Below are 115,343 nucleotides of genomic sequence, written 5' to 3'. Positions count from 1 at the left end.
GATGGCACTTTCATTAAGAAGGAAAGGTAAATGAAACTAAACAAACTAATAATCCCCCTATTTTTATCAGTAAATAGCGCTGTGCTTTATGCTAATCAAAATGCCAGTGAGCTAATTGAACCCATTATGGTAACTATTCCTGCTGGTAGTTTTCAAATGGGTAACACCGAAGAAGAAGATGCTCAACCTATTCATAAAGTGACACTAACTGAGTTTAGTTTAGGGAAATATGAAGTAACCGTAAGAGAGTTTCGACAGTTTGTTGAAGAAACTGATTATGAAATGCCAACCAAGTGCATTCATCAGTTAAATGGTTGGTTTAATTATGGAGAAACCAATGGTTCATGGGAGAACAACTCCCTCAATACCAGTGATTTTCAACCAGTAAATTGCATTGGTTGGCTCGCAGCCAACGCGTATACTCAGTGGTTAGCAAAAAAAACTGGCCGTCCTTATCGTTTGCCGAGTGAAGCAGAGTGGGAATATGCGGCGAAGGCTGGTACAACTAGTAAGTATTACTTTGGTGACGATCTTGAACAAGCCTTAGTTTGTGAATACGAAAACACCGCCGACTTAACCGGTGAGAATATTTTACAACGGGACTCGAGTACGAGTTATGTCAATTTTTTTAATGGCAAATCGAACTGTGTTGATCACGCGGCTTATGCAAGTATCGTTGGAATGTACAAACCTAATCCCTTTGGATTACACGATATCGTTAGTAATGTGGTTGAGTTCATTACTGATTGTTATAAAGATAATTATAAAAACGCGCACAATGATGGTCAGGCTTGGATAGATAATGATTGTAAATATAGGGTAGCACGAGGAGGTAGTTGGCATTGGAATACTTTTCCCGTAAGCCAGAGGGGCGTTGTGGGTGAGGACTTTGTAGGGGCAGTAGAGGGGTTTCGAATTGCACTAGATGGAGCTGCTCCAGCTATATCTAGCAACACTGTAAAATTTATCAAAGCACTCAAAACAGCTCAACGCAGCGAACAATTAAGACGTGATGCTGTTTTACCTTACCCTGCCACTGTAACAAACTTAAAACTAGATAAAGAAGCGGGTATTATTACCTTAAAGTGGGATAAAAGTTCTCAAAGTGATATTGAAAGTTATCGAATCTATAGAAATGCAGCTACTGGCGGTGTGTTTAAACTATTGGCTGCAAATATAATTGAAACTACATTTAAAGATGCCAATATAGATAACCATCAATATGAATATACTGTTGTTGCGGTAAGGCATAATCAACAAGGTGATTACAGTAATGTCGTAAAAACGCCGACATCATGGGTGCATGCACCTGGCAGAGTGGAAGCAGAATCTGCCATTAAGTTTAGTAACGCTAGCATCGGAAGAACCTCTGATATTGATGGTAAATTTAATTTAACTGGAGGGGAGGGAATTAGTGATAATGCGATAATAAACTATCAGCTTAAAGTCGCACACTCAGGAAATTATAACCTTAGCTACCGTGTAGCGGCTCCTAGAGATACAAAAGGTTTTGCAGTTGTAATCAATGGTAAGGAATTAGCAGTAGAAAAAATAACGAGTACAGGTGGTTATAAAAAATGGCAAACACAAAGAGGATCCACTTATTTTTATCTGAAACAAGGTGAAAATAAGCTGACCCTAAAATCACTTGATAAAAACTGGAAATTAAATTGGGTAAGCTTTAACCCACATTAGTTTCTGTAAAGTATAAAATAAGAGACCGTGGTATTGCTGTCTCTTACTATTTTAAATCCAGTTTTGGATAACATTATAAATTTAATGCTAACAGTTTTTTTTCATTATTACGTCGCCAGTAGTCAGTCCCTTTTTTATCAATATATTGAGAATAAAAATCATAATTATCTTGCATACTTTGGGAGCTACAAATTAGTAACGCCATATCTAAGCTGAGATAAAGGTCACCCGCCAACTCAGCTTGCTCAAAAGTACGCTGTGCATGAGTTGTAAATGCATCATCATTTTTCAGTGCTTGAGCTAACAATGTTTTTAAGTAGGAGTTCTTGGCATTATCCGTAGTAATATCATTAATAAGATTTTGTGCTTCTGCCAGATTATTTTGATTTATATAATATTCCATCAATTGCTGACGACTGCTTTGTGCAGCCCAAAAATTAGGTGTTAATGTAGCAAGCTCTAGTACTTGTTTTAAATGAGGCTCTTTATCTTGTAGGCTTTTAGCAAAAATAGCATAGTGATACGGCACTATAGCAAAGTGATAGTTAGGCATTTGATAATCCTTCATTTTATTTTCTGCTTGTTGTAAATAAAGGTATTTATCATCCTCTTGCTGATGCTTATGGGCTAATACAGATAGATAAGTTAAGGCGCTTAGCTCTCGTCGTTTATCTTGTGCATCAAAAGCTAATTGCACTGAATTAAGTAGGCTTTGTTTAATTGCTTGGTAATTGCCTTGGTTATGGTCTATCCAAGATTGCGTAAACCACGCGTCTGCTTGTCTGTGCAAATCATTAATATTTTGATACTGCTTAATAGCATTACTGAGCTTATATTTACTTAAATCAAATAGCTCTTTACGGATTAATACCTCACTTTGAAAGAGCAAAGCATTGCCTACATGGTGTGTCTTATTTTGTGAAATAGCTATTTTTTCTAGTTTATTTGCCATCACCATCGCTTTATCAAGTTCTCCCATCATTATATAAGTATTAGCTAGATGGCCAAGGATAATGAGATCATGTGGTGCTTGCTGATGAGCAATGGATAAATTTGCTTGCTTGAGTTCGAGTGTTTGGGCTTTATTAAGCAATTCTAAAATAACTGGCTGCTGTAAATGTTGTTGTAACTGATTTAAAGCGGCTTGTTGACTTACTCCAGATAATTGCCCTTGCCAATCTGCAAATGGGCCTTTTAATATAAAATCAATATATGTCAAATTATGATGTGTGCGAATAGTGCCAGATAAAATCAATGGGTGTTCTTTTGCTAAAAGTGGGTATTCAAACTCCGCTGAAACCTGAAAATGCGCCGTATTTAGTTGAGGTAATTCGGTAAAGCTAAAGAGTTCAGTATCATTGAGCTTAAAGGTTTCCGTCCCTCGTTGATTGCTTATTGCTATATAAGAAATATTAATAACTGAGCTCTCATCTGTTTGAGGTTGGTCAGTATTGTTATTAATGATAGTAAATACAAGAAGGGCAATACCGCTAAGTGCAATGGTTATCCAATGGTTTCGGCTTTTTGGTTTTGATAAAGTATTTTCATGCTGCAGTGGTTTATTTTGACTGATGTTGCAGTGTGCCTCAACATCAGAATGTTTAGAATCAATTTGGAGTTGCCACTGATAACCTCGTTTTGAAAAGGTTTTAATTGCGTGGTTACCCAACAGCCTCCTTAGATTGCTAATACTTTGAAAAACGGCTTGTTCCGATACAACTTTATTTTTCCAGACATGAGATAAAATATCTTCTTTACTAAAGACATGATTCGAATGCTCTAGTAATAGTTTTAGTACTTTGGCTTCATTGTGTCGAATGGCTAAGTCATCACCATTTTTTTTTAGTACACAGCTTGTACTATCAAATTCAAAATTATTAAATTTATAACGCATTGTTTTTATAAGAATGGATCATTTGGTTATTTATTTCACTCATCTTAACTTATTAGCTGATAAAGAGTATAAGTTTGTTAATCATATATTAAAAATACTATGGCCCTGTATCCTGTGCAGCTAAAGGGGGCAATCCATGCTTGTCGCAAATAATTGTGGGTCCAGTGGGTGAGGGCAACGCAATCCCCGATTGAGGATTGGTTGCTATGAAACTATAAACTCCCCCTCACTTTTGTGCTTTTTGAAGTAATATCTAAAACCAAAATGTCTGCCGATTTATGTTTGCTTTTGAGTAAGATTATATTGTCACTTACTGCGGTTATTTGATCACAAAATTTCGCACAAAACTCTTCGGTTTTACTACTTAAATTTTGTACACCTAACTCGTAATCGTAATCGTAATAGTTTATTAATGGCTTGCCATTTTGTGTGTATTGATAATAAAAACCATTTTTTTCGGGATATATTTGAGTAAATAAATAGGGGCTTTTGAGTAAAGTGTTATCTGAATCATGGCGTATGACTTGACCTTTTACAAAGCTCAGTAGTTCGTCTTTATGGTTTAAAAAGAATGTATCATGCGCTCGTTTTATTTTTAATGTCGTTCTTTCATCAGTTGTAAGATTAAACTTTACTAGTTCATCATTGTGAGTTTTTTTATCAACATACAATATAGCGTCAGATTTGTTGTACCAAACTATAGGCTCACCAATAATCATGTTTAACCATTTTATCGAGAATCGGTTTGACTCCAACTCAATAATAAACGGTTTGTTATTTACACTGCTCGCTATACGCTTTCCTGACCAGTGCCAAACTGGTTTGGTTAAAGCAAATTCTTGCTTTGAATTTTCGAATAATATTCGTTCTTTGTCTGTCTCAATATGTTTGGCAAAAACCTGAGGATAGCCATTTTTTATTGATACATAGGCTATGTGTTTTTCATCGGGTGAAAGCGCTGCAGCTTTATCAATTGTATTTGAGTTTATTATTTTTTGGGGAGGTGAAAGCTGTTTTAATTTACTCAGTAAAATGTCTTGATCTGACTTGGCTTCAATAAAGTACATTTTATCTTTAATAATTTGCGGATAAACTAAAAAGTTATAGCTTTTGTAGTTAAGCGTTGTGAGGTCACCATTTAATGAGAGTTGCTTTAATTCACTGCCATTACTAAGTAATAAAGATTTATTGTTTTCAAACCAAGTTAAGAAGTACCAGTTATGATCTATTTGTCCGATTGAGACAACATCATTACTATCTAAGTTTAACAACTTTACTTCTGATAATGCTTGTTTATTAAAACCGACTAACGCTAATTGTGTTTGAGTCGGAGACAAAGCAAGTTTATAAGGTTTAAAGTAGTCATTTGGTTTAAGTAATTTTTCAGTTTGTCCTGACTCCAAATTATGCCGATATAAACTAACGTTTCGGCTATGCTCCGAACTGTTTTGATTGGCCAAATAATAAAGTTGTTGGCGCTTATCTATAAAAAATAAACTATTCCAAGTTATATCGCTACGCGAAAAAAGTAGCTCTTCACTTACTACTTTTAATTGTGCGTCGAGTAGCAAGCGATTAAATGAAATACCTTTCTCATCTTGGCATGAATACACCAAGGCATTTTTGTGAGAATCCCATGCAAGGTAGGTATATGCGTTTAAAGTATCCTTTAAGGGCCAGCTTGAGCCAGTTACTAGATCTTTAATTAATATTTTTCTCTTGTTTGGTTGATTGGTATTTTGAATATACGCCATAAATCGTCCATCAGGACTGATTTGCATATAGCGCTCTTGTTCATTGCTTGCCGTTATTGGTTTTAGGTTTAACAAAGAAACCTGTTTACTTGTATCTGATAAACTAAAAAACACGCTAATTAGGATGAAAACAGGAATGAGGAGTAAAGATAATTTTAAATACTTTATAAGGGGGCTTTTGTTTGATAATGCATTTGCTTTTTTTTCTGGAAAGCGAACTTCGGAGTCTAGGCTGTAGCCTCGTTTAGGATGTGTTTTGATAATGCGTTTGTCATCATCAGATAACGCTTGCCTTAACAAGGCTATATTTCTACGAACTGAGTTTGGACTGTAAATTGCTTGAGGCCAAACAATTTCAAAAAGCGTTTCAGCTGCAATAACTCTTTTGGGGTTTTGTGCCAACGTCTTCAAAAGCGCCATTACTTTTGGTTCAATTACCTGAGATTTCTCTTCATATATAACCTCACCGGTTTTGATATTAATTAAAAAATCATCAATATAAAATTTATTTGGTAGTTCGTTTACGCTCAAACCTTTCCCATCCCACTGTTATTAATAGATATATACCCCTTAAGCTTTTCTTAACGTTTTCTTAATTACTAATTCATCGCTTTCTCTTGGTAACAACAGTTAAAAAGGAATCGAAAGGTCAGCGCTATATTAATAAATAAACTACAAAAGGAATACATAATGAAGCGATATTTAGTAACACTATTATTTTTAATAACAATTATCTGCAATCAAGCGCTAGCAGCAGATAAGCTAAACTACAATAAGCTAGCTAATGAGTTTATATCTGTTTTAAACAGCAAAGATTTAAAACAGGTCGAAGATTTTATTGTAAAAAACTTTTCGCCTGATGCACTTTCTCGTTGGGATAATACAGGAAAAGATCGTTATGTTGGTTATTCGATGAACGTAGCACTTTTTCATGGATCATTAAGCCTACTTTCAACAGAGCTTGATACTTCCAATAACCGCATACAGCACATTAGTAAAGTGCATTCAAAAAATACCGACATGCAGTACGAAATGGTTATTGATTTTAACGAAGAACAAGCCGTTACGGGCTGGTTTGTTGGAGAAACCCCCAAAAGCCTTGATATAATTTCTTTAACTGAGCCACAATTAGTTAATGAGGTAAAAAATTATAGCAATCTACTTGCTAAAAATGGCATTTTTTCAGGAACAATATTGCTTGCCAAAGGTAACAAAGTTTTATTTACTAAAGCGCATGGCTTAGCCTCTCGACGCTATGACGTTAAAAATAATTTAGATACTAAATTTCAAATAGGTTCGATGAATAAGATGTTTACTAGCGTCGCTATTTTGCAACTTGTTGAAGCAGGAAAAGTATTGCTTGATGATCCGATTACTAAGTTCATTGATAAAACCCTGTTAGGTAAGGGAGACTTTGATAAAATCCATATTCACCACTTACTGAGTCATACATCAGGTATTAGTAATATAGCTGGGGTTGACGAAATACAGTATAAAGTACGTTCACTTGAAGATATTCAACATTTATACAGCTCCATTGAAACAACGTTTAAACCAGGCTCTCAATGGCGATATAGTAATACAGGTATGTTATTACTTGGTCAGGTGATTGAATCTGTTACTAAGGAAAGTTATTTTACATACATTGATAAAAACATCTATCAGAAAGCTAATATGCAACATAGTGGTAGTTTTGATTTGGATGTACCTATTAGGAATACTGCGCGTAACTATTGGTTTTCAGTTGAAACTGGAGAAATTACTGAAAACTTAATGTTTCAATCAGTTAAAGGGGGTCCTGCTGGAGGTGGGTATTCTACGGTAGGCGATTTACATAAGTTCGCTTTAGCAATGCAAAATGGAACTTTAATTAGTCGTAAACTTTCCCAAGAAGCTCTTACTTCGAAGCCCGAACTTGGTGCAGAAAACTGGGGGTATGGATTTTCAGTGAGAGGCGCTGATAATAACAAAATAGTGGGTCATAATGGTGCTCATTTAGGTATGACAGCCAGACTAAATATGTATCAAGACAAAGGCTACATTTTAGTAGTATTAGGTAACTTTCAATCTTCAGCATGGCCTGTTGTGGCAAAAGTAGATCAATTGATAGAGCGTTTGTAATAAATAGCTTCTAAGAAAATAAGTTGGCGGGATTGGCTCTTTCTCCAGTCCCTTTTTAAAATATTAGCAGGTGCCTGCTGCAAATTTAACCTCGAAAGATAAACAGGCCCTAGCGTGATTTTTTTAACGTTAAATAGACCCCATATATAAGCAGATTGGTATAATTGAACAGATTCGACCTCTCTGTATTTTTTTTCTGGTAGTATAGGCAGGTTATAAGCAGTTTAAGCAGTGAACACACTATGTTAAGTCCTTTTTTTCAGCAGCACGCTGATTACGTTTCTATTTCTCGTGAGCAAGGTTGTCGATTCGCTAAATGCGTAGCTGATGATTTTAATCCACTTCATGACAAAGATGCCAAAAAGTTTTGCGCGCCAGGAGACTTACTTTTTTCATTGGTACTAGATCGCTATGGTATTAGTGAACAAATGGAATTTACCTTTGCCGGTATGGTTGATGAAAACACCAAGCTACATTTTCCTGAGGGAGCAGATGAGTTTGATGTAACCAATGGCGAAAAAGTTATTTTAAAGGTAAAGCGCAAAGGTAAAACCAGCCAATGCCCAACATTGACTAATAGCCTAATAAAAAATTATGTAGAGTTTTCGGGTACTACCTTTCCGCATGTGATTATTCCGTTAATGGGCAAGCAAGAGGTAATGATTAACCCTGCACGTCCGATGATCATTTACGAATCGATGCTTATTAACCTTGATAATCTTGATATTACAGCGCCAGTACTTGAGTTTGCAGAGCCTAGTTTTGAGTACGCCGGTAAGCGCGGGAAAATTACACTACGTTTTAATCTGTTAGAAAACGGCGTTAAAGTAGGGTGTGGTGAAAAGCATATGGTGGTTTCGGGTATACGCGAATACTGCCAAGCAACGGTTGACAATTTAATAGCGTTTTACAACGAGCGAAAAACAACGCTAAAACCAGCTTAAAATTAAAGCAAATTATAGTAGGCGTTAAATACAGCTGTATTTAACGCCTTTTTTATTGGTTAATTTACGCAGTGCGTTAATATGCGTACAATAGCGCTCTTTGTTATTTTAAAGCTAAGCCTATGTCTGCCACTACGTTCTCATCACTTAATCTCGACCCGTTATTATTAACAGCGATTGAGCAAAATAATTACACTCAACCTACCGCAATTCAGATTAAAACTATTCCGCCTATTTTAGCGGGAAGTGATGTAATGGGCAGCGCGCAAACAGGTACGGGTAAAACCGCCGCGTTTGTTTTACCCTTGCTACATAAGCTTTTAAATACCCCCAAAAAAGATGAGTCAGGATTTGCCCGCGTTGTAATTTTAACGCCAACGCGAGAGCTTGCTCAGCAAGTATTTGCCAGCTTTGAAAAATACGCACAAGGCACTAATATCAATGGTGCTTTGGCGTATGGTGGCGTAAGTATTGGCCCACAAATAAAAGCGCTTAAAACAGCACAAGTTATCGTGGCCACACCAGGGCGTCTGCTCGATCATATAGTTAAAGGCAGCGTTGTACTTTCAAGTGTAGATTCGCTCGTATTTGATGAAGCAGACCGTATGCTTGATATGGGCTTTATTGATGAAATTAGACGTATATTGCGTCATATTCCAGGTGATCGCCAAACTTTACTCTTTTCAGCTACGTTTGATGACAGCGTATTTGAACTCAGTAAAAAACTACTTAAAAACCCAGAGCTAATTGAAGTTGATAAGCGCAACTCAGCAGCGGTTGAGGTAGAGCAAGTTATTTACGCTGTAGATGAAGATCGTAAGCGTGAACTTGTATCGCACATGATTGGCATGAAAAACTGGCGCCAAGTACTTATTTTTACTCGCACAAAACAAATGGCCGACCAACTCGCTAAAGAAATGTGTAAAGACGGTTTAAAAACCGAATCAATACATGGTGATAAATCGCAAGGCGCACGCGACCGCGCACTACAAAACTTTAAAGAAGGCGTTACTCGTGTACTTGTTGCTACTGATGTAGCTGCACGTGGTTTAGATATTTCTACACTTAGATACGTCATTAACTTTGAGCTGCCATACATAGCAGAAGACTATGTGCATCGTATTGGCCGTACCGGTCGAGCGGGCGAACAAGGCCTTGCTATGTCACTAGTAAGTCTTGATGAGCAATGGTTGCTAGAAGAAATTGAAGTGCTATTAGATACGCGTTTAACTCCACAGTGGTTAGAAGGCTACGAGCCTGATCCAAATAAAAAGCCAAAAGATAATCGTAAAAATACTAATAAGTCGCGAAAAGATCGTGATAAAAAACGCATTACAGGTAAAAGAGAGCCAAGTAGACGCCGTAAGTAATAGCTTTTGCTCTATTTTTTTGCCTATACTGGAGCTAATACATAGCCGAGGTAACGTAATGTTTGAAACTGATCAATGGGCATTTTCAGGTGTTGATGGCAAAATATCATTACACAAATGGCAAAAAATAATCGACCTTATCACGGGGCTTTTTTCAGCCCCGTCTGGTTATATAGTTCAGGCTACAAGTAAAGGCTATCGTGTTGTAATAAAAAGTAATGAAGGCGGCTCTCATTTTGAGACAAACCCTATACTCTCTCCTCATACCCCTCTTTTTTGTAAATACGTAGTCCAAAGTAATAATATTGTTTACGTCAATGCTGCAAGTAAGAGCGAAGCGTGGAACACCCTACCAGAAGTAGTTGAAGACGGTGTTGAATCCTACTTAGGTTTACCTATTCATTGGCCACAAGGCCAAATATTTGGCACCTTGTGTTTAAAAGATACTAAAAAAACAAGCTATACCGATGAATATTTTGAACTGATAGAGCAGCTACGTGACTTAATTGAAGACGATTTAGCACTTATAAATAGCTTTGAGCAAATGCGCGAAGTAGCCATGCTGGATGCACTGACTAATATTTATAATCGCCGGGCCCTGATTTTGCTAGCTCAGCAAAAACTTAATTTAGCATTTCGTTTAGGCTTTGATGTGTGTTGCTTATTTATTGATGTAAACGACTTTAAAAAATTAAACGACACATGCGGACATGAAGTGGGCGACAAAGCTTTAATTATATTAGCAGTTACATTAAAGGCACATTTACGAGATGCCGATATAGTTGGTCGTTTAGGTGGCGATGAATTTGTTGCTGTAATGCAAGTAAATGATAAAAATAAACTCAACGGTATTACTAATAAAATTTCGACTGAATATTCAAAAGCCTTGGTTAAAAGCGACATTTGTGATTTATCGCTAAGCATTGGTTATAGTTTTACCGAATCCAAAAAACAATCGTTTGAAACCTTACTTAATAGTGCTGATCAAGCAATGTATAAAAATAAACTTAGCAAAAAACGAGATAAGTGATGAAAAACGAAGGCAGTTGGAGTGTATTTTTTATTAAAAGAGACTCTTTGTTGATTGAGTAAATGTAAGTATATGGCATAAGTAGTTACCTAACTCTTTAGCTTGCCTAGCTCGCCCCTCGACTAATACGCCTTAGCCGGAGGACTTATAAACGTGAACTTTTACAGTTTAAAACTATACTTAATTCATCGCTAATAAAAAGGTAGTTTGATGAAAGGTATTATTTTCACTGAATTTCTAGAAATGGTTGAAAGTCACTTTTCTGTAGAAGTGGCCGACCAAATAATAGAGCAAAATGATCTCGACTCTAAAGGTGCTTATACGAGTGTTGGTAATTACGATAAACAAGAGCTTATAAAGCTAATCACATCACTTAGTGAATGCGTTAACCTGCCAGTTGGCGTACTGCTTAAAGAATATGGAAAATACCTTTTAAGCCATTTTTTAATTTACTACCCGCAGTTTTTTCAAGACCTAACTACAACATTTGATTTTTTAGATACCATCGACAGGCATGTGCATGTTGAGGTTAAAAAGTTATATCGTGATGCCGATTTACCAAGCTTTCAAACTAAGCGTTTGAGCAGTACTAAAATGCAAATGTTTTATCACTCAAGTAATCCATTTGCGCTTTTAGCTGAGGGGTTAATTGAAGGGGCTGCTAATTATTTTGGTGAAAATATACACGTAAACAGTGATATCAGTGAAAATCATCAAGTAGCTACTTTTAATTTAACGTTGGTAGATTAAGTATGGATGTAGCACTTTTACAAAGACGGTTTGAGAGAGAGCGGCTTGCGCGAAAAGAAGCTGAAAAGCTATTAGAAGCCAAATCATTACAACTTTACGAAGCCAATGAAGTGCTCAAAGGAGCGGCTGAAAACTTAGAGCAAGAGGTTGCTAATAGAACCCATGCCCTCAAACTTGCGAAACAAGATGCAGAAGCTGCAAATAATGCTAAATCAGACTTTTTGGCAAATATGAGTCATGAGATTCGTACCCCGATGAATGCAATAATTGGCATGGCTTATCTTGCTTTAGATACCGGGCTTTCTGATAAGCAACGCGACTATGTTGAAAAAATTCACTATTCGGCAGAGTCTTTATTAGGGATCATTAATGATATTTTAGACTTTTCAAAGGTCGAAGCGGGTAAAATAGAGCTAGAACAAAAAGAATTCAATTTTAATATCTTTCTAGAAAATCTTGTCAATATTATTAGCACGCTAGCATCACAAAGAAAAATTGAAGTGCTGTTTGATATTGACCCCTTACTGCCTGACTTTTTTATTGGTGATGCATTAAGGCTTAATCAAGTGCTGTTAAATTTGCTTAATAATGCACTGAAGTTCTCAACCCGCGGTAAAGTTGTATTAGCTGTAAAGTTAGCGCAAAAGGTAGACAATTTTTGCAGTGTCACTTTTTCTGTTTTAGATAATGGCATTGGAATGAGCCAAGCACAAGTAGATTCACTATTTAAACCTTTTACTCAGGCTGACGTGTCTACTACACGAAAGTTTGGTGGAACTGGGCTTGGCTTGGTAATAAGTAAAACATTGGTAGAACTAATGCAGGGAAATGTTTTAGTAAACAGTAAGCTGAATAAAGGAAGTTGTTTTAGTTTTACTATTCCACTTAGCTATTCGACTAAGAAAAGTGAGTTTGAAATATCACATGTTAGAGCTAAGCAGGCCCTTGTTATCGAAAGTTCAGACAGTACGTTAGCATCATTACAAACACTGCTTATTGGATTTGAAGTTAAGGTTGATATTGCAAATAATATCAACCAAGTGCTAGACCGGTTAAGCGCCTTACATGATTACGATTTTATTTTTATAGATTGGCGTACTTTAAATTTAAATAATGACGGGGCTGCGCAGTCTCTTCGTAATGAACTCAAATTAAATGCGAAAAAGCTAATCGTAGTAGCACCTTGTGAAAATAAAGCACTCAACGAAAGCCTACTAGGGTTTGCTGATAACACTTATAAAGTACTTATTAAACCAATTATTAAAAGCACATTATACAATGTACTTTTACAAATTATGCATATAAAAACACTTAATAAACCAGAATCACAAGAGAGCTCAGATACACAAAATGCATTACAAAAGCTTCAAGGTATTCATATTTTATTGGTTGAAGACAATCCGCTCAATCAGCAAGTAGCAACACAAATACTTCGCAAAAAAGGCTTAATCGTTGATGTTGCCAATGATGGTATTGAGGCATTAGAAGCGCTAAAAAATAAAACCTATGATGGGGTGTTAATGGATTGCCAGATGCCCCGAATGGATGGTTACACAGCAGCCAAAGAAATAAAAAAACAAGCAAAGTTTAAAAATTTACCCATTATTGCAATGACTGCTAATACAAGAGAAACCGATTTACTAAAGGCGAAAGATTGCGGTATGAATGGCTATATTTCAAAGCCTATTAAAGTTGAAAGTATGTTTGAAGTAATAGCAAAATGGGTGTGTATTTAATCTTTTGTGTAGTAGTGTGATTACCAAGGGATTCTGTCGGTCTAATTACCGAGCGACTTTGCCGTAGTGACCTTAGCAAGTAATACCTATTTGGGCAATCTGATCGAAACAAAAATAAACGAAACACAGATCAATAATTGTCTTATTCGAAGGTATCTACCACTGCTAAAGCACTCGTTCGTATGATTTAGGAATTTGTATCAAGAGCGCAACAAGCGTCCGTGTCAGAATTCGGAGCTGCTATTTTTTTCAACACCTTGATTGTTTCCATGTGACTAGACTCCATCTAAGCAATCCCTTATTCTTGAGTTTCTTTTACTAAACAAGCATTTAAATAAGGACATTGAATGACCAAGTATTTCTGCACGATTTTTTTTATTGTCACGGCTTTCTTTAGTGCGTATGCGGATTCATTTAAAGAAAATGCTGTTGAGCGGCATTTACCTTTTCAAAAAATACCAATTCCATCTTCTGTGTTAAATGAAACCGTTGATATCTATGTTCAATTGCCTTTCAAGTATGAAAGTGAATTCAATCAAAACTATCGTTATCCTGTTCTTTACACTTTAGATGCACCTGTAGGGTTGCCTCTTGTATCAGGCGTTCTTGCCCCGCTGAATGGATACAATAGCGCCCCTCAAATGATCATCGTTGGGATCTCTACTTCTAACAGAGGCAGAGATTTTACACCAACATCTGATCCAAATTACGAAGAGCATAGCGGCGGGGCAGATAAGTATTTAACGTTTATTGAACAAGACGTTATCCCATACATCGAGAAACATTATCGGACAGAAAAATTTAGAATACTCTCTGGGCATTCATACGGCGGGCTGCTTGTGTCACATAGTTTTCATAAAAGGCCAAACTTGTTCCAAGCGCACTTTGCCAATAGTCCCTCTGTGTTCTGGGAGAGCGGAAAAACCGTTAGCGATCTCATTAAGTTCGTAAAAACGAATCCCATGCACAAAAATTTTCTATACATGAATATAGGGAATGAAGGTAACCCAGAATCAGATTCCCCAGAAGGTGTTCAGATGCTCTCAGGGATTCAAAAGATAGAGAGAGAACTTGCGAATTTAAATACACCGAACCTGCGTTACAAATTTGAATACTTTCGAGAAGAGCCTCATCAGAATACACCGATTTACGGGACAATTGGGGCACTCAGAGGTTTGTACCCTCAGTGGTCTATTCCATATGAAACATCAGTTGAAGGCTACGAAAGTGTCCTAGCGCACTTCAAAAAGCTATCAACCCTATATGGGTATCAAATTGAACCAAAATCCTGGCAAATGTATGATGAAGGCATAGGACAACTCTCCTACTTAGAAAATCCTGCTGAAGCAATTAAGTATTTTAGCTACAACATCAGTCAGGAGCCATCTGAATATAGCTCTAGGCTTCATATCGTTGACGCCTTTGTAAAACTTGGTAAAAAACAAGAAGCGTTAAAACATTTAAACATTTTGTTGCGCAGAGATGATTTAAGTGATGAGGAACGTCAACAATTGACCGAGAAAAAGTCGAATGTAAATTTGATGTAAGTTTAACAACGAGCGAACTTGATCTACCAATTGGTGTAACTCGGAAGTAAAGTTGAAGCTAAACTTATTGGTACTCTTAATTTTCCACCGCTATCGCGCAGTGCCAAAGATATAGAAAGTTCCAAAACCCTATTTTACGGTTTTATTGAAAATGGATGTATTGCCGCAGTTATAGAGATTACTTTAAAAGATAAGTATTTAGAGATCGACAGTTTAACTGTTGACCCAAGTTATTTTAGGAAAGGCATTGCAAGCAAATTACTTAGTTACGTTCTTGGCTCATTCGAATATACAAAAGCCATTGTAGAAACGGCTGTAGCTAACGAGCCTGCAATAAAGTTGTACAAAAAGCATGGCTTTGTGGAGTTCAAACGGTGGACTCCATCTCATGGCATCGAAAAACTAGCTTTGTTCAAACCTAACAGATCAAGTTAGTACTTATTAAAATAAACGAAGCTAACTACTTGAACTGGCTTATTCTATGTCGCTTATTATTGTTGCCCGAACCCCGAGTCATGCTGTAGTGGTAATGGATGGTGCTAGTTGGCATCAAGAGTACTTGGATAAAGAATTTCCCAATATTAGTATTATTCATATTCCGCCTTATTCGCCAGAGTTAAATCCAATTGAGCAAGTATGGTCTTGGATGAGACAAAATGAAATTGCCAACCGTGCTTTCGTAAACTATGAAGATATTGAAGAAAAGTGCTCAATCGCTTGGAACAATTTTAGAAGTGATATTAATAGAGTCATTTCACTCTGTTCAAGATCATGGATTAATATGACCAACTAATAAATGGAATTGGTATTAGCCAATTTTTCTTCATAATGAGCTCTGCCATAACTTCACATTGATTTTTTAATTTAATCTTTTTCAACTTTTATAACAAAGTTAGCCGTAGTTAATCTTAGCGTGTTAAAATTTAGTTTTATGTTACTACTTTTTGAGGTGCCGATTGCCTACTGCTGATTATCAAGATGTATTGAATGAAATAACCCAAGAAGTAGCACCTTTACTATCACAAGGTAAAGTAGCTGATTATATACCAGCTCTTGCGGAGGTTGACCCTAAGCAATTTTCAATTGCTATATACACTACTGAAGGTGACACTATTTGTGCTGGTGATTGCACGCAACGTTTTACTATTCAATCGGTTTCTAAAGTGATGACTCTCACTATGGCGCTGCAACGCTATGGTGATGAGCTTTGGCACCGAGTAGGAAAAGAACCATCAGGCACCGCATTTAACTCGCTTACACAGCTTGAATTCGAAAAAGGGATACCACGTAACCCTTTCATTAATGCAGGCGCAATTGTAACGTGTGACGCGTTATATAGTCGTTTATCTGCCCCGATGCACTCTATGCTTGAAACGTTTAGATTGTTAGCAGATAACCGAGGTATTGTGATCGATAAAAAAGTAGCTAATTCAGAGTATGAGTTTAGGCATCGTAATGCGGCTATGGCGCATTTAATGAAATCGTTTGGTAACTTTGAAAATGAAGTTGATGATGTTTTATGGTCTTACTTTAATTTTTGTTCTATTGAGCTCAATTGTATTGAACTAGCTAAAGCTTATAATTTTTTAGCTAATAAAGGTGTAGATAATAGATCGGGTAATCGTGTTTTAAGTAGTCGTCAAAACAAGCAGTTAAACTCGCTTTTATTTACCAGCGGTTTATACGATGCAGCAGGTGATTTTGGTTACAGAGTGGGTATGCCTGGTAAATCAGGTGTATCGGGGACTATTTTAGCGGTATTACCAAATAAGTTTACTGTGGCGGTTTATTCTCCGGGGCTTAATTCATTTGGTAATTCAGTGGCAGGGATAGCAGCACTTGAGCTGCTATCCAAAAAGCTTGATATTTCTATTTTTTAGATCCTATCAGGGAGTAATAATTGCTCCCTCAGTGATTTACTGTTCCCAATAAACCTGCTCTAAACAATCCTCACGCTCAGGTAAGCCGCGAGATAAACGAGGTGAATGCTGAACTAATACTTCATAGCTTGCTCGGTTAGCATATTTACTAATTTGCGATAGTGATGAATAAGTAATAGCTTGTTGCTGATGTTTAGCTGAGTTTGCTACGTTAAGTTTATGATAAACATTCGCTGATAAATCATGCAATACAGCAGCTAGAGCGCAATCGCCTGCACCATTGGTGTTTTTGATTGAATCAGGTCCACCCATGAAGGGGGCTGTATGGCTGTATGCTCTGATTGGTTCAGCGCATTCATCTTTACGCATAGCTCGTGAGAATTCGTAACGGTTAAAGTCAGGGATTGCACCTGGTAATAACGGGTATTCGGTTTCACGTTTTAAACTGTCATCAACGTAGCCGGCCATAAACAAGCCTTTTTCGCCTGCCGTACAAATAACTAAGTCTACCCAATCAAGTGCTTTGTCAGCGGCTAAAAGAGGGTCTTCAAAGCCTGTAATTGCTAGGCCTTCTTCTTCGTTCATAGCAAGTATATCAACATGCTGTTCAACAAAGTTTGCCCACCAAGCAGGGTCTTGTTCAATTAAGAACTTGGTACCGAGTGTTAATACAACGGGCACGCCTGCATCATTAGCGTATTTAACCGCTTGCAGAGTGGCTTCAGTCATTGTTTCACTGCCTTGAGTACGCATCAGGTAAGCACTGATCACTAGCGCAGATGAGTTTTCAATAAGTTCTTTATCGATTGACTCAGGACGTAAGTGATTCATTAGACCTGCACTTATTGCGAAGGTACGTTCACCGGTTTCATCAATTAACGTAAAGCAGCGGCCAATAGGTCCGTCAACCGGTTGAAGGTAGTCTAAATCTACACGGCTTGAGGTGTTACATAAAAAACGATAGGCGTAGCTACCTATTTTTATGTTTTCGCTCATTACGCCTAACAGAACTGAGCGATCATCTGCAAGTACAGAGTAGTTGTGCATAGTGTTACCAATAGTGCCACCTGCAAACTCGTAATCAACCATGTCGTTTAATTTTAAACGATCGTATAAAGCGTTTGTTATATCGCTATCAATAACTTGCGACATACCTCTGCGCAATTGAAACTCGTCAAGGAAAGCCTGATCAACTTTAGCCTCTATATCAACAACGATTTGATCGATACCCGTAATATAACTACGTTGTAATCGCTCAGTTGCGTTAAGTTGATTGGTAAGTGGATCTTTGGCTTCCACTGGAAAATAATGTTTATGCCTGCGGCGTCCAGGAAATTTCATTTGCTACCCGTGTTGTGAGCTAAATAAAAAAAGCGTGAGATTATAGCGTAAATCAGCACGAGTGAGCCATTACAAACGGGTAAATATTGTTTTATTTTTGCAATAAACTAATCAATAACGCACTTTTAAGCGCTAACTAGGTATAATTACAGCATAAAAAGTTATTTAAGTAGAAATTATGAACGAGCCATTTGACGATTCTTATTGGATGGAACAAGCACTTTTGTATGCTAAACAAGCAGAACAGCTTAATGAAATACCAGTAGGTGCAATTGTAGTGAAAGATAACCAACTAGTTTCAGCTGGCTATAACCGTTCAATAACGGATAACGATCCCTCAGCGCATGCCGAAATGATTGCAATACGTGAAGCTGGAAAAGTATTAAATAATTACCGCTTGATTGATTGTACGTTGTACGTGACGCTAGAGCCTTGCTCCATGTGTGCGGGATTGTTAGTTCATAGTCGAATAAAGCGTTTAGTTTTTGGTGCTGCGGATGCAAAAACAGGATCTGCAGGCTCTATAATGAATTTGCTGCAAGAGCCTAGATTGAATCATCAAGTAGATGTGTGTGGTGGCGTTTTAAGTGAGCAGTGTGGGAATGCTATTTCGGATTTTTTTAAATCTAGAAGGGCACAAATTAAAGCAGCTAAAAAAGCTGCTCGTGATGCTGCTGACTTTAATTAGTCTCTGTCTTAATTTCTAGCTCTGCCATTTCTTGCACTGCAAACATACGTCTGCGCCAGATTATTTTCTTATGAAGTTTACGTAACATAACACGACGACGTGTGGCGGTAGAGTAAATTACATTACGTTTTAATTTTTGTGTGCGTCTACGTTTTAGCATGTGTTCTCCTAATGCAAGAGTGAGAAAGGCACAATATATACTCAAATCACCTTAAGATGCAGAATTCAGCATTTCACAGGGACTTAATATCAAGGCGTTACTTTGCAATAATGGCAGTCCCTTTTAAGAAGTCACAACGAAGAGAGTAAGCCCCTGTGAAATGCCCTTAGGGTTGGTTTAAAAGCAATTTATACGGCGTTATTGATTTTAACAAGGGAAAATGACCATCCTTTACAATCAATGCCTTGTCTAAATTGCTTTTAATTCCAACTGAAACTCGTATCTTGAGGTGGTTTTGGTATCTATCTTATAAAATAATGATATACGATAAACACACATTAGTGATCATTTGATGACAAGTAAACAGATATTTAATTTACTTAAATTCTACTTATTAATATGCTCAAAAAAACGGATGCCTGATTAATCTTGGTTATTATTTTCACTCGGCTGTTCAGGCTCAATTAAAGCTTGTTGTTTTTTCTGTTTGAGCTCCACTTGTCTCACTTTTTACGTCACTTTTTACGTCACTTGTTTCGTTTAGCTTTGGCTTGGTATCAGTATCAGTGCTCAGCTCTGTGATTGGTTCTGGCTCACGTTCTTCTGTAATGGCATTATTTTCATCTAACCAAACAAGTGCGTCGTAATAGCGACGGATATTATCAACGTATTTAACAGCGACATCGCCACGAGCATAACCGTAGCGGGTTTTACGGTAATAGCGCTTTTTAATTAAAAATGGCAGGCGTTTTTTAACGTCAGCCCATTTATCGGGGCTTGCACCTTGTTGTTCGGTAATTATGCGAGCATCGTTAACGTGGCCCCAACCTACATTGTAAGCTGCTAATGCAAGCCATGTTCTATCCGGTTGCGGGATTCTGTCTGGAATGCGTTTAATCAGCTTAGTTAAATATTTTGCACCACCGCGAATATTTTGTTCAGGTTCTAATCTGTTAGTGACACCAACCTGCTTTGCCGTGCTGCGAGTAAGCATCATTATACCGCGCACGCCAGTAGGAGATTTAGCGCGTGGATTCCACATTGATTCTTGATAACTAAGTGCTGCTAATAAACGCCAATCAAGACTCCCAGCATATTGTTCAAACCATGGCTGATAGGTGGGTAAAGTTTCTTTAATTGCTTCTATATAGGCGAGAGTGTTTACATAATTAAATTGGCGTACGTGACCAAAGTACTTTTCTTCAAGTACGTAAAGTTGGTTGCTTTGTTTTATATCACCAAAAAAAGGTACGAGTAAAGCATATAATGAATCGTCTTTTGTTTTTTGAAGTATCCATGCAATAGGGTCGTTATGACTCACTGAAAAACCAATACTTAAATTTGGGTGATAACGACGAAATAATGACAACGTATGTGTGTCGGCAAGTGTGTAATCTATCTCACCATCAATAACCGCTTGCAGAAGCTCTTCTTCGTCAAACTCTTCGCTTTCTGTCCAAGTTAGCTTGGGGTTGTTTTTCTTTATTTTTTGTAGAGTAAGCGAGTGACTACTTTTAGCTATAACGGTAAAGTTACCATCTAGGTCGTCAAAGTCACGTGGGCGAACACGCCCTTGTTTATAAACTAACTTTTGGCTAATTGTGCGATAAGTTGGGCCATAGCGATATTGCTCTGCCCGAGCTTTATTATAGGTAAGTCCTGAGGCAATTAAATCTAAGTCGCCGTTTTCAAGGCGTTCAAACATATCAGATAAGTTAAAAAATGGTACTATTTCAAGCTCTACACCTAAATATTCGGCAAAAGCTTGTGATAATTCATATTCAAAACCTTGCTCGCCTTGTACCGCTTGATAATAGTTACTAGCACTGGCAAGTGTGCCTACACGAATTTTATTTTGCTCTTTTATTTGGGCGAGTTGAGTTGGTTGTTCTTGCATATCACATGCACATAACAACATAACTAAAGTAATGATTATTATTAGTTTTTCTTTGAACATTGTGTGCCCCTTAATCTCGCTAGCCACCGTTATAGCAAAACTAAGCCATCGCGTCACTTTACGTTTTATTTTATTAACTAAAATAGACTATAAATAAAGCCAAAAAGTTAATTTTATGAAAAGCGTAATTTTGAGTTAAATCTGAATGCTAATTGGACTATAATGCGTGCCTAAAATATCGTTCAATCCCTAACCCCGGATGAAATTATCTATGTTGATCCTTCGTGGTGCACCAGCACTTTCAGAGTTCAGAGTTAATAAAATTTTAGCGCGTTGCCAACAATCGCAACTTCCTGTCACTAACGTATATGCCGAGTATACTCACTTTGCCGATTTAACATCGCCTTTGAGTGCTGCTGAGCAAACCAAGCTTGAAAAGCTATTAACTTACGGTCCAACTATTGCTGAGCATACCCCAGCAGGCAAACTTGTACTCGTTACACCTCGCCCTGGTACCATTTCACCTTGGGCATCTAAAGCAACTGACATTGCCCACAATTGTGGTTTAAAGCAAGTTCATCGCGTTGAACGCGGTATTGCTTATTATGTAGAAGGCGATTTAAACGCAGGGCAATTTGCACAAGTCACGGCGTTATTACACGACCGTATGACTGAAGCCACGCATAGTGAGTTTGAAAATGCAGCGCAGTTATTTCGCAGTGATGCACCGCGCCAAATGTCGTCTGTCGATATTCTAGGTGGTGGACGCGAAGCGTTAGCTAAAGCGAATGTTGAGCAAGGTTTTGCCCTTGCTGATGACGAAATAGACTACTTGGTAGAAAACTTTATAAAGTTAGGGCGTAACCCTAACGACATCGAATTATTTATGTTTGCACAAGCAAACTCAGAGCATTGTCGTCATAAAATATTTAATGCTGACTGGACAATCGATGGAAAAGAGCAGCCAAAATCGCTGTTTAAAATGATTAAAAATACGTTTGAGCTAAATCCTGAAAATGTATTGTCGGCGTATAAAGATAACGCGGCAGTAATGAAAGGCTCAAAAGCGGGTCGCTTCTTCCCCAATGCGCAAGGTGAATATGCGTATCATCAAGAAGACATTGAAATACTAATGAAGGTTGAAACTCATAACCACCCAACCGCTATTGCGCCATTCTCTGGTGCGGCTACAGGCTCTGGTGGTGAGATTCGCGATGAAGGCGCAACAGGTCGTGGCTCTAAGCCAAAAGCAGGTTTAGTTGGCTTTACTGTATCAAACTTACGTATTCCAGGTTACGAGCAACCATGGGAAAGCGATTTTGGTAAGCCGGGTCGTATTGTTAACGCACTTGATATAATGACAGAAGGTCCGCTAGGTGGCGCTGCATTTAATAATGAGTTTGGTCGTCCTAACTTATTAGGTTACTTTCGTACTTACGAAGAAAAAGTAACAAGCCATAATGGCGAAGAAGTACGTGGTTATCATAAACCAATTATGCTTGCCGGTGGTTTAGGTAATATTCGCTCTGATCATGTTCAAAAAGGCGATATTCCTGTTGGCGCTAAATTAATTGCGCTAGGTGGGCCTGCAATGAACATTGGTTTAGGTGGTGGTGCTGCATCAAGCATGGCTTCTGGTCAATCGAACGAAGATTTAGATTTTGCTTCAGTACAACGCGAAAATCCAGAAATGGAACGTCGTTGCCAAGAAGTTATCGATAAATGCTGGCAGCTAGGTGATGAAAACCCAATTGCATTCATCCACGATGTAGGTGCTGGCGGTTTATCAAATGCGTTTCCTGAGCTTGTTAATGATGGCGGACGTGGTGGTAAGTTCCAATTACGTAGCATTCCTAACGATGAGCCAGGCATGGCACCACACGAAATTTGGTGTAATGAATCACAAGAGCGTTATGTACTCGCTGTTGGCGTAGAAGACTTTGACCGCTTTGAAGCAATTTGTAAGCGTGAACGTGCCCAGTACGCTGTTATAGGTGAAGCAACCGCTGAACCTCACTTAACAGTGTCAGACAGCCATTTTGAAAATAACCCTGTTGATTTACCGCTGGACGTATTATTAGGTAAAGCACCTAAAATGCACCGCGATGTAACGTCAAAGCAAGTTGTTGGTAAAGCGCTTGATACTACATTAATAAATGCAGCAGATGCAGCGCAGCGCTTAATGCGTTTACCAGCCATTGCAGAAAAAACATTCCTAATAACAATCGGCGATCGCTCAGTTACGGGTTTAGTAGCGCGCGATCAAATGGTTGGTCCTTGGCAAGTACCTGTTGCTAACTGTGCCGTCACTGCAGCAACGTACGATACATACCACGGTGAAGCTATGTCACTTGGTGAACGTACTCCTGCAGCATTACTTAATTACGGTGCATCTGCTCGTTTAGCTGTAGCTGAGTCGTTAACTAATATTGCCTGTGCAAACATTGGTAGCCTTGAAAACATTAAGTTATCGGCAAACTGGATGGCAGCAGCGGGTCACCCAGGTGAAGATGCTGGTTTATATGAAGCTGTTAAAGCCGTTGGCGAAGAGCTTTGTCCTGCGCTTGGTTTAACAATTCCTGTAGGTAAAGATTCTATGTCAATGAAAACGACATGGAAAGATGAAGGTGACTCACAAGAGCAATCAGTAACATCACCGCTTTCACTGGTTATAACTGCGTTTGGTCGTGTTGACGACGTACGTAAAACAGTAACACCAGAGCTACGTACAAATAAAGGCGATACATCGCTTATATTAGTTGATTTAGGTGCGGGTAAAAACCGCATGGGCGCATCAAGCCTTGCACAGGTTTATAAGCAATTAGGTGATGTAACCCCTGATGTTGATAACCCAGAGTTATTAAAGGGCTTTTATAACGCAATGCAAGCGCTTGTGGCTGATAGTAAGTTACTTGCTTATCATGACCGCTCAGACGGTGGTTTATTTACCACGGTTGCTGAAATGGCGTTTACGGGTCACACCGGTGTAACGATTGATTTAGCAGCTTTAACAGGTTCAGACATTGAAGCGCTTTATAACGAAGAGCTAGGTGCAGTAATTCAAGTTGCAAATGCTGATTTAGATGCAGTAAATGCGGTGTTTGAACAACATGGTATAGCAGCCATTAGTCACAACATTGGTACGCTTAATAGTGATGATACGATTATATTTAACCGTGGCGAAAACACGGTACTTAATCATACGCGTACTGAGCTTCGTACTATTTGGGCTGAAACAACGTATCAAATGCAAGCCCGTCGTGATAACCCTGAGTGTGCTAAGCAAGAGTTTGATGCCAAATTTGATGCAAAAGATCCAGGCTTAAATGTAAAACTAAACTTTGATTTAAACGAAGACATAGCAGCGCCATACATTGCAACCGGTGCTAAACCGCAAATGGCTATTTTACGTGAGCAAGGTGTTAATTCTCATTTAGAAATGGCGGCAGCGTTTAACCGTGCAGGCTTTGCAGCCGTTGATGTACACATGAGCGACATTTTAGAAGGTCGTTTAACACTAGAGCAATTTAAAGGTTTAGTGGCATGTGGTGGTTTCTCATACGGTGACGTACTAGGTGCTGGTGAAGGTTGGGCTAAGTCTATTTTGTTTAACGACATGGCACGCGATCAGTTCCAAAACTTCTTCCATCGTGAAGATACCTTTAGCTTAGGTGTATGTAACGGTTGCCAAATGTTATCGACGTTGAAAGAGTTGATCCCTGGCACTGAGCACTGGCCGCGTTTTGTAACGAATAAATCAGAGCGTTTTGAAGCTCGCTTTAGTTTAGTAGAAATACAAGAGAACCCGTCTGTGTTCTTTAACGGAATGGCAGGTTCACGTATGCCTATAGCGGTTTCTCATGGTGAAGGTCATGCTGAGTTTGCAAACGATGCAGCCACTAAAGCGGCGCTTAATAGCGGCACTGTCGCGGTTAAGTTTGTAGATAACTACGGTAACCCTACAACGCAGTACCCAGCGAATCCTAATGGTTCCCCAGAAGGTATTACAGGTATTACGTCAACTGATGGCCGCGCCACTGTAATGATGCCGCATCCAGAACGTGTATTCAGAAGCGTTGCCAACTCTTGGCATCCTGATGAGTGGAGCGAGGATAGCCCGTGGATGCGTATGTTCCGTAATGCACGTAAAAATGTAGGTTAATTTAATTACTTTTATACAAGTTAGATTCATAATCTAGCTGTAAAATAAAAAAGGCTGCACTGTGCAGCCTTTTTTGATTAGTATAGTTTTAGCTAAAAGCACAAAGCATTTAAGGATAGTATGTTTAAGCGAGTTGGTTTAATTGTTGGCGTTGTGTTGCTAAGTACCTTGCTGCTTGGTTATGTATTTCGCTTGCCATTATTACAGTGGGTTATAGCGCCTGAACTTAAAAAAGTGGGTGTCACATTAAACTGCCTTGATTTTTCAATCACGTCTAGCTTAAATATTCATGCTGATAGAGTGTGTTTAAATTATCAAAATCAACAATTGCAACTTACTGGTATTACTGCAAATACAAAGCGTGTAGATATTGAAAATGCAGTGCTAACAGTTAATCCACTCCCTAAAAGTAAAAATGCCAATCAGCTTGCTAAAAACCTCGATTTAGCACTTCCCCTAAATCGCCCATTAATCAATATTAAACAGCTTGTAGTAAAAAGCGAAGAATTCAATAAGCCACTTAAAATAAGCATATTAGAACCCGAGCTAAATAAATTTAATGTCACGGGTGATATAAACGCGAGCGCAATTTTGACTGCTAATAAAGTAAGTGGTCAGTTTGCAGTAAATGACACTCTTTTAAAGCAGGTTATAAACACTAAAAATACATTAATAGAAGATTTTAACTTTAATACTCAGCAAGCATTTAGCTTTGATGGTATAGAGCTTGAGTTAAATGGCGATATTAGCTCCCAGTTTGCTCACACGTATAAGCAGTGCAAAGTTAACGTATTAACCACTGGTAAATTGGCGGCGCGTTTTAATTTAAATAGCCAAGCGTTAATGTTTAATACCGATTTGCTTAATAACAAAATTAATTTAACACCAAGCTGTACTGAGTTAATTCCACCGAGTGAATATGCAGGCTTTATTAGCAAACAAGTTCCTTTAAATTGGCAACTTAACTTTCCTAAATCAATTGGCTTAGAGGGTAGTGAGCTCAGTGTACCTGTAATTAATTTGATGAGTGAAAGCGATAAGCAATTTGATATTTTAATAACAGATACAACACTTAATATTAAATCTCCACTTGAAAACTTACAGACAAATTTATCAGCTCAAATAAATACACCCGATATAAATAACATTAATGTTAACGCTCGTTTGGCTGAAACTGCGATTAAAGGCGATTACGCTATTGCGCTTGAAAGTTTACCTGAGTTTGCTCCTGCAACAGCGAATGGGCTTAGCCTCAATGGTCACTTTGATATAAGTGGGTTTATAGACTCAAAACCAATTGGGTTTATAAATGCTAAATTAACGCTTAATAGTGTAGATGCGTTTGATATAAGTGCAGTGCAATACCAAGGTGATTTAACAGCAAAAATGGATAAACAGTTAAACGCAGAGGTAGCGTTAACCCAGCAATTAAAAAGCGCAGAATATAAAGAATTTAAAGTCACAGATATAAGTAACACATTAACAGCAAAGGCTAATTTAGGAGTAGGTGAGTTATTTGCTGATCTAACAGCAAAAACGAATATAAAAGCTGTTAATAGCCCTGACATAAAACTTAATAATATAAAAGTAGAGTCTACTGGGCTGCAAAGCCGTGCACTTAAAGCCACGCATCACGCATTTATAAACGATGTTGAGTTAGTGGTAAATCATCATGTATCGTCGCAAGCTCATCCGTTTGAAGTGATTATTCCTGAGCAAAGTGTACTGCCATTAAATACTGTTATTAATCAATTTGAGCCACTTGCACAGCTAACTGAAGGTGAATTTAATGGTTATATTAGTGGCGATGTAAACTTGCAAAATGCATCGTTCAATATGGATGTTAGTCACGCAAGTGCACTGTATAACGACTACCTTGCAAATGATTTAAACAGTGTATTTAGTGGGGAATATAATTCAGGCAAGCTTAATGTAAAACCAACTACCTTTAATTTAAATGAGTTTAGAGCCGGTGCCGTAGTTAAAAAGATTAAAGGGCTATGGCAAGTGAGTGGCAATACCGCGCTTATAAATGATGTAAAAGGAAGTGTGTTTGGTGGCGAGTTTTCATTAGATACCTACACAGTAGGGAAGCCAAATCAAGTTGCTAATGTTAAGTTTGAAAACATTGATGCCAGTAAACTCGTTACACTCGACGATAAGTCGGGCATTGTATTAACGGGGCGCTTGGCGGGGTCTTTACCTATCCATTTTGATAGTGGAAAAATTGAAATAATTGACGGTAGCTTATTTAGCCAAGGCACCGGTAATTTAAAAATTACCAATAATGCCGCGTTTGATTCGGTGATGCAGCAACAGCAAGAGTTGCAACCTGTGTTAGGGTTATTAGCAAATCTAGATATTCAAAAGCTAAATAGTAGTGTTGAACTAAAAAACGATGGCTGGTTAAAACTAGGGGTTAATTTACAAGGCTATAATAAAGCAGAGCAGCAGCAAGTTAACTTTAACTATAACCACGAAGAAAACGTGTTTACACTTTTACGCGCACTGCGTTTAAGTGACGAAATTACACAAAAAGTTGAGCAACAATACTCACAAAAAGGAAACTAATAATGAGACAGTCGTTATTGATAAAAGTACTGCTCGCGCTAGGTGCTATTAGTGCACTAAGTGCCTGTACGCACCGAGTTGAGGTGTCTGCTAAAGAGCCCATTACGATTAATTTAAATGTGAAGGTCGATCACGAAATTCGCGTAAAAGTAGATAAAGAACTCGACAATTTATTTAGTGACGACAGTGAGTTATTTTAAGGAGCTAGAACATGAATACGAAGAAAAAATTAAACATTATTACGTTAGTTAGTGCAGTATGTATGTCGTTCTCTGCGTGGGCTATTAGCCTTGATGACGCTAAAAACCAAGGTTTAGTAGGTGAAGACAGCTCCGGTTATTTAGGACTTGTTGTACAAAACGCAGAAGCAAAAGCCGTTGTTGATGATATAAATGCAAAGCGTAAAGCGCAGTACTTAAAGTTGGCTAAAAAGAATAACTTGTCGCTTTCACAAGTAGAAGCGCTTGCTGCCGCTAAAACAATTGAAAAAACCCAAAGTGGTCATTACGTTGAAGTAAATGGTAACTGGGTTAAAAAATAAGCGTTTGTTATTGTCTTGTTTTGCACAAGGTTTTGCACAAAGCTTGTACAAGCCAAAATAAAACCGAGCGTTTAAGCGCTCGGTTTTTTACAGCCTTCAAGTAACTGCTGCCAAAAATCAATACCCTTACGCCTTGCTAGGTTTATATTATGCTCAGGAATCGATTCAGGTTCGTTATAACTATCAAGTGCTTCGCTCATGCTTGCTTCGCGAATTAAATGCAAAGTAGGAAAAGGTGCTCTATTTGTATAGTTTGCGGCATCGGTTTCATCACTGTCGGCAAATACGTAATCAGGATGAAAGTTCGCAATTTGATACTTTCCTTCAAACCCTTGCGCGACTAAAAGTGCATTAGCTAAATCGACCAAGTCTAAAAAATCTTCAAAGTCACTAAAGCCGTTGTCAAACATGATAAGGGTGGTTTCGCGCTCTGGTTCGCGGTCAAGCTCAACACATTGCTCAAGCATATCCATTACAGCATCATCCATACTTGCTGCTGGACTTACGATGTAATGAATACAGTTGTTTTCTACTTCTTTACGAGCAAACGGGCAAAAGTTATATTTAACAATAACAGATGACACCCATTCGCGGGTTTGGCTTATAGCTATGTTAGTCACGGTTTTGGCTCTAAATATTGATTAATAATGGTAAGTGTTTTTTGTATTGCACCTTGGTTTTTAGCTACGCATTGCGCAGCTTTAATGCCTAAGGTTTGGCACGCTTTGGTGTTTTGGCTAAACGTTATGAGCTGCTTTGCTAGTTCGTCGTTACTATCAACCATTACAGCGCCTTTAAGTTTTATTAGCTCGGGATAAACATGATCAAAATTGTATGTGTGCGGACCGGTTATTACACCTACTGAAAACGCAGCTGATTCGAGTGGGTTATGCCCACCTCTGCGAATTAAGCTGCCGCCAATAAAACTCACATTTGCAGCGCCATATAAACACAGTAACTCACCAAGCGTATCTGCAAGGACTACTTGCTCATTGCTATAGTTATTTTGGCTGCGACGGCTAAAACTAAGTGGGCTTTGTGTTAAAAGCTCTGCCACTTTATCAAATTGCTCTGGATGGCGCGGGGCAATTATAAGTAATGCATTGGGTTGCTTTTTTAGTAACTGTTGATGGGCTGCAAGTATCAACTCATGTTCTACAGGGTGTGTTGAGCCTGCTACCCATACAAAGCGTTCATCATTGTTGTGTTTATTACTGTTATAAAGCTGTTTAAGATTAAGTACTTTGGCTAATTGCTCGTCACTTGGTGTTATATCAAATTTTATTGAGCCTGTTACATGGCTTTTTGAAGTTTCGAGACCAAGCTGTATAAAACGCTCCGCATCCGCCTTGTTATGACTCGCAAGTACTGTAATTGAGCGCATGATAATATGCGTTAATTTAGCGACCTTTTGATAGCCTTGCTGCGACTTTTCAGAGAGTCTTGCATTGATAACAAGTACCGGTATATTTTTTTTGTGACTTATCGCCATTAAATTTGGCCATAGCTCGGTTTCTAAAATACATAATGCTTGTGGCTTAATACGCTTTAAAAATCGGGCTGTCGCAAACGGAAAATCGATTGGTAAGTAGCTACACGCCACAGTATTTTTAAACAGGCTAAGTATTTGCTCTCTGCCTGTTGGGGTATTACAGGTTATAAGTATATTTAGATTTGGATGCGCTTTTTGAAGAGCTTTAATGAGCGGCGTTGCGGCAAGTACCTCACCAACAGAAGCACAATGAAAAACTAAAGGTTTGGTTTTAGTCGTAAATAAAGACTTACTGACAAACCCAAAGCGCTCTTTAAAGTGTGCACGATAGCCTTGGTTTTTTTTACCTCGTAATATATAGAGATAAAATACAATCAGTGGGCTAATAAAAATTAATGCGGATGAGTAAAAAATGCGTGCCATACTGATCTTTCTTAAAGGGAGATGGCGTTAGTTTACCGTGAAATAGCCGTTTTCTAAACATACTCACAATAAAATATGGTCTGGGTTCAGTTATTACCCGATAAAATGCACACAATTAAATAAAATTATGGAATAATGGATTTAATTTTCCCTGCTATTTCAGTTCCTAGAGGAATTTTTCATGTCAATTATCGATTCAGTGGCAACTAGCTACGTTGAAACATTAAACCGTCATCAAGCATTATTTGAAACGATGGAAGCTTATCATCAAGAATCTATGCAACTGTTAGAAGCATGCCACAGTGCATTACAAGCTGGTGGCAAGATTGTATGGTTTGGTAACGGCGGTAGTGCAGCCGATGCACAGCATTTAGCAGCAGAATTTGTAGTGCGTTATAAATTAGAGCGTGGTCCGCTTGCCTCTATGGCATTGACTACAGATACATCAATTTTAACAGCACACAGCAACGATTATCACTTTGATACGGTGTTTGAACGCCAAGTTCAAGCGCTATGTAAGCCAGAAGATTTAGTTATTGGTTTAACCACATCAGGTACTAGTAATAATATTAACTTAGCATTAGAAGCTGCAAATAAACTAGGCGCTTTTACAGTGGCACTAACTGGGCGAGATGGCGGTAAAGTAAAAGATATTGCTAAGTTACCTATCATTATAAAAAATGACGAAACAGCACGTATTCAAGAAGCTCACATGTTTATAGGTCACTGGTTATGTGAAGCCATGGATATGGTTGTTGCGGAGCAGCAGTAATGGATTTATCGTTATTAAAAAACTTATCAGCGGCACGCATATTAGTTGTTGGCGATGTAATGCTAGACCGTTACTGGTATGGCGACACAGGTCGAATTTCGCCAGAAGCGCCAGTCCCTGTTGTTAAAGTAAGTAAGTTTGAAGACAAAGCGGGTGGTGCAGCTAACGTTGCAAAAAATATAGCGCGTTTAGATGCAAAAGTTGGCTTACTGGGCTTAATTGGTGAAGACGAAAGCGGGCAGATTTTAGAGACTATTCTAAAAGGTGAAAAAATAAGTTCACAATTAGTCAGTGTATGTGATTTACCGACTATTTCAAAAATGCGTGTTATTAGCCGTCATCAACAACTCGTTCGTCTTGATTTAGAAGAAACGTTTACTGAGCAACACAGCCAGCTTTTATTAAACCGTTTAGAGTTGGTACTTGATGAATACGACTTTATTGTGTTTTCTGATTACAGCAAAGGATCTTTAAGCTTAATTAAGGAGATGGTAAGCCTTGCTAAGGGCGCCGGAAAAACGGTTTTAATCGATCCTAAATCGCCAGATTTACATTTATATGAAGGTGCTGATTACATTACGCCTAATTTACATGAGTTTAAGTTAGCGGGTGGTCAAACCAATTCAGAAGAAGCTTTAGCTGCAAGTGCGCGTGATTTAATTAGCAAAAATGGCATTAAAGCCATGTTGCTTACGCGTTCTGAGCAAGGTATGTCGTTAATTAATGCAGATGAAAAGTTTGATTTTGCAGCACAAGAGCTTGAAGTAAGCGATGTAACTGGGGCCGGTGATACGGTTATAGCTACACTCGCGGTTATGCTTGGTGCGGGAATGGAACCTAAAGATGCTGTCGAAATTGCCAATTTAGCGGCAGGTATAGCGGTTAGTAAATTTGGTGCAGCAACTGTCTCGCCAGAAGAATTAAGTCGTAAGCTTGGTCAGTATTTACATACTAGTGGTGAGCATTACCAAACACCATTTGATGATGTACTTCAGCATATTGAATTTGCAAAACAAAACGGTGAAACCATTGTATTCACTAATGGCTGTTTTGATATTTTACATGCTGGGCATGTGCGTTATTTAGCACAAGCTAAAGCGCGAGGCGATAGGCTCGTTGTTGGATTAAATAATGATGAATCTATTACGCGCTTAAAAGGGGCGGATCGTCCTATTAACCCACTAGATGAGCGTGCAATGGTACTTAGCGCACTTTCATCTGTTGATTGGGTTATTCCGTTTGGTAGCTTAGATGAAAACGATACTCCCGCTAAATTAATTGAGCAAATAAGCCCTGATATTTTAGTTAAAGGTGGCGACTATACCGTAGAGCAAATAGCGGGTGCTGAGCATGTACTTCGCCATGGCGGAAAAGTTGAAGTGCTTGAATTTTTAGATGGGTGCTCAACATCAAAGGTAATTAGTAAAATTAAGCAGTAATACCAATTTTATCAAAAACATGATCATTCTAGCGTATTAAATAACTCACTAACGACGTTAAAAATTATTTATATAGAACAACTATGTATCATAATTTTAGCCTTGTTATTGAGCTGCTTTTTTATCGCTATAATAGATCACTAATTTAATGCAATTGGTATAATTAACCTGAGCTCTGGATAATAAATCTATCTCGAGCAGCTATTTTCAGCGCTAACTGCGTTGAATTTACTTGCAATAGGCCAGCTATTGACGCGTAAATTCGCCTTGTTTTCACTGAAAATCTCTTGCTAGAGAAAATAAATTTAAATATCACCATTATTCAATGCGTTAGTAAATATCTTAACCAAAGTTCAGGTTAATTACTGATTTAAGTTACTAAAAATACAAAAAAGGGATGAAAACACGGTTTTCATCCCTTTTGCTTTTAATACCTTACTTTATTTAAAATAACGTATTAAAAGTTATATTCGTACTTGGCAAATGCTGATGTATCGTTTTCAGCGCCGTCATTGTTAGAAGCAAAAGCACCTAGCGTTAAGCGTCCGCCCATAGAAAGCATTCTGTAACGTAATTCTAACTGCTTACTATTAAATCCTGTTTTGGTAATTGTATTACCTAAGTTAGGGTTGTTAGGGTAACGGTCGCGATTATCACTGTTGTAATCAACATTGCGCAATTTAACCTGCCAATCATCGCCATTAGATAGTTGGCCTAATAAAGTTAAAACAACGGATTGTGCATCGTTATCATAGGTTGAACCAATAGTGCGACCATGGTAGCGATAACCTGATTTATATTCAGTGTGTTCGTAATAGCAATTTTCAGTGGAAGACTCAGAACTACAAGATACGCCCGTATCTATGTATTCAACATTCACCAATATATTTTGATCGTATATGCGCTGTGTTGTTTGTACACCAAATAAATAGGCTCTATCAGCAGGTTTAAATTGCGAACTTGCATCTTCACCAATTGTGCTCGCATATAATGCATAAGGTTGCTCAAAGAGTGTGTCAGACCAGCGAATGTCGACACCGGCAAGTTGGTTGCCAATTTTTGAATCCAGTGCGCTGTCACAGCTTTCACTGCCATTAGCACACGTCGTTTGCCCGGTGATAACATCAATAAAATCACCCGCTGAACTTGGCTGACCGTCACCAGCCCATTGTGCTGACCAGCTAAGTGCAATTTCTAACTGTTGGAGTGGGCGAAAATTAACACGGCTACTCCAAAGTAACGCATCAGGAATTACACGAGTTGATTCAAGCTTTGCCATTTGGGCGGTAAAGCCCCATTGGCCGATCCAACTTAACCAAGGGGTTTCAAAGGCAGTACTTTGCTCTCGCGTTACGCTTACTGCTGGGAGTGGCTTGGCATTGCCAGACATTATTAAACTGTTATCAACACCAGGTCCCCAAAACTGTTCAACAGCACCTGCTCTAAAAATCCAGTTACCTAAGCGATACGCTAAATAACTATCGTCGAACGAGGTATCTTTACAGTCTATAAGTGCTTGTTCATTAGTAACAATATCATCTGTTTTTTTGTCTTTGGCTAAACACTTCTTTCCATCACTTCTTGAGTTAACGGCGATTTTAGCTGCAAAGTTATTGCCTAAATAAGTGTAAGCTGCTGAAAGTTCAGACTCTTGCGTGTTAGTAGCACCAAAACTGGTTGCAATAATAGAATCTGTGGCTGCAAAAGCGGCAAGTTGAACGTTATGCGAACTACTGTTTTCTGATTTATAGCGATGCTTTACGCGCAGTAACGCATCTTGCAAGCTTGGCGTTAATTGCTCCAGTGGCGTGCTGTCAACATCATTTATAAAGCTCTTCCACATCAGCGGGTAAGTGGTTACAGGGGCTAAAATAACACCAGCATCAGCTAATTGTTGAATATCAGCTCTTAAGCCATAATCATCTGGTTTTACCCATGGTTCAGCATTAACTGATACGCTTATTGCACAAAAGAGAGTAGAAAGAAGAAAAATTCTGTTTCGCAAAGTTCAGATCCTTATGATTGAAATTGCCGCCAAGTTTATCAACCTAAGCTAGCTATTGCAGCAAATAATAAAATAAAGAGGGTTAATTTTTTGTATAAAAATGTAAGCTATCTATCGTAATAAGTATGCGATTGATATACTGGATGCAAAATAGGAAATAAGGAATGTAATGAGCAACAAACGACTTTTATTTATTCCGGTATCATCACCACAAGGCATTGGTGAATATATGCGTTCGTTGCTATTGGCGCAAAGTTTACAAATCGAATTTGCGAACTCTATTGATATCCACTTCATATTAAATAAGCATACGGCGTATGCAAAAGATTGCCCTTTTGAAACCACATTACTTGAACATTCAGCCACTAAAGAACTTGATTATGTTTGCGAATTTATAGAGCAATTTAGACCTGATGTTGTGGTTTTTGATTGTGCGGGACGCGCAGGGCATATGAAAGCAGCTAAAAAAGTAGGGGCTAAAGTCGTTTTTATTTCCCAGCATGCTAAAAAACGAGCAAAAGGCTTAAAGCTTAATCGAGTTAATTTAATTGATGTACATTGGGTTGTGCAGCCCGATTATTGCATAGAGCCACTAACTTGGGCTGAAAGCACTAAGTTAGCAATGTTTTCTCTGGCATACCCAAATAATGTAGGTCCTTTTGTTGCTTTTGCATCTAGTGAGCAAAAACGGGATGTGTTGAATCGATATCATTTAGAGCCAAATAGCTACTTTATTGTTAATGCGGGCTCCGGTGGGCACAGTGTAAATAACTTAAATTGTGCGGATGTTTATTTTAATGCTGCTCTTAAAATTACTAAACGTACAGGGTTAACAGGTGTTGTGGTTTTTGGTCCAAATTATCCTGGCGTTATCCCAAACTCTAATGAACTTATTTGCTTATCAAGCTTACAAAATACTGATTTTTTGGCGCTAATGAGCCAAGCTAAAGTCGCGCTGCTTAGTGGTGGCGATACTTTACTGCAAGCTATTGCAGTTCAAACTCCTGTTGCTGCATGCGCTATATCTAAAGACCAAGCAGCACGTTTAGCGCACTGCGTTGGTACAGGCGTTGTGCTAAAAGCGAATTTTGATACTGATGATATATCGGCTAAAGTTGAGCATATTATTGAAACGTCTTTTTATAATGGGCTTGTTAATAAATATGCTCAGCTTGAAAATATACACAGCTATGATGTTATTACTGAAGGTGTAAAAAATATGCTCATAGGAGAACATTCATGAACGTTGTAATTGTTATTGATTCATTGGTTGGCGGTGGCGCTGAAAAAGTGATGCTTACGCTTGCCGAGGAATTGGTAAAACTACAGCATAATGTCACTATTTTATCTCTTGCTAGCAGTGTTGAATACGATATTCCAGACATGGTAAATGTTGATAGTTTATTTTCAGATAGAGCATCTAAAGTTGATAGATTTTGGCAGCGTAAAGACAGTGTTTTGAAACTCGAAGCATGGTTTGAAAAAAAACAGAGCGAGATTGGCAGTATTGATTTAGTTCTTTCTAACCTTGATAGAAGTAATAACTTACTCGCACGCAGTAATATTAAAAATGTTCATTTTGTTATTCATAACTCCGTTAATGCTGAACTTGCTCGTCAAAAAAAGTTAGGTCCATTTTCTTACTTATACCTTAAAAAAAGTAAACAAAATTTAAATGGTAAATCACTGATTTGTGTATCAAAGGGGGTTGAAAAAGAAATAACACAAGGGGATTTAATTCGCCCAAGTGCAATTACGACTATTTATAACCCGTTTGATTTTGAAAAAATAAATCAGCAAGCGAACGAGCAAAATAACAATATCCCAAGTGAGTCTTATTTAATTCACGTCGGGAGGCTTGCTAAACAAAAACGCCACGATATATTATTTGCAGCATTTGCAAAGCTTGATAAAAAATACAAGTTAGTACTTTTATGTAATAAACCTGCAAAAGCGATAAAGCTTGCACAGGCGTACGGCATAGAAAAGCAGTTAGTAGTGCCAGGGTTTCAACAAAACCCGTACAACTGGATTAAGCATGCCAAAGCATTGATCCTTAGCTCTGATTTTGAAGGGTTTGGAAATGTAATCGTTGAGGCATTATCGGTGGGTACTCCGGTAGTTAGCACTAATTGTACATTTGGGCCAAACGAAATATTAACAGGCGAGCTAAGTAAATATTTAGTACCCGCTGGACAAAGTGAGGCATTAGCCAATGCCGTTAAGCAGGTGCTAGCAGATAAGCCAAATGTAGAAAACGCAGAAATTTTAAAACAAGTACAGGCAGAGCAGGTTGCTCTGCAGTATTTAGCGCTAGTTAACTAGCGCCTGATAAAGCTTTAAGGTAGTTGCTGTGTAGAGTTTGAAAGTCACTTGCTTGCCAATTAAATGTATTATTTCGGCCTTGTTCTTTTAAAAATGAACGTTCAAGGCGCGTTATATTACTTTGTTGCCACTGTGCATTAGTTTTTTTTATTTCACCTCTATCAAAGTCGATAATATACACATCACCAATGTCATTAAATAAAATGTTATTAATGTTCAAATCGGCGTGGTACACACCTTTTGCATGAAATAGCGCGATTGTTTTCGCAATGCGCTCTAACTCATCTTGAGTCAATGAGCGTTTAATTAATATATCGAGTACGCTTTTAGCGCCTGTAACAGCCTCGGTAATAATATCACCACGATAAATTAATCCGCTGCGGGTTACTTTAGCTGCAATAGGGATTGGCACGTTTAAACCAAGCTCTATAAGTTTACTCATTAAGCTAAACTCTTTATACACGCGGGTTTGTTCAAGCCCTGGGTATAAATATTGATCGCTTAGTAATTTACCCACTAAACCACCACGCCAATAATGCCTCAGCACGGCTGTTAATTTGTCTTGTTTAAAAAACCATGCTGTTGCTCTGCCTTTTTTAGCACCCACAATTTTATTTTGTTTTTGCCAAAAATTGGCATCAAACCAATCAAGAGTAATTTGGCTTGTGTATTTAGGGTGGCTTAATACAGTGTGATTGCCTTGCACGTGTTGTTTAAACATAGCTCTGTGTAATTGCTAAATAATGGGCCTATATTAGCGCGTTTTAAAGCGCAGGATAAGTGCTTGCAATAGCGTGATTATAATTTAAGATCGGCTTTTGTATTTAATACCTAAGGGAATGTGTGACTCAAGCTCCTAATTATTCATCTATTTGTATATTAAGACTCTCAGCCATTGGTGACGTATGTCATGGTGTGAGTGCAGTACAAGCTATTCAAAAAGCACATCCTAATGCAAAAATCACCTGGATTATTGGCAAAGTAGAAGCCATGTTACTTGCTGACTTACCGGGCGTTGAGCTGGTGGTATTTGATAAAAAGCAAGGAAAAGCTGCACTTAAAAGCTTAAAACAACGCTTTAAAGGTCAAAAATTTGATGTACTGCTTAATATGCAAGTTGCATTAAGGGCTGGGTTTGTAGCGCGTTGTATTCCGGCAAAAGTTAAAATAGGGTTCGATTGGGCGCGTTCAAAAGAATTACACAGCTTATTTATTAATAAACGAATAGAGCCACAAGCCCAAGCGCATGTGCTTGAAGGTTTTAAAGGTTTTGCTAAAGTCATTGGTGTAGCTGATTATAAGCCGAGCTGGAACATGCCCTATACCGAGCAAGACCAAGCGGTTGCCGATGAGTTACTAACACCAGAGTACCTAACTAATAAACTATTAGTAATATCGCCAGCAGCAAGTAAAGCACAGCGTAATTGGCTCGCTGATCGTTATGCCACATTGGCTGATTATGCAAGCGAGCAAGGCTTTAAGGTGGTATTGACGGGTGGTCCAACAGAGCTTGAAATTAACCTAGCAAATAGCATTATTGAGCACAGCAACACGCCGATTTTAAACTTGGTGGGTAAAACAAAACTCAAAGAGTTGTTGTGCGTGTTAAAGCGTGGCAGCTTAGTGCTTGCGCCCGATACTGGCCCTGCGCATATGGCGGTGACAGTTGGTACGCCCGTTATAGGTTTGTATGCACATTCAAATCCAGCACGCACAGGTCCTTACTTATATCAAGACTACGTGGTAGAGGTTTATCATCAAAACTTGCTTAAGCAAACAGGTAAAACGGCAAAACAAGTCTCGTGGGGGACGCGCGTTAAAGGCGATGATTTAATGAGCCAAATTACGGTTAATGATGTAAAAGCGATGTTTGACCATGTTGTACAAAAAGAGTCTTTGTAATGAATAAGCAACAAAAAAATAAAGCGCTTTTTTTAGACCGCGATGGCGTGGTAAATGTTGATCATGGTTATGTGTATCAAAGCGATAAATTTGAATTTATTGACGGTGTTTTTAGCACTTGTAAAACATTTTATGATGCAGGCTATAAAATCATAATCGTCACTAATCAATCTGGAATCGGACGAGGTTATTACAGCGAAGCTGATTTTTTAGCACTAACACAATGGATGAAAGATCAATTTAGTGCCCACAGCATTGAAGTTACCGATGTGTATTTTTGCCCGCATCACCCTAAAAAAGCGCACCCTGAGTATTTGAAAGAGTGCAGTTGCAGAAAGCCTGCGCCAGGTATGTTATTGCAAGGTATAGAAGATCATCACATTGATCCTGCTTGCAGTATTATGGTGGGCGATAAACTCAGTGATATGCAGGCTGCGAAAAAAGCGGGCATTACGACTCGTGTTTTAGTGCGTTCGGGTCAAAGCTTTGACGAGAACGCCAAGCAAGAAGCTGATTTAATTATCGATTCTATAAGTAGTTTATCTGCACTTTTAAACACATAAATAAACAGCCTGTAAACTGGCAGGAATTCCTTCCAATTTATAGCGTTTGCGACGAACTGCAAACCGTGCATTTTACCCATTAAACTTTTACAATACCCCGCATAATAAACAGCCGCGTAAGTGCGGTTGTTTACCCGTTCAAATAGATGGAGAACCTAGATGAGAGCATCTGCTTTTTTTAGCCAGTTACAACAGCAAATTGAAGACGTAAAAACCGAAGGTTTGTATAAAAGCGAACGTATTATTAAGTCCCAGCAGCAAGCTCAAATCGAAGTTGCATCAGGTAAAGTAATCAACTTTTGTGCTAATAACTACTTAGGTTTAGCTAATAGCCCAGAGCTAATTGAAGCGGCGCAAAATGGTTTAAATAATCATGGTTTTGGTGTGGCTTCAGTGCGTTTTATTTGTGGCACGCAAGACATCCATAAAACACTAGAGCAAAAAATCAGTGAGTTTTTAGAAACAGAAGATACTATTTTATATTCTTCATGTTTTGACGCAAATACAGGTTTATTTGAAACCATTTTAGGCGCAGAAGATGCCATTATCTCTGATTCATTAAACCATGCATCAATTATCGATGGTGTACGTTTATGTAAAGCTAAGCGTTTTCGTTATGCAAATAACGACATGGCTGATCTTGAAAAGCAATTAATTGCAGCAGATGAAGCCGGTGCTAAAACTAAACTAATTGCTACCGATGGCGTGTTTTCTATGGACGGCGTTATTTGTAATTTAGAAGCTGTGTGCGACTTAGCCGATAAATATGATGCGCTTGTAATGGTAGATGACTCTCACGCAGTTGGTTTTGTTGGCGAAAACGGTAAGGGTACACCTGAGTACTGTAACGTATTAGATCGTGTAGATATTATTACCGGCACTTTAGGTAAAGCGCTAGGTGGCGCATCAGGCGGCTATACATCAGGTAAAAAAGAAATTGTTGAATGGTTACGTCAGCGTTCACGCCCATACTTGTTCTCAAATTCATTAGCGCCTTCAATTGTTACTGCATCAATTAAAGTACTTGAAATGCTTGAAAATGGCGGCGAGCTGCGCGCTAAACTTTGGTCAAATGCTAAATATTTCCGTGAGCAAATGGAAGCTGCTGGTTTTACGTGTGCAGGTAAAGACCATGCAATTATCCCAGTCATGCTAGGAGATGCCAAAGTAGCCTCGTTAATGGCTGATAAGCTACTTGCTGAAGGCATTTATGTAACCGGTTTTTCATTCCCAGTAGTACCAAAAGGGCAGGCTCGTATTCGTACACAAATCTCAGCGGCGCATAGCATTGAACAACTTGATATTGCGATTGATGCATTTACCCGTATCGGTAAAGAAATGGGCGTTATTTAATTTTATTTTAAACCGACGCCTCGCTTCGGTTTTTTAGTTGAGTGTGAATTATGAAAGCATTATCTAAATTAAAAGCAGAACCTGGTATTTGGATGACAGATGCACCAAAGCCAGAAGTGGGTCATAACGACTTACTAATTAAAATTCGTAAAACAGCTATTTGTGGTACCGATGTACATATTTACAAGTGGGACGAATGGGCAAGTAAAACCATTCCTACTCCAATGGTTGTTGGTCACGAATATGTGGGTGAAGTCGTCGATATGGGCCAAGAAGTTCGAGGCTTTAAAGTTGGCGACCGTGTATCAGGCGAAGGGCATATTACCTGTGGGCACTGTCGAAATTGCCGTGCAGGGCGTGTGCATTTATGCCGTAATACAACGGGAGTTGGCGTAAATCGTGAAGGTGCATTTGCTGAGTACTTAGTTATTCCTGCATTTAACGCATTTAAAATTCCAGATAATATATCTGACGAACTGGCTTCTATTTTCGACCCATTTGGTAACGCAGTTCATACCGCGCTATCGTTCGACTTAGTTGGCGAAGATGTGCTTATCACTGGTGCAGGCCCAATTGGTATTATGGCTGCAGCTGTTGCAAAACATGTTGGTGCTCGCCATGTTGTTATTACCGACGTAAACGAATACCGTCTAGATTTAGCACGTAAAATGGGCGCATCACGCGCTGTAAACGTGGCAAACGAAAAGCTTGAAGATGTAACAAAAGAGCTTGGCATGACAGAGGGCTTTGATATTGGCCTTGAAATGTCAGGTGTGCCAAGCGCGTTTAATGCAATGCTTAATAACATGAACCATGGCGGTAAAATTGCCATGCTAGGTATTCCACCATCAGATATGGCAGTTGATTGGAACCAAGTTATTTTTAAAGGCTTAGTGATTAAAGGTATTTACGGTCGCGAAATGTTTGAAACGTGGTACAAAATGGCAAGTTTGATTCAATCGGGTCTCGATTTGAATCCAATCATCACACATCAGTATTCTGTGGATGACTTCCAAGCTGGCTTTGATATGATGATTTCAGGCCAGTCAGGCAAAGTAATTTTAAACTGGGATTAGTTTTAAAAATTCTAGATAGGGCGGCTTAGGCCGCCTTTTTTATACTATTAATTAAAGAGACTCCAATGGCATTTAAACATATTTCTATAGCGCAAACGTTAGAGCTTTTAGATAAAGAAGACGTTGTAATTGCAGATATTCGCGATCCTAATTCGTATCAGACTGGTCATATTCCAGGCTCTGAAGCGCTGTCTAACGGTAATATTGCGCAATTTATGATGGAAAAAGAGTTCGATCAGCCAATTATTATCGTGTGTTATCACGGGATGAGCTCTCAAGGTGCCGCTAGCTATTTAGTTGAGCAAGGTTTTGAAGACGTTTACAGTATGGATGGTGGTTTTACTGCTTGGGAAGCGGCTTATAGCGAGAAAGTAGAGCGATGATAGAGCTTGGTAGTTTAAATAACCCGCGCGCCGCACAGGGCTTTATAGATTATTTAAAAAGCCAAGGCCTAGATGCAAAGATACACTCAGCTGATGGCAGTAATGTTATTATTAGTGTGCTTGAGGAAGATTTTCATCAAGTGCAGCCGCTATGGGCGGAATTTACACAAAATCCTAATCATGAAAAATACCAGCAAGCGTCATGGGATGTAGGCAGCACACAATCGCCGCTTAAATACCAAGGGCAGTCGCTTAATTTAATGGCGCGATTTAAAGCGCTTAGCTGGCTTAATCAAACGGTTAGCATATTGAGTATTGTTATTTATGTTGCTTTTTTATTGGGGGGATTTAATGAAATTTATACTGTGCTGCAATTTAATCCATCGCAACCGCTTAGCTGGTTAACTCCCGCTCTTGTTCACTTTAGCGCGATGCATATTGTGTTTAACTTAATTTGGTGGATGTCGCTTGGTGATAATATCGAAAAGCAATGTGGGAAATTAAGCTTAATCGGCTTATTTTTGGTGACTGCGCTTATTAGTAATTGGGCACAATATTTAATGGTTGGCCCCAATTTTGGCGGGCTAAGTGGCGTGGTGTATGGATTACTTGGTTTTTGTTGGATACATAGTTTTTTAAACCCTAACAAGCCTGCGTTAGTAAGTACGGCAATAGTTGGTTTTATGTTAGTTTGGTTAGTGCTTGGCTTTGCAGATGTATTGTTTGTAGGTATGGCTAATTGGGCGCACTTAGGTGGGTTAATAAGCGGTATTGCTTATGCCTACACCGCAAAAATATTTAACAAAAACAGTTAGCGTTAAAACCAATCCGCTTAATTATGGCCATTATTTAACTATTTATAAGAATTTACTCTGTTAAATTAAGCAATGCTTACGCGGATTGGTATCAATTACTAATGATATAAATACTTTGTAAACAACACTTCACGGATAATTTCGTGGCCAGTTTCTTCTTTTAACAAGCTTTTAAGTCTTTCGAAACATTTAGCGCGTATTTCTTCGCGGCCAATAAGTGATTTTATTTTTTCTTCAGGTTCTTTTGATAATATTTCAACCAATGCGTCACGAAGTAAAGGCGTATGGTGTTCTACAATCGCTATGTCTGATGTATCGGTCAGCATTAAATCCACAGTGACACGCACATAGCCCATTTTTTTACTCGAAACGCCAATGTAGTTAGTAATAATGTCAGGCTCAAAACCAAAATAACCAACGGTCGATTTTGCGTTTGCCGTTAAGCTTATAGCGCTCATTATTAGTGCAAAAAGACTTATGTATACTATTTTTTTCATATTTAAAGCGTTTCCGTAAATCTGTTACAAATAGTTTATACTTAATAAGTCCTAATAAACAGCGCCAAGCAGTTATTTGTATTAGTTATTTTAGGCTGCCGAATCATCACTTTTTCAAATGCATCGGCAATGTTATCATTACCTTGGATTTTATTTTATTGAGCTAATGTGACTACTTTCCCTATTTCTTTATCTGTTGATTGGTTTCCTGCTTCACAAGTAAGTGATTTATCTAATTCTGAGCACGATTGGCTGTTTGAGTCGCATTCTTTAACGGCTAAATTAAAAAGTCATTCGCAATCCTTTAGCGTGAAAGTGCTTAGTGAGCAGGTTTTTGACTTATCAATACAGCAACAAAAATTACTTAATTGCACTTCAACATCAGCATTGAATCGGGAAGTGCTATTATTGTGTGACGATAAACCTATGGTATACGCGCAAAGTTGGCTGCCAGATAATCTATTACTAAAGCAATCAAAAAACCCTTTGCATAATATGGGAGAAAGGCCATTAGGCGATGTGATTTTTCAAGATCCAGAACTTGTTCGTAAAAATATAGAAATTGCGCGCTTTAATTCCATCCATCCATTACAGCAACTCGTGTCACAATTAAATTTGCCTAAGCAAACCTTACTAGGCAGACGCAGTGTATTTTCATTGCAAAGTTATAACTTTTTAGTCTGTGAAGTTTTTTTACCCGGAGCGTATTTGTACTCATGAAGCTAGCCCTTTTAAAAGCCAACCATATTCCTTATTACATACAGCTGATGCGTGTAGATAAGCCTATTGGTACGTTATTATTGCTTTGGCCTACATATTGGGCATTATGGTTTGCTAATAATGGCATGCCAAGCTTGGTTAATTTTGTTGTATTTACACTTGGCGTTATTGTAATGCGAAGTGCTGGATGTGTAATAAACGACTTTGCTGACAGAAAAATAGACGGCTCAGTAAAGCGCACAGCTCAGCGCCCACTGGCTTCAGGGGTCGTTAGTAGTGGTGAAGCGCTTAGTTTATTTTTGCTGCTTATTGTACTCGCGTTTATTTTGGTATTAATGTTAAGTATTAATACTATTTTACTTTCTTTCGCAGCGCTGGCATTGGCATTTTGTTACCCGTTTATGAAACGCTACACACAGTTACCCCAAGTTGTACTCGGTGCAGCTTTTGGTTGGGCAATACCTATGGCTTACATGGCTTCAATAAATCAATTACCTATACAAGCTTGGTTGTTGTTTTTTGCAAATGTTTGTTGGACGGTGGCTTACGACACTATGTATGCCATGGTTGATAGAGACGATGATTTAAAAATAGGGGTTAAATCAACAGCTATCTTATTTGGTAGGTATGACCGCCATCTCATTTTTTTACTTAATGCGGTGTTTATTACGTTAGTTGCTTTTATAGGTTTAGTTAATGGGTTGTCTGTCCCCTTTGGAATTGGTTTGGGGATAGCAGCGGGTTTATTAGTTTATCAACAAGTGCTTATCCATCATCGTGAACGAGATGCCTGCTTTAAAGCATTTTTAAATAACCACTATGTAGGCTTAGCTATTTTTATTGGTTTGTTGTTTTCATATCCAATAGTATTTTAAAGCCTCAATAAAGGTTGTTAAAATACGCTATTTTGAGCTATCGGGGTGGATCAATAATACCGCTAATAGATGCATTTTTTCTAAACCAACCAGCTATTGAGTAACGCTTGTCTATGGCTGGGAGTACCTCGTGAACAAAGCGCTCACTTTCAAATAGCACTAAGGTGCCAGCTGTGGGCTTAATAATGATTTCGATTTCTTTACTTTTATGTTTATAAATAACAAGTTCGCCGCCTTGAGCTGGCGTGTTTAAGTAGAGCACACTCGTTATAACCCTATTGGAGCGGCCTTTAAAAGCATCAACATGTTTTTTATAAAAATCACCCGACGTATATTTGGCATAATGGCATTCATAATCAAATAAGCCGATAAAAAACGTGCGATTGAGTGTCGTTTTAATGTTTTCCATTATAGCTTGATAAGCTACTTGAGCTTGTGAAGTGCCATCAAACCAATAGGTTTTATCTTTGCGAATACTATCGTCTACTTGTAAATTATTTAAACGACCAATACCAGCAAGTGTAAAATGCGGGTTTATACGATAACAATCTGCCATTAAATCACTAATAAGTCGTTCATCAATAGCTTGATGAATAACACTGTAACCTTGTACTTCTATTTCAGTTAAATAATTGTCGTAGGCTAAGAGGTTGAGCATTTATGTCAGCTGTTTTTTTAAGGTGCGACAGTGTAGCCGAAAAGATATCAAAAGCTACCACTTTTATGTCGTACATATCTCAAAAATAGCGTTGAATTTACTTGCAATAAGCCCGCTATTGACACGTAAATTCGCCTTGTTTTCACTGATAATCACTGGTTAGAGAAAGATAAGCTTACATGTTTTACATTTCAATATGTTAATGAATCTCTTAACCAGAGTTCAGGTTATGTAATCGCTGTTGCTGCCTTTTTGATCAGCGATAACAAGTGCTCTACATGTTCGCCAACAGCTGTTTTTTGGCTTGTTTGCACAACCAATTGTTCATGGCTTACATCTTTATTAGTTTTTAATTGAACCAGTTCAGAGTGTTCGGCGACTGTGTTTGCATGCTCAATACTTGCAATAGCAAAATGATCAGACTTAGCAAGGCCAACCATCACCTGATCAATATTACCCACTTTAATACTTGACGATTTATTCAAAGAATCAATCGCTTCATTTAACATAGTTTGCACTTGCTTTGATTGGGAAAAGCAGCCAAACATAGGGTATTTATCTAAGTCGCGCTTACTAATATCATTTTGATGAGCAAGTGGGTGATTATTAGAAACGAATAAAATGAGTTGATCTGGTAAATGTATATCACTGCCTATACTATTAACTGCTTGGGAGTAAACACTAATGTCTATTTCACCTTGCTGCAGTTTACGGCTAAGTTCGTGCTGCTCTTGCAGTTGCATCTCTATTTTTACGTGAGGGTATTGTGCTAAAAATTGCCCACAAGAAATAGGAACTATACTACTTGCTGTATTGGTGTAGCCAATCACGAGTTTTTCATCAGGGCTGCCATTAGCTGATTGAAAAATACGTTTTTTGGTTAGCTCTAGTTCACAGAGGGTGTTTTGGGCGTATTCAAGAAAAAGTTCACCCTCAGGAGTTAGTTTTACTGAACGAGTAGAGCGCTTTACTAATTTATATCCAATTTCATCTTCAAGAGTTTGAATGCTGCGGGTCAGTGCTGAAGTACTTATTTTAGTTTGCTCTGCTGCTTGTCTAAAATGACGTAATACGCCAAGCGCTAAAAATTGCTCTAATTGTTCAAATCTCACTCTATAGTCCCTTTTTATAAGTAAGCTGTAAATTGTGCACACATCAATTATATTAAGTTTAGCTGCGTGGCTAAAAAATTAATATTTGATGTATTTACAATTTTTGGGAATCCCTTTTATATCTCAATATCTAACCGTTCAAAGTTTACTTTTTATTCATCCAATATAAGTAAATAATAAAAAATATTTTTAAAATTAGATTAATAGTCATCTTACATTAAGTTAACCATTCGATTTAATGAAAAAGTATGCCACAAATAAGGGTACTGATTAAAGCACAATTTATAAATAATTGAGTGAAAAATGACTTGTATCAGTTTTTACTTAACAAAATTACGGTTAATACGATTACTAAGAGGTTTATTCTCAATGCTTTGTAATTCTATTTCGATCGCATCGCATGAAATATAGATCTCAAACAAGGAAGTTAAGAGTGACAAGCTTAGGCAGGTCAAACTAATACCAAACAAAATAATACCGGTTGTATTAAATTCTATAAACAAAGCGAACATAGACAGTGTGCACAATAAAAATGCAGCTACGCCATATACCTGCATTGTTCTTATTAGGTTTATCCGCTTTCTCAAATTAGTAATTTGAGCAACTACAACAGGGCGAATTGATTCGCCTTCACGGGCATTTAACTCCCTAATTAATTGCGCTAGCACTAAAAATCGGTTTGTATAGGCTAGTAATAATAGTGATATCGCTGGAAAAAGTAGGCCTGGGGTTGTGAGTGTCATGTTTATTCCTTAGAAAGTGCAGCATGCAAGTAGCGCAGATATTGTTAACATAAAATAAATGAGGTGGATATTGCAAAATATTAATAATAGCAGTTCAACAGATAGTGCTTTTCAATGGGTTACAATATACAAAGCTGAAAATACCCTTGAAGCTAATATTATTAAAGGTTTAATACTCGCAAGTGGGATTGAATGTAAAATTGCAGGTGAAATGCTACAAGGAGCTATCGGTGAGATACCATTTGAACAGACACAGGTTAGTGTGCAGGTTTATGTGATAAAAGAGCGCCATGCGCGGCAAATATTGGTAAACTATCAACAAGTAAAACAATCAGCTCCAGACTGGGTATGCCCTAACTGCAATGAGCATAATGGATCAACATTTGATTTTTGTTGGTCGTGTGAGACGTTAAAAAATGACTAAAGCAAATAATTTTCAGCGCATTAGAGAGCTAAACTATTTACAAAAAGCCGTTTTAGCGAGTGCTTTAATAGAGCGCATGCTACCAAATTACGGTTTATTTAGCGAGGCAACTGGGTTTGGTGATGAAACCTTGTTACGTAGTTCGCTTAATGTTTGTTGGGAAAAAATATTACTGCCTAAAAGTAAAATAGATCTCGAAAAACAAGTTGAAAAAATAGAACCAAATGTTCCTGAACTTGCTGATTTTGATATGTTTGGTACTTACCCTGCAATTGATGCTGCTACCTCTTTACTTAGTTTAATGCATGGTTTAATGGCGCAAGATGAGCAAGAGTTCATTAGTGTGAGTAAAATATCGCAAGCTACCGTTGCGCGCTTTATTGAATATCAAATGACCGTTGAAGGTGAAGTTGCAGATAATAAAGCAGTGAGAGAGCATCCACTAATGCAATACGAAATTGAAGTATTGGGTGAGCTAATTGATTTTGTAGAAAACATGGGGCGTATTACCTCTGAAAGCGTAAAGGCGCTTAAAAAGTTTGCCCTAGAAGATGGCCAAACCAATATTGGCCTAGCGTTATAAAAACAGCGAAGTGAAATTTTAAAGGCAGGAGAAGTACAGTGCGAATTTTAGGCATTGAGTCGTCGTGTGATGAAACAGGTATTGCGATATATGATGACGAAAAAGGCTTATTAGCTCATCAGCTATACAGTCAAGTAAAAGTACATGCCGATTATGGGGGCGTAGTACCTGAGCTCGCATCGCGCGATCATGTTCGAAAAACGCTACCGCTTATAGACGCAGCTTTTGCGCAAGCGGGTTGTGGTCCCGAAGACTTAGATGGCATCGCCTATACAGCGGGGCCTGGCCTAGTAGGGGCATTATTAGTTGGCACCTCTATTGGTCGCTCGCTTGCATACGGTTGGGATATTCCAGCTGTTGCAGTGCATCATATGGAAGGGCATTTACTCGCCCCAATGCTTGAAGAAAATGTACCAGAGTTCCCGTTTATTGCATTGCTTGTATCGGGCGGTCATACCATGATGGTAAAAGTGGCTGGTATTGGTCAATACGAAGTACTCGGTGAGTCAGTTGATGATGCCGCAGGCGAGGCCTTTGATAAAACGGCTAAGTTACTTGGTCTGGACTATCCAGGTGGTCCGCGCTTAGCTAAAATGGCTGAGCAAGGTGTTGCTAAACGCTTTGTATTTCCTCGGCCAATGACCGATAAACCCGGTCTTGATTTTAGTTTTAGTGGTCTAAAAACGGCCGCCTCTATTACTATTCGTGAAAGTGACGATGACGAGCAGACCAAAGCCGATATAGCGCATGCATTTCAAACCGCAGTTATTGATACCCTTGTTATTAAATGTAAGCGTGCGCTCAAACAAACGGGCATTAAACGTTTAGTAATTGCAGGTGGAGTGAGCGCCAATACGCAGCTTCGACTGCAGCTTGAGCGTGTTATGAAAGGTATGAAAGGTGAGGTGTTTTATCCTCGCACTGAATTTTGTACCGACAATGGTGCTATGATTGCTTATGCAGGTATGCAGCGTTTAAAGGCTGGCCAATTTGCAAGTCTTGATATGAAAACAAAGCCACGTTGGCCAATAGACAGTCTTGAGCCGATTTAATGACTCATATTTTAGATATTTTTGTTTTCATCAGTGGGTGCTTTTTTAGCGCCCACCTTTGGTTCATCACCACTAAATAAACGAACAATATTAGTGCGATGACGAAAAATAATTAATAGCGTTATAAATACAACTGGAAGCGTATAAAGAGGTTTTATTAACCAAGTGTAAAGAGGGGCTAGCGATACGGTAACTAATGCGGCAAGTGATGAATAACGTGTTATTGCAACAATAACAAGCCAAGTACATACCAGCAAACCAGCTAGTGATAAGCCAATAGGCAATAATGAACCGAACGCAGTTGCTACAGCTTTACCGCCCTTAAAGCTAAAAAATACAGGGTACATATGTCCTAAACAAGCGCCTACGGCGACTAACCCAAGCGCTAAAGGTTCCAGCTCTAAAAAGTAAGCCCCCCAAACCGGAATAGTGCCTTTTAAAATATCAAAAACCAAAACAAGGCATGCGGGCAATGTTCCGCCTAGTCGGTAAACATTTGTAGCGCCGGGGTTGTTAGAACCGTTAGTACGAGGATCAGAAAGTTTGAATAGCCGTGACACTAATATAGCCGATGAAATCGACCCGAGTAAATAAGCTAAAACAAACATCAAAATGGCTAACACACGCTTCCTTACTTTTTTATCATTATACTAATCACATTTAATGCAATTAGCATTGCTTTTGGGCTATTATTGGCGGCAAAATTTATCGTAAAAAATTATTATGCTTCTTTAATTATTAGCTAATCTAGCTATTTCGTTATTGTAGAAGGATTTTTTACATATTTAAACACTGATTAAAGCATAGGCAGTATTAATTTTATTAATGCTTAATATCGCTATTCAGTCGTTTTTGTCATTTGGAGTATCAATGGACAAGGTATTTATATCTCAATTGCACGTCGACACCATTATTGGAGTGTACGACTTTGAAAAAGAAAGTAAACAGAGCCTTTATTTTGATATTGAAATGCTTAGTGATATTAAGCCCGCAGCAGCCAATGATGACATTAATTTAGCACTTGATTATTCAAAGGTGAGTGAACGAGTTATTGAACACAGCACCGCTAAGCCTGTTGAATTACTTGAAACGCTAGTGGAGCAGCTAGCAGATATTATTTTGACTGAATTTAATACCCCGCAAGTAACTATTAGAGTGAGTAAGCCCGCAGCTGTAGCACAAGCACGAACGGTTGGTGTTGAAATTACACGCGCTAAGGTAAGTAACTAAATGGCGCAGATTTATATCAGCCTTGGGTCAAATATAAATAAAGCGCATTATATTCAATGTGCATTAATCGCACTTAAGCAGCATTTTAAAAACCTCGTGCATTCGTCTGTTTTTGAAAGTGAAGCGGTGGGGTTTGCTGGCAATAATTTTTATAACTCAGTGGTTGCTGCTACAACTGATATGCCCTTGGCCGACGTATGTACTTTACTAAAAAAAATAGAACGAGATAATGGCCGTACCGCAAACGATAAAAAGTTTAGCCCACGAACACTCGATTTAGATTTACTGTTTTATGATGACGTAATTAGCGACTCCCCTGCGCAATTACCTCGTGATGAAATAACTAAAAATGCATTTGTATTGCAGCCACTAAGTGAAGTGGCCCCAAATTTTTACCATCCAGTGGCCAAGCAAACAATTGCCCAGTTATGGAATGCGTATAATAACCCTCAACAAAAACTATGGAAGGTGGAGTTTTCTAACCCATGAGTATTATCGAAATAATTATTTTAGCCCTTATTCAAGGATTCACTGAATTTTTACCTATATCGAGTTCAGCGCATTTAATTCTACCATCACAAATTTTAGGCTGGGAAGATCAAGGACTCGCGTTTGATGTGGCGGTACATGTTGGTACTTTAATCGCAGTGGTTATTTATTTTCGTAAAGAGGTGGCCGATATACTCAGTGCGTGGTTTAAATCATTTGGCGCGCAAGGTACTAGTGATGACAGTAAATTAGGCTGGTGGATAATTTTAGGGACTGTCCCCGCTGCTGTTTTAGGTTTGTTGTTAAAAGACTTAATCGAGTTGTACTTACGCAGCGCATGGATTATTGCTGCAACAACCATCGTATTTGGTTTACTACTTTGGTACGCCGATGCAAAAGGTAAACAAATTAAAACTATTTACCAACTTAATTGGAAAACAGCGCTCATTATTGGTTTTGCACAAGCTGTTGCAATGATCCCAGGTACTTCACGTTCAGGTATAACAATGACTGCAGGTTTAATGCTGGGCATGAATAAACAAAGCGCTGCACGTTTCTCATTTTTATTAGCTATTCCTATCATCTCTATGATGGGGCTATATTACACAGCAGAGCTTGCGTTAGGCGATCATATTGTTGATTGGAATACGTTATTGCTAGGTGTGGTGCTATCGTTCTTGTCGGCTTATGCATGTATATTTATGTTTTTAAAAGTCATAGAGCGAATGGGGATGCTGCCATTTGTAATATATCGCTTATTACTGGGTGTAGGCTTGATTATATTTTTAACGATGTAGTAAATTATCGAATAACAAAAAAGCCTTCTGACTAAGAAGGCTTTTTTGTTATTAAGTGGTCATTTTGGCACGAGTGAAATGCTTACTCGCAATGGTAACTAAGCGCGAATTTTGGCATCATAGCGCCATTAAACTTTGCACCGCAGTAAAGTAGTCACACGATTTAAGGAAAGTATATGCATATACATATTTTGGGCATTTGTGGCACGTTTATGGGGGGGATTGCTGCCATTGCTAAATCACTTGGGCATAAAGTAACAGGTTCTGATCAAAACGTTTATCCACCAATGAGCACGCAGCTGCAAGAACTTGGCATTGAATTAACTCAAGGCTATGACGTATCTCAATTAGATCCAAAGCCTGATATGGTGGTTATTGGTAATGCAATGAGCCGTGGTAACCCATGTGTAGAATATGTACTTGATAAAAGCCTGCCTTATACTTCAGGACCTGAGTGGCTAAAGCATAATTTATTACAAGACTCATGGGTGCTTGCTGTCGCCGGTACGCATGGTAAAACAACCACAGCAAGTATGTTAGCGTGGGTATTAGAATATGCGGGCTTAAAGCCTGGGTTTTTAATTGGTGGCATAGTGCAAAACTTTGGTGTGTCAGCGAAAGTGGGCGAAACGCCATTTTTCGTTATCGAAGCGGATGAATACGATACCGCTTTTTTTGATAAACGCAGTAAGTTTGTACACTACCTTCCGCGTACGCTTATTTTAAACAATCTTGAATTTGATCATGCTGATATTTTTGAAGATTTAAACGCAATAAAAAAACAATTTCATCACTTAATGCGTACATTACCTCAAAGTGGCAAAGTAATTTGGCCAAAGCAAGACGTAGCGCTTAATGATGTAATAACACAAGGGCTTTGGAGTGAAAGCGAAACCCTAGGGGATGACTGGGGCTATGAATTAATAAAAGCAGATGGTAGTGAGTTTAATGTACTTTTAAACAATGAAAAGCAAGGCACTGTTTGCTGGCAAGCAATAGGCGAGCATAACGTTAAAAATGCGATTATGAGCATTGCTGCTGCGCGTCATGTGGGTATTGCGATTGACCATAGTATTGATGCGTTAGGGGAGTTTATTAGCCCGAAAAGGCGCATGGAGCTAAAGGCTGATATAAATAATATTAAAGTGTATGACGACTTTGCGCATCACCCAACGGCAATTAAAACAACGCTAGCAGGACTGCGCGCTAAAGTAGGCGATGAAAAAATTATCGCTATTTTAGAGCCACGCTCAAACACCATGAAAATGGGCGTGCACCAATATACATTATTAGATTCACTACGTGATGCTGACGACGTGCTACTTTTTGAGCCAGAGAATCTAAATTGGTCGCTAAAAGAGCAAGCAGATAAAGCCGATATGCAGTGCTTTAGCAGTACACAAACAATTATTGATACAGTGCTCGAAAATATTGAGCCTAATCAACATATTTTAATTATGAGCAATGGCGGTTTTAATGGTCTTCATCAACACCTTGTTGATGGTTTAGCTGCTAAATACAGCGGAGAATAACGTGCAATTTAAAGATAAAATTACGCTCGCTTTTAGTGGCGCATCGGGTGCGCCTTATGGTTTAAGGCTGCTTGAAGTGTTGCTTGAGCAGCAATTTCAAGTTTACGTACTTATCTCAAGTGCTGCGCGAGTGGTGCTTGATACAGAATCAAACATCAAGCTCTCTGGTAATGAAGATAAAGCAACTGAACAGTTAAGTGCGCTGTTTAATGCCAAACCCGAGCAGTTAAAGGTATATGGTAAAGATAACTGGTTTAGCCCAGTAGCCTCGGGCTCTGCGGCGCCTAAAAAAATGGTAGTATGCCCGTGTAGTGCAGGTTCTGTATCAGCAATTGCGGTAGGCGCATCAGATAACCTATTAGAGCGCGCCGCTGATGTGGTTATTAAAGAACGCGGGCAGCTTATTTTAGTACCACGCGAAACACCATTTAACGAAATTCATTTAGAAAACATGCTAAAGCTTTCTCGTTTAGGGGTAACTATTATGCCTGCGGCACCTGGCTTTTATCATAAACCGCAAAGTATTGAAGACTTAGTTGATTTTATGGTGGCGAGAATTTTAGATCATTTAAACATTGAACATAACCTAACAAAACGTTGGGGTTATGGTGAGGGTAAGTAATGAATAAGCAAACTATTGCTTTAAATATTGAAGGCCTTACCAAGGTTTATAAAAATGGTGTTGAGGCTATAAAAGGCGTTGATTTACAAGTGCGAGAGGGCGACTTTTTTGCGCTGCTTGGTCCAAATGGAGCGGGTAAATCAACCACTATTGGTGTTATTTCGTCTTTGGTGAATAAAACAAAAGGTAAAGTAGAGGTATTCGGTTGTGATATTGATGCTGACTTAGAAGCAGCTAAAGCGCATTTGGGCTTAGTGCCGCAAGAGTTTAACTTCAGCCAATTTGAAACGCTTAGCCAAATACTCGTTAATCAAGCTGGTTATTATGGTGTGCCACGCGGTGAAGCCCACAAGCGCGCCGACAAATACCTAGCGCAGCTTGGCTTACTTGAGAAAAAAGACAAACAAGCGCGTACGCTTTCAGGTGGTATGAAACGCCGCTTAATGATTGCTCGCGCACTCATGCACGAACCAAAACTGCTTATACTTGATGAGCCAACAGCAGGGGTCGATATAGAATTACGCCGTTCAATGTGGGATTTTTTACGCCAAATTAATGAGCAAGGCGTGACCATTATTTTAACTACCCATTACCTTGAAGAAGCCGAATTACTGTGTAAAAACATTGCTATTATCGACAGTGGCCGAATTGTTGAAAACACCACAATTAAAGCACTGCTTGCAAAGCTTGATAAAGAAACCTTTATTTTAGATTTAAAAATGCCAGCAAGCCCAGTCACACTTGATGGTTATAAATTTACCATGACGGATGATCATACTGTTGAAGTCGAAGTCGCTAAATCACAGGGCTTAAATGCGGTATTTAGCGCATTAACAAACCAAGGTAATACAGTGTTAAGTATGCGAAATAAAGCAAACAGACTCGAAGAGTTATTTGTCGGATTACTAGAGCAAGGGCGGGGCGAATAAATGTTTAAATATGGCGTAGCCTTAAAAAGTTTATGGATCAAAGAATGTATTCGTTTTTTACGTATTTGGGTGCAAACCTTAGTACCGCCTGCAATTACAATGAGTTTATATTTTGTTATTTTTGGTAACTTAATTGGCTCACGCATTGGCGACATGGGTGGCTTTAGCTACATGGAGTTTATTGTACCTGGCCTTATAATGATGTCGGTTATTACTAATTCCTATTCTAATGTAGCCTCTAGTTTTTATTCAACAAAATTTCAAAAAAGTATTGAAGAGCTATTAGTAGCACCAGTTCCTAACTACATTATTGTACTGGGTTATATGGGCGGTGGTATGACGCGCGGTATAATGGTGGGCTTTATAGTTACCTGTGTGTCGTTATTATTTGTTGATATTCAAATCCATAATATTTTTGTAATTATGGCGACCGTTATTTTAACCTCGGCTGTATTTGCACTAGGTGGTTTAATTAATGCGATTTACGCAAATAGTTTTGACGATATAAGCATTATCCCTACCTTTATTTTAACGCCATTAACTTACTTAGGTGGTGTATTTTATTCAATTACGCTATTGCCAGAATTTTGGCAAAACGTATCGCAAATAAACCCTATAATTTATATGGTTAACGCGTTTCGTTACGGCTTTTTGGGTGTATCAGATGTTGATTTAAGCGTGGCGCTTGGGGTTATTTTAGTATTTATAACAGCGTTATTTACATTAGCGCTTACGTTAATTAAAAAAGGTGTGGGGCTAAGACACTAATGAGTGATGCAAATTCACGTAGTATTGTATCTAATCAAGCGGGTATTCACGAAAAGCTTGATGAAATAGTAAATAAGCACTTAGAGGCTGAGTTTAAAAAACCGATTGCAGCGCATACTCAAGCCGCATTTGATGAAGTAAACGCTAAAGTACACGCCTTTGATGGCCCGCTTATTTTAGACTCATGTTGCGGGGTCGGGGAAAGTACAGCTAATTTAGCTAAGCGCCACCCTGATGCACTTGTGGTAGGCATTGATAAATCATCGCACCGCCTTGATAAACATGATGTTGAATATAAACAAACCGACAGCGGGCAATATATTTTAGTGCAAGCAGACTTAAATGACTTTTGGCGTTTAGCGGTTGCAGCTAATTGGCAACCTACACACCATTATTTGTTGTATCCAAACCCATGGCCTAAGTCTAAGCATATTCGAAGACGTTGGCATGGCGCGGCTATTTTTCCGTTTATAGTTAAATTAGGCGGTTTGCTAGAAGTACGTAGTAATTGGGATATTTACGTTAAAGAGTTTGCAAGAGCGCTTGAACTCACTGGTAACTCTTGCGATGTAGCGCTTTATGAATCTGATGATGCGATTACGCCTTTTGAGCGAAAATACTGGGGCAGTGGCCAGCAAAGCCACCGACTTATTATTAATTTAACTTAATTTGATGACCAATTTAGGTTGTTAATTCTTCATCAATTTGTGAATTAACATGTGGCGCTGGGTGAGCAAAGTAAACACCTTGCATCAGCGTCACATTCGCTTTTTTCAGCGCGGTCACTATGGTTGCATTTTCCACCGATCCAGCCATTAACTGTAACCCCAACTGATTTGCAAAGCTAGCAATGTGCTCAATAAATAGATAGATATCTTTATCGTTTACTATTTGCTTTATTAAAGCGCCATCTAGTTTAATACCATCGACTTCAAGTTTAAGCACGTTAGAAATATTCGAATAACCGCTACCAAAATCATCAATAATTACTTTTACGCCTTTGGTTTTAACCATTCCTATAAATGCTTTGACCTCTGAAAAATTAGCAATTGCCTGTGTTTCCAAAAGTTCCAAAGTGATGTTGCTCGGGTGTGGATAACGTTTTAATTCGTCGGCTATAAACTCACTCAAACTAGGATCAAGCATATCTTGCGCGGTTATATTTAAGCTCCAGCAAATATCTGTTTTTCTAAAGCGGCTAATACATTGTGAAAATAGTGTGCGGGTCAATAAGCCATCCATTCTTGAACGGGTAACTACATTTAAAAAAGCCTCAGGCTTGAGTATTTCACCGCTTGCTGTAACCATGCGTGCTAAACATTCATACTGCACTACGCGTTTAGTGTTTATATCAATAATAGGCTGAAAATAAGGGACAATGCGATTGTTATCAAACGCTTCGCGAACCTCTTTAGCCATTTCGACATTGTATTGATATTGTACTTTTACATCGTGAAGTGCTTTTGAGTAATTAACGACGGTATGGCGACCTTGTTTGGCTTGCAATGCCGCTATGTGGGCATTTTCGAGTAGCAGCGATTTATTGCCACTGGCTATTCCTGCGCACAGAGTAATATAAATAAATGGGTCGGTGAGTAGTGGAGTATTAAAGTTATAGGTTTCAATAAGATCAGTAAATTCATCGTAGGGGATTTCCTTAGGCGCAAGTAACACTAGCTTATTCGTCGCTAAGCGGTACACACGACAACGAGAAGAGCTGCGGCGTTTAAAATGAATAAGTAAGTTTTTCATTACTTTATCGCCGACCTCAGTACCATAGAAGCTATTTATATCTTCAATTTCGTTGATCCAAATAACTGCAAGTTGCATATGGTGTGCATTACTTTGTTTAATAAAATACTCAAGAGCAATATGATTTTCAAAGCCTGTACTTGAGTCTGTTGCTAAAGAACGCTTGAGCAAATAGATATAAATAGCTGCAACAAGTAATGCGATAAAAAAGAAGAAACTCGCCATTGCCGCTGCTTTAGATACACTTTCCTTAAGCTTTTGGTTTAAATTATAAATTGTAATGTCGGCACCGGTTAGGTAGGTGTGCCCACTCGCTGTATCAACATAAGGAATAAAAATGCTTTTAAAATGACCCCATTGATCGCTCGATATTTCAAATACGGGTTCGGTTGAATAAAAAGCGCTAATATTTGCATCTGTTGCTTCAGGGTAAATATCTAAAAACTGAGTTACTTTGCCATTGCTTAGATCGTCTTGTGTATAGCTAGAACCACTAAAGTAAATTTTGTCGTTCTTTAATATCATAGAGTAAACATAAGCGATGTCGAGCGCTTGGGCAAACTCAGAAAGCTGTTTACTCTTAGTTTGATATTCAGAAAAATCAATGGCTTCACCTCGATTAACTCTGCTTAGGTACTCCTCGCCCAAAATATGCTTTACGCTAGTTGCAGCATTTAGTAGGCGGGTGTCGACCGATTGCATTATTTCAGCGCGGGTCGTTTGATAGGTGTAGTAAACGTAAGTAAGTAAACTGATTAAAAATAATGAAAAGCCAGCCATTAACCAACTTACTTTCACTCTTCCTTTAAGCATAGATATTCCTTTTTTATTATCGTTTTATTATACGCAAAATATGTAAATGCCCAATAAATAATTGGTATTTATTGGGTTGATTAAAATATTAATTAAATTATCATTTTTTTGTCATGGATTTGAGCGCTTTTATGGCTTTAAACGAGACATTTTAGTTATATTGCAGTAAAGTTAGCGCAATTATTCAAAAACACTGTTGCTTAAAAAATGCCTAAATTGAGCATTTTCCTCTGATAAACACGTGTTTTAGCTACACACTAGGTATTAAGATGGATCAAAAGCGTTGTGCCGTCGCCTCTAAAGAAAGCCTTAAGCGTATATTTACTGTACCTGAAGCGCCAGACTCAACTTTAAGCAAAATCGAGCTTGAAATTTCGAGTAATTTAGCAGGTTTCTTAAACGAAAATATTGCGGCAATTGAAAAACCATTGCATGAAATTGAAAAAGACTTTCAATCGGCTGTTATCCCTGAGGATCCAACGTTTGTATCTGCTTATGCACAGGACATAATGGAGCAGCTCGTTGCGCATTCAGTGCATACCGCAGCCCCCAGTTTTATAGGTCACATGACTTCGGCTTTGCCACATTTTTTATTACCGCTGTCAAAATTGATGGTGGGGCTAAACCAAAACCTAGTAAAAATAGAAACGTCTAAAGCATTTACACCTCTTGAGCGCCAAGTGCTTGGAATGATGCATCATTTAGCTTATGGGCAAGAAGACTCATTTTATTCTAAATGGATGCACAGCGCTAAGACCTCTCTCGGTGCTTTTTGCTCAGGTGGTACGGTTGCTAATATTACTGCGCTTTGGATTGCACGAAATCGCTTATTCAAGCCTGATGGTGATTTTAGAGGGATAGGCGCACAAGGCTTAATTGCTGGTATGCTGCATTACGGATACAAAGGTTTAGCGGTATTAATATCAGAACGTGGACATTACTCGTTAGGTAAATCGGTAGATTTATTAGGTATCGGTCGCGAAAATTTAATCGGCATTAAAACCAGCGAAGATAATAAAGTCGATGTAGGAGCGATGCGTGAAAAGGCACTTGAGCTAGAATCGCAAGGCATTAAAGTAATGGCAATTATTGGGGTCGCTGGTACGACCGAAACAGGGAATATAGATCCCCTTAATGAAATGGCCGATTTAGCAGAGCAAATTAATTGTCATTTTCATGTCGATGCAGCATGGGGAGGAGCAACACTTTTATCAACGACTCATCGCCCTTTATTAAAAGGCATTGAACGCGCTGATTCAATCACCATTGATGCACACAAACAAATGTATGTACCAATGGGAGCAGGTTTGGTTTTATTTAAAGACCCTGCGGCAACTGATGCAATAGAACACCACGCAGAGTATATTTTGCGTAAAGGCTCTAAAGACTTAGGTAGTCACACGCTTGAAGGTAGTCGTCCTGGAATGGCGATGTTAGTGCATGCTTGCTTACGTGTTATTGGTCGTAAAGGCTACGAAATGTTGATCGATAGAAGCATTAAAAAGGCGTACTATTTTGCTGATTTAATTAAAGCCGACGAGGATTTCGAACTTATTTCAGAGCCCGAGTTGTGTTTATTAACATACCGCTACGTACCTAAAAAAATAAAACAAGCAATAGCTGAAGCGGATGCCGCAACGCGTTTAGATATTTTTGCATCATTGAATCGCTTTACTGCCAGCATGCAAAAAAGGCAGCGTGAATCAGGTCGCTCGTTTGTATCACGTACGCGTTTAACACCTTCTAAATATGATAACCAGCCAACCGTTGTATTTAGGGTTGTACTTGCAAACCCACTTACATCGGGGGCTATTTTAAAAGATATTTTAGCTGAGCAAAAAGAATTGGCTAAAACCGATCCCGTGTTCAAAAAGTATTTAAGAAAGTACATGTAGTTTAAAAGGGTCCATAAGGACCCTTTTAAATATTAATGTAAAATACGCGCTCTAATTGTTCCCTCAACGGCACTGAGTTCTTTTAGTGCAACTTCTGAATGATCTGTATCCACATCAATAACAACATAACCAATTGCTTCATCAGTTTGCAAATACTGCGCGGCAATATTAATACCGTGCTGGGCAAAAGCTTGGTTAATTTGTGTTAATACGCCAGGGCGATTGTGGTGTACGTGTAATAAGCGGCTACGATTAGCAAGCTCTGGCAGTGATACTTCAGGGAAATTGACGGCGGTGATGGTAGAGCCATTATCTGAGTATTTAGCTAGTTTACCGGCAACTTCAATGCCAATATTTTCTTGTGCCTCTTGTGTTGAACCACCAATGTGTGGCGTTAAAATAACGTTGTCGAACTCACGCAATGGCGATATAAATTCTTCATCGTTAGATTTAGGCTCAACTGGGAATACATCGATTGCTGCACCACTGAGTTTTTTCTCTGTTAGTGCCTCTGCAAGTGCGTCAATATCAACCACAGTTCCGCGAGAAGCATTAATCAAAATAGCCCCATGCTTCATAACCGCAAGCTCAGCGGTGCCAATTAGGTTTTTAGTTTGAGGTGTTTCTGGTACGTGCAAGCTAATAATATCAGAGCGTTGTAATAACTGAGTTAAATTATGTACTTGAGTGGCGTTCCCAAGTGATAATTTATCTTCAATGTCGTAAAAATCAACGTTCATACCAATGTTTTCGGCCATGATACCTAGTTGCGTACCAATATGACCATAGCCAATAATACCTAATGTTTTGCCACGCGCTTCAAACGAACCATTGGCCGTTTTTAACCAACCGCCACGGTGAGCTGCTGCATTACGTTGTGGAATACCACGTAATAATAATAAAATCTCACCAAGCACCAGCTCTGCAACTGAGCGAGTGTTAGAAAATGGCGCATTAAATACGGCAATACCACGTTCGCGTGCGCTGTTTAAGTCAACTTGGTTTGTACCAATACAAAAACAGCCAATTGCGATGAGCTTTTCAGCCGCATCTAATACGGCTTCATTTATATGAGTGCGAGAACGAAGCCCTACAAAGTGTGCATCTTTAATACGTTCTTTGAGCTCGTCCTCAGGTAGGGATGTTTTAACGTAGTCGATATTGCTATAACCATTGCGCTTTAGCGTTTCAACTGCGCTTTGGTGCACACCCTCAAGCAAGAGAATTTTAATTTTGTCTTTTGCTAATGATACCTTACTCATAACCTCATCCTATTTAATTTGAGGCCCATTTTTAGTGCCAATAATTACTTTATCAGCACCACGCTCTGCGAATAGGCCATTGGTAACTACGCCAACAATTGAATTTATTTGTGCTTCAAGTTGTTTAGCATTGGTAATATTTAAATTGTACACATCTAAAATAACGTTACCGTTATCTGTCACTACGCCTTGGCGGTAAACAGGATCGCCCCCCAACTTTAACAACTCACGTGCTACGTAGCTGCGCGCCATTGGAATAATTTCTACCGGAAGTGGGAAATCTCCTAATGTCTCTACTAACTTAGTGTCATCAACAATACATACAAATTGTTTAGCAACAGCCGCGACTATTTTTTCGCGAGTAAGAGCCGCACCACCGCCTTTGATCATTTCATTTTGGGCGTTAATTTCATCTGCGCCATCAACGTATACATCTAAAACATCGATGTTGTTAAGCTCAAACACTTCAATACCGAACTCTTTTAAACGAGCAGTAGAGGCTTCTGAGCTTGATACCGCGCCTACAATCGTGTCTTTTACTGAGCCTAATGCATCAATAAAATGATTAACTGTTGAGCCTGTGCCTACACCCACTATGGTGTTTTCTTTTACAAACTCGAGTGCAGCCCATGCTGCAGCTTTTTTTAATTCGTCTTGTGTCATTGCTCTGTGCTCATTTAGTCATAAATATGTCGCTAGTATACAAGTTAACGTGTTACCAGCAGTAGGTTTTATCTGGAGTGATAATAGTTTTAAGTGGTACGTCCCACGATTCAATAGGTAGCTCATCAACTTTTTGGCATTCATGCGCTAAGCCAATTAGTTGTGGTTTTTGCCAGTGTTGATCATGTAAACGTGCCAACGTTCTATCGTAAAATCCACCCCCCATTCCCAAACGATTACCTTGTTCATCAAATGCAACAAGTGGCATAAGTAAGTAATCAAGCGTTGGTAACGGGCATATTTGAGTGCAGTTGAGCTTAGGTTCCAAGATACCATAGCGATTTGCTCTCATGGGTGAGTTTTTTTCATAACGCTGAAATAGTAAATTAGCGCCATTGAAGGGGTGTATTATGGGAAGGTAAATGTAGTGATTTAAATCCCATAAACTATTAATTAACAAAGAGGTGTCTAACTCTCCGTCATTAGTTAAATAAATTGCAATATGCTCTTTTTTAGTCGTTTTTTTATCTTTTAAATGTTGAGTAAAATTCATGTTTAATTGCTGGGCCGCTATACCCTGTTGACTTTTTGATAAGTTATTACGGGTTTTACGGATATATTCTCTTATCTGTGAACGTTTATTGCTCATTTTCGTTTCCAGAACATAATTAAAAAGAGAATAAATTAGGAAATGCTAAATATGCAGCTAACACTATGAGCAGTGTGATTACTGTTGCTATAAGTGAGTATAAAACGATATTACTGCGTCCATTAGGCGGGCTAATAAGCTCTTCATCAAGCATGAGATCGTCATCCTGCCATTCTTCACTATTTGAAACGGGTGTTTTTGATTCAATTTCAGGAAGACGTTGCTCTAGCTCTTCTAGTTTTTCTTCAAGGCGAATTAAGCTACTTGTGATGTAATCTAACGCATCAAAAATTCGTTCATCACGTCGATCATTATTTGCTAGAGCAGAAGTGCTTTGGGTGTTACTCGAAACGGCTTGTAGTTTGCTTTGGATCCCTAAACTAGCAAGTAATTTAGCCTGTTTTAAGGCTTTATCTTTATTGCTCGGTGCGAAGAGTGATTTACCCTTAAAAAAAGCAGTTACTTTTTCTTCAGAGGTTTTTAATTTTTCTGCTAGGTTTGTACATGCTGTTTTAGCGTTAGTACCATCAGCTAACCCTGCAAATATAACGCGAAAATTGTCGGCCATCTAACTACCCTTAAAGCTTTTATTATTTAACGAGTATAAACCTAACTCATTTAGAAATGCAGTCCTACCTATAAATTAAAGTCATTTAAATAATGGCTATCGAATCATGTTGTATTTGGGAGGTAGAGTTATGGCAATTATTTAAAAGCCAGTTTTTACAATAGCAAGAATAATTACAAATCATTACATTTGTTTTGTTGTTGGCTTTTGTTTATTCAGTAAAATTGCGCGCCCAAGGATATTCCATTTAAGGACACACCTTTGTTTGATTCTCACACGGCTCCTGCGAGTCGTTGGCTACAGTTTGTAAAAGAAAGTGGGCGTATTGCAACACTATGGTTTGCCGGCGTTTTACTTTTTATGAGTTTTCGCGTTTTCTTTTTGATCTATTTTAAAGACAGAATAACAGCACAGTTAGATGCAGATGCTATTTTTGCAACGTTAAAAGCAGGTTTTGCATTTGATTCAGCAGCTACCGGCGTATGCTTTAGCATCGCATTTCTTTTAAACTGTATTTTACAACCTATGCGTTTAGGGCACTGGGTAAGTAAGGCTCGCCTGTATACGGGAAGAATATTTTTTATAGTAACCATATTACTATGTATTGTGAGTGTTACTTATATAACAGAGTATGGCTGCCAATTTAACTACTTCATGCTAGAAGGGTTGAAAGACGATCAACAGGCTATTGCTTTAACAGTTGTTGAGCAATATAAACCATGGGGTAGTCTTCTTAGTTTAGTTATTTTATTAGCGCTAACGTTTAAAATAAATAAAGTGGTTGATCAAAAACATTATAAATTTGTTAATCGCCTTTTCACTACTTGTATTTATAAGCGCACAATACTAATTATTTTAATAGTTGTGTTATTTGTATGCGCAATACGAGGGTCTTTTGAAACACGTCCAGCGTCCAGAAAATGGTCAGCAGTCACAGCCGATGCATTTGTAAATAACCTAGTCATAAACCCGTTTAGAAGCTTTATTTATGCGATTAAAGACTATAACGACTTACAGAGCTTTGGTTTAAATGGCCACAATCCTTATCTAGAAAAAAACTTACCAACGATAGAAAACCCTCTAGCCGCTTTTGGGCAAAAAACAAATGCTCCATTACTAGCGGCTCCATCACAGGTATTTTTTATCGTAATGGAAAGTTACGATGCTTGGCCGTTACAACAAAAATATGCATCACTTAATTTAACTAACAAACTAAGTAACTTAGCGAGTAAAGGCATCTATTTAGATAATGTTTTACCTGCCGCAAGTAGCACAATGAATTCGTTATCAAGCCTTATGTCGGGCATTGCGTATGCTGGTGTGAATATGAGCCGTATTGGACCTCAAAAGCCAACCAGTAAAATGTCAATATTTAGCCAAGTAGAGCAGCTAGGTTACAAAAGCCGATTTTACTATGGTGGCTTATTATCATGGCAAAATGTCGGAGAATATGCACTTTCACAAGGTGTCGATAAAGTATTTTCAGCAGTTGATGCTGGAGGAAAAGGCAGTGCTGGTGTGTGGGGAATTGACGATGGGCAATTATTTGATTTAGTTGATAAGACAACAAACGATAAAAGTTTTAATCTCATTATGAGCGGCAGCTACCATGGTCCATTTAACCTAGATTTAGATCAATATGGTTACCCTTTTAAATCTTTGGCAGATTACCCAAAAGAAATCCAAGCCTTAGGTGATGACTTGCTAGACCCTTATGTGTTGGGGCACCTTTGGTACTCAGACAAAATGTTAGGTCAGTTTGTTCGTAAAATGGAGCAGCGATACCCAGATGCTTTATTTATAATAACGGGGGATCATTATGGTCGTCGTTACCTTCATCACCAGCCTGATCTGTACGAACTAACTCATGTCCCGATTGTAATTTATGGTAAAGGGGTTAATTCAAATTGGGTCGCTAAAGATCAACTAGCAAGCCACATGGATATTGCACCGACTTTATTAAACCTAATCGCGCCAAAAAATACTGAGTTTTATAGTATGGGGCAATCATTACTAAATGCACCACAAAAAGAGCGCACTGTATTTGGCTTTCAAACAATACGAACTGAAGCAGAGCTTTGGCGTGGTGATTTATCTTCGATCTATGAATACCAAAAAATAGATCCGCTTGATAAAACACGTTTATCACCAAACCATAAACCTGAATTTAAGGCCGTCGATAGTCAAACAGAGCAAGCATATAATCAATATATGGCTACAGCGTGGCATTTACTTACCAGAGAGATGGATTAAACAAGCAGTTATTACAGGCTGATTTTATTTAATTTTTTGATACTTTAATTACGCATAAAAAAAGCGCCAATTGGCGCTTTTTTTATATTTAAACTGAACACTGGTTAAGAGATTTACTAACTTATTATCCAGGGTTCAGTTATTTAGATAGTTACTTAACCAATTAAAGGCCAGCTGCTGCGCGAAGTGCGTCAGCTTTATCTGTACGTTCCCAAGGAAATTCGTCACGACCAAAGTGGCCGTAAGCCGCTGTAGGAAGGTAGATAGGGCGCTCTAAATCAAGCATTTGAATTAAGCCGTAAGGACGTAAGTCAAAGTGTTCACGAATAAGCTCGATTAAACGGCTTTCTTCTAGCTTGCTTGTACCAAACGTTTCAACGCTGATAGAAGTAGGCTCTGCAACACCAATTGCGTAAGAAACTTGTAGCTCACACTTGTCAGCAAGACCAGCAGCAACAATATTTTTAGCAACATAACGTGCAGCGTATGCCGCGCTACGGTCAACTTTTGATGGATCTTTACCTGAGAAAGCACCACCACCGTGACGAGCCATACCACCGTATGTATCTACAATGATTTTACGACCAGTTAAACCACAATCGCCCATTGGTCCGCCAATCACAAAACGACCTGTTGGGTTAATAAAGAACTTAGTCGCACTTGTAATAAGTTCTGCAGGAAGTACTGGCTTGATGATTGTTTCCATCACAGCTTCAACTAAATCAGCTTGAGAAATATCTTCGCTGTGCTGAGTAGACAGGACAACAGCATCAATACCTACTGGTTTGCCGTTTTCGTATGCAAACGTCACTTGAGATTTTGCATCAGGACGTAACCAGTTAAGCTCGCCGCTTTTACGAACCTCAGCTTGGCGTTGTACTAAGCGGTGTGAGTAAGTAATTGGAGCTGGCATCAGTACTTCTGTTTCGTTACATGCGTAACCAAACATTAAGCCTTGGTCGCCCGCGCCTTGTTCTTCTGGGCTAGTACGGTCAACACCTTGGTTAATGTCTGGAGACTGTTTACCAATAGTGTTTAAAATTGCACATGAGTCTGCATCAAAACCCATGTCTGAATTTGTGTAGCCAATGTCACGGATTGTTTTACGTGTAATTTCTTCGATATCAACCCATGCGCTAGTCGTGATTTCACCACCAACCATAACCATACCGGTTTTCACGTAAGTTTCACACGCTACGCGGGCATGAGAGTCTTGCTCTAGGATCGCATCAAGTACCGCATCAGAGATTTGATCGGCGATTTTATCCGGATGACCTTCAGAAACAGATTCAGAAGTAAATAAATGTTTTGCCATTGTATTTCTGCTCACAAATATTGCGCTTCACAAACGTCGGTATTAGCGCTAAAAAATTAAGGGGCGTATTTTATCGAAAACAAAACACCTTGCATAGTGTTTTTACGCCTAGACGTCTAAATAAAATAACTAATATCATTATGGTCTTAAAAAATATTCATAATAGCTCCTTTTATAGGGTTTTTAATTGCACACAGCCCCCACAATAAGTAAGAATAGATGTATTACAGTGTCCAAGTTACTTGGATGTATAAACGAATACATTAATACCCGTGCAAATACACATAAAGGTAGGAGAATTCATGCCATCTCGCAAAGAACTTGCAAATGCTATTCGCGTCTTGTCAATGGACGCAGTACAAAAGGCCAAATCTGGTCACCCTGGAGCCCCAATGGGCATGGCCGATATCGCAGAAGTATTATGGCGCGATTATTTAAAACATAACCCAACCAATCCAGAGTGGGCTGACCGAGATCGATTTATATTATCGAACGGCCACGGTTCAATGCTTATCTATTCTCTATTGCACCTAAGTGGTTACGACTTACCACTGGACGAAATTAAAAACTTCCGTCAAATGCACTCAAAAACACCAGGTCACCCTGAATATGGTTATGCACCAGGAATCGAAACTACTACGGGTCCATTAGGTCAAGGGATCACAAATGCTGTAGGCATGGCAATTGCTGAAAAAGCACTCGCTGCACAGTTTAACCGTGAAGGTCACGATATAGTTGATCATTTTACCTATGCATTTATGGGCGATGGTTGCCTAATGGAAGGTATTTCTCATGAAGCGGGTTCACTTGCAGGCACATTAGGCCTAGGTAAACTTGTTGCATTTTGGGATGATAACGGCATTTCAATCGATGGCGAAGTAGAAGGTTGGTTTACTGATGATACGCCAGCTCGTTTTAAAGCCTACGGTTGGCATGTAATTAGTGGTGTTGATGGTCACGACAGTGATGCAGTAAGTGCTGCAATTACAGAAGCAAAAAGCGTTACCGATAAGCCATCACTAATTTGTTGTAAAACAATTATTGGTTACGGTTCACCTAATAAATCAGGCAGCCACGATTGTCACGGTGCGCCACTAGGTGATGACGAAATTAAAGCGTCTCGCGAATTTTTAGGTTGGACTGGCGATGCGTTCGAAATTCCTGATGATATTTACGCACAATGGGATAGCAAAGAAAAAGGTCAACAGCTTGAATCAAGCTGGGACGAAAAATTTGCAGCATACGCAAAAGCATACCCAGAGCTTGCAGCACAATACAAGCGTCGTATTAACAACGAACTGCCTGGCGATTGGGCTGAAAAATCTCAAGCGTATATTGAGCAATTACAAGCAAACCCAGCAAACCCAGCGTCTCGTAAAGCATCGCAAAATGCTTTAAACGCATTTGGTCCACTATTACCAGAATTTATGGGTGGCTCAGCCGATTTAGCTGGCTCAAACTTAACAATTTGGGATGGCTCTAAAGGTTTAACGGCAGATGATGCAAGCGGTAACTACATTTACTACGGTGTACGTGAGTTTGGTATGTCAGCAATTATGAATGGTATTGCCCTTCATAAAGGTTTTATTCCTTACGGTGCTACGTTCTTAATGTTTGTTGAATATGCAAAAAATGCCGTACGTATGGCTGCATTAATGAAGCAACCAAGTATTTTTGTATACACGCACGATTCAATTGGTTTAGGTGAAGATGGTCCAACTCACCAACCAGTAGAGCAAATTGCAAGCATGCGTTTAACACCTAACTTATACAACTGGCGTCCATGTGACCAAGTTGAGTCGGCAATTGCATGGCAACAAGCTATTGAGCGTAAAGCCGGCCCTACATCGTTAATCTTTACTCGCCAAGGCCTTGAGCAACAAGCACGTGATGCGCAGCAATTAGCGGATGTTAAGAAGGGTGGTTACATCCTTAGCTGTGACGGTAATCCAGAGATTATTTTCATTGCAACAGGTTCTGAAGTGCAATTAGCACAAGATTCAGCAAGCGAACTACGCAGCCAAGGTAAAAAGGTACGTGTTGTATCTATGCCATGTACTGATGCCTTTGAAGATCAAAGCGCAGCATACAAAGAAAGCGTATTACCGGCATCTGTTTCACGCCGCGTAGCAGTAGAAGCAGGTATTGCTGACTACTGGTACAAGTACGTTGGCCTAAACGGCGCAGTAGTCGGTATGACTACCTTTGGTGAGTCAGCGCCTGCAGGCGAGCTGTTTGAGCACTTTGGTTTCACTGTAGAAAACATCGTTAATAAAGCAAACGAGCTTTTTTAATCGCTTTGATTAAATAAAGTAAGCAATTGAAAAGCCCGTACTGTGAAAAACAGCGCGGGCTTTTTTGATTGGATAACTGTAAAAACGTTGTTTTAAAACGCCAGCAAGCTGGGCGTCTACAGGGAGTTTAACTCTGAGCGGTAGACGAAGAACTTGCTCACGTGGGAAGGCAGCTTTTAATTTATTTAATACTACTCAAAAAGCTGCTTGGAATATCTTAAATGAGTAACTTTCAATACGCTTCTCTTGCAAGCTATTTACCTATCAGGCAAGGTAGTGCGATAAAATTTAAAAATAAAAATCTTAAATTAATAGCAGGAGCTAAAAATGCCAAAGTTCGATAACGTGAGTGTAGTAAAAAAAGCCAATGTATATTTTGATGGCAAGGTGTCGAGCCGTACCGTTATTTTAGGTGATGGCGAAGCGAAAACTTTAGGCTTTATGCAACCAGGTGAGTTTGTTTTTGATACTAATCAAAAAGAGTGTATGGAGCTTTTAGCTGGCCAATGGGAGATTTTATTACCAGCGGCAAGTGAGTGGAAAACATTTAACGCAGGTGAATCGTTTAATGTTGATGCAAATGTAAGCTTTAAAGTAAAAGTATCTGATTTTGCTGATTACTGCTGTTCGTACACAGATTAATTAATCTGTGTTTAAGTTAAGTAGACGTCTGAAAGCCCGTGCACTATGGGCTTTGCATAAACTTTGCGCAACGTATGATTTAAATCAGCAAAAGATGCAAATAAACCGCAACTATCTCTCTTTTTTCCTTGTGTTAATCTAAATAGCCCCCAATACTATTTATGAGGTAACAAATAAAAGGATACCCTATGAAAATTAATCTTTCTGGTCACCATGTTGAAGTTACTGACTCTATTAGAGAGCACATCAACGAAAAATTTTCTAAAATCGAGAGCCATTTCCCATCGCTTATTGCACTCGAAATTATTTTGTCTAAAGAGCATCATAAAATCCAAGCAGAAATTAGCACTAATTACGAAGGTGCGCGTATATCAGTAAAAGGGGAAAGCGAAGTTATGTACCCTGCTATTGCAAGCGCAGCTAAAAAACTCGATGCGGCACTAAAGCATCGTAAAGGGCAAATAAAAGCAAATCTACACGAAAAGCCTATAAGTACAACGCCAGAGATTGCGCACGAGATCATCCAAGAGATGGATCTTAAATAAAAGCAATCACAAAGCACTACAAAAAAGAGCCTGACGGCTCTTTTTTATTGTCTGTAATTTCTGTAAGTTAGGGATCACACAGACAATTTTTGAGCAGTAAATGAAGCAAACAGTATCGAAATGGAAATCACGGCTAAACGCGCTTGGGCCTGGAATACTTATGGCAACGGCCGCTATCGGCGGATCTCACTTAGTTGCCTCTACGCAAGCGGGAGCAATATTTGGCTGGCAATTATTTTGGCTAATACTTGTTGTTAACGTTTTAAAATATCCGTTTTTTCGTTTTGGTATGGAATACACGCTTGCCACCAAACATAGCTTAGTAGAGGGTTACAAAAACAAAGGGCCGTTTTATTTTTACAGCTTTATTGGTTTAAACATTGTAGCCGCCGTAGTTAATACCGCCGGCGTATTACTGCTTACCGCAAGCTTACTGCATTATGCTCTACCTGTGGTTATTGAAGTAACCTTACTTTGTTGGATGCTGCTGGGAATATGTTTAGTTATATTGCTACTTGGGCACTTTAAAGCGCTTGATAACGTTGCTAAAGGCATTATGGGACTGCTTACACTCGCTACTTTGATTGCCCTTACCATTGCATTTGGTAACGGACCAATGGCACCTGCTGACTACGTAGGGCCTTCACCGTACGAGCTTGCCATGCTTAGCTTTATGGTGGCTTTAATGGGCTGGATGCCAGCGCCTATCGAAATATCAGCTCTTAGCTCTTTATGGCTAAAAGAAAAACAAGCGCAGCAAACAGTGACTAAAAGCCAAGGCCTGTTCGACTTTAACGTAGGCTACTGGCTTACAGCTGGCTTAGCACTGGTGTTTTTTAGCTTAGGTGTATTAGTGCAATATGGGCAAACCAGCAGCATAGAACTCGGTGGTGTTGCCTTTGCCAAGCAGCTGATTGATATGTACGCATTAACAATAGGCGAGTGGGCAAGGCCGCTTGTATCAGCAATCGCTTTTTTATGCATGTTTGGCACCACACTCACCGTGCTTGATGGCTACGCCCGCACGCTTAACGAATCTCATAAACTACTTGGCTTTGGGCAATCAAAACACAGCTTAAGTGCTTGGTTAATACTACAAGCACTTGCCGGCATGGCGGTTATTTTATTTTTTAAATCAGCCCTTGGCCCCATGCTTACGTTTGCAATGACACTTTCATTTGTTACAACGCCTGTATTTGCATGGCTCAACTTTAGCCTTGTACGATCAGAGCCTGATATTAAACACAGCGTGTTATTGCGCAGTTTAAGTTGGTTAGGTTTAGTGTACTTAGTGGGCTTTGCTGTTGCGTTTGTAGTGTGGAAACTAGCTGCTTGAGATAGATTTACTATCCAGAACTCGGGTTATTAGCAAACTTTATCTTTAGTTTACAAGGAAGAAACCATGAAATTTGATATGGCAATTACAGACAACTTCGCATCATTTTATGATGAACAAGAAGGAAGTCATATTTTCATAGGTAGTTTTGATAATGAAAATTTTGAAGTGAGAATAGGAAGTTTAGAAGATTCGAAGCCCGTTGGTAATATAGTTGCTTTTACTGATGATGAGTTAAACATAGGGTTATTAGAGTTATGTAATGAGCAAAAATAATATTAGCTTCACTTGGCTAGGGCGTGTTGACCTTTTTGGATTGAAATTTGTTCAATCTAGGGACGATTTAATCGCGGCGTGAGGTTTGCAACCTAGTGGGCTAAGTAAAAACCGAGCAACAAAGAGTCAATCGTCCCTAGAAAGAACCCAAAGGGCAGCGCATGTTTGGTATTTATGCTGCGTTATCGCCTATTTATGGGGAATAACCACACTACATAGGCTCTGCCTTGCCTAAAAACCAAACAGTCAGTTGCAAAATCAATCACGAAATGTCAACACGCCCTAGTATTATGTAATGCTCATTGAAAAGTTAAAAACTTGATTTCATTGTTTTGTTTAATCAACGGTAAATTGTTCAACCTGTTTTTAGGTTACCAATAATCGCGTTTATCACAAAAAAAGTCTAAAAATGCGCGCACTTTGCTCTGAATAGGATTTGATGGGTGATAATAGGCGTATACTTGAGCGTCTTCCCACCAATGATCTTTAAGTATTGGGACTAGGCGACCTTCATTGAGTGATTTTTGAATTCGACTTGAGTCTACAGGGGCATTAATTAACCCTAAACCAGCTTCCGCTAGTTCCACGATACCGCTTACAGTTTTAACTTGGCAGTGCGGGGTTGCATAAATAGGCTCACCATTTTCACTTTGCAACACTAAAACATTACTGGGTTGATTATACAAATAACCTACTACGTTATGATGTTCCAATGCCTTAATATCTGTCGGATCCCCGTGGCGCTGGATGTATTCAGGGGATGCAAAAACACCATATTTAGAGCGCCACAAAGGTTTACATTTTAACCCTGGATATCGCTCTCCCAGATAGGAGCTAATAGCCCAAAAAACATCAAACTCGCTTTCATTAATATTAATAAGGGATTCTTTAACGTCCATTGTTATATTGAGTTCAGGATAAAGTGCTGTAAATTCTGCCATCCAAGGGACTAGGGTTTCTTTAATAATATCGTTCGCTTGGCAAATAACCCGTAGCTCTCCATTAATCACGCTATCACTATTGTGGCTCCACAATATCAACTCTTGATGTTGTTGAAGAAGCTGGGCTGCTTTGTGTTTAAAAGCACTACCAAATTCAGTAAGAATTAGTTTTCGTCTAGATCGAACAAATAAAGCTTGGTTCAGTTGAGTTTCTAAACGAGCAATTTGTTTGCTAATAGCCATAACTGTTTTGGCTTCGGCCTCTGCAACCCTAGACATGTTGCCTATTTCTGCAACCTTACAAAAGGTCGTTAAATCTCTTGGATGAAACATAGTAAACTTTTTGTTTAATTATTATCTATTTTTAATATATTTATTTAATTAAGTCTAGCAATTAATCTTGTCTCATCAACCAACATAAATTCGACAGGAAAGATGATGGCCTTACATATAGGTGAATGGATTGTATTATTAATGATTATGTCAATGCCAATATACAGTTTCTGGGAGTCCGACAAAACAAAGCGAGCGGTCATTGCTGGACATAAAACTAAATTGCGCATGTATCAAGAAACGATGGTTTATCTATGGTTACCAACAGTTACGCTGCTTGCTTTAGTATTAATGCAAGTAGTCAGAATCAGTGATATTGGCCTTTATTGGCGCTCTAGTATGGCCAATTGGATTGGCGCTTGTTTGGTAATATGTTTATTCGTTTGCTTGGTGTTGGGAGTCTATAAAACTAAAAGTAACTCTCCAAATAACGAAGAACTACGTAACGTAATGAAAACTCATAATTGGATGATGCCCGCATCTCGTCGCGAATTAACTTGGTTTACATTCGGCGTGTCCATGTCCGCAGGGATCTGCGAAGAATTATTGTTTCGTGGTTTTTTACTTTCTGTTTTTAGTGATTATATTGGTTTATTTGCCAGCTTAATATTAAGTAGCTTTTTATTTGGACTTTGTCATATTTACCAAGGTTGGTTAAATGCTTTTCGAACCGGTATTTATGGATTAGTTTTCGGTGGTATTTATATTATTACAGACTCTCTGCTAATCGCTATTATTCTTCACGCCATGATTGATATTTATGGCGGAATTATTGGCTACTTAGTAAATCAAAGCTCTATTGATAACGCTAAGTTACATATTACGAAAAGCGATACAAAAGCCACTGTGCCATAATATTGTGCCCTCAAAGCTTATTTTAGAGCAAAGTATTTTAAGTTAAATTAAAAAGCACCTCTTGTTCTTTAGCCAAAATTTTTGATTAAATTTGTACGCTATCTTCGTATATTTTAATGCATGAAAAGTTTATCTACTCACTATTTACAGTAAAATGAAGTAACCGATTTAACAACGGATCAGAAAAAGCAATTAAAAGAGCTTTTAGAGGTATGGCGTAATGAGCAAACGTGATTTATTTTCAGAATTAACTACAGCCCTTGTTGATGTTAAAGCGCATTCACAAGGAAAGCTTACGTTACGTTCTCATGCAGTAAAGGATATCAACGTCCTTGTTATCTCACCCGATGAAATAGTAAATATTCGAGAAACATTTAATATGTCGCGCGGTGTATTTGCAAGCATTCTACATACTTCAGCAAGAACACTCGAAAACTGGGAGCAAGGGCGCAGCACTCCTAATGGGCAAGCGATAACATTGCTAAAGCTTGTGCAGCGTCATCCTGAGACGCTAAATCACATAGCTGAGCTGTAAATTTTATAAAGCTCATCTAAATATGTAATTCAGGTTTCTTCTGAATTACATATTTCAAAAGGCAAAAAGAAAGACGCGATCCTATCGCAAGTAAATTTAACGCAGTTAGCGCTGAAAATAGCTATTTGAGATAGATTTATTATCCAGAGTTCAGGCTACTTAATATTTTAGAGTACTTACTGTTTCACGAAAGTAATCGACTTTGCCATTTAGTTCATGAGAAATAATATAGGTACGGCTATTAACATCTTGCTTTGCTTCACCATACCAAAACGATTGATCAAAGGTTGTTATATGCCAGTCATCGCCTAGAGATTGAGATTCTAGGCCCGTAATAAGAGTTCCTTTGGGGAATATATCAGTGCCCAGACGAGTCAATAAAGTAATAAAGCCTGCTTTGTCATTACATTGCTGCCAATCGATATCTGTATCATCTTTGTAGTGCTCTATACGCAGATCAATATCATCAGCAATTAAGTCTAGGAGTGACATATCTCCTTTTTCAAATAAATTTAATACTTTATGAATTGTAATACCACTATAACGCTCAAGCATTTTCTAGTCCTTTTAATTGATTTTATTATCTTCAAGTTTGAAATTAGCAAATCCAATAATATAGGTATAATATTGTTTATATTATCAACCTATAGGTAAATTATGTGATAGAGATTAAGCCATTAAATTACTTTATTGCAGCATATGAAGAAGGGTCTATTACTGCAGCTGCATCGCGATGTTTTATTGCTCAGCCCTCTGTTACTCATGCGATTAAAACATTGGAAATAAATTTAGGAGTTAAGTTATTTGAACGCAGTAAACGAGGCATAAAGCCAACAGCGGATGGTCATAAGCTCTACAAACTTGCAAGTGATTTACTATTACAAAATCAGCAGTTACAAGCCGCTTTCATCCCTAATAATACGCATGTTCTGCACCTTTATGTACAGCCTGATATAAATATTGAGCGCTACGTTAGTATTCTCGAATCGATAAAAAATACGCCGATGGATATTGATTTATCTATAGTCGATGCTATTGAGCAAGCGCAAATAGCGATTATTGATGAGCAGCTTTTACCATCCCAGTTTAAATTTAAAAGGCTTAATCAAGAAAGTTATAGGCTGATTGTGCGTGGGGACCATCCATTAGCAAAAAATAAAACAGTGGGTCTTGGGGAGTTGGAGGGTTTAGCTTTTATCGAAAGACCATATTGTACTAATCGAAAAGCATTTGAGAGACTTATTAATGATGAGAATATATCAATTACTTACCAAGGCAAAGCTATTCATGATTTACAGCTTCAAGGCCTTGTTAAGTTAGGTTTTGGTGTTGCTGTTATACCTGAATCATACATTCAAAAAGAGTGTGACTTAAAGTATATACCTATTACTTTAAGTAACGCTATAACGCGCTCGATTGTATTAGCTTATCGTAAGTTACCAAATACAATAATGAAAGCTATTGAGGATATCACTGCAACTAAATCTTAAGGCTAGTTGCAGTTAATATCTGTACCTAATATGTTCTAACTCAGCTCTTTTATCGCTCTACTTATTCCATCTAAACTCAGCGCATACATGCGGTTGTTCATTAACTCTTTTATAAAACCAATTGATTGATAGTACGGCCAGTGTTCAATGGGCTGTGGGTTGAGCCAGGCGACTTTATCAAAGTGATTGGTGATTCGTGATAACCATGCACTGCCAGGTTCTTCGTTGTAATGTTCTACCGAGCCACCGGGGTAGGCTATTTCGTAAGGGCCCATAGTGGCATCGCCAACAAATATGACTTTGTAGTCACTGGTAAATTTATTAATCAGCGTCATGGTGTCGATGATGTTTGAGTGGCGGCGGACGTTGTCTTGCCAAACATGCTCGTACAGGCAGTTATGAAAGTAGTAAAATTCTAAATGCTTAAATTCGCTATGAGCCGCGCTAAATAACTCTTCGCAGGTGTGAATGTAGTCATCCATTGAGCCGCCAATATCAAACAGCATCAATACTTTTACGGCATTGTGGCGTTCGGGTGCCATTTTTACATCAAGCATGCCGCCTTGTTTTGCAGTAGCGCGAATGGTTTCGTTTAAATCCAGCGTGTCGCTTGCACCAGTGCGGGCAAACTTACGCAGTTTTTTAAGGGCGAGTTTAATAGTACGTGAGCCAATTTCTCTGTCGGTGTCGAGGTTTTTGTATTCTCGTTTATCCCACACTTTTACTGCTTGGCGGTTACGGTTGCCGTCTTGCCCTATACGCACACCTTCTGGGTTATAGCCGTATGCACCAAAAGGTGATGTACCGCCAGTGCCCACCCATTTATTGCCGCCAGCGTGACGTTTTTGTTGTTCTTCTAAACGCTCTTTTAGAGTTTTCATAAGCTCGTCGAGTCCGCCCATCGCTTTAAGTTGGGCTTTTTCTTCATCGCTTAGGTTTTTTTCAAACTCTTTACGTAGCCAATCTTCAGGTAAGTTGTGTTGCTGCTTTAAACTATCGAGTAAATCAAGGTCGGCAATACCGCTAAAGTAGTCGCTAAAGGCTTTGTCGAAACGGTCAAAGTGCGTTTCGTCTTTTACCATTATGGTGCGAGCTAAATGGTAAAAGGCGTCTACGTCGGCAAATATAACGCCTTTTTTTAAGGCGTTAATTAAATCGAGTAACTCTCGCAGGCTTACCGGTAAGCGGTATTTGCGCAGCGTGAAAAAAAACTGTACTAGCATGTTTGGGCCTGTTTATCTTTCGAGGTTAAATTTGCAGCAGTGTGTTTGGTATTTAGGCAAGGCAGAGCCTATGTAGTGTGGTTATTCCCCATAAATAGGCGATAACACAGCATAAATACCAAACACGCGCTGCCTGAAGGTTCGTCCTAGGGACGATTAACTCTTTGTTGCTCGGCTTTTACTTAGCCCACTAGGTTACAAACCTCGCGCCACGATTAAATCGTCCCTAGTTAGAACAAATTTTAATCCTGAAAGGTCAACAGGCCCTAGCGGCTCATAAAGGCAAGCTTTTCGATTAGGCTTATGTCTTGCTCATTTTTAAGTAATGCGCCAAACATCGGCATTAAACCACCTTTTTTTGCTTTATCGTGCAGTGTTTTAGCGTCTATGTCTTCAGCCATTAAAAGCTTTAACCAGTCGAGTAATTCGCTAGTGGAAGGTTTCTTTTTAAGGCCGTTAGCTTCACGCAGGTTAAAAAACACTTCGAGTGCTTGGCGTACTAAATCTTGTTTAACGTTAGGGTAGTGTACGTCAATAATTTGCTGCATTTCATCGCTGCTAGGAAAATCAATGTAATGAAAAAAGCAGCGGCGTAAAAAGGCGTCCGGCAATTCTTTTTCATTATTTGATGTGATGATCACAATAGGGCGCTCTTTTGCGACAATGCGCTCATTAGTTTCGTAAACATGAAACTCCATTTTATCAAGCTCAAGTAGTAAGTCGTTTGGGAACTCTATGTCGGCTTTGTCTATTTCATCAATTAATAATACAGGGCGTTTACCGTTAAGCTCTGCATACGTAAATGCTTGCCAAAGCTTACCTTTAACGATGTAGTTACCAATATTATGTACGCGCTCGTCACCTAATTGGCTATCGCGCAGACGCGACACTGCATCGTACTCGTATAAGCCTTGCTGCGCTTTAGTGGTCGACTTTATGTGCCATTGAATAAGCTCGGTATCTAAGCTTTTAGCTAACTCTTCGGCCAGCATGGTTTTACCTGTGCCGGGTTCGCCTTTAATTAAAAGTGGTTTTTCGAGCATAATGGCAGCATTTACAGCTTGTTTAAGCGCGCTACTCGCTATGTAATTGTCAGTTGAATTAAATTGCACGGTGTACCCTTGTCTGGTCTGAGCAGTAAGTTATTTTGTTATAATGCCATAGTTAAACGGCAGGTCCAAGGTATGCAAAACGCGGTATGGTTTTACCGTCTTTTTCGATTGTTTCGTTAAACATACTCAATGGGCGCGCCCATATGCCAAATTCACCATAGAGTGCTTGGTAAATTACAAGTTGCTCTTGCGTTTCGCTATGAGTGGCTTGGTATAAAATTTTGTACTGTGGACCTTTATAGTGTTGGTATATGCCTGGTTTGAGGGAAAGTGGTTTTATTGCTGTAGTCATGTTTTGATCTCTTGTATAATTTGGCTTTGCACTTTTAATGCTAACTAATTTGCCAACACTATGAACTATATTTCTTTAGATGATTACAAAAAGGCGTGGGTTTTTCGCCATAAAGACTTACCTGTATCTGATGATGACGCAGCAAAAATTAAACCTATGAGCGACGAGCGCGCGGCTGTACTTTGGACAACGATGGTGAGCCGTGAGTTTGATCATCCTGACTTTTTTGAGGACACCGACTGGTGTGGTCAAGAAAAGAGCTTTAGCCAAGAAGTAGATTGGCAAGATGCATGGGAAAATGGCGATGCACTTCCACCAGAGAGTATTTTAACTTTTTTAGATTGGGAAGCTAATACCACGGTTTATTTTTGTATGGCGCGCGATAATATTATCGAAACAACCTTTGATGTATTTAAACGCAATTGGCAAAACTTTATGTTTTTAGCCGATGGCAGTTTGTTAATTGGTAAAAAACGCAATACGGTTGTGCAATTTTTAGAATCAGGTAAAGCTAAATTAGGTGAAAAGCCAAGCGCTTAAATTAGTATGTAATGCTTAAAAAGCATTCAGTACTGTGCTATAAAACACTTATCTATTTGTTTTGAGTACAGCTTTTGGTCGCGAAAAATCAGTCACTTGGTGCTCAGCAACAAGTTGAAATTTGGCAAACTGATGCACAAAAAGTGTTGTATGCGCAATTGTGCAATGCGTTTTATCAGCGTGAGGTTCAGCGTTTAGTTGCAGAGCCGAATGCTGATAAACTGCGTCGGCAGTTAAAAAGCCTACCTTATTATATTGAGCGAGCAGCGACGTTAGTTGCCAATGGAGATTCTCCTTTTACGCTGGACTCACAAAATGGCTCTTGGCTTGAAAAGCAAAAACCAACACCGCCCGATGTGAATGCTCAAGCTAATGAACTTTTTTATCAAACACATGCCAAAGTGGGGCTTATAGTGCCCGTTGTGTTACATGACTTTGAGCAGGTGCGTCTTAGAATAGACAGTATTGATCAGTTAGGTGACAATAAACTGCATTGCAATGAGCTTGGCTGGTTTGATTTTTTAGGTAACGGGCTCGAACAGCAAAGTGCGCAACTATTAAAGCCAAGTAAGGTGAGCTTAACCGCTGCATGTTGTGGGCATCAATGGCAATTTTCGAAGCGTTGTTTGCCTCGCGTTTTATCACTACGCGAAATGCTTTTAGCGGGTAGTATTAATTGGCGTAATTTAAAGCGCCCCCTAGCTTAAATAAAGCGAGGTTTTTAGGGTTTTAAAATAAGGAGTGTTAAATGCGTATTTTTCAAGTTGGCTTACTGTGCTTAGCACTGTTTGTACAATATAGACTTTGGTTTGGGCATAATGGCGTACAAGACTACACACGACTAAAAAGTGCCGTAGCGTCGCACCAACAAAGCAACGAAAAGCTTATCAAGCGTAATAAAGTACTTACCGCTGATATAGAAGATTTAAAGCTCGGCCAAGAAGGTATTGAAGAGCGTGCACGTAACGAATTAGGAATGATTAAACCGGACGAAACATTTATTCGTGTTTTACCGGGCAAACAATATGACAAATAAACAGACTATTGCAGCAATTGTACCTGCTGCGGGTGTTGGCAGTAGAATGCAGCATAATGCGCCTAAGCAATATATACACTTAGCGGGCAAAACTATTTTAGAACACACCTTAGCTAAACTTTCTCAATTACCTCAATTAAGCACTATTGTTGTTGCTCTGAGCGACAGTGACCCCTATTTTGATGAACTCCCACTTGTTGATAATCGCATTGTTCGTGCCAGTGGTGGGAAAGAGCGAGCCGACTCAGTGCTCAATAGCTTACTTTTTTTAGCGCCTAACCCACCTACATGGGTGTTGGTGCACGACGCTGCCCGTCCGCTAGTTAATATTAGTGATATAGAACGTTTAATTGATGAATGCATAAGCGCTAATGAAGGTGGCATTTTAGCTAGCAAAGTTAAAGACACCATAAAACGTGGCGATACTCATGCTTTGCAAACCGTACCACGAGATGATTTATGGCAAGCACTTACCCCGCAGTTTTTTAAATATGACGAGCTTAAAAATGCACTTCAAAACGCATTAGCAAGTGGGGCAACTATTACCGATGAAGCCAGTGCAATTGAATGGGCCGGTAAACCGGTAAGGCTTGTAATAGGGCGTAGCGATAATATTAAAATAACCATGCCAGAGGATTTAGACTTGGCTGGGTTTTTATTACATAAACAACAAAACGAGAGTGCATTATGATACGAATTGGCCATGGTTTTGACGTACATAAATTTGGCGGCGAAGGCCCGTTAACTATTTGTGGTGAAAAAATTGATTACCCACAGGGCTTTTTAGCGCACTCCGATGGCGATGTTGCTATTCATGCATTATGCGATGCTATTTTGGGCTCGCTTGCAATGGGCGATATTGGCAAGCACTTTCCCGATACGGCAAGCGAATATGAAAATATCGACAGCCGTATTTTACTTCGTCATGTGGTGAGCTTAGCTAAAGAGCAAGGTTATGTACTTGGCAATGGCGATGTAACTATTGTTGCACAGGCGCCAAAAATGCTGCCGCACATACAAGCTATGCGCGCTAATCTAGCCAGTGACTTAAATTGCGACCTTTGCCAAATTAATGTTAAGGCTACAACCACAGAAAAGCTTGGCTTTGAAGGGCGCAGGGAAGGTATTTCGAGCCATGCAGTGGTAATTATGAACAAAGAATCAATGAGTACAAAATCCGCATGAGCGATTTAAATTATTTATACGGTGCGCCGCTTTCTAAAGCTGACTTTAAAACCACTGCTGAAGACTTTATGGTGGATGAAGACCTAGGTATAGAATTTACCGGAAGTGGCGAACACGTGTGTTTACAAGTCGTTAAAAAAGGCGAAAACACGCAATATGTCGCAAAGTTAATTGCACAGCGTGCGGGTGTTTCACCGCGAGACGTGAGTTACGCAGGCATGAAAGATCGCCACGGTGTGTGCTCACAGTGGTTTAGTGTAAAAGTACCGATTAAAAAGCCTATCGATTTTAGCGATTTAAATAGCGAAAGTATTTTTATTGTGTCGCAACAGCGCCACGATCGTAAATTGCGCACGGGTTGCCACAAAGGTAATAAATTTACTATTACGCTTCGTAATGTTACTCAGCCGCTTGATATTTTATGTCGTATTAACGCAGTGCGCGCAGGTGTGCCAAATTACTTTGGCGAGCAGCGTTTTGGGCATGGCGGTCATAACTTAGTAATGGCAGAAAAAATGTTTGCTGGTGAGCGAATTCGCGATAAAAAACTGCGCGGTATTATTATTTCAGCAGCGCGGTCGCATGTATTTAATCAATTAGTGAGTTTGCGTGTAAAAGAGCATGGTTTAGCTAAAACAATGCACCGTGAAGTATTTATGCTTAGCGGCAGTAATGCATTTTTTGAAGATGCAATTAACGATGAAAACATTGAACGATTAGCCACTGGCGATATTGTGATGTCGGCACCCATGGTCGGTAAAAGCGAAAAAGGCCTAACTGAACAAGAAAAAATATGGCTTGAACCTTTCCAAACATGGTGTGATGGTTTAGGTGAGCTAGGCCTTAAAAATGAGCGCAGAATGCTGCGCTTAATCCCACAAGACTTAGCGGTAGAAACATTAGACGAAACCACTTTAAAACTAAGCTTTGGTTTACCAAAAGGGTGTTTTGCAACCGCATTATTACGTGAGCTGGTGGATTATAAAGATGCAAGCCCGCGAGAGCGTAAAGAAAAGGATAATGACATAAATGAAGATACTGTTAAGTAACGATGATGGCGTAAATGCCAAAGGTATTGCGGTTTTATATCAAGCGCTCACTCAAATTGCAGATGTAACGCTTGTTGCGCCAGATCGCAATTGTAGTGGCGCAAGTAATTCTTTAACACTAATGAACCCGCTACGAGCAACTAAGCTCGAAAACGGGTTTATGTCGGTTAATGGTACCCCTACTGATTGTGTACATTTAGGTGTAAATCAGTTGGTTGATGAAAAACCAGATTTAGTTGTTGCGGGTATTAACCATGGTGCCAACTTAGGTGACGACACGCTGTACTCTGGCACCGTTGCAGCTGCAACAGAAGGACGTCATTTGGGCTTACCAGCCATCGCGGTATCACTTTGCTCACATAATGGTGAACACTTTGAAACAGCCGCTTCGGTTACCGTTAATATTATTAAAGGCTTGGCTTCGCATCCGCTGCCTAAAGATCAAATTATAAATATTAACGTGCCAGATATTCCATTAAGTGAATTAAAAGGGGTGCAAGTAACGCGCCTCGGTGCGCGCCATAAAGCCGAAACGATGACCAAACAAACCGATCCCTGGGGTCGTGATATTTTTTGGTACGGATCGCTTGGCATAGAAAGTGATGCAGGTGAAGGCACCGACTTTTATGCAATTAATAATGGTTATGCATCGGTGACACCACTAAGTGTTGATATGACGGCTAAAGAGAGCTTAAAAGCGGTAGGAGACTGGTTGGCTGATTTGGAGATTAATCGTGCTCGCTAATTACACGCGCAGTGCTCAAGCGTTATCTGATTTACTTAAGCGTGAAGGTGTGGAAGATGCGCAAGTGCTCAATGCGATTGCCCAAATTCCGCGCCATATTTTTATTGATGACGTTTTAAAACATAAAGCGTATGAGAATACTGCACTGCCCATTGGACAAGGGCAGACTATTTCTCAGCCTTATATTGTAGCGCGTATGACTGAATTACTTCGCCTTGCGGGTGCTTGTAATAAGATACTGGAAATTGGTACCGGCTCTGGATATCAAACGGCGATATTAGCTAAAACCTTTACAAAGGTATATTCAGTTGAGCGTATAAAGGCGCTTCAATGGCAAGCTAAAAGGCGTTTACAGCAGCTCGACCTATATAATGTCACGATGAAACATGGTGATGGGTGGCAAGGCTGGCAATCACAAGCGCCTTTTGATGGCATTATAGTGACAGCTGCAGCGTCTAAAGTTCCACAGGATTTACTCGCTCAGTTAGCCGATGGAGGCGTGTTATTAGCGCCCATTGGTGAGAGCGATCAAAAATTAATAATGGTTATTCGCAAAGGCGATAGCTTTACAGAGCATGTGATTGCTCCCGTTAGATTTGTGCCGTTAGTGCCAGGCGATATTGAATAGGAATTTATTTTGAAGTTGTTTACTAAGTTATACGATATGGCCCTTGTATGGGCAAAGCATCGCCATGCCGAACGCTATTTAGCGGCAATGAGCTTTGCCGAGTCTGTTTTTTTCCCGATTCCACCCGATGTAATGCTAGCGCCTATGTCGCTTGCGCAACCTAAAAAAGCATGGCGTTTTGCAAGCTTTGCCACTATCGCCTCAGTTGTTGGCGGTATAGTTGGTTATTTGCTTGGTTTTTGGTTATTTGAACCCGTTGTTGAGCCACTTATTGCACATATGCACTGGCAAGAAAAATTTGACATTGCGCTAAATTGGTTTAAAGACTACGGAGTGTGGGTTGTATTTTTAGCCGGTTTTTCACCTATTCCTTATAAGGTTTTCACTATTGGCGCTGGCGTTTTACAAATGGCATTTTTGCCTTTTTTAATCGCATCAGCAGTAGGGCGCGGTGCGCGATTCTTTTTAGTTTCAGCTTTAATGAAATGGGGCGGAGTTAAAATGGAGCAAAAATTACGTCAATATGTAGAGATACTTGGCTGGGGATTAGTTGCATTAATCGCTATAGCGTACTTTTTATTGCGCTAAGCTTTATAAAATAACTTTTTTAACACAAGGAGCTTAATACGATGAATAAACAAATTAAATGTTATGTTGCTTTATTTATTAGTATTTTGCTCTTTGGTTGCTCATCTCGTCATGTTCCCGCACCCGTTAGCAGTCTAAATAATAATGTTAATAAATATAACCATAAAATTAACATTGCTGGTGGTTATTATAAAGTGCAAAAAGGAGACACTTTATATTCTATTGCTTTTAGTGCTGGAAAAGATATTAGGGAAATAGCGAAAAACAATTCAATATCATCACCTTACATCATTTTTCCTGGGCAAAGAATATCGCTGAAACCGGCACCGGCAGAAAAGAAAAAGCGTAAAAAATATACGTATTCAACTAAAAAGTCTACAAAAAAAGCACAAAAAAATAACAATAAATTAAAAAAAGAGCTTGATCGTCCAAAACAACGAGAGTATGTTCAGAAACAAGCCAGTAACAAAGTTAGCAATAATAAGTATTTGTCGAACGGTAAAGTGCAGTGGTTTTGGCCAGCGAAGGGTAAAATTACGAAACGCTTTTCTAATAAGGAAAACGGCTATAAAGGCTTGCAGATTGCTAATAAAAAAGGGGCTTCAGTTTTAGCTGCGGCACAAGGAACGGTGGTGTACGCGGGTAACGCTCTTAGAGGTTATGGTAGTTTAATCATATTGAAACATAATGATGATTATCTAAGCGCTTATGCACATAACTCAAAATTACTTGTTAAAGAAAAGCAGAAAATTAAGGCAGGTCAAAAAATAGCAGAAATTGGTAATTCAGAATCTCCGGTCACCGCACTTCGCTTTGAAATTCGCTACCGAGGGCAAGCTGTCAATCCTGCTAAATACCTTCCCTAATTTTTAGGTATTGATAATTGCTCTGGAGAAGGCTTATGGCTAACACTGCAAAACTTGACACAAACAATACGAATGACGAAAAGTTTGATGACACCGCCGTTGAAGAAACCACATCACTACTTGAAAAGGTAGACGAAGAAGATATTTTTGCCAAAGAAGAAGTCACTAAAAATTTAGATGCCACACAACTTTATTTAGGTGAAATTGGTTTCTCTCCACTATTAAGCGCAGAAGAAGAAGTATTCTTTGCCCGTAAATCTTTAAAAGGCTGTGAAGCCTCACGTAAACGCATGATTGAAAGTAACCTGCGTTTAGTTGTTAAAATTGCACGCCGTTATAATAACCGTGGCCTTGCCTTACTCGATTTAATTGAAGAAGGGAATTTAGGTTTAATTCGCGCTGTTGAAAAGTTTGATCCAGAGCGTGGTTTTAGATTTTCTACTTACGCTACGTGGTGGATACGTCAAACAATTGAACGTGCCATCATGAACCAAACACGTACCATTCGCTTACCTATTCATGTGGTTAAAGAACTTAACGTATATTTACGTACGGCACGAGAATTAACGCAAAAACTTGATCATGAACCAACCGCCGAAGAAATCGCAGAGAGCTTAGACCGACCTGTTGAAGACGTGACTAAAATGCTACGTTTAAATGAAAAAATAGCCTCTGTTGATATGCCTATTGGCGGTGAAAACGACAGTGTGCTGCTTGATATTATTCCGGATGAAAAAAGTTTTGGTCCTGAAGGCGAAGTACAAAATAACGATATTAATAAACATATTATTGATTGGTTAGGGGAGCTAAACCCAAAACAGCGTGAAGTATTAGCGCGTCGATTTGGATTACTTGGTTATGAACCTTCGACACTTGAAGATGTAGGTCGCGAAATTGGTTTAACGCGTGAACGAGTAAGACAAATACAAGTTGAGGCATTGCGTCGTTTAAAAGACATTTTGCAACAAGAAGGGTTAAGTACAGATAGTTTGTTTAATCAATTCTCGTAACTATAAAAGCGGTACAAACTAGAAAAGATTATGTGTGTTAAAAAGCCGAAGGATTTATTCTTCGGCTTTTTTATGTTTTATATAAAGTAAATTTAAAGCAATGCTTTTAGTTTATATAATAAATCGTGCGCTTGGCGCGGCGATAAATTATCAGGGTCGATAGCACTTAACTGCTCTTCTATTTCAGAAGGCGTACTTTGTACGGCCTCGTTGTTAAAAGTAAAGGCTTGTTGCTCTGTATTTGGCGCCGTTACGCTTTGATGGTTTTCAAGTAATTTAAGTTTTTGTTTTGCTTGCGCAATGACTGCTTTTGGCACCCCTGCGAGAGCTGCTACTTGTAAGCCAAAACTTTTACTTGCTGCGCCATCAAGTACGGTGTGCATAAAGGCAATTGTATCGTTATGCTCTATGGCATCAAGGTGCACGTTTACAAGACCCGTGGTTTGCTCTGCAAGTTCTGTTAGTTCAAAGTAGTGTGTTGCAAATAATGTTTTTGCAGATATTTTTGATGCTAGATGATCGGCTGTTGCGTACGCAAGCGAGAGCCCGTCGTAGGTACTTGTACCGCGACCAATTTCATCCATTAATACCAAAGACTGCGCCGTGGCATTATTTAAAATGGTTGCTGTTTCGGTCATTTCTACCATGAAGGTTGAGCGCCCAGAGGCTAAATCATCGCTTGCACCAATACGTGTAAATATGCGGTCGATATTGCCAATTTTAGCGCTATCTGCGGGTACATAACTGCCAATGTGAGCCATTAGTACAATAAGTGCAGTTTGGCGCATATAGGTTGATTTACCGCCCATATTTGGGCCGGTAATAATCAACATTTTACGTTGGCTATTTAATTCAACAGGGTTAGCAATAAACGGTTCTTTCATTACTTGTTCAACAACAGGGTGGCGACCTTGCTTGATGCTAATGTTGTCGTTATCGCACAGTTCTGGTTTTGCGTAATTTAGCGCAAATGCACGCTCAGCTAAATTATTTAATACGTCTAAATCAGCCAGTGCGGCGGCCATCATTTGCAACTGTTCAATATGTGGAGCAATAAACCTAAATAGCTCTTCGTATAGTTGTTTTTCAAGCGCTAGGGCTTTTGATTGGCTACCAAGTACTTTATCTTCGTGCTCTTTAAGCTCTGGGATTATATAACGCTCGTTATTTTTAAGCGTTTGGCGACGAATGTAGTCGGCGGGTACTAAATGCGCATTGGCACGGCTTACTTCAATAAAGAAACCATGCACGCGGTTATAACCAATTTTAAGCGTACTAATACCCGTACGTTCGCGTTCACGCAGTTCTAGTTGATCAAGAACATCAGTAGCGCCTTTGCTTAAGTTGCGCCATTCATCAAGTTCACTGTTATAACCTGAGGCAATAACGCCACCATCACGAATAAGTACAGGCGGATTTTCTATTACAGCTTGCTCTAACAATGCTCGTAAATCAGGGAGTTCAGGCGAGTGCTTGATAATACCCGCTATACGAGGGTCGTTAGCGTCAGCTAATAAAGTATGTAGCGGCGCAAGCGCTTGTAATGCACTGCGCAGGCGAGTTAAATCGCGTGGGCGAGCTGTGCATAACGCTAAGCGCGCAATAACACGCTCTACATCACCAATCTCTTTTAGTGATTCGTGTAATTCGCCGCACAATTGTGCATCTAAAATAGCGCTAATTGCATTTAAGCGAGAATTTAGCTCATCTTTATTACGAATAGGTGTATGTATACGGCGCTTAAGTAAACGGGAGCCCATTGGGGTTGCTGTTTTATCAAGTACTTGGGCAAGTGTATTTTCAAACCCGCCAGATAAATTAACGGTCAGTTCTAAGTTTTTACGCGTTGCTGCATCTAAAATAACAGCGTGTTCGTTGTGCTCAAGTGTAATAGCACGAATATGTGGCAGTGCAATACGCTGCGTATCTTTTACGTATTGCATTAAACAACCGGCAGCAACAAGTGCGCTGTGGGCTTTATCAACACCAAATCCTACTAAATCTTTAGTACCAAACTGATCGCATAATAAGTGCTCGGCCGTATCTAAGTCGAATTCCCACTCTGGGCGACGACGAGCCCCTTTTATATGCTCAATTAAATGAAAATTTTCAAAGCTTTCGCTATATAGCAATTCTGCTGGTGATAGGCGCTGAACCGTTGAGCTAAATGCTTCGTCGGTATTAACCTCTACAACGTTAAAGCGACCAGAGTTAATATCTAAGTACGCAATACCGTACAGGCCTTTTTTACTTTGCCAAACACTGGTAAGCAAATTGTCTTGTCGTTCTTGTAAAAGCGCTTCGTCAGAAATTGTACCAGGGGTAACTATACGAACAACTTTGCGATCAACGGGGCCTTTACTGGTAGCTGGATCGCCAACTTGTTCGCAAATAGCAACAGATTCACCCATTTGAACCAGGCGTGCTAAGTAGTTCTCTACTGCATGATAAGGCACGCCCGCCATAGGGATAGGATCGCCACCGGCTTTGCCGCGATGGGTTTGCGAAATATCGAGTAATTGAGCGGCGCGTTTAGCGTCGTCAAAAAAGAGTTCGTAAAAATCGCCCATACGATAAAACAATAAAATATCGCGATGCTCTGATTTTATTTTTAGATACTGCTGCATCATAGGGGTTTGTTGTTTTATAGTGTGTGGTGCATAAAGATCAAACGACATGTATTTACCCAAAGGCTGAATATGGAATTACATCAAGAGATTAAAACACTTGCTGCGCAATTAGGCGCTATTTTAACGGATAAATGCTTATGGATCACTAGTGCTGAGTCATGTACTGGTGGCGGAGTAAGTTATGCGCTTACAGATACGCCAGGAAGCTCTGCTTATATTGACCGTGCATTTGTCACTTACAGTAATCAAGCAAAGCAGGATTTACTGAATGTAAATAGTAGTACATTAATGCAATACGGTGCTGTGAGCGAGCAAACAGTACAAGAAATGGCATTAGGTGCAATTAAAGCAGCAAACGCTGATATTGCGATAGCTATATCGGGTATTGCAGGACCAGGTGGAGCTAGCAAAGATAAACCTGTTGGGCTTGTGTGGTTTGGCCTGCAGATTAATGGTAAAGCGTTTACATTTAAACGAGTATTTACCGGTGATAGAGCTCAGGTTCGTCTGCAGGCTATTGTATTTTCTTTAAAAATTATAATAGATGAGATAAAATAAAAAAATTAGCTTGATACTGTGATTTCATACAGTATACTTGGTTCCATTAGCTGGATTTGGAGAACAAAATGAACGATAACAAACAAAAAGCGTTGGACGCAGCACTATCACAAATTGAACGTCAATTTGGTAAAGGCTCAATCATGAAATTGGGTGATAACAAAGCGTTAAACATTGAATCTGTATCTACAGGATCATTAGGCATTGATATTGCTTTAGGCATAGGTGGTTTACCTATGGGACGTATTGTTGAAGTGTATGGCCCTGAATCATCTGGTAAAACAACGCTTACTTTACAAGTTATCGCAGAGGCACAAAAAGAAGGCAAAACATGTGCCTTTATTGATGCTGAGCATGCTTTAGATCCAGTTTATGCACAAAAGTTAGGTGTGAATATTGATGACCTTTTTGTATCGCAACCAGATACCGGTGAGCAAGCATTAGAAATTTGTGACATGTTAGTGCGCTCAAGCGCGGTAGATGTTGTTATTATTGACTCGGTTGCTGCACTTACACCAAAAGCTGAAATTGAAGGCGACATGGGCGACTCGCACATGGGCTTACAAGCACGTTTAATGTCACAAGCATTACGTAAGCTTACTGGTAACATTAAACGCTCTAACACGTTATGTATTTTCATTAACCAAATCCGTATGAAAATTGGTGTTATGTTTGGTAACCCAGAAACAACAACAGGTGGTAATGCACTTAAGTTTTACGCATCTGTTCGTATTGATATTCGTCGTATTGGTTCTGTTAAAGAAGGCGACGAAGTTGTTGGTAACGAAACACGCGTTAAAGTTGTTAAAAACAAAGTTGCGCCGCCGTTTAAACAAGCTGAATTTATCATCATGTATGGTGAGGGTATTTCTAAGCAAGGTGAGTTAATTGACCTAGGTGTTAAGCACAAAATTGTTGAAAAAGCAGGTGCTTGGTATAGCTACTGTGGTAACAAAGTTGGCCAAGGTAAATCTAACTCGATTAAATTCTTGAAAGAAAATCCAGAAATTGCAGATGAGATTGAAGGTAAATTACGCGAAATGCTTTTATTAAAAGCAACTATTGAGCCAGAAGATGGTGAAGATAAGTTAGGCGATGATCCAGACCTTTAAACAGTCTTAAATGAGTTTTTAAGCTTGATTTGACCCGAGCTTTAAAAAGCGCTGATCAGTAATGATTAGCGCTTTTTTGTTGTTCAAAACTCGAAGCGGATAAAAATAAAAACGACACATTAAAAATGTGTCGTTTTTTAATTTAACCGCAAAAATCTACAGCCTTAAATAAATCAAATATATTTATAACTGCCAGTTTACAGATAGGCCGTAGTTACGTGGTGCACCGTAGTAACCTTGTGCCCAGTATAGGCTGTGCAAATATTTTTCACCGGTGGTGTTATTAACGTTGAAAGTGACTCCTACGTTATCTGTAATTTTGTAAGTGGCCATTAAATCAAGTAATCCGTATGCATCTTGATTTGTGGTAACAGCCGCCATACCGTTAGCATCTTTAACTTGAACGCGGCTAGTTGAATCCTGCCAGCGGTAATTTGCGCCAAACGATAAACCATCAACTAGCGGAACTTGGTAAGTTGCTGCCACTTTAAGTTGGTTTTCTGGTGTGTAGTCTTTTACTAGGTCATCACCATCAATACTTAAATTACTGAAGCTAATACTTGCACTTAAATCGTCTGTAAACTTACCACTTAGTTCGACTTCAAAGCCGTTACTGTTAATCCCATCGGCTGCATAATAACGTGTATCACCAGGTACGGAATTAGGAAGAGCAACAGCAAGGCCATCTTGTTTTGCATCAAAATAAGCAAAGGTTACAAACAATTGATCGTCAAGAAGCTGCGCTTTAACACCTACCTCACTACTTTTACCAGTAATAGCCGGAAGTTGATTCGCATTTATATCAAGCTCTTTTTGCGGTACAAATGTTTCTGTGTAGCTCGCATATGCAGATAACGTATCACTGAAGTCATACACGGTACCTATGTATGGTATTAACTCTGAGTCACTGCGTGTTTGAGACACGCTATAAGCTGTACCTTTTGTTTCCCAATCAGTATAACGAACGCCAGCAAGTAGGCTTAGCGGTTCATTTAATTTAAGGCGTGTAGATATATAAGCTGATTTTTGTTCGTTAGTTATATCACTCCCATTTTCTCTATCAGCAAGGGTTGCCTCTGGCATTACGCCATCCCATGTTTTAAGAGATGGCATTGCTGGAAAGCCATTACCTGTTGTGTAATCGTAAAGCGACAGGTCTTTGTAATCCATTTTTGCTTGGCTAACACCAAACGATAGGTCGTGCTCTTGGCCAAATAAATCAAATTTACCACTGGCATATAAATCAAATAAATCGTGTTTATCGCTATAATCATAGCGGCTAGCATAACCTGTTAAACCGAGCTCTGTTTCTTTGTTTGGCGTGCCATATACGAAAAACAATTCCGATTTTTGATCATTTTTAACATGAGCATAACGCGCTCTAGCCACCCATGTTGCTGATAAGTTTTGCTCAAGTGTTACATATACTTGCTCTGCACTGTTATCCCAGTAAGACCAATCGGCAGCAGTGCTGGTTGATTCGTCATAGTCAGTAGGTGTGCCATCTGTGTAATAAAGAGGAAGTGCGCCCCAAAGCGGGCTGTCGGCATCTTTTTGTTGATTCACGTAATTAACGCTAAGCGATGTACTGTCTGTTAATTTGCCTTCGTAGGCTAAATATACAATCGTTTTATCTGTCTCATAACGATCGAGGTAAGAGTCAGCTTTTTGTTTTGTAAATACCGCACGTACAGCATGTTCGTCATTTATTGGTGTAGATACATCTAAATCTAAACGTTTTTTATTCCACGAACCATAAGAAGCAGATGCATTAGCTTGCGTTGTATATGTTGGTTTTTTTAACACCATGTTGACGGTCGCTGAAGGATTACCTGCACCTGTCATTAAACCGTTTGCTCCACGCACAATTTCAACGCGGTCATAAATTGATGTATCAAGACTGCCTTGAATAGAGCCTGAACTTTGCGGAATGCCTAAGCCATCAACTTGGAAATTGGTGATTTCAAAACCACGAGCTTTAAAATAAGTACGGTCAGTTTCTATTTGTTCTACCGTTACACCTGGTGTGCTTTCTAATACAGAATTAATATCGTCTAGTGAAAAGTCGTCCATTAGGGCACGTGAAACAACTGAGATTGACTGCGGCGTTTCTTTTATTGTTAAGCCTAATTTTGTAGCCGATTGTGCTTCTTCTGTGATGTAGTTTTTATGATGCTGGCCATAGACTGCAATTTTTTCGAGAGGTTCATCTTTTGCTTTCACTTCATCTGCAAAAGCATAACCAGATAGAATTAAAGAAGTAGCAAAGCTTAGTTTAGATAAACGCAAAACTTGAGGGGACGACATGAGTTTTTCCAATTAGTTCAAAAGAAGTGCGTAATTTAATCTAAATGATATTGATTTGCAATTGCATTTTATTGTTTTTATCCATAATTTTTAGTGTCATATATAAAAGCTAACTCTAACTTTAATCATGATCATAAAAAAACGGCCGAAGCCGCTTAAAGGAAGTAAACTGTTTTTACTTAACCTGAGCTCTGTTTAAGAGATTTACTAACGTATTGAATCATGTTGATATTTAAATTTATTTTCTAGCGCTGAAAATAGCTGCTCGAGATAGATTTATTATCCAGAGTTCAGGTTATTTATTAAAAAGAGTATTTTACAGAGAACTGCAGGCGCTCTAAATCGCCATCAACGCCGCTTTCTGTTTCTCGCTCAGCATGTTTAAATTCAGCACCAAACGTTAAGCGTTTAACTGGAGAGTATAAAATATTGGCACTATAGCTTTGGCTTGATTCAGTTGGATCGCCAGAAATAGCAAGTAAGTCTGCGTTGTTATCTGCTGAAAAGAACGAATAAAGGAATGTTGAACGCCATTGGCTGTTCCACTTGTGCTGATAAGCAACAAAACCAGACGTAGAATCTATTGCATCGAGATCATCGCCATTAAGAACAGCACCGTGCGCTACGTTTAAGCCTACGTATCGGCCTAAGCCTTTACCTTGAGTAAGCATAAATTTAAGGTTGTCATCGCCTAGATTTATTTTACCGGATGCGCTTATACCAAACGATGTTTCATCAGCATCTACAGCGCCTACTTTATAAGTTAGTTGGCGTGCAAGTGCTGCTACAACTATATTACCCCAGTCAGCTTTGTGCGTATAACGCGCTGTAAAATCTGGTAATGATGCATCATCAGTAACAGCCATTCCGCTAGCTGTAGAAATTGTACTTTCTGGATTTTCTAATGAAAAAGACCATGCGCCAGTTGTGTATTTAATTTGAGATTGACGAACAAAAACAGTGCCTTCAGCTGGACCTACGAAATCAAGCGTTTCTGCAAGGGCACCCACATTTTGAAAATTTGACCATGTTTGACCAAATAACCAGCCGTCATAGGTTACAAAGGCATGGCGAATACGTGGAGCATATGAATTTGAAACGCGTTCGTTACCGCCGGTAGCTGATGCTAAAAAATCAATTTCAATTTTAGTTTTTATCGTTTTACCGTTATCCATAACGGTGGCAGTACCAAAATTAAAACGAGATTCACGGGCATGCATATCAAACACCGCATCAGAGTTGCTATCGTTACCAACAGTCAGTGTGCTTGGAACGTAAAAATCACGTCCTACATTTGAACCTGCTGGTGCACCCGCTGAATAATCACTCCACATAGAGTCGAGTTTAATATATCCACCGTAGTTAAATTCTGTATCACCAATTTTTGCTGCTGTTGCCGCATAAGCTGTGCTCGAAAGTGCACAGATAACAGTGCTTGCAGCCAATGTTTTTAATGGAGTAAATTTCATTGTAGTGTCCTTTATTTAGACTACTTGTTGTTTGTTGCTTTTTTATTCACAATTTTTTTATAACACTTGCTACGAGTATTACTTGCTAATAAAAAGAGGTTTAGTAAGTTCTTATAGTCAATAACCAGAACTCTTGATAACAATGCCAATCTGCATAAATCTTTGAACAATTTAACGAATTAAATTGCACTATAACGTCGTTAAAAATTTTTTATTTAGAACAACTAAATACAAAGATTTTTGCCTAGTTCTAGCGTAATTTTCTTAACGTTAAATAGACCCCATATATAAGCAGGTTGGTATAAATCTATCTCAAGCCACTATTTTTAGTGCTAACTGCGTTGAATTTACTGACAATCAGCCCGCTATTAACATGTAAATCCGTTATGTTTTCACTGAAAACTTCTGGCTAGAGAAAAATATATTTAACTTTTGTGTTTGCTACTGTTGAGTATGTGTAATATTTACTCAATAACCTATTGGTCTATAAGACTAAGGTTTAAGGCCAAGCGAGTATGTATTCACTTATATTTAACGTCTTGTATTTTTTATGTAAAAAATTGAAATCAGTAAGATTATAAACTACATATTAGCAATTTGAAGGGATGTACAACTAAGGTCTAATACTTAATAAAGCACTGCTGAGTAATCCTTGATAAGAGCCAAAGGCAAGTAATTTAATGGAGACGAAGATGTCACAAAGTATCTATCCTGTTCCTGCGCACATTAAAGACGCAACACTCATCGATAAAAATAAATACGATACGCTTTACAAGCAATCAATTGACGATCCTCAAAGCTTTTGGGCTGAGCATGGTAAACGTCTTGACTGGTCGACTCCTTATTCAATCGTTAAAAACACATCATTCGACAAAGGCCACATTAGTATTAAGTGGTATGAAGACGGTTATCTTAATGCCTCTTATAACTGCATTGATCGCCATCTAAAAACCAAAGCAAATAAAACAGCGCTTATTTGGGAAGGTGATGACCCATCTCAAAGTGAGAATATTACTTATCAGCAATTACACGATGAAGTCGCTAAATTTGCGAATGGGTTAAAAAAACTAGGTGTACAAAAAGGTGACCGTGTAGCTATTTACATGCCAATGACACCTCAGGCAATTTACGCAATGCAGGCATGCGCACGCATTGGCGCTATTCATTCTGTTGTATTTGGTGGTTTTTCGCCATCAGCGATTGCAGACCGTATTAGAGATTCGGGCGCTAAAGTTGTTATTACTTCCGATGAAGGGCGACGCGCGGGCAACTGTGTGCCATTAAAAGCAAACGTTGATGAAGCAGTAGCGCAAGATTCAGTTACAACGATTGAGCACGTTATTGTGCATCAATTAACGGGTGGCGAAGTTGATTGGCACGACCATGATATTTGGTGGCATGATTTAGTGGCTGATTTACCAGCGCAATGCGCGCCTGAGCCAATGAACGCAGAAGATCCATTATTTATACTCTATACATCGGGCTCAACGGGCCAGCCAAAAGGTGTTGTACACACAACCGGTGGTTATCTAGTTTACGCATCAATGACTCACGAATACGTGTTTGATTTACAAGAAGATGATGTTTATTGGTGTAGTGCTGATGTGGGCTGGATCACAGGTCACAGCTATATCGCATACGGGCCACTTGTAAATGGCTGTACACAAGTTGTTTTTGAAGGTGTGCCTACCTACCCAACCGCAGGACGAATGGGTGAAGTAGTTGATAAACATGGCGTTACTATTTTATATACCGCACCGACTGCAATTCGTGCCTTAATGGCTAAAGGTGACGAACCAATCGCTTCATCAAGTCGCGACAGCTTACGTATTTTAGGATCGGTCGGTGAGCCAATTAATCCAGAAGCGTGGACTTGGTATTTTGAGAGTATTGGTAAATCGAATTGCCCAATTGTTGATACATGGTGGCAAACAGAAACGGGCGGTATTATGATAACCCCGCTGCCAGGTGCAACCGATACGAAGCCGGGCTCTGCAACACATCCATTTTTTGGTATTGCGCCAGCATTATTTGATGCCGAAGGGAATACACTAGAAGGCGCAGTTGACGGTAATTTAGTTATTTTAGATAGCTGGCCATCGCAAGCACGCACTGTGTATGGCGATCACGAACGCTTTGAACAAACTTACTTTAGTGCATACCCAGGCGTGTACTTTACTGGTGACGGTTGTCGCCGTGATGAGGATGGTTATTACTGGATAACAGGACGCGTTGATGACGTATTAAATGTATCGGGACATCGCTTAGGAACAGCTGAAATTGAAAGTGCATTGGTATCACACGAAGCGGTCGCTGAAGCTGCTGTAGTGGGCTATCCACACGATATTAAAGGCCAAGGGATTTATGTTTATATTACGCCTAATGAAGGTGTAATAGTGAGTGAAGAACTGACAAAAGAGGTACGTAATTGGGTGCGCAAAGAGCTCAGTCCTATTGCGTCTCCAGATATGATTCAGTGGTCACCTGGTTTACCAAAAACACGTTCAGGTAAGATTATGCGTCGTATTTTACGTAAAATTGCAGCAAATGAGCACCAACAGCTTGGTGACACATCAACACTTGCTGATCCATCAGTCGTGGATGAGCTTATCGAAAATCGATTAAATCGTTAAATATGCGTTAAAAACTTGATTACAAGTTGATTCTAAACGTAGTATATCGGCTGTTGCTTAGTAATAAGTAACAGCCGAATTTTTTAGGAGTGAACCATGAGTCAGTTTTTAATAGCGGACGATCACCCGTTATTTCGTGAAGCACTAAAGGGCGCACTGAGCGCAAAATTTGCAGATTTAGACGTTTTCGAATCATCAGATTTTGACAGCACATTGCAGGTGTTAAGCGAACAAGAAGATCTTGATATATTACTGCTAGACCTTCATATGCCAGGAAATGGCGATTTGTATGGCCTAATCCGTATTCGCGAAGAATATCCAAGCTTACCTATTGCTGTTGTTTCAGGTAGCGAAGATGCCAATATCGTCTCTAAAGTAATGGGTTATGGTGCAATGGGGTTTATTCCTAAATCATCTTCCTCAGATGATATTGCCAGCGCAATTAATCAAATACTTGAAGGCGATACATGGTTGCCGGTAGAGCTAAAAAATAAAGTAGCCGAGATTGAAGGTGAAGACCGAGAAATTGCTGCGCAAGTCGCCTCGCTTACACCACAGCAGTATCGTGTTTTACAGTATTTACACGAAGGCTTACTTAATAAGCAAATTGCTTACGAGCTTCACATCTCTGAAGCAACCATCAAAGCGCACATCACTGCTATATTTAGAAAACTTGGCGTATACAACCGCACACAAGCTGTACTTATTGCCGCTAAATTGCAATTAGAGCCTATTGAGCAGTCATAAAAAATCGGAAACTAAAGAGAGCTTTTGTGCCAATTGCATTCAAAATATGATTATTTTAGCCAACTGTTTCTTTGGCGCTACAATAAGGTATTAACAATTGGTATTACGGCTCTGTTTACCTTTGGCTATTTTAACCTTCCTCACAAGCTATTCACCTTTTATACATGATCTAATTTACAAAAAATGCTAGGTTACGACAATTTTGTAACTTTAAGAGCAGAGTATGACAGACTCCACACACTCATCTAGTAATAACCCAAATAACAAGGGCCTATTTAATCGATTTTTAGCCACTGTTGAATTTTTAGGAAACATGCTGCCACACCCCATTACTTTATTTGCAATATTTGCAGTCGCAATTGTTGTATTTAGCGGTATTGCTGATTGGTATGGCCTAAGTGCAATAGATCCTCGCCCAGAAGGTGCATCAGGGCGCGCTCCTGATGGCGTTATTGAAGTGGTTAGTTTATTGAGTGCTGAGGGATTACAGCGGATCATGACAGGACTTGTCACTAACTTTACTGGCTTTGCACCACTTGGCACAGTGCTTGTTGCATTGCTAGGTGTGAGTGTTGCAGAGCATTCAGGTTTACTTTCTGCTGCGATGCGAGGCATGGTGATGGGCGCATCTAAGCGTTTAGTGACGTTTATGGTGGTATTTGCCGCTATTATGTCTAACACCGCCGCTGAGCTTGGTTATGTTGTACTGATCCCGCTTGCAGCAATGATATTTCATAGTTTAGGACGTCATCCTCTCGCTGGATTGGCAGCTGCATTTGCTGGTGTGTCGGGCGGATATAGCGCTAACTTATTATTGGGTACTATCGATCCATTATTGGCAGGTATTACAACACCCGCTGCGCAAATGATTGACCCTACGTATGTGGTAGGCGCTGAGGCAAACTGGTATTTCATGATGATATCGGTATTTTTAATTGCCATTTTGGGTACTCTTGTAACCGAAAAAATAGTAGAGCCACGCTTAGGTAAATACAACCCAGATGAAGCGAGTATCGATTTATCACAAAACAGCATTGATAGACTGACAAAACAAGAAAAGTCAGGTTTAAAATGGGCAGGTGTATCGTTATTAGTTGTTTCATTATTACTTGCGTGGACTATTATTCCAAGCGACGGCATTTTACGAAACCCAGATACGGGAGAGGTTGCTGGTTCGCCTTTTTTAAAAGGTATTGTGGTTATTATTTTTGTGACATTTAGTATTCCTGGTTTTGTATATGGGCGTGTTGTAGGCACCATGAAAAACGATAAGGATGTAATAAATGCCATGAGCAAAAGTATGAGTTCCATGGGACTTTATATTGTACTGGTATTTTTTGCAGCGCAGTTTGTTGCCTTTTTCAAGTGGACTAATTTAGGTACTATTTTAGCTATCAATGGTGCTGCGTTATTACAAGCACTTAACCTAACAGGCCCAGAAGTATTTATACTGTTTATTTTAATGTGTGCCTTAGTTAATTTAAGTTTAGGCTCATCTTCAGCGCAATGGGCGATTACCGCGCCTATATTTGTGCCTATGTTAATGTTAATTGGCTATGCGCCAGAGACGATTCAAGCGGCTTATCGTATTGGTGATTCAGTGACCAATTTAATAACACCAATGATGAGTTATTTTGGTTTGATATTAGCCGTTGCAGTTAAATATAAAAAAGATATGGGTATAGGAACGTTGGTTGCCACAATGTTACCGTACAGCATGGTGTTTTTTGTAGGCTGGGTTATTCTATTTTATGTTTGGGTGTTCTTATTGGGAATGCCTGTAGGGCCAGAATCACCTACATATTACACGCCTTAAAAAATTAGCGTGTACGTTAGTTAATCTGTAATAATTAAAAAGCCAGCTAAGCTGGCTTTTTTATGCGTACTAACTTTTAGCTAAATACGACGGTTTTATTGCCATTAATAAATAGTTTATGTTCAGAGGCTAATTGTAGCGCTTTACAAAAAACGGTTTTTTCGACGTCTTTACCTATTTTAGCCATCATTTCTGCGGTGTTAGCATGTGTAACATGGGTAACGTCTTGCAAAATAATAGGCCCTTCATCAAGCTCATTATTTACAAAGTGGGCCGTTGCACCAATAATTTTTACACCACGTTCAAATGCTTGGTGGTAAGGTTTAGCACCAATAAATGCAGGTAAAAACGAGTGATGAATATTAATGATTTTACCATCAAATCGACCCACAAATTCAGGGCTTAAAATACGCATGTATTTGGCAAGACCAATAATGTCAGGGTTGTAGCTGGCAATTAAATCAGCTACTTTTTTATCGTGCTCGCTGCGGGTGAGCCCTTCATGCGATATAACATGAAACGGCACGTTAAACCCTTTTACGAGCGGTTCTAAATCAGCGTAGTTAGCAATGACAGCGAGTACTTCAATATTAAGTGTTTGCTCAAACTGCTTTAATAACATGCCACCTAAACAATGTGCTTCTTTGGTGGCAAGTAATACCACTTTAGTTTTTGCATCATTGTGCAGTGCAAGTTTAGCGCCTTGAGGTAATAGCGAACGTAGCTGCTCTAAAAAGTCACTTTGCGGCTCACCTGTAAGCTCTGTACGCATAAAAAATCGTTGTGCGTCTTTATCTACAAATTCGTTATTGCGTGTAATATTTAAATTATTTTTATGACAAAGTCCTGTGATTTTAGCGATTAAGCCTACATCATCAGCACATTGGGTGGTTAGTATATAGCTCATTTTCCTCATTCTTACCCAGTGATTAATATTTCATTATTTGTGTTTTAGCGTATAAAGCAAGGGCTTTGTGCACTAATACAGTATTAATCATGTTGTTGAGTATAAAAGAGGTAATAAAGTTAATTGGGGCATAAAAAAATGCCACCTTATTTACAAGGTGGCAATTATCAATAACGTCTAATTAGGCTTTCGGTTCGCCAGATAGATTTTCTTCTTGTCTGAGGTAACCTGCAGCTTCCTCGTCGTCTTTAGCGATCGCTTGCTGAGTTGGCATAGCGCGCGTTTGCTGATTTAACTGATGTATTTGTGACGCGTTCCCTAAATCACGCTCACTGGTAATTGACGCAATAGACTCGCGGTCTTTTAAGAATGCAATAACATCTTTTTTGATTGCTTGTAATTGCCCTTCGTCTTTATGCATTTCCATAATATGGCGAGGATGCTCAAGGTTTTTCATCCCTGTTGCAGCAAACGTTGTTGAAATAACACGAGAAACAATAATCCAAGGCGTTATGCTACTGCGTACTAAGGTGTTTTCTGAGCGGGTACTATCGTGAATACCAGTACCCGTTGATATTTTAGACTCGGTGAATGTACCTTCACATTTAAAATACACAAGCAGCGATTCAAATTGCATTTCGGCAAAAAATAGATGAGCCGTGTTTGTTAGTAATTGCGCGAATGCTTTAATAAGCATACCAATTAACAATAAGTGAAAGCTTGTCATTAATAGCTCACTAAATTGAATAATATGTTGGTTATTAAATGCTTGTTTAAAGCTACTGATATTCGCAGCGTCAATGTACTGATAAACATTAATAAATGAATACGCTAAAAATACAGTAAACACCAATGCAATAATATAAAGTAAGTTACCACTTACTAGAGCAAGTAATCTTGCTAGAGTGAAGTTTTTACCTAAGTCCGTAGAGTAAAGTTTAGGCTGAATTTCTTGGAGCATTTCACCTTTAAAGCCACCTTTACCTTCTATTTGCTCTTGCAACTTAGGGTCTAATTCTCGGTAAACTCTGTTTGGTACTTCTTTATAACGACGATTAGCCATGACCAAGTTATCAAGGTTTATAAAAATCTCGTCAGGATGAACAGACTCTTGCCAGTTTTCACGCAACTCAGATACTTCAGCAGACGGCGTAACTGAATTTAAACGTGCTTTAATCATGATAAAAACAAGGGCGCAGCTTAATGTAGCTAAAACAATAATGGCAATTAAATACATTCCTGCATGAAGGCTTGGTAATTGTTCAAGCCAGTTATCTATTTGTTGCTTACTAATACGCTGCTCTTTCATTAGCCACGACATAGAAAGGCCAATAGCGATTGGTAAAATAAAAGATAAAGAAATAATTTTTGCGAGAGCACCAGTACCTAAAGCTTCAATGTTCTTTTCAGCATCGCGAGAAATAGGTTTGCCAGAAGAACGCCATGAAAAAAGTACATAAAACATCAATATGGCACTGTAAACAGGAAATGCTAATTCGCCAGCTTCACCGGTAAAACCAGATAAAGAAACAAACGCCACAAGTCCGTATGCAATAAGTGCAACAAAGGTGCTGACCCACGAGCCAAATAAACGCTGGGCAACATTACGAATAGGGTAAGGTAAAAATAATAGCTTAGGAATTAAGCTGTGAAGTAAACGAGATAAAAATCCATTCGGCTCTTTAAATGTACTATTTTTACGACCAACAAGCATTTCTTCGAGTGACTGTGCGGTATACGCAACGTCTTTTTGTTCTTCTTGGGCGGTCGATGTTTGTGATTTACTATAATTGTAAGCCAGTGATGTGGGGTGATTTCTGCCTACAAAATACTTAAGCGTTGCATAAATCCCAGATGATAGAGAGCGAATGCCCAGTGCTAAAATAAGCATGCCAAATATCATTAAAATCCAACCTGCGGTTGTATCTTCTTTTACAGAACCTGCTGCAATAACGAGTAAGCTAATACCGGCTACAGATTCGATAAGCCCTCTAACTGCGGTTATTTTACCTTCAAGTTTGAAGGGGTTTTTTAGTCCAAGATCAATCGATCCATAATCAAAAGCCATTGAATGCTCCTTTTAAATAGCGTGTATGGGTGTAAATAAGCTTACTGGGTGAACTTGCTTTGCCGAACTTTTATAGTATATCAATAACCTGCACGTTATAAGTCTTTTAAAGGCCGGTTTTATCATCTTCTTTATTTATGCTTTTGAATTTAATTTATGAATTATGAGACTAAGGTCTAAATAGCAAATGTATCTATACGGCTATACAACAACTACACTGCGTGCAAATAAATTTGGGCGTATTTATCTTTACTTATCAGCAATATTTATATTTTAAAGTCACTATTACAGCTTAAGTAACTATACTTTTATAACTATTGGGCTTTTAGAAAAGCTGATGAGCTTATTCAGCCATTGTTTAAATTGGCCGTCGTTATATTTTGGAGAAGTTATGAGTAATTTAAGCTTAAAAAACAAATTAATACTACTTGCTATTGTACCGCTTATGCTGCTGTTAATTAGCTTAATGCTGAGCTCTTACTACTTAGAGTCTAAAAATCAGCAGCAAAATTTTGATTCGTTTAAAGTTAAGCTTATTGAAGATAAAAAAAATCTATTAAAAACTGAGGTTGAAATTGCCAGTAAAATTGTCAACTATCAGCTATCACAAGGTACTGAGCAGGATGCTAAAAAGGCATTACGAGATATCACATTTGGGCAGGGTGGCTATTTTTTTATTTACGACACTGATGGCGTTAGTGTATTTCATGCGTTACTTGGCAGTGCTATTGAAGGGCAAAATAAAATAGCAATGACAGATCCAAATGGCAAAAAAATTATTGTTGGTTTGCTCGAGCAAGCAAATAAAGGAGGTGGTGCATTCAATTACCACTTTCAAAAACCAAACACCACTGGCTTGGTGGAAAAAATGGGTTATGCCGATATGATACCAAATACCAATTGGATGATTGGTACAGGTGCCTACATGGATGATATAGATGCTGAATTAGAAAAATACCAAACGGCAATGCAAACGCATATAAATGACAAGATAAAAACCTTATTATTAATTGCATTATTTTGGGTGGTATTAACGGTTGTGTGCGCACTTATTGCGGCAAACACTATGATTAAGCCAATCGAAAGTATGGTGCAAAATCTTGATGATATAGCTAAAGGCGAAGGCGATTTAACCAAGCGTTTAGAAGTACAAACACATGATGAAATTGGTCTGTTGGGTGAAGCGTTTAATGTATTTGTGAGTAAGCTGCATGGCATTATTGCAAACGTTGTGGATGTAACGCACGATGTTAAAACAGCCTCTGGCGATATTAATACGCAAACCCAGTTAATTGAAAGCAAACTACTTAATCATAATCATGAAACAGATCAAGTCGCGACAGCTATTACAGAAATGTCGGCAACATCACATGAGGTAGCACAAAATACCACTCAAGTTGCCCAATCAACTCAAGCTGCAACCCAAGAAGTGGCAGCTTGAGTTGATATTTCGCTTAGTGAGGTATCAACATTAATGAGTGAAATAAATACAGCCGCTCAGCAGGTGGACTCACTAAGCGAACAATCTAAAAAAATTAATAGTGTATTGAGTGTAATAGGCTCAATTGCAGAGCAAACTAATTTGTTAGCACTTAATGCTGCGATTGAAGCAGCTCGAGCAGGCGAACAAGGCCGAGGCTTTGCCGTCGTAGCAGATGAAGTGAGAAGCTTAGCAAGTCGTACACAAGCAAGTGCGTTAGAAATTAGTGAAATGCTTAGCGAATTACATAATTTAGTAACGGCTGCGGTTAATGGAATGCAAGCAAGCCAACAGAGCTGTAATCGTTCGGTTGAATCATCTCGAGCTATTTCAGACAGTTTAGGTGCAGTGACCATCTCGGTAACTTCAATTAACGATATGAGTACACAAATTGCGACAGCTGCTACACAGCAAAGCAGTGTAACAGAAGAGATAAATCGTAATGTATCTGCCATTCAAGAAATAGTGAATGAGCTTACACTATCGAGCAAAACAACCTCTTCAATAAGTGAGCATTTAGCTGGACGCGGTGAAAATTTAGAAAGTTTAGTTGGACAATTTAAAATTTAACGCTTTTTGTATATCCGTGTTTTTACTTTAGCCGTAACAGAAAATGTTACGGCTTTTATTTGCTCTATTAGTCATGGGCAGTATCTTGTTTATGACGTATTAATTTCACCTTGAATCCCCCGTTTTTGTTACTTTTTAGTACTATAACTTTTGAGAATATAAGCCATTATTCTGCTTTTTTATAAATTTAAAATAAACATTAGTGCTCTTGAATTTTTACACATACAATGCGCAAAAATTAGGTGCCAACTTTTATCAATCGCATCAAATATATAAGACATGTAGCTCGCTAAAATGCTCAACATTTTAATGAACGGGTATTACGCCCGTAAATTTAATCAGCATTTATTTACAGCTAAGGTACACTCTTTACATAACATAATGATTTTTTAAGGCTTTAACATGATTGAGTATCCGGTAGACCAGCTTCCACAACTCATTAATGATTTGTTGCAGTGTGATACAACAGAGCGCAAAAATAAATTATTGGCTGATGCCCAGCTAACGCTTTCGATCGAGCATTTATCTTTGCTTTTTGAAGCAATTCCAAAAGAACAGCGCCTTGAAATTTGGCAATTATTAGATGAAGACACACAACACGAAATTTTTGTTAACTTAAGTGAAGACAGCTGTTTATGGTTACTGCAAACACTTGATGATAGTTACGCATTTAAGCTCCTTGATGAAGTGAATGTAGAAGAGCTACTTGAGCTTGAAGAAGTTATTCCTGAACGCTTTGTTGAATACGCTAAAAGGCAACTCGATGAAGCTCAAACTAAGCAGTATGATTTGGCGCAGCAATACCCGCCAGAGCAATTGGGTCACTGGTTGGGTTTTGACTTTTTAAAAGTGTCAGAAAAGTTAACTGCAGGGGGGGCGAAAAAGCTGCTACATAAAGGCTTACCGCAGTACAGCGAAGTTATTTATTTAGTAAGCCGTAAAGGCAGCTTAATAGGTGAAGTAGCGGTTAATGATTTAATTAAAGCAAATGATGGCGACAGCCTAATGGCACTGGCAAATCATGACTTTTCATCGTTACATGCCGATGATGACTTATATGAAGCGGCAGAAGTGGTGATCCACAGTGAAAAAATGGCACTGCCGGTAGTTAATGCCGACAATAAATTGCTCGGGCGATTAACCATTGCCTCGGCGTATGAGTTACGCCAAGAAATAGCCGACGAAGCGGCGGCAAAAGCTGGTGGTCTTCGCGAAGACGAAGATTTGTTTGCCAGCGTACGAAAAAGTGCTAAAAACCGAGGTATTTGGTTAGGTATCAACTTAGCAACTGCATTTTTAGCATCGTGGTTTATTGGTTTATTTGGCGCAACAATCGAGCAAGTTGTTGCGCTAGCTGTGTTAATGCCTGTGGTGGCTTCGATGGGAGGGATTGCAGGTAGCCAAACATTGACCGTTATTGTGCGCGGCTTAGCACTGGGTCAGGTTACAGACTCCAACCGCAAAGCGTTACTTAAAAAAGAGCTGCGAGTGGGGGCTGTAAACGGGTTGGTGTGGGCATTTGTTATTGGCGCACTTACTTATTTATGGTTTAGCGACATTATGCTCAGTATTACGATTACGGTCGCAATATTATTAAACCTAGTTGCAGCGTCGCTAGCGGGTGTTGTTATTCCGTCTATTTTAGACAAAATGAAAATAGATCCTGCTTTATCTGGCTCGGTTATATTAACGACCGTGACCGATATTGTTGGATTTGTTACCTTTTTAGGTTTAGGTAGTTTATTACTGCTATAACCTTTTTTACAGGAAACTATAATGACCTTTGAAGTCATGATTTGGTGTGCAATAGCGCTGTGTATTTCACAGTCGGCTATATTTTCAGGCTTAAACTTAGCGTTTTTTTCGTTAAGTAGATTGCAGCTTGAAATGGAAAGTACAAAAGGCAATGCCGCAGCAATTAAAGTGATGGCGCTGCGAAACGATTCAAACTTTTTATTATCGACTATTTTATGGGGTAACGTGGGTATTAACGTACTGCTTACGCTACTGTCTGACTCGGTATTAATGGGGGCAAGTTCGTTTTTATTCTCAACTATAGCCATCACTATTATTGGTGAAATAACACCACAAGCTTACTTTTCGCGTAACGCACTTAAAATGGCGAGCTTGCTTTCGCCACTTATAAAGTTTTATCAAATATTATTTTATGTTGTGGCAAAACCAACGGCTTTAATTTTGGATGCATGGCTGGGTAAAGAAGGTATTACCTACTTTGCAGAAAGCGAGCTTAGAGGCATTATTCGTAAACATATTGAAGCAGAAGAGGCCGATGTTCAGCATGTTGAGGGCATAGGCGCACTTAACTTTTTTAGTTTAGATGAAATAAGTGTCACTAAAGAAGGGGAAGTGATTGATCCCGACTCCATCATAGCGTTGCCAACAAAGCTGGATTTACCAATATTTCCTGAGCTTACATTAACGGCCGATAACGAGTTTTTACGTAAATTACATAAATCGGGTTATAACTGGGTGATCATCACCAATGAAGATGGTTGGCCTTTATTGGTTGTTGATGCGGATGGCTTTTTACGTTCAGCCTTGTTTGAACCAGATACGTTCGATCCGTATCATTACTGCCATAGACCTATTATTGTTGCCGACGAAACAATGCGTTTAAGTGAAGTGATTTTAAAAATACGTGCCAACCATTCACTCGATAAGTCGTTTGATGGTGCAATTGATCACGACGTTGTATTAGTGTGGAGCGATGAAAAACGAATTATCACTGGCGCTGATATATTTGGCCGATTACTCAAAGGAATGAGTGCACCTAAACTCGCCGCAAGCAATGTGGTTGAACCTACAAAACAGAGTTAGCGAACGTAAAACTAATTAACCTGAATTCTGGATAATAAATCTATCTCGAGCAGCTATTTTCAGCGCTAACTGCGTTGAATTTACTTGCAATCGGCCCGCTATTGACGCGTAAATTCGCTTTGTTTTCACTAAAAATCTCTTAACCAGAGTTCAGGTTAATTAACTAAAGAGCTAAAGAGCTAAACATCTATGTATTATATAAGTGTTTATATAATACATAGTTTATTTCGCCCCTCAGATTTAGCTCTGTATAGAGCGGTATCCGCTGCACAAATTAATGCTTCCGATGTTCTGTACTGCACGCCGTATTCGCATGCGAGCCCTTGGCTCACGCTTATTTTTACGTTAGCGGGCAAACCTATGTCTCTAAAGTTAATGTTGAGTATTTTTTCTTGAATACGTTTCGCAATCATTTCGGCATTTGAAATGTGAGCGCGAGGAAGTACAACAGCAAACTCCTCTCCACCATAGCGGGCAACTAAGCACTCATTTGATGGTAAACAGTTTTCAATTGTTCTTGCGACCATCTGCAAACATTTATCGCCTTTTACATGACCAAAGCTGTCATTAAATTGTTTGAAAAAATCAATATCTATTAATATAAAGCTCAAAGGCTGCTTATTAGTTAAGCACTCTTGCCAGTTTTTAATCATTGTTTTTTCAAGAGTACAGCGATTAGCCACCCCCGTTAAATGATCGAGCTTAGCTAACGCTTCAAGTTCTTTGTACTTTTTTACGTGTTTGGAAATGTCGTGCATGATGCAAATAAACAAAGGGGTATTGCCAGTAATGGCTGTTGGTAGGCAGGAGATTGAAAGCTCTACATCTAAAAAGTTTCCATTTGCTTTAATTACTTTTACTTCTTTTGGGCCATGATTAAGTGGCGTTTGGTAGTTGTTGTTCCAACTGTTAAACATATACTCATAATCGTCGCGATACTGTTCTTGTAAAAAGTATTGCCACTTTTTACCTATTAGGGAGTCAGCGGGTACATTAAAATATTTAGCAGCAATTGGGTTTACCGATTCAAAAACACCTTGTGCGTTAACAATAAAAATAGCATCGGCCATAACATTGGTGACATTAATAACAGCGCTTATTTTTTCATTGTTAAATGTATTAGAAATGCGATTCATTAATGCCGACACACCTGTGTCTGCATTTTGTTGGCTATGGTTTTCATTATTATTAGACATTGTGCTTGCTCATTTTTATTTTAATGAAATTTGATGTCTAGTAGTTTATTGAATTTAAGTGTTTTAAACCTTTCGATAACCTTCTTGTTTAACTGATTGATTTTTTTTGATTTTCTAGCGGTGCCTTTACTCGGTTTTCATAATGTTTAAAAGAGTGATTTGCAAAAAGTGGTTAGCTTATAAAAAGTTGCACAGGAATAAACCAGCCCTGTGCAATTTAGAAATTAATTGTTGTTAATTAATTTTTTTCTTTATTTATAACTTGAGGGTCAGCGCTTAACCCTAGCTCACGCAGGTCAAAGCTTGCTTGTTTTATTGTCGGTTCTTGCGTTAATTGTTGCACTAGCTGCTGAATATTATTAGTGGCAGTGGTTACAACAACAATGTCGCCTACGCGGTGTTTTAGCTGTAAGTTATAACGGGTTGCCAGTTGGCTAAAGTTGGCTTGGGTTGTTAATTGCAATAACACTTCGCCGGTGAGCTGTAGGCTATTACCGCTTTGGCTATCAGTTATACTATCCCCAAGCTGTAAGCTATTTGCGTTATTGGTTTGGCTCGTTAAGCTGGCGATAATTGCAGCGCCTGGTTTTACAGCTGTGTTTTTAGTTTGTGCTTGCGCCAATGAAAGAGTACTTACAATAAAAGTGAGTACTAACATAACAATCGTTGTTTTCATAAAAATTCCTTTATTAGTGGCCGTAAAAACGCAAAGACCAAGATAGCAGCGTGCCATCTACATTATTATTAGTGTCGTTCATGCTGAGTAAGCCTGCCTGCTCATTGTAAAGTAGGGTTTGGCTAGTGCCATTGTCGGTATCAATTAAGCGAATTTGCCATTGTCCAGCCGCCGATTCGCCATAAAAATGTTGGCTTAATAATAGAGCGTTTTGTACGGGGGTGCCGGTTGCATTTATTAACCCTGTGCGTGGGCTTAATAGCACACTGCGAGTACCTGATGGTGAAATAAGCTCAACGGCTAGGTCACGCATACGTGAATGATCAATCGATAGTTTTAACTGTACAGCTTCAATGGTTAGATTATCAGTGATGGCTAGCGTATCTTGCACACCGTTTACGTTAGCATGGGGTATTGTTAGCTCTGTGTTAGCGGTATGCCAATCAGATACCTGTAATGTGGGTAATAACGCAGTAGTTTGTTGAGCCACTGCAACAGCAGCGTCAACATCAATTGCACCTAAGCCATAAAAAGTATGAACGTTGTATCCTGCCGCATTTTGTTGCCAACCAGGAATGGCGTTGTAGCCGACTGCATCACCATTTGCATTTGTAAAATTAATATCAACACCGGCATTGTTGCCATCGAGTTTACGTGCTGTTGTGGCGAGAATATGCTTAATGGTTCTGGCATCAAGTTGCGGGTTAGCCGACATAACAAGCGCTATTGCACCCGATGTATTGGCAGCTGCTGCAGAAGTGCCATACATGGCAGCGGTGGCATCGCAGTGGCTATCTAACCCGGTGTTTTGCAGGGGGATGTCTATTGTGCTGTTAATGGTATTAAAACCGGCAGCGCAGCCACTCATATCTGTGGTAACAATACCTGCTTGGCTTTGAGCGTTTTCACCACCGGGTGCGGTTAAAAATACATTAGCGCCAACAGAAGAATACGATGCTAATTTACCGTTTGCGTTGTAGGCCGACACCAGCATATTCCAAAAACTAGCGTTATCGGTACTTAAATTAGCGTTATGAAATGGCAAGCCCGCGTTATTAAATGGTTGTTGCTGCTCATACGGAAATACTTGAAATGGCGTATCGCCAAAAAAAGTAGTGTATTGATAAAACGCGTTACCCGCTGACTTTACAAATAATGCACCTAAGCCGTTGTTACTGTTTAAGCTTACTTGCTGCATTACGCGCTCTTTTAATTGCAGGCTAAGAGTATGCTCTTCTGCATCAACGTTTTTAAATAATGCCGGCTTACTGCTGTAGCTTTGATTGTAAACGCGAGAGTTTGCAGAGCCCGTTAATGGCATACCATGCGATTGTAGCCAGTTATTCATTGTTTGCGCATCAAGGTAATTAAACCCAACAAGGTCTGCATTAGGTGCAACACCACGACCGCCAATATTATTATTTGCTTGTGCGGCGATAATGCCAGCCACTGCCGTACCATGACCGGTGTTATCGGTTGGTATTGCAGTGCCGGTTAACAAATTAAGTGAGCCTGTAATGGCATTATTGACTAAATCAGGGTGACTTAGTTCGATGCCGCTGTCTATTACGGTAACGGTAACGCCATCTCCTTTAATACCTTGCATATCGGTATTGAGTAAATTTAAATCTTCGCCAGCAACCGTGTTTGTAGTAAGGCCATTGTGGCCGCTGTTATTTAAATGCCATTGGTAAGGTGTAAGAGGGTCGCTATTCGTTAAGTGATCCGCAGCGAGGCTGCTAAATGCACCAAGTAGGCAGCAACTTAGCAGGGTTTTTTTAATATACATTAATAATACAATCCTTATTTTTATGTTTTTGATATATAAATCAATTTGTTATTAGATTGTTTCGTATATAAAATTATTAAGCAATTGAAAGTTGTGGTTTTTATAATAGACTAGTAATAAAGGGTTGGTTATTAATAATGCTGCTTGGTATATATTAGCATTAAGGTGTTTTGGCTTATAAAAATTGCACAGGGCTAAATCAGTCCTGTGCAATTTAAAAATTAATAATTAAACGTTGTTAATTACTTTTCTTCTTTATTTTCAATTTGTGGATCGGCACTTTCATACGCTTTGCCGTCGTGCTCAACGTTAAATACTAAACAGGCTGTGCCTGGGTTTTTATCGGTATCGATAATAGTAATTGTGTGACCGTTATCGCTTACTTTAAAACTGAAATCTTGGGCGCAAGGTGTTTCTTTCTCGACATCAGTAATAGTAGCGCCGGTGAATAAAAAACCTTTAGCAAGCGTGGCTTCATCTAAACTATAAATGCCCGCGGTTTCGGTTCTTACAACTCCGCCGCCAGTCACTTTTTTGCCATCTATAGAGTATGTAAAGTTAGCCTCGTTGTCACTGCCCAGTACAATGTTAACTGTAAAGTGAATTTGCTCTTGAGTGTTATTCATATTATTTCCTTTGTATTCATAGTTATAGTTTAAAGTCAGTAATACCTAGCTTTACTAGGCTTGCTCTTATTTTTGGGATTTCGTTAGCTCGGTTTAAGCAGGTGTAAGCCTGTACTAGCGGGTACGTAATGCGAACACTTTGATTTGTTTCTGCTGTTTTAGCAATGGCTTGAAGCGCATTTAAGCAAAATTGTTCTCGCTGTTTGCTGGTTGAAGTTAACTTAGCTTTAAGTAAATTTATTCGTGTGGGCGCTAAATTATCGCCACTTGCTATTAGATTGCCTCTATGCTGCTTATAGTTTTTATCACTTTCAAGTGCCGTCAATAACTCCTGTGCTTTAAGTGGTGACTGTTTATCAATAAAGTACTGTATAAGGCTCAATTGTGTATTAACAGTAAGGTTATTTATAAAGCCTTGATCTTTCATAAATTTGATAATTTTGGTAATTCGCTTATCAATTTTTTTATTAGGTGAAAGCACTAACTGGTGGGCCAAAAAACGATAATAAGAATGTTGAATTTCTTTACTTTTTGGATCTTGCAATCGTGCGCTATTAACTGTTTTTGTAGCTTGCTGTGCTTTTTTGTAGGCTAGCTTTTTATTAGGTAAGTAGCTTAATAGGTAGCTTTGTTGAATATAAGTATAAGCTAAACTGCTTGCTAAACTTGCATCATCTGGGTATTCAATTAATAAACTTTTTAACTCATTAGAAGCATTTGCATACATGGTTAATGCTGCGTTAAAAACACCCAATCTTTCTTCTGTTTTAGCAAGCCAGCTGATGGTATCGGCTTTATCGCGTAATAGGTTTTTATTATTGGGTTTAAGCTCAAGCGCTTCATTTTTAAGGGCGAGCGACTCTGCAAAGCGCTGTTTAGCGCCAGTGTAGTTAAATCGCTGTAAATATAAAGACCCCAGCGAATTGTGTGAATATGATAACTCCATAATGGCATTAAAATCATTCGGTGCTAATGAATACATTTTTTTACTGTAGATATGATATTTTTTTAAGAAAGGCTCAGTGGCAGCGTAATCGCTTTTATCGTAATGAAGCTGGCCGAGCCAAAAGGCATTGGCACCGGCGAGTGTGAGTAGCTCTAAGTTGTTTGGCTGTATTTTTAAGAGTGCTTCAAGGCGAATGCGGGCGTTTTCAAAGGCAGTGAAGGCCTCAATGGTTTTACTGCGGGAATAGGCCACTTCTCCCATGGCTTCCAGAGTTTGCGCGTACTGAAAGCGACTTTTAAACTCGCCTTGTTGACTGCTAAAGTTAAATAACGAGCTTGGTTCCTCAACTTGATTAGTAAAATACTCAAGTGCTTTATTACTAATGCCATCAAGTAAGTCCATACGCTTTACGCTGCGTAATTTATCGGCAAAATCACCTACCATAAACCCTAGTAAGCTTTCGGCCTCTTGGCGCTTTTGCTGTGCAAGTTGCTGCGCTTGAAAGCTAGTAACACTCATAAATAGGGCAACACAGGTAAGTAAACAAAGCAGAGCGACGGTGCCGCGTTTTATGGTTGTTTTTGTTTTACTGTGTTTAAGAGAGCTGGTTATAAGCGCGCGTTCGTTATCGTCTAGTTCGAATATGTTGTCGTTTAATAAGGTAACGGCCTCTTGCAGCGGTTTACCCGGCGCTAACAGGTAGGCGTTACTTTTTTGCTCATTAAGCCATTGTTGCGTGTGGTGGTGTAAGCGGCTTTTTATAGCAAGGGCATCTTTATGGTCATTAATCCACTGTTTGGCACGTGGCCATTGGCGTAATAGTGCCTCGTGGGCAAGGCTAAAGTAAGCTTCTTGGTTTTGTAAATGCGATACAAATAAGCGGCTATCGACCATAGCTTGAACCAGTTCTTTTTGGCTGGTGTTGGTTAATGCTTGCAAGCGGGCTGCGCGGCTCGTAATGGTTTTACCATCTGGGTTTAGCGTGACTAATTGCGATAACACGCTTTTTAGTTGCTGTTGTTGCGCTTGAGAAAGCCCTATAAATACTTCTTCGGCTTTTTTACCAATAGCACCCTCAATACCGCCGAGCTTTTCATACACACTGTGCAATAACTCATTATTATCACTGCGCTGTAAATACAGCTCTTGCAGTGTGTATTGCAGCATGGGCAGTGCATCTGGATTATTGGCGGTATCGGCGCAAAGTATTTCATCCAGCGGGGTTTTAGTGTGTGGGTCTTGCGAAAACGTTAAATTAGCGGTTAACGCTGGCAAGCGAATAATTTGTTGTAGTTCATGGCGATTTGGCGGGGTTAAATCGTAATGCGCGCCATGAGCCTTGCCCACCATAAGACTTGGTTGCTCAACCACTAAAGGGTAAAAATCGTTACGACAGGCACTAAATACAATCACCGCTTTAGAGGTCGCTAAACGCTCAATAACAGATAAAAAATGACTTCGGGTGTCGTTACTAAATAGCGGTGAGGAAAGTAGCACTTCTAAGCGGTCTATAAACAAAAACAATTGCGGCGTTTTAAGTTGCGTAGCGGCTTTGTTAAGCGCTGCTTGTATAGTGTTAATTACGTCATCGATTGCGTACTGTAGCTGCTCTGCCAGTGTTTGTGCGCTTAATCCTTCAAATACGGGGTGAGTGTTTATATCCCAATCGAGTAGAGCACAGGCTAAATCTAAAAAAAGCCTATTTTGATGTACATCTGCAAAGTCGAGCTGGGTGTAGGAAACAACCCCAATGCCGTTATAGCCTCGCTCATCAAGTAGTTTTGGTAAAATACCGGCATTCACAAGTGATGATTTACCTGTACCGCTTGGGCCGAGTATTAAACAAAAAGCGCGACCAAAGTTAATTTGGCTCGATACTCTATCGAGTAACGTTTCTATGGATTGATTGCGGCCAAAAAATAAATGTGTATCGCTTGGGTTATAAGCGCTTAATCCTAAAAAGGGAGAGCCACCTTGCCAAGTTTTATTAGCGCTTGGTATGTCATCGGTGAGTGGAAAATCAAGTTTTGCAATAACGCGATAACCACGTTTACGGATAGTTTCTATGTAATGAGGCTCACTGGCTTTATCGCCGAGTGCTTTTCTGAGTTGAGTAATAGTTTTATGAAGTGGGTTATCGCCAACGTCGATATTTTTCCAGCAATGATCAAGTAATTCATCACTTGTAACGATATCACCTTGTTGCTGACAAAGCCGTAGCAACACATCCATTGCTTTTGGCTCAAGTTGCTTTGTTTTACCTAGTCGCTGAATAGAGTTGGCTAAGGGCGTTATCTGCCAATCGCCTAAGTAAAATGGACTACGATTCATAATTACTCATTGTTGTTATTATATGGTGAAACTTAATGGTGTCGGTTTGTACTACTTAACTCCTATATAATAAACAAAAAAATAAATAATGTATGCAATTTATAAAGCGTGTGACAATAAAATATAAAGCTAACGGGTAAGTTAGCCTTTAAAGATTATAAAAGTGATAGTGCGTTAAAAATCACTTTTATTAATTGTGATTACGCGCTGCGGAAACGGAATTTCTATATTAGCGCTATTAATCGCTTTATAAACTCCGCCATTAATAGCGAGTTTAGTTTCAATAATTTTAG

Annotated in this window: 103 protein-coding genes and 2 pseudogenes (1 of these 105 cut by a window edge); 69 read left to right on the top strand and 36 right to left on the bottom strand. The window is 39.1% G+C overall.

The features are described from left to right. Positions 1–30 precede the first annotated feature (30 nt). On the top strand, positions 31–1,695 hold the full coding sequence (locus ACJJVZ_RS16235; RefSeq protein WP_405599360.1) for an SUMF1/EgtB/PvdO family nonheme iron enzyme: 1,665 nt from the start codon (positions 31–33) through the stop codon (positions 1,693–1,695). A 73-nt stretch (positions 1,696–1,768) separates the two neighbouring features. Here ACJJVZ_RS16235 and ACJJVZ_RS16230 read toward each other — a convergent pair whose 3' ends face one another. Beyond that, entirely contained in the window at positions 1,769–3,589 is a 1,821-nt protein-coding gene (locus ACJJVZ_RS16230) for a transcriptional regulator (protein WP_405599362.1), read from the bottom strand. A gap of 212 nt (positions 3,590–3,801) precedes the next feature. Then, positions 3,802–5,874, bottom strand: coding sequence for a winged helix-turn-helix domain-containing protein (locus tag ACJJVZ_RS16225; RefSeq protein ID WP_405599364.1), 2,073 nt, complete (start codon positions 5,872–5,874; stop codon positions 3,802–3,804). 159 nt (positions 5,875–6,033) lie between these two features. Between ACJJVZ_RS16225 and ACJJVZ_RS16220 the strand changes: the two genes are divergently transcribed. The 10 genes and pseudogenes from ACJJVZ_RS16220 to glsB all read left to right on the top strand — a co-directional run bounded on the left by ACJJVZ_RS16220 (position 6,034) and on the right by glsB (position 16,721). Next, on the top strand, positions 6,034–7,464 hold the full coding sequence (locus tag ACJJVZ_RS16220; protein WP_405599367.1) for a serine hydrolase domain-containing protein: 1,431 nt from the start codon (positions 6,034–6,036) through the stop codon (positions 7,462–7,464). Between the two features lie 242 nt (positions 7,465–7,706). Continuing rightward, complete coding sequence (locus tag ACJJVZ_RS16215; protein WP_182197588.1) at positions 7,707–8,408, top strand: DUF3581 domain-containing protein; 702 nt, start codon at positions 7,707–7,709, stop codon at positions 8,406–8,408. A 122-nt stretch (positions 8,409–8,530) separates the two neighbouring features. Then, on the top strand, positions 8,531–9,778 hold the full coding sequence (locus ACJJVZ_RS16210) for a DEAD/DEAH box helicase (RefSeq protein WP_405599369.1): 1,248 nt from the start codon (positions 8,531–8,533) through the stop codon (positions 9,776–9,778). 58 nt (positions 9,779–9,836) lie between these two features. Continuing rightward, positions 9,837–10,808: a sensor domain-containing diguanylate cyclase gene (locus ACJJVZ_RS16205; protein ID WP_273048009.1), complete on the top strand. Its 972-nt coding sequence runs from the start codon at positions 9,837–9,839 to the stop codon at positions 10,806–10,808. A gap of 210 nt (positions 10,809–11,018) precedes the next feature. Further along, positions 11,019–11,558, top strand: a complete 540-nt coding sequence (locus ACJJVZ_RS16200; protein WP_405599372.1) for a heme NO-binding domain-containing protein — start codon at positions 11,019–11,021, stop codon at positions 11,556–11,558. A 2-nt stretch (positions 11,559–11,560) separates the two neighbouring features. Further along, complete coding sequence (locus ACJJVZ_RS16195) at positions 11,561–13,294, top strand: response regulator (protein ID WP_405599374.1); 1,734 nt, start codon at positions 11,561–11,563, stop codon at positions 13,292–13,294. Positions 13,295–13,641: 347 nt separating this feature from the next. After that, positions 13,642–14,841 carry an alpha/beta hydrolase-fold protein gene (locus ACJJVZ_RS16190; protein WP_405599375.1) on the top strand — a complete coding sequence of 400 codons (1,200 nt, stop codon included), beginning with the start codon at positions 13,642–13,644 and terminating at the stop codon, positions 14,839–14,841. A gap of 48 nt (positions 14,842–14,889) precedes the next feature. Continuing rightward, a pseudogene (locus tag ACJJVZ_RS16185) lies at positions 14,890–15,276 on the top strand (GNAT family N-acetyltransferase); the annotation flags it as partial. A gap of 34 nt (positions 15,277–15,310) precedes the next feature. Next, entirely contained in the window at positions 15,311–15,634 is a 324-nt protein-coding gene (locus ACJJVZ_RS16180; protein ID WP_405621686.1) for a transposase, read from the top strand. Between the two features lie 163 nt (positions 15,635–15,797). Then, positions 15,798–16,721: a glutaminase B gene (gene glsB, locus ACJJVZ_RS16175; RefSeq protein WP_405601938.1), complete on the top strand. Its 924-nt coding sequence runs from the start codon at positions 15,798–15,800 to the stop codon at positions 16,719–16,721. A gap of 36 nt (positions 16,722–16,757) precedes the next feature. On the opposite strand, the gene ACJJVZ_RS16170 is transcribed toward glsB, so the two are convergent. Beyond that, positions 16,758–18,062 carry an inosine/guanosine kinase gene (locus ACJJVZ_RS16170; RefSeq protein ID WP_405601936.1) on the bottom strand — a complete coding sequence of 435 codons (1,305 nt, stop codon included), beginning with the start codon at positions 18,060–18,062 and terminating at the stop codon, positions 16,758–16,760. Positions 18,063–18,240: 178 nt separating this feature from the next. Between ACJJVZ_RS16170 and tadA the strand changes: the two genes are divergently transcribed. Next, positions 18,241–18,750, top strand: coding sequence for a tRNA adenosine(34) deaminase TadA (gene tadA, locus ACJJVZ_RS16165; RefSeq protein ID WP_077537071.1), 510 nt, complete (start codon positions 18,241–18,243; stop codon positions 18,748–18,750). Here tadA and ACJJVZ_RS16160 read toward each other — a convergent pair. Both ACJJVZ_RS16160 and mltF read right to left on the bottom strand, forming a co-directional pair. Further along, entirely contained in the window at positions 18,743–18,910 is a 168-nt protein-coding gene (locus ACJJVZ_RS16160; protein WP_167368314.1) for a hypothetical protein, read from the bottom strand. The two genes, tadA and ACJJVZ_RS16160, sit on opposite strands and share 8 nt — an antisense overlap. Positions 18,911–19,370: 460 nt before the next feature. Continuing rightward, on the bottom strand, positions 19,371–20,867 hold the full coding sequence (gene mltF, locus ACJJVZ_RS16155; protein WP_405601933.1) for a membrane-bound lytic murein transglycosylase MltF: 1,497 nt from the start codon (positions 20,865–20,867) through the stop codon (positions 19,371–19,373). Positions 20,868–21,078: 211 nt separating this feature from the next. On the opposite strand from mltF, the gene purL reads away from it, so the two are divergent. The 4 genes from purL (at position 21,079) to ACJJVZ_RS16135 (ending at position 28,081) form a co-directional block, all read left to right on the top strand. Continuing rightward, on the top strand, positions 21,079–24,969 hold the full coding sequence (purL, locus tag ACJJVZ_RS16150) for a phosphoribosylformylglycinamidine synthase (RefSeq protein ID WP_405601930.1): 3,891 nt from the start codon (positions 21,079–21,081) through the stop codon (positions 24,967–24,969). 120 nt (positions 24,970–25,089) lie between these two features. Continuing rightward, positions 25,090–27,540 carry a YdbH domain-containing protein gene (locus ACJJVZ_RS16145; RefSeq protein WP_405601928.1) on the top strand — a complete coding sequence of 817 codons (2,451 nt, stop codon included), beginning with the start codon at positions 25,090–25,092 and terminating at the stop codon, positions 27,538–27,540. Positions 27,541–27,542: 2 nt separating this feature from the next. Further along, positions 27,543–27,740: a YnbE family lipoprotein gene (locus ACJJVZ_RS16140; RefSeq protein WP_002961070.1), complete on the top strand. Its 198-nt coding sequence runs from the start codon at positions 27,543–27,545 to the stop codon at positions 27,738–27,740. Positions 27,741–27,751: 11 nt separating this feature from the next. Next, on the top strand, positions 27,752–28,081 hold the full coding sequence (locus tag ACJJVZ_RS16135) for a YdbL family protein (RefSeq protein ID WP_002961068.1): 330 nt from the start codon (positions 27,752–27,754) through the stop codon (positions 28,079–28,081). Positions 28,082–28,152: 71 nt separating this feature from the next. Here the strand turns inward: ACJJVZ_RS16135 and ACJJVZ_RS16130 are convergent, their stop codons facing one another. Together ACJJVZ_RS16130 and waaA are read right to left on the bottom strand one after the other, a co-directional pair. Next, entirely contained in the window at positions 28,153–28,701 is a 549-nt protein-coding gene (locus ACJJVZ_RS16130) for a DUF1415 domain-containing protein (RefSeq protein ID WP_024598958.1), read from the bottom strand. Then, positions 28,698–29,996: a lipid IV(A) 3-deoxy-D-manno-octulosonic acid transferase gene (gene waaA, locus ACJJVZ_RS16125; protein WP_405601924.1), complete on the bottom strand. Its 1,299-nt coding sequence runs from the start codon at positions 29,994–29,996 to the stop codon at positions 28,698–28,700. Before waaA ends, ACJJVZ_RS16130 begins: the two co-directional genes overlap by 4 nt. Positions 29,997–30,177: 181 nt before the next feature. Between waaA and ACJJVZ_RS16120 the strand changes: the two genes are divergently transcribed. Then, a complete protein-coding gene (locus tag ACJJVZ_RS16120) occupies positions 30,178–30,768 on the top strand; it encodes an SIS domain-containing protein (protein ID WP_002961065.1) in 591 nt (196 codons plus the stop codon). Next, positions 30,768–32,207, top strand: a complete 1,440-nt coding sequence (hldE, locus tag ACJJVZ_RS16115) for a bifunctional D-glycero-beta-D-manno-heptose-7-phosphate kinase/D-glycero-beta-D-manno-heptose 1-phosphate adenylyltransferase HldE (RefSeq protein ID WP_405601921.1) — start codon at positions 30,768–30,770, stop codon at positions 32,205–32,207. Before ACJJVZ_RS16120 ends, hldE begins: the two co-directional genes overlap by 1 nt. A gap of 457 nt (positions 32,208–32,664) precedes the next feature. Here the strand turns inward: hldE and ACJJVZ_RS16110 are convergent, their stop codons facing one another. Continuing rightward, positions 32,665–34,212, bottom strand: coding sequence for a capsule assembly Wzi family protein (locus ACJJVZ_RS16110; protein ID WP_077537076.1), 1,548 nt, complete (start codon positions 34,210–34,212; stop codon positions 32,665–32,667). 169 nt (positions 34,213–34,381) lie between these two features. Between ACJJVZ_RS16110 and ACJJVZ_RS16105 the strand changes: the two genes are divergently transcribed. Both ACJJVZ_RS16105 and ACJJVZ_RS16100 read left to right on the top strand, forming a co-directional pair. Then, complete coding sequence (locus tag ACJJVZ_RS16105) at positions 34,382–35,455, top strand: hypothetical protein (RefSeq protein WP_077537077.1); 1,074 nt, start codon at positions 34,382–34,384, stop codon at positions 35,453–35,455. Next, complete coding sequence (locus tag ACJJVZ_RS16100) at positions 35,452–36,537, top strand: glycosyltransferase (RefSeq protein ID WP_405601918.1); 1,086 nt, start codon at positions 35,452–35,454, stop codon at positions 36,535–36,537. The genes ACJJVZ_RS16105 and ACJJVZ_RS16100 overlap by 4 nt, the downstream gene beginning before the upstream one ends. Here the strand turns inward: ACJJVZ_RS16100 and ACJJVZ_RS16095 are convergent. Beyond that, positions 36,530–37,258, bottom strand: a complete 729-nt coding sequence (locus ACJJVZ_RS16095; RefSeq protein ID WP_405601916.1) for a 3-deoxy-D-manno-octulosonic acid kinase — start codon at positions 37,256–37,258, stop codon at positions 36,530–36,532. The genes ACJJVZ_RS16100 and ACJJVZ_RS16095 overlap by 8 nt on opposite strands. A gap of 122 nt (positions 37,259–37,380) precedes the next feature. Between ACJJVZ_RS16095 and ACJJVZ_RS16090 the strand changes: the two genes are divergently transcribed. The 6 genes from ACJJVZ_RS16090 (at position 37,381) to glpG (ending at position 42,629) form a co-directional block, all read left to right on the top strand. After that, the gene (locus ACJJVZ_RS16090) at positions 37,381–38,439 is read left to right on the top strand and encodes a glycosyltransferase family 9 protein (protein WP_405601913.1); all 1,059 of its coding nucleotides are present in this window, start codon (positions 37,381–37,383) and stop codon (positions 38,437–38,439) included. Continuing rightward, entirely contained in the window at positions 38,439–39,002 is a 564-nt protein-coding gene (gene gmhB, locus ACJJVZ_RS16085) for a D-glycero-beta-D-manno-heptose 1,7-bisphosphate 7-phosphatase (protein ID WP_193156134.1), read from the top strand. The genes ACJJVZ_RS16090 and gmhB overlap by 1 nt, the downstream gene beginning before the upstream one ends. 159 nt (positions 39,003–39,161) lie before the next feature. Then, positions 39,162–40,355, top strand: coding sequence for a glycine C-acetyltransferase (locus tag ACJJVZ_RS16080; RefSeq protein WP_193156133.1), 1,194 nt, complete (start codon positions 39,162–39,164; stop codon positions 40,353–40,355). Positions 40,356–40,405: 50 nt separating this feature from the next. Continuing rightward, positions 40,406–41,431 carry an L-threonine 3-dehydrogenase gene (tdh, locus tag ACJJVZ_RS16075; protein WP_405601910.1) on the top strand — a complete coding sequence of 342 codons (1,026 nt, stop codon included), beginning with the start codon at positions 40,406–40,408 and terminating at the stop codon, positions 41,429–41,431. Between the two features lie 65 nt (positions 41,432–41,496). Further along, positions 41,497–41,814, top strand: coding sequence for a thiosulfate sulfurtransferase GlpE (glpE, locus tag ACJJVZ_RS16070; protein ID WP_138584886.1), 318 nt, complete (start codon positions 41,497–41,499; stop codon positions 41,812–41,814). Then, a complete protein-coding gene (glpG, locus tag ACJJVZ_RS16065) occupies positions 41,811–42,629 on the top strand; it encodes a rhomboid family intramembrane serine protease GlpG (RefSeq protein ID WP_405601905.1) in 819 nt (272 codons plus the stop codon). Before glpE ends, glpG begins: the two co-directional genes overlap by 4 nt. A gap of 98 nt (positions 42,630–42,727) precedes the next feature. Here the strand turns inward: glpG and ACJJVZ_RS16060 are convergent, their stop codons facing one another. After that, entirely contained in the window at positions 42,728–43,126 is a 399-nt protein-coding gene (locus ACJJVZ_RS16060; RefSeq protein ID WP_405601902.1) for a flagellar basal body-associated protein FliL, read from the bottom strand. Between the two features lie 168 nt (positions 43,127–43,294). On the opposite strand from ACJJVZ_RS16060, the gene ACJJVZ_RS16055 reads away from it, so the two are divergent. After that, positions 43,295–43,846, top strand: a complete 552-nt coding sequence (locus ACJJVZ_RS16055; protein ID WP_405601899.1) for a chorismate--pyruvate lyase family protein — start codon at positions 43,295–43,297, stop codon at positions 43,844–43,846. Continuing rightward, positions 43,843–44,721, top strand: coding sequence for a 4-hydroxybenzoate octaprenyltransferase (gene ubiA, locus ACJJVZ_RS16050; RefSeq protein WP_405601897.1), 879 nt, complete (start codon positions 43,843–43,845; stop codon positions 44,719–44,721). Before ACJJVZ_RS16055 ends, ubiA begins: the two co-directional genes overlap by 4 nt. 37 nt (positions 44,722–44,758) lie before the next feature. On the opposite strand, the gene ACJJVZ_RS16045 is transcribed toward ubiA, so the two are convergent. From ACJJVZ_RS16045 to ACJJVZ_RS16035, 3 genes are all read right to left on the bottom strand, one after another. After that, complete coding sequence (locus ACJJVZ_RS16045; RefSeq protein WP_182701152.1) at positions 44,759–45,379, bottom strand: 2OG-Fe(II) oxygenase; 621 nt, start codon at positions 45,377–45,379, stop codon at positions 44,759–44,761. A 227-nt stretch (positions 45,380–45,606) separates the two neighbouring features. Next, complete coding sequence (locus ACJJVZ_RS16040) at positions 45,607–46,491, bottom strand: LysR family transcriptional regulator (protein ID WP_077537090.1); 885 nt, start codon at positions 46,489–46,491, stop codon at positions 45,607–45,609. Positions 46,492–46,811: 320 nt separating this feature from the next. Continuing rightward, complete coding sequence (locus tag ACJJVZ_RS16035) at positions 46,812–47,234, bottom strand: DUF2721 domain-containing protein (protein WP_077537091.1); 423 nt, start codon at positions 47,232–47,234, stop codon at positions 46,812–46,814. A 70-nt stretch (positions 47,235–47,304) separates the two neighbouring features. Between ACJJVZ_RS16035 and ACJJVZ_RS16030 the strand changes: the two genes are divergently transcribed. From ACJJVZ_RS16030 to tsaD, 3 genes are read left to right on the top strand one after another with little or no spacing between them, the layout of a single operon-like run. Continuing rightward, complete coding sequence (locus ACJJVZ_RS16030; protein WP_138584664.1) at positions 47,305–47,658, top strand: DUF2007 domain-containing protein; 354 nt, start codon at positions 47,305–47,307, stop codon at positions 47,656–47,658. Next, positions 47,651–48,241, top strand: coding sequence for a YjaG family protein (locus ACJJVZ_RS16025; protein WP_138584663.1), 591 nt, complete (start codon positions 47,651–47,653; stop codon positions 48,239–48,241). The genes ACJJVZ_RS16030 and ACJJVZ_RS16025 overlap by 8 nt, the downstream gene beginning before the upstream one ends. Before the next feature lie 38 nt (positions 48,242–48,279). Further along, positions 48,280–49,293, top strand: coding sequence for a tRNA (adenosine(37)-N6)-threonylcarbamoyltransferase complex transferase subunit TsaD (gene tsaD, locus ACJJVZ_RS16020; RefSeq protein WP_193156130.1), 1,014 nt, complete (start codon positions 48,280–48,282; stop codon positions 49,291–49,293). 11 nt (positions 49,294–49,304) lie between these two features. Here tsaD and plsY read toward each other — a convergent pair whose 3' ends face one another. After that, the gene (plsY, locus tag ACJJVZ_RS16015; RefSeq protein ID WP_138584662.1) at positions 49,305–49,916 is read right to left on the bottom strand and encodes a glycerol-3-phosphate 1-O-acyltransferase PlsY; all 612 of its coding nucleotides are present in this window, start codon (positions 49,914–49,916) and stop codon (positions 49,305–49,307) included. 247 nt (positions 49,917–50,163) lie between these two features. Here plsY and folB point away from each other — a divergent pair, with 247 nt between their 5' ends. The 8 genes from folB to ACJJVZ_RS15975 all read left to right on the top strand — a co-directional run bounded on the left by folB (position 50,164) and on the right by ACJJVZ_RS15975 (position 56,328). Further along, positions 50,164–50,523 carry a dihydroneopterin aldolase gene (folB, locus tag ACJJVZ_RS16010; RefSeq protein WP_138584661.1) on the top strand — a complete coding sequence of 120 codons (360 nt, stop codon included), beginning with the start codon at positions 50,164–50,166 and terminating at the stop codon, positions 50,521–50,523. Beyond that, positions 50,524–51,012, top strand: coding sequence for a 2-amino-4-hydroxy-6-hydroxymethyldihydropteridine diphosphokinase (folK, locus tag ACJJVZ_RS16005; protein WP_193156128.1), 489 nt, complete (start codon positions 50,524–50,526; stop codon positions 51,010–51,012). It begins immediately after the preceding gene. Then, a complete protein-coding gene (locus ACJJVZ_RS16000; protein WP_405601891.1) occupies positions 51,009–51,809 on the top strand; it encodes an undecaprenyl-diphosphate phosphatase in 801 nt (266 codons plus the stop codon). The genes folK and ACJJVZ_RS16000 overlap by 4 nt, the downstream gene beginning before the upstream one ends. Before the next feature lie 176 nt (positions 51,810–51,985). Beyond that, a complete protein-coding gene (gene mpl / locus ACJJVZ_RS15995) occupies positions 51,986–53,341 on the top strand; it encodes a UDP-N-acetylmuramate:L-alanyl-gamma-D-glutamyl-meso-diaminopimelate ligase (RefSeq protein WP_138584658.1) in 1,356 nt (451 codons plus the stop codon). A 1-nt stretch (position 53,342) separates the two neighbouring features. After that, positions 53,343–53,963 carry a flavin prenyltransferase UbiX gene (locus tag ACJJVZ_RS15990; protein WP_193156126.1) on the top strand — a complete coding sequence of 207 codons (621 nt, stop codon included), beginning with the start codon at positions 53,343–53,345 and terminating at the stop codon, positions 53,961–53,963. After that, positions 53,963–54,892, top strand: coding sequence for an ABC transporter ATP-binding protein (locus tag ACJJVZ_RS15985; protein WP_405601888.1), 930 nt, complete (start codon positions 53,963–53,965; stop codon positions 54,890–54,892). The genes ACJJVZ_RS15990 and ACJJVZ_RS15985 overlap by 1 nt, the downstream gene beginning before the upstream one ends. After that, the gene (locus ACJJVZ_RS15980; protein ID WP_007584748.1) at positions 54,893–55,660 is read left to right on the top strand and encodes an ABC transporter permease; all 768 of its coding nucleotides are present in this window, start codon (positions 54,893–54,895) and stop codon (positions 55,658–55,660) included. Next, complete coding sequence (locus tag ACJJVZ_RS15975; RefSeq protein WP_405601886.1) at positions 55,660–56,328, top strand: tRNA (guanine(46)-N(7))-methyltransferase TrmB; 669 nt, start codon at positions 55,660–55,662, stop codon at positions 56,326–56,328. The genes ACJJVZ_RS15980 and ACJJVZ_RS15975 overlap by 1 nt, the downstream gene beginning before the upstream one ends. A gap of 13 nt (positions 56,329–56,341) precedes the next feature. On the opposite strand, the gene ACJJVZ_RS15970 is transcribed toward ACJJVZ_RS15975, so the two are convergent. Further along, entirely contained in the window at positions 56,342–58,225 is a 1,884-nt protein-coding gene (locus tag ACJJVZ_RS15970) for an EAL domain-containing protein (RefSeq protein ID WP_405601884.1), read from the bottom strand. A 269-nt stretch (positions 58,226–58,494) separates the two neighbouring features. Here ACJJVZ_RS15970 and panP point away from each other — a divergent pair, with 269 nt between their 5' ends. Beyond that, the gene (panP, locus tag ACJJVZ_RS15965) at positions 58,495–60,120 is read left to right on the top strand and encodes a pyridoxal-dependent aspartate 1-decarboxylase PanP (RefSeq protein ID WP_193156124.1); all 1,626 of its coding nucleotides are present in this window, start codon (positions 58,495–58,497) and stop codon (positions 60,118–60,120) included. Positions 60,121–60,152: 32 nt separating this feature from the next. Here the strand turns inward: panP and serA are convergent, their stop codons facing one another. From serA to ACJJVZ_RS15945, 4 genes are read right to left on the bottom strand one after another with little or no spacing between them, the layout of a single operon-like run. After that, positions 60,153–61,382, bottom strand: coding sequence for a phosphoglycerate dehydrogenase (gene serA, locus ACJJVZ_RS15960; protein WP_273049036.1), 1,230 nt, complete (start codon positions 61,380–61,382; stop codon positions 60,153–60,155). A gap of 9 nt (positions 61,383–61,391) precedes the next feature. Beyond that, the gene (gene rpiA / locus ACJJVZ_RS15955; protein ID WP_405601880.1) at positions 61,392–62,045 is read right to left on the bottom strand and encodes a ribose-5-phosphate isomerase RpiA; all 654 of its coding nucleotides are present in this window, start codon (positions 62,043–62,045) and stop codon (positions 61,392–61,394) included. Positions 62,046–62,097: 52 nt separating this feature from the next. Next, positions 62,098–62,694 (bottom strand): 5-formyltetrahydrofolate cyclo-ligase, encoded by a 597-nt coding sequence (locus ACJJVZ_RS15950; RefSeq protein ID WP_405601877.1) that lies wholly within the window; start codon positions 62,692–62,694, stop codon positions 62,098–62,100. 19 nt (positions 62,695–62,713) lie between these two features. After that, positions 62,714–63,262 (bottom strand): hypothetical protein, encoded by a 549-nt coding sequence (locus tag ACJJVZ_RS15945; RefSeq protein ID WP_405601874.1) that lies wholly within the window; start codon positions 63,260–63,262, stop codon positions 62,714–62,716. Positions 63,263–63,523: 261 nt separating this feature from the next. On the opposite strand from ACJJVZ_RS15945, the gene ACJJVZ_RS15940 reads away from it, so the two are divergent. Continuing rightward, complete coding sequence (locus ACJJVZ_RS15940; protein WP_405601871.1) at positions 63,524–65,515, top strand: LTA synthase family protein; 1,992 nt, start codon at positions 63,524–63,526, stop codon at positions 65,513–65,515. 163 nt (positions 65,516–65,678) lie between these two features. Here ACJJVZ_RS15940 and metK read toward each other — a convergent pair whose 3' ends face one another. Next, a complete protein-coding gene (gene metK / locus ACJJVZ_RS15935; RefSeq protein WP_138586947.1) occupies positions 65,679–66,830 on the bottom strand; it encodes a methionine adenosyltransferase in 1,152 nt (383 codons plus the stop codon). Between the two features lie 302 nt (positions 66,831–67,132). Here metK and tkt point away from each other — a divergent pair, with 302 nt between their 5' ends. The 6 genes from tkt (at position 67,133) to ACJJVZ_RS15905 (ending at position 71,923) form a co-directional block, all read left to right on the top strand. Continuing rightward, entirely contained in the window at positions 67,133–69,124 is a 1,992-nt protein-coding gene (gene tkt, locus ACJJVZ_RS15930) for a transketolase (protein ID WP_193156119.1), read from the top strand. Between the two features lie 221 nt (positions 69,125–69,345). Continuing rightward, a complete protein-coding gene (locus ACJJVZ_RS15925) occupies positions 69,346–69,468 on the top strand; it encodes a hypothetical protein (protein ID WP_405601867.1) in 123 nt (40 codons plus the stop codon). Next, entirely contained in the window at positions 69,452–69,766 is a 315-nt protein-coding gene (locus ACJJVZ_RS15920; protein WP_193156116.1) for a pyrimidine/purine nucleoside phosphorylase, read from the top strand. Before ACJJVZ_RS15925 ends, ACJJVZ_RS15920 begins: the two co-directional genes overlap by 17 nt. Positions 69,767–69,954: 188 nt before the next feature. Further along, positions 69,955–70,311, top strand: coding sequence for a ribosome hibernation-promoting factor, HPF/YfiA family (hpf, locus tag ACJJVZ_RS15915; RefSeq protein ID WP_405601863.1), 357 nt, complete (start codon positions 69,955–69,957; stop codon positions 70,309–70,311). Between the two features lie 100 nt (positions 70,312–70,411). After that, on the top strand, positions 70,412–71,647 hold the full coding sequence (locus ACJJVZ_RS15910; RefSeq protein ID WP_193156115.1) for an NRAMP family divalent metal transporter: 1,236 nt from the start codon (positions 70,412–70,414) through the stop codon (positions 71,645–71,647). A gap of 66 nt (positions 71,648–71,713) precedes the next feature. Beyond that, positions 71,714–71,923: a hypothetical protein gene (locus ACJJVZ_RS15905; protein ID WP_405601860.1), complete on the top strand. Its 210-nt coding sequence runs from the start codon at positions 71,714–71,716 to the stop codon at positions 71,921–71,923. Between the two features lie 371 nt (positions 71,924–72,294). Here the strand turns inward: ACJJVZ_RS15905 and ACJJVZ_RS15900 are convergent, their stop codons facing one another. Beyond that, positions 72,295–73,197 (bottom strand): LysR family transcriptional regulator, encoded by a 903-nt coding sequence (locus tag ACJJVZ_RS15900; RefSeq protein WP_405601857.1) that lies wholly within the window; start codon positions 73,195–73,197, stop codon positions 72,295–72,297. 102 nt (positions 73,198–73,299) lie between these two features. Between ACJJVZ_RS15900 and ACJJVZ_RS15895 the strand changes: the two genes are divergently transcribed. Further along, the gene (locus tag ACJJVZ_RS15895; RefSeq protein ID WP_405621673.1) at positions 73,300–74,052 is read left to right on the top strand and encodes a CPBP family intramembrane glutamic endopeptidase; all 753 of its coding nucleotides are present in this window, start codon (positions 73,300–73,302) and stop codon (positions 74,050–74,052) included. 220 nt (positions 74,053–74,272) lie between these two features. Further along, positions 74,273–74,587, top strand: coding sequence for a helix-turn-helix domain-containing protein (locus ACJJVZ_RS15890; RefSeq protein ID WP_405601852.1), 315 nt, complete (start codon positions 74,273–74,275; stop codon positions 74,585–74,587). Positions 74,588–74,746: 159 nt separating this feature from the next. Here the strand turns inward: ACJJVZ_RS15890 and ACJJVZ_RS15885 are convergent, their stop codons facing one another. After that, positions 74,747–75,142: a hypothetical protein gene (locus ACJJVZ_RS15885; RefSeq protein WP_405601850.1), complete on the bottom strand. Its 396-nt coding sequence runs from the start codon at positions 75,140–75,142 to the stop codon at positions 74,747–74,749. Positions 75,143–75,246: 104 nt separating this feature from the next. Here ACJJVZ_RS15885 and ACJJVZ_RS15880 point away from each other — a divergent pair, with 104 nt between their 5' ends. After that, positions 75,247–76,077, top strand: a complete 831-nt coding sequence (locus ACJJVZ_RS15880; RefSeq protein WP_405601847.1) for a LysR family transcriptional regulator — start codon at positions 75,247–75,249, stop codon at positions 76,075–76,077. Between the two features lie 35 nt (positions 76,078–76,112). On the opposite strand, the gene ACJJVZ_RS15875 is transcribed toward ACJJVZ_RS15880, so the two are convergent. The 3 genes from ACJJVZ_RS15875 to ACJJVZ_RS15865 all read right to left on the bottom strand — a co-directional run bounded on the left by ACJJVZ_RS15875 (position 76,113) and on the right by ACJJVZ_RS15865 (position 78,704). After that, positions 76,113–77,300 carry a vWA domain-containing protein gene (locus ACJJVZ_RS15875; protein WP_405601844.1) on the bottom strand — a complete coding sequence of 396 codons (1,188 nt, stop codon included), beginning with the start codon at positions 77,298–77,300 and terminating at the stop codon, positions 76,113–76,115. A 266-nt stretch (positions 77,301–77,566) separates the two neighbouring features. Beyond that, positions 77,567–78,412 (bottom strand): MoxR family ATPase, encoded by an 846-nt coding sequence (locus ACJJVZ_RS15870; protein WP_182701128.1) that lies wholly within the window; start codon positions 78,410–78,412, stop codon positions 77,567–77,569. A 52-nt stretch (positions 78,413–78,464) separates the two neighbouring features. Beyond that, positions 78,465–78,704, bottom strand: coding sequence for a DUF1653 domain-containing protein (locus tag ACJJVZ_RS15865; protein WP_138585329.1), 240 nt, complete (start codon positions 78,702–78,704; stop codon positions 78,465–78,467). Positions 78,705–78,764: 60 nt separating this feature from the next. Between ACJJVZ_RS15865 and ACJJVZ_RS15860 the strand changes: the two genes are divergently transcribed. The 11 genes from ACJJVZ_RS15860 to rpoS all read left to right on the top strand — a co-directional run bounded on the left by ACJJVZ_RS15860 (position 78,765) and on the right by rpoS (position 86,351). Further along, a complete protein-coding gene (locus ACJJVZ_RS15860; RefSeq protein WP_077537122.1) occupies positions 78,765–79,244 on the top strand; it encodes a DUF2947 domain-containing protein in 480 nt (159 codons plus the stop codon). Positions 79,245–79,318: 74 nt separating this feature from the next. After that, on the top strand, positions 79,319–79,951 hold the full coding sequence (locus tag ACJJVZ_RS15855) for a hypothetical protein (protein ID WP_193156111.1): 633 nt from the start codon (positions 79,319–79,321) through the stop codon (positions 79,949–79,951). 41 nt (positions 79,952–79,992) lie between these two features. Further along, the gene (gene ftsB, locus ACJJVZ_RS15850) at positions 79,993–80,280 is read left to right on the top strand and encodes a cell division protein FtsB (RefSeq protein ID WP_077537124.1); all 288 of its coding nucleotides are present in this window, start codon (positions 79,993–79,995) and stop codon (positions 80,278–80,280) included. Then, the gene (gene ispD, locus ACJJVZ_RS15845; RefSeq protein WP_405601839.1) at positions 80,270–80,971 is read left to right on the top strand and encodes a 2-C-methyl-D-erythritol 4-phosphate cytidylyltransferase; all 702 of its coding nucleotides are present in this window, start codon (positions 80,270–80,272) and stop codon (positions 80,969–80,971) included. The genes ftsB and ispD overlap by 11 nt, the downstream gene beginning before the upstream one ends. Beyond that, positions 80,968–81,465: a 2-C-methyl-D-erythritol 2,4-cyclodiphosphate synthase gene (gene ispF, locus ACJJVZ_RS15840; protein ID WP_182701125.1), complete on the top strand. Its 498-nt coding sequence runs from the start codon at positions 80,968–80,970 to the stop codon at positions 81,463–81,465. Before ispD ends, ispF begins: the two co-directional genes overlap by 4 nt. Then, the gene (gene truD / locus ACJJVZ_RS15835) at positions 81,462–82,514 is read left to right on the top strand and encodes a tRNA pseudouridine(13) synthase TruD (RefSeq protein WP_405601836.1); all 1,053 of its coding nucleotides are present in this window, start codon (positions 81,462–81,464) and stop codon (positions 82,512–82,514) included. Before ispF ends, truD begins: the two co-directional genes overlap by 4 nt. Further along, positions 82,495–83,259: a 5'/3'-nucleotidase SurE gene (gene surE, locus ACJJVZ_RS15830; protein ID WP_405601833.1), complete on the top strand. Its 765-nt coding sequence runs from the start codon at positions 82,495–82,497 to the stop codon at positions 83,257–83,259. Before truD ends, surE begins: the two co-directional genes overlap by 20 nt. After that, positions 83,249–83,887 carry a protein-L-isoaspartate(D-aspartate) O-methyltransferase gene (locus ACJJVZ_RS15825; RefSeq protein WP_138585336.1) on the top strand — a complete coding sequence of 213 codons (639 nt, stop codon included), beginning with the start codon at positions 83,249–83,251 and terminating at the stop codon, positions 83,885–83,887. The genes surE and ACJJVZ_RS15825 overlap by 11 nt, the downstream gene beginning before the upstream one ends. A gap of 9 nt (positions 83,888–83,896) precedes the next feature. Next, a complete protein-coding gene (locus ACJJVZ_RS15820) occupies positions 83,897–84,475 on the top strand; it encodes a YqaA family protein (RefSeq protein ID WP_138585337.1) in 579 nt (192 codons plus the stop codon). A 41-nt stretch (positions 84,476–84,516) separates the two neighbouring features. Further along, complete coding sequence (locus ACJJVZ_RS15815; protein WP_405601829.1) at positions 84,517–85,341, top strand: peptidoglycan DD-metalloendopeptidase family protein; 825 nt, start codon at positions 84,517–84,519, stop codon at positions 85,339–85,341. Between the two features lie 35 nt (positions 85,342–85,376). Then, positions 85,377–86,351 (top strand): RNA polymerase sigma factor RpoS, encoded by a 975-nt coding sequence (rpoS, locus tag ACJJVZ_RS15810; protein ID WP_138585339.1) that lies wholly within the window; start codon positions 85,377–85,379, stop codon positions 86,349–86,351. A gap of 92 nt (positions 86,352–86,443) precedes the next feature. Here rpoS and mutS read toward each other — a convergent pair whose 3' ends face one another. Continuing rightward, on the bottom strand, positions 86,444–89,029 hold the full coding sequence (mutS, locus tag ACJJVZ_RS15805; protein WP_405601826.1) for a DNA mismatch repair protein MutS: 2,586 nt from the start codon (positions 89,027–89,029) through the stop codon (positions 86,444–86,446). A gap of 21 nt (positions 89,030–89,050) precedes the next feature. Here mutS and pncC point away from each other — a divergent pair, with 21 nt between their 5' ends. Together pncC and recA are read left to right on the top strand one after the other, a co-directional pair. Further along, entirely contained in the window at positions 89,051–89,539 is a 489-nt protein-coding gene (gene pncC / locus ACJJVZ_RS15800) for a nicotinamide-nucleotide amidase (protein WP_405601823.1), read from the top strand. A 68-nt stretch (positions 89,540–89,607) separates the two neighbouring features. Beyond that, positions 89,608–90,651 carry a recombinase RecA gene (gene recA / locus ACJJVZ_RS15795; protein WP_405601821.1) on the top strand — a complete coding sequence of 348 codons (1,044 nt, stop codon included), beginning with the start codon at positions 89,608–89,610 and terminating at the stop codon, positions 90,649–90,651. 183 nt (positions 90,652–90,834) lie between these two features. On the opposite strand, the gene ACJJVZ_RS15790 is transcribed toward recA, so the two are convergent. Together ACJJVZ_RS15790 and ACJJVZ_RS15785 are read right to left on the bottom strand one after the other, a co-directional pair. Then, on the bottom strand, positions 90,835–92,958 hold the full coding sequence (locus tag ACJJVZ_RS15790; RefSeq protein WP_273046490.1) for a TonB-dependent siderophore receptor: 2,124 nt from the start codon (positions 92,956–92,958) through the stop codon (positions 90,835–90,837). Positions 92,959–93,260: 302 nt separating this feature from the next. Beyond that, positions 93,261–94,427: a DcaP family trimeric outer membrane transporter gene (locus ACJJVZ_RS15785; RefSeq protein WP_405601819.1), complete on the bottom strand. Its 1,167-nt coding sequence runs from the start codon at positions 94,425–94,427 to the stop codon at positions 93,261–93,263. A 692-nt stretch (positions 94,428–95,119) separates the two neighbouring features. Here ACJJVZ_RS15785 and acs point away from each other — a divergent pair. From acs to ACJJVZ_RS15770, 3 genes are all read left to right on the top strand, one after another. Further along, entirely contained in the window at positions 95,120–97,060 is a 1,941-nt protein-coding gene (gene acs / locus ACJJVZ_RS15780) for an acetate--CoA ligase (RefSeq protein ID WP_405601816.1), read from the top strand. Positions 97,061–97,156: 96 nt separating this feature from the next. Next, the gene (locus tag ACJJVZ_RS15775) at positions 97,157–97,807 is read left to right on the top strand and encodes a response regulator transcription factor (protein ID WP_077537138.1); all 651 of its coding nucleotides are present in this window, start codon (positions 97,157–97,159) and stop codon (positions 97,805–97,807) included. Positions 97,808–98,030: 223 nt separating this feature from the next. Further along, the gene (locus ACJJVZ_RS15770; protein ID WP_182701114.1) at positions 98,031–99,623 is read left to right on the top strand and encodes an AbgT family transporter; all 1,593 of its coding nucleotides are present in this window, start codon (positions 98,031–98,033) and stop codon (positions 99,621–99,623) included. A 76-nt stretch (positions 99,624–99,699) separates the two neighbouring features. On the opposite strand, the gene purU is transcribed toward ACJJVZ_RS15770, so the two are convergent. Further along, entirely contained in the window at positions 99,700–100,530 is an 831-nt protein-coding gene (gene purU, locus ACJJVZ_RS15765) for a formyltetrahydrofolate deformylase (RefSeq protein ID WP_182701113.1), read from the bottom strand. A gap of 181 nt (positions 100,531–100,711) precedes the next feature. After that, positions 100,712–102,598: a hypothetical protein gene (locus ACJJVZ_RS15760; RefSeq protein WP_405601811.1), complete on the bottom strand. Its 1,887-nt coding sequence runs from the start codon at positions 102,596–102,598 to the stop codon at positions 100,712–100,714. A 391-nt stretch (positions 102,599–102,989) separates the two neighbouring features. Between ACJJVZ_RS15760 and ACJJVZ_RS15755 the strand changes: the two are divergent. The 3 genes and pseudogenes from ACJJVZ_RS15755 (at position 102,990) to ACJJVZ_RS15745 (ending at position 107,486) form a co-directional block, all read left to right on the top strand. After that, positions 102,990–104,648 (top strand): annotated as a pseudogene (locus ACJJVZ_RS15755) (methyl-accepting chemotaxis protein). Positions 104,649–105,050: 402 nt separating this feature from the next. Beyond that, positions 105,051–106,403 (top strand): magnesium transporter, encoded by a 1,353-nt coding sequence (locus ACJJVZ_RS15750; RefSeq protein WP_405601808.1) that lies wholly within the window; start codon positions 105,051–105,053, stop codon positions 106,401–106,403. A gap of 21 nt (positions 106,404–106,424) precedes the next feature. Next, positions 106,425–107,486, top strand: a complete 1,062-nt coding sequence (locus ACJJVZ_RS15745; RefSeq protein WP_405601806.1) for a DUF21 domain-containing protein — start codon at positions 106,425–106,427, stop codon at positions 107,484–107,486. 206 nt (positions 107,487–107,692) lie between these two features. Here ACJJVZ_RS15745 and ACJJVZ_RS15740 read toward each other — a convergent pair whose 3' ends face one another. The 6 genes from ACJJVZ_RS15740 to ACJJVZ_RS15715 form a co-directional block, all read right to left on the bottom strand. Next, a complete protein-coding gene (locus ACJJVZ_RS15740) occupies positions 107,693–108,682 on the bottom strand; it encodes a diguanylate cyclase (protein ID WP_405601804.1) in 990 nt (329 codons plus the stop codon). Between the two features lie 238 nt (positions 108,683–108,920). Continuing rightward, positions 108,921–109,358 (bottom strand): hypothetical protein, encoded by a 438-nt coding sequence (locus ACJJVZ_RS15735; protein ID WP_405601801.1) that lies wholly within the window; start codon positions 109,356–109,358, stop codon positions 108,921–108,923. Positions 109,359–109,371: 13 nt separating this feature from the next. Beyond that, positions 109,372–111,147, bottom strand: a complete 1,776-nt coding sequence (locus tag ACJJVZ_RS15730) for a S8 family serine peptidase (protein WP_405601800.1) — start codon at positions 111,145–111,147, stop codon at positions 109,372–109,374. Positions 111,148–111,389: 242 nt separating this feature from the next. After that, entirely contained in the window at positions 111,390–111,773 is a 384-nt protein-coding gene (locus ACJJVZ_RS15725) for a DP-EP family protein (RefSeq protein ID WP_273046479.1), read from the bottom strand. 22 nt (positions 111,774–111,795) lie between these two features. Continuing rightward, positions 111,796–115,050, bottom strand: a complete 3,255-nt coding sequence (locus ACJJVZ_RS15720) for a winged helix-turn-helix domain-containing protein (RefSeq protein ID WP_405601796.1) — start codon at positions 115,048–115,050, stop codon at positions 111,796–111,798. A 174-nt stretch (positions 115,051–115,224) separates the two neighbouring features. After that, a protein-coding gene (locus ACJJVZ_RS15715) for a mechanosensitive ion channel family protein (protein ID WP_138585361.1) crosses the window boundary here: on the bottom strand, positions 115,225–115,343 show its 3' end. 712 nt of this gene lie beyond the right edge of the window; 119 of the gene's 831 nt are visible here — the last part of the coding sequence; its start codon lies beyond the right edge, outside the window — the gene reads right to left on this strand; the stop codon is at positions 115,225–115,227.

It is taken from the genome of Pseudoalteromonas sp. Ld19 (assembly GCF_045064135.1).
Taxonomy (GTDB): Bacteria; Pseudomonadota; Gammaproteobacteria; order Enterobacterales; family Alteromonadaceae; genus Pseudoalteromonas; species Pseudoalteromonas aliena.
The sequence above is the reverse complement of the archived record's forward strand: the minus strand, read 5'-3'. Positions and strand labels throughout refer to the sequence as shown.

Coding starts and splice junctions, on each gene's coding strand:
- ACJJVZ_RS16235 (WP_405599360.1), top strand. CDS start 31: ATGAAACTAAACAAACTAATAATCCCCCTATTTTTATCAGTAAATAGC.
- ACJJVZ_RS16230 (WP_405599362.1), bottom strand. CDS start 3,589: ATGCGTTATAAATTTAATAATTTTGAATTTGATAGTACAAGCTGTGTA.
- ACJJVZ_RS16220 (WP_405599367.1), top strand. CDS start 6,034: ATGAAGCGATATTTAGTAACACTATTATTTTTAATAACAATTATCTGC.
- ACJJVZ_RS16215 (WP_182197588.1), top strand. CDS start 7,707: ATGTTAAGTCCTTTTTTTCAGCAGCACGCTGATTACGTTTCTATTTCT.
- ACJJVZ_RS16210 (WP_405599369.1), top strand. CDS start 8,531: ATGTCTGCCACTACGTTCTCATCACTTAATCTCGACCCGTTATTATTA.
- ACJJVZ_RS16205 (WP_273048009.1), top strand. CDS start 9,837: ATGTTTGAAACTGATCAATGGGCATTTTCAGGTGTTGATGGCAAAATA.
- ACJJVZ_RS16200 (WP_405599372.1), top strand. CDS start 11,019: ATGAAAGGTATTATTTTCACTGAATTTCTAGAAATGGTTGAAAGTCAC.
- ACJJVZ_RS16195 (WP_405599374.1), top strand. CDS start 11,561: ATGGATGTAGCACTTTTACAAAGACGGTTTGAGAGAGAGCGGCTTGCG.
- ACJJVZ_RS16190 (WP_405599375.1), top strand. CDS start 13,642: ATGACCAAGTATTTCTGCACGATTTTTTTTATTGTCACGGCTTTCTTT.
- ACJJVZ_RS16170 (WP_405601936.1), bottom strand. CDS start 18,062: ATGAAATTTCCTGGACGCCGCAGGCATAAACATTATTTTCCAGTGGAA.
- tadA (WP_077537071.1), top strand. CDS start 18,241: ATGAACGAGCCATTTGACGATTCTTATTGGATGGAACAAGCACTTTTG.
- ACJJVZ_RS16160 (WP_167368314.1), bottom strand. CDS start 18,910: ATGCTAAAACGTAGACGCACACAAAAATTAAAACGTAATGTAATTTAC.
- mltF (WP_405601933.1), bottom strand. CDS start 20,867: ATGTTCAAAGAAAAACTAATAATAATCATTACTTTAGTTATGTTGTTA.
- purL (WP_405601930.1), top strand. CDS start 21,079: ATGTTGATCCTTCGTGGTGCACCAGCACTTTCAGAGTTCAGAGTTAAT.
- ACJJVZ_RS16145 (WP_405601928.1), top strand. CDS start 25,090: ATGTTTAAGCGAGTTGGTTTAATTGTTGGCGTTGTGTTGCTAAGTACC.
- ACJJVZ_RS16140 (WP_002961070.1), top strand. CDS start 27,543: ATGAGACAGTCGTTATTGATAAAAGTACTGCTCGCGCTAGGTGCTATT.
- ACJJVZ_RS16135 (WP_002961068.1), top strand. CDS start 27,752: ATGAATACGAAGAAAAAATTAAACATTATTACGTTAGTTAGTGCAGTA.
- waaA (WP_405601924.1), bottom strand. CDS start 29,996: ATGGCACGCATTTTTTACTCATCCGCATTAATTTTTATTAGCCCACTG.
- ACJJVZ_RS16120 (WP_002961065.1), top strand. CDS start 30,178: ATGTCAATTATCGATTCAGTGGCAACTAGCTACGTTGAAACATTAAAC.
- hldE (WP_405601921.1), top strand. CDS start 30,768: ATGGATTTATCGTTATTAAAAAACTTATCAGCGGCACGCATATTAGTT.
- ACJJVZ_RS16105 (WP_077537077.1), top strand. CDS start 34,382: ATGAGCAACAAACGACTTTTATTTATTCCGGTATCATCACCACAAGGC.
- ACJJVZ_RS16100 (WP_405601918.1), top strand. CDS start 35,452: ATGAACGTTGTAATTGTTATTGATTCATTGGTTGGCGGTGGCGCTGAA.
- ACJJVZ_RS16095 (WP_405601916.1), bottom strand. CDS start 37,258: ATGTTTAAACAACACGTGCAAGGCAATCACACTGTATTAAGCCACCCT.
- gmhB (WP_193156134.1), top strand. CDS start 38,439: ATGAATAAGCAACAAAAAAATAAAGCGCTTTTTTTAGACCGCGATGGC.
- ACJJVZ_RS16080 (WP_193156133.1), top strand. CDS start 39,162: ATGAGAGCATCTGCTTTTTTTAGCCAGTTACAACAGCAAATTGAAGAC.
- tdh (WP_405601910.1), top strand. CDS start 40,406: ATGAAAGCATTATCTAAATTAAAAGCAGAACCTGGTATTTGGATGACA.
- glpE (WP_138584886.1), top strand. CDS start 41,497: ATGGCATTTAAACATATTTCTATAGCGCAAACGTTAGAGCTTTTAGAT.
- glpG (WP_405601905.1), top strand. CDS start 41,811: ATGATAGAGCTTGGTAGTTTAAATAACCCGCGCGCCGCACAGGGCTTT.
- ACJJVZ_RS16060 (WP_405601902.1), bottom strand. CDS start 43,126: ATGAAAAAAATAGTATACATAAGTCTTTTTGCACTAATAATGAGCGCT.
- ubiA (WP_405601897.1), top strand. CDS start 43,843: ATGAAGCTAGCCCTTTTAAAAGCCAACCATATTCCTTATTACATACAG.
- ACJJVZ_RS16045 (WP_182701152.1), bottom strand. CDS start 45,379: ATGCTCAACCTCTTAGCCTACGACAATTATTTAACTGAAATAGAAGTA.
- ACJJVZ_RS16035 (WP_077537091.1), bottom strand. CDS start 47,234: ATGACACTCACAACCCCAGGCCTACTTTTTCCAGCGATATCACTATTA.
- ACJJVZ_RS16025 (WP_138584663.1), top strand. CDS start 47,651: ATGACTAAAGCAAATAATTTTCAGCGCATTAGAGAGCTAAACTATTTA.
- folB (WP_138584661.1), top strand. CDS start 50,164: ATGGACAAGGTATTTATATCTCAATTGCACGTCGACACCATTATTGGA.
- folK (WP_193156128.1), top strand. CDS start 50,524: ATGGCGCAGATTTATATCAGCCTTGGGTCAAATATAAATAAAGCGCAT.
- ACJJVZ_RS16000 (WP_405601891.1), top strand. CDS start 51,009: ATGAGTATTATCGAAATAATTATTTTAGCCCTTATTCAAGGATTCACT.
- mpl (WP_138584658.1), top strand. CDS start 51,986: ATGCATATACATATTTTGGGCATTTGTGGCACGTTTATGGGGGGGATT.
- ACJJVZ_RS15985 (WP_405601888.1), top strand. CDS start 53,963: ATGAATAAGCAAACTATTGCTTTAAATATTGAAGGCCTTACCAAGGTT.
- ACJJVZ_RS15980 (WP_007584748.1), top strand. CDS start 54,893: ATGTTTAAATATGGCGTAGCCTTAAAAAGTTTATGGATCAAAGAATGT.
- ACJJVZ_RS15975 (WP_405601886.1), top strand. CDS start 55,660: ATGAGTGATGCAAATTCACGTAGTATTGTATCTAATCAAGCGGGTATT.
- ACJJVZ_RS15970 (WP_405601884.1), bottom strand. CDS start 58,225: ATGCTTAAAGGAAGAGTGAAAGTAAGTTGGTTAATGGCTGGCTTTTCA.
- panP (WP_193156124.1), top strand. CDS start 58,495: ATGGATCAAAAGCGTTGTGCCGTCGCCTCTAAAGAAAGCCTTAAGCGT.
- serA (WP_273049036.1), bottom strand. CDS start 61,382: ATGAGTAAGGTATCATTAGCAAAAGACAAAATTAAAATTCTCTTGCTT.
- rpiA (WP_405601880.1), bottom strand. CDS start 62,045: ATGACACAAGACGAATTAAAAAAAGCTGCAGCATGGGCTGCACTCGAG.
- ACJJVZ_RS15950 (WP_405601877.1), bottom strand. CDS start 62,694: ATGAGCAATAAACGTTCACAGATAAGAGAATATATCCGTAAAACCCGT.
- ACJJVZ_RS15945 (WP_405601874.1), bottom strand. CDS start 63,262: ATGGCCGACAATTTTCGCGTTATATTTGCAGGGTTAGCTGATGGTACT.
- metK (WP_138586947.1), bottom strand. CDS start 66,830: ATGGCAAAACATTTATTTACTTCTGAATCTGTTTCTGAAGGTCATCCG.
- tkt (WP_193156119.1), top strand. CDS start 67,133: ATGCCATCTCGCAAAGAACTTGCAAATGCTATTCGCGTCTTGTCAATG.
- ACJJVZ_RS15925 (WP_405601867.1), top strand. CDS start 69,346: ATGAGTAACTTTCAATACGCTTCTCTTGCAAGCTATTTACCTATCAGG.
- ACJJVZ_RS15920 (WP_193156116.1), top strand. CDS start 69,452: ATGCCAAAGTTCGATAACGTGAGTGTAGTAAAAAAAGCCAATGTATAT.
- hpf (WP_405601863.1), top strand. CDS start 69,955: ATGAAAATTAATCTTTCTGGTCACCATGTTGAAGTTACTGACTCTATT.
- ACJJVZ_RS15910 (WP_193156115.1), top strand. CDS start 70,412: ATGAAGCAAACAGTATCGAAATGGAAATCACGGCTAAACGCGCTTGGG.
- ACJJVZ_RS15905 (WP_405601860.1), top strand. CDS start 71,714: ATGAAATTTGATATGGCAATTACAGACAACTTCGCATCATTTTATGAT.
- ACJJVZ_RS15900 (WP_405601857.1), bottom strand. CDS start 73,197: ATGTTTCATCCAAGAGATTTAACGACCTTTTGTAAGGTTGCAGAAATA.
- ACJJVZ_RS15895 (WP_405621673.1), top strand. CDS start 73,300: ATGATGGCCTTACATATAGGTGAATGGATTGTATTATTAATGATTATG.
- ACJJVZ_RS15890 (WP_405601852.1), top strand. CDS start 74,273: ATGAGCAAACGTGATTTATTTTCAGAATTAACTACAGCCCTTGTTGAT.
- ACJJVZ_RS15885 (WP_405601850.1), bottom strand. CDS start 75,142: ATGCTTGAGCGTTATAGTGGTATTACAATTCATAAAGTATTAAATTTA.
- ACJJVZ_RS15875 (WP_405601844.1), bottom strand. CDS start 77,300: ATGCTAGTACAGTTTTTTTTCACGCTGCGCAAATACCGCTTACCGGTA.
- ACJJVZ_RS15865 (WP_138585329.1), bottom strand. CDS start 78,704: ATGACTACAGCAATAAAACCACTTTCCCTCAAACCAGGCATATACCAA.
- ACJJVZ_RS15860 (WP_077537122.1), top strand. CDS start 78,765: ATGAACTATATTTCTTTAGATGATTACAAAAAGGCGTGGGTTTTTCGC.
- ftsB (WP_077537124.1), top strand. CDS start 79,993: ATGCGTATTTTTCAAGTTGGCTTACTGTGCTTAGCACTGTTTGTACAA.
- ispD (WP_405601839.1), top strand. CDS start 80,270: ATGACAAATAAACAGACTATTGCAGCAATTGTACCTGCTGCGGGTGTT.
- ispF (WP_182701125.1), top strand. CDS start 80,968: ATGATACGAATTGGCCATGGTTTTGACGTACATAAATTTGGCGGCGAA.
- truD (WP_405601836.1), top strand. CDS start 81,462: ATGAGCGATTTAAATTATTTATACGGTGCGCCGCTTTCTAAAGCTGAC.
- surE (WP_405601833.1), top strand. CDS start 82,495: ATGAAGATACTGTTAAGTAACGATGATGGCGTAAATGCCAAAGGTATT.
- ACJJVZ_RS15815 (WP_405601829.1), top strand. CDS start 84,517: ATGAATAAACAAATTAAATGTTATGTTGCTTTATTTATTAGTATTTTG.
- rpoS (WP_138585339.1), top strand. CDS start 85,377: ATGGCTAACACTGCAAAACTTGACACAAACAATACGAATGACGAAAAG.
- mutS (WP_405601826.1), bottom strand. CDS start 89,029: ATGTCGTTTGATCTTTATGCACCACACACTATAAAACAACAAACCCCT.
- pncC (WP_405601823.1), top strand. CDS start 89,051: ATGGAATTACATCAAGAGATTAAAACACTTGCTGCGCAATTAGGCGCT.
- recA (WP_405601821.1), top strand. CDS start 89,608: ATGAACGATAACAAACAAAAAGCGTTGGACGCAGCACTATCACAAATT.
- ACJJVZ_RS15790 (WP_273046490.1), bottom strand. CDS start 92,958: ATGTCGTCCCCTCAAGTTTTGCGTTTATCTAAACTAAGCTTTGCTACT.
- ACJJVZ_RS15785 (WP_405601819.1), bottom strand. CDS start 94,427: ATGAAATTTACTCCATTAAAAACATTGGCTGCAAGCACTGTTATCTGT.
- acs (WP_405601816.1), top strand. CDS start 95,120: ATGTCACAAAGTATCTATCCTGTTCCTGCGCACATTAAAGACGCAACA.
- ACJJVZ_RS15775 (WP_077537138.1), top strand. CDS start 97,157: ATGAGTCAGTTTTTAATAGCGGACGATCACCCGTTATTTCGTGAAGCA.
- ACJJVZ_RS15770 (WP_182701114.1), top strand. CDS start 98,031: ATGACAGACTCCACACACTCATCTAGTAATAACCCAAATAACAAGGGC.
- purU (WP_182701113.1), bottom strand. CDS start 100,530: ATGAGCTATATACTAACCACCCAATGTGCTGATGATGTAGGCTTAATC.
- ACJJVZ_RS15760 (WP_405601811.1), bottom strand. CDS start 102,598: ATGGCTTTTGATTATGGATCGATTGATCTTGGACTAAAAAACCCCTTC.
- ACJJVZ_RS15750 (WP_405601808.1), top strand. CDS start 105,051: ATGATTGAGTATCCGGTAGACCAGCTTCCACAACTCATTAATGATTTG.
- ACJJVZ_RS15745 (WP_405601806.1), top strand. CDS start 106,425: ATGACCTTTGAAGTCATGATTTGGTGTGCAATAGCGCTGTGTATTTCA.
- ACJJVZ_RS15740 (WP_405601804.1), bottom strand. CDS start 108,682: ATGTCTAATAATAATGAAAACCATAGCCAACAAAATGCAGACACAGGT.
- ACJJVZ_RS15735 (WP_405601801.1), bottom strand. CDS start 109,358: ATGAAAACAACGATTGTTATGTTAGTACTCACTTTTATTGTAAGTACT.
- ACJJVZ_RS15730 (WP_405601800.1), bottom strand. CDS start 111,147: ATGTATATTAAAAAAACCCTGCTAAGTTGCTGCCTACTTGGTGCATTT.
- ACJJVZ_RS15725 (WP_273046479.1), bottom strand. CDS start 111,773: ATGAATAACACTCAAGAGCAAATTCACTTTACAGTTAACATTGTACTG.
- ACJJVZ_RS15720 (WP_405601796.1), bottom strand. CDS start 115,050: ATGAATCGTAGTCCATTTTACTTAGGCGATTGGCAGATAACGCCCTTA.